Annotated in this window: 105 protein-coding genes (2 of these 105 running past the window's edge); 51 read left to right on the top strand and 54 right to left on the bottom strand. The window is 68.9% G+C overall.

The genetic code is table 11. The features are described 5' to 3' along the window. The 6 genes in view from fliF to flhA are tightly spaced (at most 29 nt apart) and all read left to right on the top strand, a layout consistent with a single transcriptional unit that may run on beyond the window. Nucleotides 1-324 carry the 3' end of a flagellar basal-body MS-ring/collar protein FliF gene (gene fliF / locus GGQ61_RS12710; protein WP_183773323.1) on the top strand. It extends 1,323 nt beyond the left edge of the window, so 324 of the gene's 1,647 nt are visible here — the last part of the coding sequence; the start codon falls outside the window, past its left edge; the stop codon is at nt 322-324. Beyond that, nucleotides 321-1,346 carry a flagellar motor switch protein FliG gene (gene fliG / locus GGQ61_RS12705; RefSeq protein ID WP_183773321.1) on the top strand — a complete coding sequence of 342 codons (1,026 nt, stop codon included), beginning with the start codon at nt 321-323 and terminating at the stop codon, nt 1,344-1,346. The genes fliF and fliG overlap by 4 nt, the downstream gene beginning before the upstream one ends. Beyond that, nucleotides 1,346-1,996, top strand: a complete 651-nt coding sequence (locus GGQ61_RS12700) for a FliH/SctL family protein (RefSeq protein WP_183773319.1) — start codon at nt 1,346-1,348, stop codon at nt 1,994-1,996. Before fliG ends, GGQ61_RS12700 begins: the two co-directional genes overlap by 1 nt. Before the next feature lie 5 nt (nt 1,997-2,001). Then, nucleotides 2,002-2,340, top strand: a complete 339-nt coding sequence (fliN, locus tag GGQ61_RS12695; RefSeq protein ID WP_183773317.1) for a flagellar motor switch protein FliN — start codon at nt 2,002-2,004, stop codon at nt 2,338-2,340. A gap of 29 nt (nt 2,341-2,369) precedes the next feature. Continuing rightward, nucleotides 2,370-3,737, top strand: a complete 1,368-nt coding sequence (gene flbD, locus GGQ61_RS12690) for a sigma-54-dependent transcriptional regulator FlbD (protein WP_183773315.1) — start codon at nt 2,370-2,372, stop codon at nt 3,735-3,737. Nucleotides 3,738-3,757: 20 nt separating this feature from the next. Beyond that, a complete protein-coding gene (gene flhA, locus GGQ61_RS12685) occupies nt 3,758-5,857 on the top strand; it encodes a flagellar biosynthesis protein FlhA (protein WP_183773313.1) in 2,100 nt (699 codons plus the stop codon). A gap of 7 nt (nt 5,858-5,864) precedes the next feature. Here flhA and GGQ61_RS12680 read toward each other — a convergent pair whose 3' ends face one another. Next, entirely contained in the window at nt 5,865-6,371 is a 507-nt protein-coding gene (locus GGQ61_RS12680; protein ID WP_183773310.1) for a GNAT family N-acetyltransferase, read from the bottom strand. 194 nt (nt 6,372-6,565) lie between these two features. On the opposite strand from GGQ61_RS12680, the gene GGQ61_RS12675 reads away from it, so the two are divergent. Then, nucleotides 6,566-6,964 carry a DUF4282 domain-containing protein gene (locus GGQ61_RS12675; protein ID WP_183773308.1) on the top strand — a complete coding sequence of 133 codons (399 nt, stop codon included), beginning with the start codon at nt 6,566-6,568 and terminating at the stop codon, nt 6,962-6,964. On the opposite strand, the gene GGQ61_RS12670 is transcribed toward GGQ61_RS12675, so the two are convergent. The 4 genes from GGQ61_RS12670 to GGQ61_RS12655 form a co-directional block, all read right to left on the bottom strand. After that, entirely contained in the window at nt 6,961-8,016 is a 1,056-nt protein-coding gene (locus GGQ61_RS12670; protein ID WP_183773306.1) for an endo-1,4-beta-xylanase, read from the bottom strand. The genes GGQ61_RS12675 and GGQ61_RS12670 overlap by 4 nt on opposite strands. Further along, nucleotides 8,013-8,426: a flagellar export protein FliJ gene (locus tag GGQ61_RS12665; RefSeq protein ID WP_183773304.1), complete on the bottom strand. Its 414-nt coding sequence runs from the start codon at nt 8,424-8,426 to the stop codon at nt 8,013-8,015. Before GGQ61_RS12665 ends, GGQ61_RS12670 begins: the two co-directional genes overlap by 4 nt. Next, nucleotides 8,423-9,760 (bottom strand): flagellar protein export ATPase FliI, encoded by a 1,338-nt coding sequence (gene fliI / locus GGQ61_RS12660; RefSeq protein ID WP_183773302.1) that lies wholly within the window; start codon nt 9,758-9,760, stop codon nt 8,423-8,425. Before fliI ends, GGQ61_RS12665 begins: the two co-directional genes overlap by 4 nt. Before the next feature lie 83 nt (nt 9,761-9,843). Then, nucleotides 9,844-10,986: an SDR family oxidoreductase gene (locus GGQ61_RS12655; RefSeq protein ID WP_183773300.1), complete on the bottom strand. Its 1,143-nt coding sequence runs from the start codon at nt 10,984-10,986 to the stop codon at nt 9,844-9,846. A 322-nt stretch (nt 10,987-11,308) separates the two neighbouring features. Here GGQ61_RS12655 and ctrA point away from each other — a divergent pair, with 322 nt between their 5' ends. Beyond that, nucleotides 11,309-12,004: a response regulator transcription factor CtrA gene (gene ctrA / locus GGQ61_RS12650; RefSeq protein ID WP_183773298.1), complete on the top strand. Its 696-nt coding sequence runs from the start codon at nt 11,309-11,311 to the stop codon at nt 12,002-12,004. 135 nt (nt 12,005-12,139) lie between these two features. Continuing rightward, nucleotides 12,140-14,491, top strand: coding sequence for a M20/M25/M40 family metallo-hydrolase (locus GGQ61_RS12645; RefSeq protein ID WP_183773296.1), 2,352 nt, complete (start codon nt 12,140-12,142; stop codon nt 14,489-14,491). 4 nt (nt 14,492-14,495) lie between these two features. Here the strand turns inward: GGQ61_RS12645 and GGQ61_RS12640 are convergent, their stop codons facing one another. Beyond that, complete coding sequence (locus tag GGQ61_RS12640; RefSeq protein WP_183773294.1) at nt 14,496-15,095, bottom strand: YceI family protein; 600 nt, start codon at nt 15,093-15,095, stop codon at nt 14,496-14,498. A gap of 174 nt (nt 15,096-15,269) precedes the next feature. On the opposite strand from GGQ61_RS12640, the gene arsC reads away from it, so the two are divergent. The 3 genes from arsC (at nt 15,270) to GGQ61_RS12625 (ending at nt 18,445) form a co-directional block, all read left to right on the top strand. Then, the gene (arsC, locus tag GGQ61_RS12635; RefSeq protein ID WP_183773292.1) at nt 15,270-15,629 is read left to right on the top strand and encodes an arsenate reductase (glutaredoxin); all 360 of its coding nucleotides are present in this window, start codon (nt 15,270-15,272) and stop codon (nt 15,627-15,629) included. 136 nt (nt 15,630-15,765) lie between these two features. Then, on the top strand, nt 15,766-17,124 hold the full coding sequence (locus GGQ61_RS12630) for a M23 family metallopeptidase (protein WP_183773290.1): 1,359 nt from the start codon (nt 15,766-15,768) through the stop codon (nt 17,122-17,124). Nucleotides 17,125-17,215: 91 nt separating this feature from the next. Then, the gene (locus GGQ61_RS12625) at nt 17,216-18,445 is read left to right on the top strand and encodes a TetR/AcrR family transcriptional regulator (RefSeq protein WP_183773288.1); all 1,230 of its coding nucleotides are present in this window, start codon (nt 17,216-17,218) and stop codon (nt 18,443-18,445) included. A 43-nt stretch (nt 18,446-18,488) separates the two neighbouring features. Here GGQ61_RS12625 and GGQ61_RS12620 read toward each other — a convergent pair whose 3' ends face one another. From GGQ61_RS12620 to ubiG, 7 genes are all read right to left on the bottom strand, one after another. Next, nucleotides 18,489-18,731: a hypothetical protein gene (locus tag GGQ61_RS12620; RefSeq protein ID WP_183773286.1), complete on the bottom strand. Its 243-nt coding sequence runs from the start codon at nt 18,729-18,731 to the stop codon at nt 18,489-18,491. 25 nt (nt 18,732-18,756) lie between these two features. Beyond that, nucleotides 18,757-18,951 carry a hypothetical protein gene (locus tag GGQ61_RS12615; protein WP_183773284.1) on the bottom strand — a complete coding sequence of 65 codons (195 nt, stop codon included), beginning with the start codon at nt 18,949-18,951 and terminating at the stop codon, nt 18,757-18,759. Between the two features lie 167 nt (nt 18,952-19,118). Further along, nucleotides 19,119-20,201 (bottom strand): Zn-dependent alcohol dehydrogenase, encoded by a 1,083-nt coding sequence (locus GGQ61_RS12610; RefSeq protein ID WP_183773281.1) that lies wholly within the window; start codon nt 20,199-20,201, stop codon nt 19,119-19,121. Nucleotides 20,202-20,364: 163 nt separating this feature from the next. After that, a complete protein-coding gene (locus tag GGQ61_RS12605; RefSeq protein ID WP_183773280.1) occupies nt 20,365-20,763 on the bottom strand; it encodes a hypothetical protein in 399 nt (132 codons plus the stop codon). A 79-nt stretch (nt 20,764-20,842) separates the two neighbouring features. Next, a complete protein-coding gene (locus tag GGQ61_RS12600; RefSeq protein WP_183773279.1) occupies nt 20,843-21,763 on the bottom strand; it encodes an alpha/beta fold hydrolase in 921 nt (306 codons plus the stop codon). Between the two features lie 132 nt (nt 21,764-21,895). Further along, nucleotides 21,896-22,699, bottom strand: a complete 804-nt coding sequence (locus tag GGQ61_RS12595; protein ID WP_183773278.1) for an FkbM family methyltransferase — start codon at nt 22,697-22,699, stop codon at nt 21,896-21,898. A gap of 25 nt (nt 22,700-22,724) precedes the next feature. Further along, nucleotides 22,725-23,477 (bottom strand): bifunctional 2-polyprenyl-6-hydroxyphenol methylase/3-demethylubiquinol 3-O-methyltransferase UbiG, encoded by a 753-nt coding sequence (ubiG, locus tag GGQ61_RS12590; protein WP_183773277.1) that lies wholly within the window; start codon nt 23,475-23,477, stop codon nt 22,725-22,727. 176 nt (nt 23,478-23,653) lie between these two features. Here ubiG and GGQ61_RS12585 point away from each other — a divergent pair, with 176 nt between their 5' ends. Then, complete coding sequence (locus tag GGQ61_RS12585) at nt 23,654-24,904, top strand: aspartate kinase (RefSeq protein ID WP_183773833.1); 1,251 nt, start codon at nt 23,654-23,656, stop codon at nt 24,902-24,904. Nucleotides 24,905-25,196: 292 nt separating this feature from the next. Here GGQ61_RS12585 and GGQ61_RS12580 read toward each other — a convergent pair whose 3' ends face one another. Further along, nucleotides 25,197-26,609: an MFS transporter gene (locus GGQ61_RS12580; protein ID WP_183773276.1), complete on the bottom strand. Its 1,413-nt coding sequence runs from the start codon at nt 26,607-26,609 to the stop codon at nt 25,197-25,199. Between the two features lie 71 nt (nt 26,610-26,680). Here GGQ61_RS12580 and GGQ61_RS12575 point away from each other — a divergent pair, with 71 nt between their 5' ends. Both GGQ61_RS12575 and GGQ61_RS12570 read left to right on the top strand, forming a co-directional pair. After that, nucleotides 26,681-27,322, top strand: coding sequence for a helix-turn-helix transcriptional regulator (locus GGQ61_RS12575; RefSeq protein WP_183773274.1), 642 nt, complete (start codon nt 26,681-26,683; stop codon nt 27,320-27,322). Beyond that, nucleotides 27,295-27,843, top strand: a complete 549-nt coding sequence (locus GGQ61_RS12570) for a GNAT family N-acetyltransferase (protein WP_183773272.1) — start codon at nt 27,295-27,297, stop codon at nt 27,841-27,843. Before GGQ61_RS12575 ends, GGQ61_RS12570 begins: the two co-directional genes overlap by 28 nt. Here the strand turns inward: GGQ61_RS12570 and GGQ61_RS12565 are convergent. The 3 genes from GGQ61_RS12565 to GGQ61_RS12555 form a co-directional block, all read right to left on the bottom strand. After that, a complete protein-coding gene (locus tag GGQ61_RS12565; protein WP_183773271.1) occupies nt 27,840-29,570 on the bottom strand; it encodes an alpha/beta hydrolase in 1,731 nt (576 codons plus the stop codon). The genes GGQ61_RS12570 and GGQ61_RS12565 overlap by 4 nt on opposite strands. Nucleotides 29,571-29,680: 110 nt before the next feature. After that, nucleotides 29,681-30,652 carry a J domain-containing protein gene (locus tag GGQ61_RS12560; protein WP_183773269.1) on the bottom strand — a complete coding sequence of 324 codons (972 nt, stop codon included), beginning with the start codon at nt 30,650-30,652 and terminating at the stop codon, nt 29,681-29,683. Further along, nucleotides 30,649-32,352 (bottom strand): Hsp70 family protein, encoded by a 1,704-nt coding sequence (locus GGQ61_RS12555; RefSeq protein ID WP_183773267.1) that lies wholly within the window; start codon nt 32,350-32,352, stop codon nt 30,649-30,651. The genes GGQ61_RS12560 and GGQ61_RS12555 overlap by 4 nt, the downstream gene beginning before the upstream one ends. A 135-nt stretch (nt 32,353-32,487) precedes the next feature. On the opposite strand from GGQ61_RS12555, the gene GGQ61_RS12550 reads away from it, so the two are divergent. The 9 genes from GGQ61_RS12550 to prfA all read left to right on the top strand — a co-directional run bounded on the left by GGQ61_RS12550 (nt 32,488) and on the right by prfA (nt 41,143). Then, on the top strand, nt 32,488-32,778 hold the full coding sequence (locus GGQ61_RS12550; protein WP_183773265.1) for a hypothetical protein: 291 nt from the start codon (nt 32,488-32,490) through the stop codon (nt 32,776-32,778). 182 nt (nt 32,779-32,960) lie between these two features. Next, entirely contained in the window at nt 32,961-35,219 is a 2,259-nt protein-coding gene (gene ptsP / locus GGQ61_RS12545; protein WP_183773263.1) for a phosphoenolpyruvate--protein phosphotransferase, read from the top strand. Between the two features lie 170 nt (nt 35,220-35,389). Further along, entirely contained in the window at nt 35,390-36,385 is a 996-nt protein-coding gene (locus GGQ61_RS12540; protein WP_183773262.1) for a helix-turn-helix domain-containing protein, read from the top strand. A gap of 55 nt (nt 36,386-36,440) precedes the next feature. Then, nucleotides 36,441-37,229, top strand: a complete 789-nt coding sequence (locus GGQ61_RS12535) for an LOG family protein (protein WP_246370819.1) — start codon at nt 36,441-36,443, stop codon at nt 37,227-37,229. A 78-nt stretch (nt 37,230-37,307) separates the two neighbouring features. Then, complete coding sequence (gene ispG, locus GGQ61_RS12530) at nt 37,308-38,450, top strand: flavodoxin-dependent (E)-4-hydroxy-3-methylbut-2-enyl-diphosphate synthase (RefSeq protein ID WP_183773260.1); 1,143 nt, start codon at nt 37,308-37,310, stop codon at nt 38,448-38,450. Between the two features lie 87 nt (nt 38,451-38,537). Then, nucleotides 38,538-38,993: a hypothetical protein gene (locus GGQ61_RS12525; protein WP_183773257.1), complete on the top strand. Its 456-nt coding sequence runs from the start codon at nt 38,538-38,540 to the stop codon at nt 38,991-38,993. 70 nt (nt 38,994-39,063) lie between these two features. After that, complete coding sequence (locus GGQ61_RS12520; protein WP_183773255.1) at nt 39,064-39,531, top strand: hypothetical protein; 468 nt, start codon at nt 39,064-39,066, stop codon at nt 39,529-39,531. 119 nt (nt 39,532-39,650) lie between these two features. Next, nucleotides 39,651-39,944 carry a hypothetical protein gene (locus GGQ61_RS12515; protein ID WP_183773253.1) on the top strand — a complete coding sequence of 98 codons (294 nt, stop codon included), beginning with the start codon at nt 39,651-39,653 and terminating at the stop codon, nt 39,942-39,944. Nucleotides 39,945-40,066: 122 nt separating this feature from the next. Then, nucleotides 40,067-41,143, top strand: a complete 1,077-nt coding sequence (gene prfA, locus GGQ61_RS12510; RefSeq protein WP_183773251.1) for a peptide chain release factor 1 — start codon at nt 40,067-40,069, stop codon at nt 41,141-41,143. Here prfA and GGQ61_RS12505 read toward each other — a convergent pair. Further along, the gene (locus GGQ61_RS12505; RefSeq protein WP_246370818.1) at nt 41,140-42,387 is read right to left on the bottom strand and encodes a YihY/virulence factor BrkB family protein; all 1,248 of its coding nucleotides are present in this window, start codon (nt 42,385-42,387) and stop codon (nt 41,140-41,142) included. The two genes, prfA and GGQ61_RS12505, sit on opposite strands and share 4 nt — an antisense overlap. Nucleotides 42,388-42,479: 92 nt before the next feature. On the opposite strand from GGQ61_RS12505, the gene GGQ61_RS12500 reads away from it, so the two are divergent. From GGQ61_RS12500 to GGQ61_RS12490, 3 genes are all read left to right on the top strand, one after another. Beyond that, on the top strand, nt 42,480-43,256 hold the full coding sequence (locus GGQ61_RS12500; protein ID WP_183773249.1) for an MOSC domain-containing protein: 777 nt from the start codon (nt 42,480-42,482) through the stop codon (nt 43,254-43,256). Next, the gene (gene prmC / locus GGQ61_RS12495; protein WP_183773247.1) at nt 43,253-44,122 is read left to right on the top strand and encodes a peptide chain release factor N(5)-glutamine methyltransferase; all 870 of its coding nucleotides are present in this window, start codon (nt 43,253-43,255) and stop codon (nt 44,120-44,122) included. Before GGQ61_RS12500 ends, prmC begins: the two co-directional genes overlap by 4 nt. 248 nt (nt 44,123-44,370) lie before the next feature. After that, nucleotides 44,371-45,393: a DUF4167 domain-containing protein gene (locus GGQ61_RS12490; RefSeq protein WP_183773245.1), complete on the top strand. Its 1,023-nt coding sequence runs from the start codon at nt 44,371-44,373 to the stop codon at nt 45,391-45,393. Nucleotides 45,394-45,457: 64 nt separating this feature from the next. Here GGQ61_RS12490 and GGQ61_RS22475 read toward each other — a convergent pair whose 3' ends face one another. Continuing rightward, entirely contained in the window at nt 45,458-47,494 is a 2,037-nt protein-coding gene (locus tag GGQ61_RS22475) for a TonB-dependent receptor (RefSeq protein WP_183773243.1), read from the bottom strand. A 144-nt stretch (nt 47,495-47,638) separates the two neighbouring features. On the opposite strand from GGQ61_RS22475, the gene GGQ61_RS12480 reads away from it, so the two are divergent. Continuing rightward, entirely contained in the window at nt 47,639-48,121 is a 483-nt protein-coding gene (locus tag GGQ61_RS12480) for a Fur family transcriptional regulator (protein ID WP_183773241.1), read from the top strand. On the opposite strand, the gene GGQ61_RS12475 is transcribed toward GGQ61_RS12480, so the two are convergent. Continuing rightward, a complete protein-coding gene (locus GGQ61_RS12475; RefSeq protein WP_183773239.1) occupies nt 48,118-48,612 on the bottom strand; it encodes a GNAT family N-acetyltransferase in 495 nt (164 codons plus the stop codon). The two genes, GGQ61_RS12480 and GGQ61_RS12475, sit on opposite strands and share 4 nt — an antisense overlap. Before the next feature lie 210 nt (nt 48,613-48,822). Here GGQ61_RS12475 and arfB point away from each other — a divergent pair, with 210 nt between their 5' ends. Beyond that, nucleotides 48,823-49,248, top strand: coding sequence for an alternative ribosome rescue aminoacyl-tRNA hydrolase ArfB (gene arfB / locus GGQ61_RS12470; RefSeq protein WP_183773237.1), 426 nt, complete (start codon nt 48,823-48,825; stop codon nt 49,246-49,248). Between the two features lie 49 nt (nt 49,249-49,297). Then, the gene (locus GGQ61_RS12465) at nt 49,298-49,834 is read left to right on the top strand and encodes a hypothetical protein (protein ID WP_183773235.1); all 537 of its coding nucleotides are present in this window, start codon (nt 49,298-49,300) and stop codon (nt 49,832-49,834) included. A 56-nt stretch (nt 49,835-49,890) separates the two neighbouring features. Here GGQ61_RS12465 and clpB read toward each other — a convergent pair whose 3' ends face one another. From clpB to GGQ61_RS12450, 3 genes are all read right to left on the bottom strand, one after another. Then, a complete protein-coding gene (gene clpB, locus GGQ61_RS12460) occupies nt 49,891-52,473 on the bottom strand; it encodes an ATP-dependent chaperone ClpB (protein WP_183773233.1) in 2,583 nt (860 codons plus the stop codon). 108 nt (nt 52,474-52,581) lie between these two features. Then, nucleotides 52,582-54,492: an alpha/beta fold hydrolase gene (locus GGQ61_RS12455; RefSeq protein ID WP_183773231.1), complete on the bottom strand. Its 1,911-nt coding sequence runs from the start codon at nt 54,490-54,492 to the stop codon at nt 52,582-52,584. A gap of 77 nt (nt 54,493-54,569) precedes the next feature. After that, nucleotides 54,570-56,810, bottom strand: coding sequence for an arylsulfatase (locus GGQ61_RS12450; RefSeq protein WP_183773228.1), 2,241 nt, complete (start codon nt 56,808-56,810; stop codon nt 54,570-54,572). A gap of 149 nt (nt 56,811-56,959) precedes the next feature. Here GGQ61_RS12450 and GGQ61_RS12445 point away from each other — a divergent pair, with 149 nt between their 5' ends. Next, the gene (locus tag GGQ61_RS12445) at nt 56,960-58,246 is read left to right on the top strand and encodes an OmpP1/FadL family transporter (RefSeq protein WP_183773226.1); all 1,287 of its coding nucleotides are present in this window, start codon (nt 56,960-56,962) and stop codon (nt 58,244-58,246) included. Nucleotides 58,247-58,374: 128 nt separating this feature from the next. On the opposite strand, the gene GGQ61_RS12440 is transcribed toward GGQ61_RS12445, so the two are convergent. From GGQ61_RS12440 to GGQ61_RS12420, 5 genes are all read right to left on the bottom strand, one after another. Further along, a complete protein-coding gene (locus GGQ61_RS12440) occupies nt 58,375-59,784 on the bottom strand; it encodes a M20/M25/M40 family metallo-hydrolase (protein ID WP_183773223.1) in 1,410 nt (469 codons plus the stop codon). Nucleotides 59,785-59,871: 87 nt separating this feature from the next. Then, entirely contained in the window at nt 59,872-60,303 is a 432-nt protein-coding gene (locus tag GGQ61_RS12435) for a DUF1178 family protein (RefSeq protein WP_183773221.1), read from the bottom strand. Beyond that, on the bottom strand, nt 60,300-61,133 hold the full coding sequence (locus tag GGQ61_RS12430) for a carbon-nitrogen hydrolase family protein (protein ID WP_183773219.1): 834 nt from the start codon (nt 61,131-61,133) through the stop codon (nt 60,300-60,302). Before GGQ61_RS12430 ends, GGQ61_RS12435 begins: the two co-directional genes overlap by 4 nt. Before the next feature lie 40 nt (nt 61,134-61,173). Next, a complete protein-coding gene (gene grxC, locus GGQ61_RS12425) occupies nt 61,174-61,431 on the bottom strand; it encodes a glutaredoxin 3 (RefSeq protein ID WP_183773217.1) in 258 nt (85 codons plus the stop codon). Nucleotides 61,432-61,465: 34 nt separating this feature from the next. Further along, nucleotides 61,466-62,251, bottom strand: a complete 786-nt coding sequence (locus tag GGQ61_RS12420; protein WP_183773215.1) for a ComF family protein — start codon at nt 62,249-62,251, stop codon at nt 61,466-61,468. Between GGQ61_RS12420 and GGQ61_RS12415 the strand changes: the two genes are divergently transcribed. Further along, entirely contained in the window at nt 62,250-63,161 is a 912-nt protein-coding gene (locus tag GGQ61_RS12415; RefSeq protein WP_183773213.1) for a methyltransferase domain-containing protein, read from the top strand. The genes GGQ61_RS12420 and GGQ61_RS12415 overlap by 2 nt on opposite strands. Here the strand turns inward: GGQ61_RS12415 and GGQ61_RS12410 are convergent. The 3 genes from GGQ61_RS12410 to GGQ61_RS12400 are packed head-to-tail and all read right to left on the bottom strand — an operon-like array spanning nt 63,158 to nt 65,663. Next, on the bottom strand, nt 63,158-63,745 hold the full coding sequence (locus GGQ61_RS12410; protein ID WP_183773211.1) for a hypothetical protein: 588 nt from the start codon (nt 63,743-63,745) through the stop codon (nt 63,158-63,160). The genes GGQ61_RS12415 and GGQ61_RS12410 overlap by 4 nt on opposite strands. A gap of 2 nt (nt 63,746-63,747) precedes the next feature. Next, a complete protein-coding gene (locus GGQ61_RS12405; protein ID WP_183773209.1) occupies nt 63,748-64,977 on the bottom strand; it encodes a M48 family metalloprotease in 1,230 nt (409 codons plus the stop codon). 2 nt (nt 64,978-64,979) lie between these two features. Continuing rightward, nucleotides 64,980-65,663 (bottom strand): hypothetical protein, encoded by a 684-nt coding sequence (locus GGQ61_RS12400; RefSeq protein WP_183773207.1) that lies wholly within the window; start codon nt 65,661-65,663, stop codon nt 64,980-64,982. A gap of 232 nt (nt 65,664-65,895) precedes the next feature. Here GGQ61_RS12400 and GGQ61_RS12395 point away from each other — a divergent pair, with 232 nt between their 5' ends. Continuing rightward, nucleotides 65,896-66,273, top strand: a complete 378-nt coding sequence (locus GGQ61_RS12395) for a DUF4168 domain-containing protein (protein WP_183773205.1) — start codon at nt 65,896-65,898, stop codon at nt 66,271-66,273. A gap of 53 nt (nt 66,274-66,326) precedes the next feature. Here the strand turns inward: GGQ61_RS12395 and GGQ61_RS12390 are convergent, their stop codons facing one another. From GGQ61_RS12390 to GGQ61_RS12375, 4 genes are all read right to left on the bottom strand, one after another. Then, complete coding sequence (locus GGQ61_RS12390) at nt 66,327-67,196, bottom strand: kinase (RefSeq protein ID WP_183773203.1); 870 nt, start codon at nt 67,194-67,196, stop codon at nt 66,327-66,329. Further along, a complete protein-coding gene (locus GGQ61_RS12385) occupies nt 67,186-68,061 on the bottom strand; it encodes a hydrogen peroxide-inducible genes activator (protein WP_183773201.1) in 876 nt (291 codons plus the stop codon). The genes GGQ61_RS12390 and GGQ61_RS12385 overlap by 11 nt, the downstream gene beginning before the upstream one ends. A gap of 243 nt (nt 68,062-68,304) precedes the next feature. Next, nucleotides 68,305-68,715 carry an 8-oxo-dGTP diphosphatase MutT gene (gene mutT / locus GGQ61_RS12380; RefSeq protein WP_183773200.1) on the bottom strand — a complete coding sequence of 137 codons (411 nt, stop codon included), beginning with the start codon at nt 68,713-68,715 and terminating at the stop codon, nt 68,305-68,307. Nucleotides 68,716-68,754: 39 nt separating this feature from the next. Beyond that, a complete protein-coding gene (locus GGQ61_RS12375; RefSeq protein WP_183773198.1) occupies nt 68,755-69,270 on the bottom strand; it encodes an NUDIX hydrolase in 516 nt (171 codons plus the stop codon). Between the two features lie 256 nt (nt 69,271-69,526). On the opposite strand from GGQ61_RS12375, the gene GGQ61_RS12370 reads away from it, so the two are divergent. Further along, entirely contained in the window at nt 69,527-71,002 is a 1,476-nt protein-coding gene (locus GGQ61_RS12370) for a DEAD/DEAH box helicase (protein ID WP_183773196.1), read from the top strand. Nucleotides 71,003-71,200: 198 nt separating this feature from the next. On the opposite strand, the gene argJ is transcribed toward GGQ61_RS12370, so the two are convergent. Further along, nucleotides 71,201-72,628, bottom strand: coding sequence for a bifunctional glutamate N-acetyltransferase/amino-acid acetyltransferase ArgJ (gene argJ, locus GGQ61_RS12365; protein WP_183773194.1), 1,428 nt, complete (start codon nt 72,626-72,628; stop codon nt 71,201-71,203). Beyond that, entirely contained in the window at nt 72,625-73,611 is a 987-nt protein-coding gene (locus tag GGQ61_RS12360; protein ID WP_183773193.1) for a peptidylprolyl isomerase, read from the bottom strand. Before GGQ61_RS12360 ends, argJ begins: the two co-directional genes overlap by 4 nt. 150 nt (nt 73,612-73,761) lie before the next feature. On the opposite strand from GGQ61_RS12360, the gene GGQ61_RS12355 reads away from it, so the two are divergent. The 4 genes from GGQ61_RS12355 (at nt 73,762) to GGQ61_RS12340 (ending at nt 79,918) form a co-directional block, all read left to right on the top strand. Beyond that, the gene (locus GGQ61_RS12355; protein ID WP_183773191.1) at nt 73,762-74,937 is read left to right on the top strand and encodes an acetyl-CoA C-acyltransferase; all 1,176 of its coding nucleotides are present in this window, start codon (nt 73,762-73,764) and stop codon (nt 74,935-74,937) included. A 217-nt stretch (nt 74,938-75,154) separates the two neighbouring features. After that, entirely contained in the window at nt 75,155-77,917 is a 2,763-nt protein-coding gene (gene secA / locus GGQ61_RS12350; RefSeq protein WP_183773189.1) for a preprotein translocase subunit SecA, read from the top strand. 13 nt (nt 77,918-77,930) lie between these two features. Continuing rightward, complete coding sequence (locus tag GGQ61_RS12345) at nt 77,931-78,734, top strand: class I SAM-dependent methyltransferase (protein ID WP_183773187.1); 804 nt, start codon at nt 77,931-77,933, stop codon at nt 78,732-78,734. Between the two features lie 44 nt (nt 78,735-78,778). Next, complete coding sequence (locus GGQ61_RS12340) at nt 78,779-79,918, top strand: serine hydrolase domain-containing protein (RefSeq protein ID WP_183773185.1); 1,140 nt, start codon at nt 78,779-78,781, stop codon at nt 79,916-79,918. Between the two features lie 55 nt (nt 79,919-79,973). Here the strand turns inward: GGQ61_RS12340 and GGQ61_RS12335 are convergent, their stop codons facing one another. The 6 genes from GGQ61_RS12335 to GGQ61_RS12310 all read right to left on the bottom strand — a co-directional run bounded on the left by GGQ61_RS12335 (nt 79,974) and on the right by GGQ61_RS12310 (nt 86,434). Continuing rightward, the gene (locus tag GGQ61_RS12335; protein ID WP_183773183.1) at nt 79,974-80,135 is read right to left on the bottom strand and encodes a hypothetical protein; all 162 of its coding nucleotides are present in this window, start codon (nt 80,133-80,135) and stop codon (nt 79,974-79,976) included. A 411-nt stretch (nt 80,136-80,546) separates the two neighbouring features. Continuing rightward, entirely contained in the window at nt 80,547-82,214 is a 1,668-nt protein-coding gene (gene leuA, locus GGQ61_RS12330) for a 2-isopropylmalate synthase (RefSeq protein WP_183773181.1), read from the bottom strand. A 178-nt stretch (nt 82,215-82,392) separates the two neighbouring features. Further along, a complete protein-coding gene (locus GGQ61_RS12325; RefSeq protein WP_183773179.1) occupies nt 82,393-82,767 on the bottom strand; it encodes a DUF4440 domain-containing protein in 375 nt (124 codons plus the stop codon). Then, nucleotides 82,764-83,744, bottom strand: a complete 981-nt coding sequence (locus GGQ61_RS12320; protein ID WP_183773177.1) for an NADPH:quinone reductase — start codon at nt 83,742-83,744, stop codon at nt 82,764-82,766. The genes GGQ61_RS12325 and GGQ61_RS12320 overlap by 4 nt, the downstream gene beginning before the upstream one ends. Nucleotides 83,745-83,968: 224 nt before the next feature. Beyond that, nucleotides 83,969-85,360: a carotenoid oxygenase family protein gene (locus GGQ61_RS12315; RefSeq protein WP_183773175.1), complete on the bottom strand. Its 1,392-nt coding sequence runs from the start codon at nt 85,358-85,360 to the stop codon at nt 83,969-83,971. Between the two features lie 24 nt (nt 85,361-85,384). After that, nucleotides 85,385-86,434: a DUF2855 family protein gene (locus tag GGQ61_RS12310; RefSeq protein WP_183773173.1), complete on the bottom strand. Its 1,050-nt coding sequence runs from the start codon at nt 86,432-86,434 to the stop codon at nt 85,385-85,387. Between the two features lie 82 nt (nt 86,435-86,516). Between GGQ61_RS12310 and GGQ61_RS12305 the strand changes: the two genes are divergently transcribed. From GGQ61_RS12305 to GGQ61_RS12290, 4 genes are all read left to right on the top strand, one after another. Further along, entirely contained in the window at nt 86,517-87,119 is a 603-nt protein-coding gene (locus GGQ61_RS12305) for a TetR/AcrR family transcriptional regulator (protein ID WP_183773170.1), read from the top strand. Nucleotide 87,120: 1 nt separating this feature from the next. Then, nucleotides 87,121-88,896, top strand: coding sequence for an alpha/beta fold hydrolase (locus GGQ61_RS12300; protein WP_183773168.1), 1,776 nt, complete (start codon nt 87,121-87,123; stop codon nt 88,894-88,896). Between the two features lie 78 nt (nt 88,897-88,974). After that, nucleotides 88,975-89,967 (top strand): hypothetical protein, encoded by a 993-nt coding sequence (locus GGQ61_RS12295; protein ID WP_183773166.1) that lies wholly within the window; start codon nt 88,975-88,977, stop codon nt 89,965-89,967. A gap of 73 nt (nt 89,968-90,040) precedes the next feature. Next, nucleotides 90,041-91,183, top strand: a complete 1,143-nt coding sequence (locus GGQ61_RS12290; protein WP_183773164.1) for an epoxide hydrolase family protein — start codon at nt 90,041-90,043, stop codon at nt 91,181-91,183. Here GGQ61_RS12290 and GGQ61_RS12285 read toward each other — a convergent pair. Beyond that, nucleotides 91,180-93,492, bottom strand: a complete 2,313-nt coding sequence (locus GGQ61_RS12285; RefSeq protein ID WP_183773162.1) for an ATP-binding protein — start codon at nt 93,490-93,492, stop codon at nt 91,180-91,182. The two genes, GGQ61_RS12290 and GGQ61_RS12285, sit on opposite strands and share 4 nt — an antisense overlap. Before the next feature lie 99 nt (nt 93,493-93,591). Here GGQ61_RS12285 and GGQ61_RS12280 point away from each other — a divergent pair, with 99 nt between their 5' ends. Then, nucleotides 93,592-94,599, top strand: coding sequence for a beta-eliminating lyase-related protein (locus tag GGQ61_RS12280; RefSeq protein WP_183773160.1), 1,008 nt, complete (start codon nt 93,592-93,594; stop codon nt 94,597-94,599). 28 nt (nt 94,600-94,627) lie between these two features. Here the strand turns inward: GGQ61_RS12280 and GGQ61_RS12275 are convergent, their stop codons facing one another. Next, complete coding sequence (locus GGQ61_RS12275) at nt 94,628-95,626, bottom strand: NAD(P)H-dependent flavin oxidoreductase (protein ID WP_183773158.1); 999 nt, start codon at nt 95,624-95,626, stop codon at nt 94,628-94,630. Nucleotides 95,627-95,702: 76 nt separating this feature from the next. Beyond that, nucleotides 95,703-96,665 (bottom strand): acetyl-CoA carboxylase carboxyltransferase subunit alpha, encoded by a 963-nt coding sequence (locus tag GGQ61_RS12270; protein WP_183773156.1) that lies wholly within the window; start codon nt 96,663-96,665, stop codon nt 95,703-95,705. A gap of 169 nt (nt 96,666-96,834) precedes the next feature. Between GGQ61_RS12270 and GGQ61_RS12265 the strand changes: the two genes are divergently transcribed. Then, the gene (locus tag GGQ61_RS12265; RefSeq protein ID WP_183773154.1) at nt 96,835-97,779 is read left to right on the top strand and encodes a hypothetical protein; all 945 of its coding nucleotides are present in this window, start codon (nt 96,835-96,837) and stop codon (nt 97,777-97,779) included. Between the two features lie 52 nt (nt 97,780-97,831). Here GGQ61_RS12265 and GGQ61_RS12260 read toward each other — a convergent pair whose 3' ends face one another. Next, a complete protein-coding gene (locus GGQ61_RS12260) occupies nt 97,832-98,740 on the bottom strand; it encodes a site-specific tyrosine recombinase XerD (protein WP_183773152.1) in 909 nt (302 codons plus the stop codon). Beyond that, nucleotides 98,737-100,047 (bottom strand): hypothetical protein, encoded by a 1,311-nt coding sequence (locus GGQ61_RS12255; protein ID WP_183773150.1) that lies wholly within the window; start codon nt 100,045-100,047, stop codon nt 98,737-98,739. The genes GGQ61_RS12260 and GGQ61_RS12255 overlap by 4 nt, the downstream gene beginning before the upstream one ends. A gap of 68 nt (nt 100,048-100,115) precedes the next feature. Between GGQ61_RS12255 and GGQ61_RS12250 the strand changes: the two genes are divergently transcribed. The 5 genes from GGQ61_RS12250 to GGQ61_RS12230 all read left to right on the top strand — a co-directional run bounded on the left by GGQ61_RS12250 (nt 100,116) and on the right by GGQ61_RS12230 (nt 104,771). Continuing rightward, nucleotides 100,116-100,664 (top strand): shikimate kinase, encoded by a 549-nt coding sequence (locus GGQ61_RS12250; RefSeq protein ID WP_183773148.1) that lies wholly within the window; start codon nt 100,116-100,118, stop codon nt 100,662-100,664. Next, complete coding sequence (gene aroB, locus GGQ61_RS12245) at nt 100,661-101,773, top strand: 3-dehydroquinate synthase (protein ID WP_183773146.1); 1,113 nt, start codon at nt 100,661-100,663, stop codon at nt 101,771-101,773. Before GGQ61_RS12250 ends, aroB begins: the two co-directional genes overlap by 4 nt. Nucleotides 101,774-101,775: 2 nt before the next feature. Beyond that, nucleotides 101,776-103,053, top strand: a complete 1,278-nt coding sequence (locus GGQ61_RS12240; RefSeq protein WP_183773827.1) for a CNNM domain-containing protein — start codon at nt 101,776-101,778, stop codon at nt 103,051-103,053. 93 nt (nt 103,054-103,146) lie between these two features. After that, nucleotides 103,147-104,397, top strand: a complete 1,251-nt coding sequence (locus GGQ61_RS12235; protein ID WP_183773144.1) for an HWE histidine kinase domain-containing protein — start codon at nt 103,147-103,149, stop codon at nt 104,395-104,397. Further along, nucleotides 104,394-104,771, top strand: a complete 378-nt coding sequence (locus GGQ61_RS12230; RefSeq protein WP_183773142.1) for a response regulator — start codon at nt 104,394-104,396, stop codon at nt 104,769-104,771. Before GGQ61_RS12235 ends, GGQ61_RS12230 begins: the two co-directional genes overlap by 4 nt. 156 nt (nt 104,772-104,927) lie before the next feature. On the opposite strand, the gene GGQ61_RS12225 is transcribed toward GGQ61_RS12230, so the two are convergent. The 4 genes from GGQ61_RS12225 to GGQ61_RS12210 form a co-directional block, all read right to left on the bottom strand. Next, nucleotides 104,928-107,192 (bottom strand): xanthine dehydrogenase family protein molybdopterin-binding subunit, encoded by a 2,265-nt coding sequence (locus GGQ61_RS12225; RefSeq protein ID WP_183773140.1) that lies wholly within the window; start codon nt 107,190-107,192, stop codon nt 104,928-104,930. After that, nucleotides 107,189-108,136: an FAD binding domain-containing protein gene (locus GGQ61_RS12220; RefSeq protein ID WP_183773138.1), complete on the bottom strand. Its 948-nt coding sequence runs from the start codon at nt 108,134-108,136 to the stop codon at nt 107,189-107,191. Before GGQ61_RS12220 ends, GGQ61_RS12225 begins: the two co-directional genes overlap by 4 nt. After that, nucleotides 108,133-108,639 carry a 2Fe-2S iron-sulfur cluster-binding protein gene (locus GGQ61_RS12215; RefSeq protein ID WP_183773136.1) on the bottom strand — a complete coding sequence of 169 codons (507 nt, stop codon included), beginning with the start codon at nt 108,637-108,639 and terminating at the stop codon, nt 108,133-108,135. Before GGQ61_RS12215 ends, GGQ61_RS12220 begins: the two co-directional genes overlap by 4 nt. A gap of 96 nt (nt 108,640-108,735) precedes the next feature. Further along, nucleotides 108,736-109,011 (bottom strand): BolA family protein, encoded by a 276-nt coding sequence (locus GGQ61_RS12210; protein WP_183773825.1) that lies wholly within the window; start codon nt 109,009-109,011, stop codon nt 108,736-108,738. Nucleotides 109,012-109,063: 52 nt separating this feature from the next. Here GGQ61_RS12210 and GGQ61_RS12205 point away from each other — a divergent pair, with 52 nt between their 5' ends. Further along, complete coding sequence (locus GGQ61_RS12205) at nt 109,064-109,714, top strand: J domain-containing protein (protein ID WP_183773134.1); 651 nt, start codon at nt 109,064-109,066, stop codon at nt 109,712-109,714. A 38-nt stretch (nt 109,715-109,752) separates the two neighbouring features. On the opposite strand, the gene GGQ61_RS12200 is transcribed toward GGQ61_RS12205, so the two are convergent. Beyond that, nucleotides 109,753-110,736, bottom strand: a complete 984-nt coding sequence (locus GGQ61_RS12200; RefSeq protein ID WP_183773132.1) for a hypothetical protein — start codon at nt 110,734-110,736, stop codon at nt 109,753-109,755. Between the two features lie 185 nt (nt 110,737-110,921). Here GGQ61_RS12200 and GGQ61_RS12195 point away from each other — a divergent pair, with 185 nt between their 5' ends. Then, nucleotides 110,922-112,697, top strand: coding sequence for a bifunctional helix-turn-helix transcriptional regulator/alpha/beta hydrolase (locus GGQ61_RS12195; RefSeq protein ID WP_183773130.1), 1,776 nt, complete (start codon nt 110,922-110,924; stop codon nt 112,695-112,697). A 6-nt stretch (nt 112,698-112,703) separates the two neighbouring features. Here GGQ61_RS12195 and GGQ61_RS12190 read toward each other — a convergent pair whose 3' ends face one another. After that, nucleotides 112,704-112,961: the 3' portion of a GFA family protein gene (locus GGQ61_RS12190; protein WP_183773128.1), read on the bottom strand. 135 nt of this gene lie beyond the right edge of the window; 258 of the gene's 393 nt are visible here — the last part of the coding sequence; its start codon lies beyond the right edge, outside the window; it ends in the stop codon at nt 112,704-112,706.

Raw genomic sequence — 112,961 nt, 5'->3', positions numbered from 1 at the left:
GTGCTGCTGATCTTCTTCGTGGTCCGTCCGCTGCTGAAGCCCACGTCGGGCGCCGGGGGCATGCCCGCCCTGGCCGGCGGGCCGCCGGTCACCCGGCTGGTGACCACCGCCGACGGCCAGCCGATTCAGATCCAGGTCGATCCAGCCACCGGCCAGCCGCTGGCCCTGCCCGGCCCTGGCAACGAGCTCGAACAGCGCATCGACATCGCCCGCATCGAGGGCCAGGTGAAAGCCTCCTCGGTGAAGCGCGTCTCGGAGTTCGTCGAGACACACCCCGAAGAGTCCGTTTCGCTGCTGCGTAGCTGGCTCCACGAGACGACATGAGCAGCCGCGTGAAGTCCATCAACGACGCATCCAAGCTCAGCGGGCCTGAGCGTGCCGCGGTTGTGCTGCTCGCGCTGGGCGAAGAGCACAAGACCATCTGGGAGCACCTGGACGAAGAGGAGATCAAGGAGATCTCCCAGGCGATGGCGGGCCTCGGCACGGTCTCCTCCAGCGCCGTCGAGCAGCTGCTGGTCGACTTCATCTCCGGCATGTCCGGCGCCGGCGCGATCATGGGCTCGTTCGAGCAGACTCAGCGCCTGCTGCAGGCCTTCCTGCCGCCCGACAAGGTCGACTCCCTCATGGAGGAAATCCGCGGTCCGGCTGGCCGGACCATGTGGGACAAGCTGGGCAACGTGAATGAGGCCGTGCTCGCCAACTACCTCAAGAACGAATACCCCCAGACCGTCGCCGTCGTGCTGTCGAAGGTGAAGTCGGACCACGCCGCCCGCGTGCTGGCGGCTCTGCCGGAAGACTTCGCGCTCGAGTGCGTCACCCGGATGCTGCGCATGGAGCCGGTGCAGCGCGAGATTCTCGACAAGATCGAGCAGACCCTGCGTACCGAGTTCATGTCGAACCTGGCGCGTACGTCCAAGCGCGACAGCCACGAGATGATGGCCGACATCTTCAACGCCTTCGACCGCCAGACCGAGGCGCGCTTCATCGCCGCCCTGGAGGAACGTAACCGAGAGAGCGCCGAACGCATCCGGGCGCTGATGTTCGTGTTCGAAGACCTGTCCAAACTCGACCCGGGCGGCGTCCAGACCCTGCTGCGCAACGTCGAGAAGGACCAGCTGGGCCTGGCTCTCAAGGGCGCCTCCGACAGTCTGCGCGAGATGTTCTTCTCCAACATGTCCGAGCGCGCCGCCAAGATCATGCGCGAAGACATGGAGAGCATGGGTCCCGTGCGTTTGAAGGACGTCGACCAGGCCCAGATGGCCATGGTCCAGGTCGCCAAGGACCTCGCCGCCAAGGGTGAGATCATGCTGGCGGGCGCCGGCGGCGACGACGAGCTGATCTACTGATGACCAGCACGCCCCACCAGAAGTTCAGTTTCGACACGGTGTTCGACAACGCCGGCGACGTCGCCTACGCCGCTCAGCGGCCCAAGCGCCTGTTCCCGGCCGAAGAGGTCGAGGCTCTGCGTGCCCAGGCCTTCGCCGAGGGCGAGCGCCAGGCCCTGGGATCGATGGCCGCGCTCCAGGCCCAGGCCCTGTCGCAGATCGCCGCCAGCGTCGGCCAAGCTCTCCCCCGGCTGGCCGGCGTCGCCCACGAACATCGCGTCGGTTCGGCCGAACTGGCCCTGGCCTGCGCCCGCGCCATTGCCGACGCCGCCCTCGCCAAGTTCCCGGAAGCGCCGATCCAGGCCGCGCTCGAGAACCTCGCCCGCGAGATCGAAGCCTCGCCGCGCCTGATCGTCAGCGTGGGCGCCGACCTTGCCGAAGGCGCCCAGGCGGCTCTGGAGCAGACCGCCCAGGCGATCGGCTACCCTGGCGCCATTCAGGTCCGCGCCGCTTCTGGCGTCGGACCCGCGGCCTTCACCCTCGACTTCGGCGACGGAGCAGCCGCCTTCGACCCCGCCGCCGCGGCCGCCCGCGTGGCCGCTGCTCTGGAAGCGGCGCTGGCCGCCGAAGGGCTGCACGCCGAACCCCTCATTCCCGGAAGCGAAAGCTGACCGCCATGTCCGACAACGACCTCAAACTCGATGAATTCGGTCCCTCCGACATGCCCATGGCCGATATGGGCATGGAGATCGAGGACAAGACCGCCAGCGATCTGGCGCCGGTCTTCGACGTGCCGGTCTCGATCTCGGCGGTGCTCGGCCGCGCCACCATGTCGGTGGCCCAGCTGCTGCAGCTGCAGTCGGGCAGCGTGCTCGACCTGGACCGCAAGGTCGGCGAGGCCATCGACATCTACGTGAACAACCGGCTGGTCGCCCGCGGTGAGGTCGTCATCGTCGACGACCGCCTGGGCGTGACCATGACCGAAATCATCAAGGACGGCGACACTCAGGGCTGATCGCCTGAGGGTCTGTAGGAGATAGTGCTATGCGGCTTTTGGTCGTCGGAAAACTGAACGGACAGCTCTCCAACGCCGTGAAGATGGCGATGACGGCGGGCGCTAAGGTCAGCCATGTGGAGACCATCGAGGCGGCCACCCACGCATTGCGCGCAGGCCAGGGCGCGGACCTGCTGCTGGTGGACTACGACCTCGACATCGCTGGACTGATCGCCGCCAATGAGGGCGAGCGGATCCGCGTGCCGGTGGTCGCCTGCGGCGTTGATCCGGACGCCCAGAAGGCCGGCGATGCGATCCGTGCGGGCGCCAAGGAATTCATTCCGCTGCCGCCGGACGCCGAGATGATCGCCGCCGTCCTGGCCGCCGTCTCCGACGACGAGAAACCGATGGTCGTGCGCGACCCGGGCATGCAGTCGGTGATCAGCCTGGCCGACCAGGTCGCCCCCTCCGAAGCCTCGATCCTGATCACCGGGGAAAGCGGCTCGGGTAAGGAAGTCATCGCCCGCTACGTGCACCAGAAGTCGCGGCGCGCCAGCCGGCCGTTCATCTCGGTCAACTGCGCGGCGATCCCCGAGAACCTTCTGGAAAGCGAGCTGTTCGGGCACGAGAAGGGCGCCTTCACCGGCGCCGTCGCCCGCCGCATCGGCAAGTTCGAGGAGGCCAACGGCGGCACCCTGCTGCTCGACGAAATCTCGGAGATGGACGCGCGCCTTCAGGCCAAGCTTCTGCGCGCCATCCAGGAGCGCGAGATCGACCGGGTCGGCGGCGCCAAACCGGTCAAGGTCGACATCCGCATCCTCGCCACCTCGAACCGCGACCTGGCCCAGGCCGTCAAGGACGGCACGTTCCGCGAAGACCTGCTCTACCGCCTCAACGTCGTGAATCTGCGCCTGCCGCCGCTGCGCGAGCGGCCCGGAGATGTCGTCGCCCTGGCCGAGTTCTTCATCCGCAAGTACGCCAAGGCCAACGGCATGCCCGAGCGGCCGCTGTCGGCCGAGGCCAAGCGCCGCCTGGCCGCCCACCGCTGGCCCGGCAACGTCCGCGAGCTGGAGAACGCCATGCACCGCGCGGTGCTGCTGGCCACGGGCGCCGAGATCGAGGAAGGCGCCATCCGCCTGCCCGACGGTCAGCCCCTGGCCGCGCCCGACCCCGCGGCCCGCGCCGCCCAGACAGCCGCCGACGCCGCCGAGGCGGTGACCCGCACCTTCGTCGGCCAGACCGTCGCCGACATGGAGCAGCGGCTGATCATCGACACCTTGTCGCACTGCCTGGGCAACCGCACGCACGCGGCCAACATCCTCGGCATCTCGATCCGCACCCTGCGCAACAAGCTCAAGGAATACACCGAGGCCGGCGTCCCGGTGCCCGCCCCGCAGATGGGCGCCAGCGCGGCCTGAACGAGTAACCCGAGTAGAACATGACCGACGCCTCGCTCTCTTCCTCGGCCCGTCCGTCGCGCCGCGAAATGCTGGGTTGGCTGATGAAGGGCGAGGTCGCCCTGGCGCTGGGCGTCATCGGCATCGTCATTCTGCTCATCCTGCCGATCCCGCCGTTCATGCTGGATCTGCTGCTGGCCGTCTCGATCACGTCCTCGGTGCTGATCCTGATGACCTCGCTTCTGATCAAGAAACCGTTGGAATTCACGGCCTTCCCGACCGTGCTGCTGGTCACCACCCTGTTCCGCCTCGGGCTGAACATCGCCTCGACGCGCCTGATCCTCGGCCACGGCCACGAAGGCGCGCACGGGGCGGGTAAGATCATCGAAGGCTTCGGCAAGCTGATGATGGGGGGCAACTTCGTCATCGGGGTGATCGTCTTCATCATCCTCGTGATCGTGAACTTCGTCGTCATCACCAAGGGTTCGGGCCGGATCGCCGAAGTCGCCGCCCGCTTCACCCTCGACTCGATGCCCGGCAAGCAGATGGCCATCGACGCCGACCTCTCGGCCGGCCTGATCGAGGAGGCTGAGGCCAAGAAGCGCCGCAAGGAACTCGAGCAGGAAAGCACCTTCTTCGGGGCCATGGACGGCGCCAGCAAGTTCGTGCGCGGCGACGCCGTCGCCGGCCTGATCATTGTCGCCATCAACATCATCGGCGGCATCCTGATCGGGGTCGTGCAGCACAAGGTGCCGCTGTCCCAGGCCGCCTCGTCCTACACGATCATGACCATCGGCGACGGCCTGGTCAGCCAGATCCCGGCTCTGATCATCTCGATCGCCGCCGGCTTCCTGGTGTCCAAGGCCGGCGTCGACGGCTCGGCCGACAAGGCGCTGGTCGCCCAGCTGGCCATGAACCCGATCAGCCTTGGCATGGTCTCGGCCTCGGCCGGCGTCATCGCCCTCATCCCCGGCATGCCGATCATTCCGTTCGTGGGCCTGGCCGCCGGCGCCGGCTTCCTGGCCTGGAAGCGCTCGCAGGACGCCCTGGTCCCGCCGCCCGTCGATTTGGTGCCGGTGGACGCCGCCGCAGCCGCCCAGGAGCAGGAAGAACCGATCAGCCAGGCTCTGGCGATCGACGAGATAAAGATCGAACTCGGCTATGGCCTGCTGCCGCTGATCAACGACCTCGAAGGCCGCCGCCTGACCGACCAGATCAAGGCCCTGCGCCGTACCCTGGCCCAGGATTTCGGCTTCGTGATGCCGGCGGTGCGCATCCTCGACAACATGCGCCTGCCCTCGCAGGGCTACATGATCCGCATCAAGGAAATGGAAGGCGGCGGCGGCGAAGTGCGGCTCGGCTCGCTGATGGCCATGGATCCGTCCGGCGGCCAGGTCGAGCTGCCTGGCGAGCACATGCGCGAGCCGGCCTTCGGCCTGCCGGCCACCTGGATCGACGACTCCCTGCGCGAGGAAGCGACCTTCCGCGGCTACACGATCGTCGACCCGGCCACGGTGCTGACCACCCACCTGACCGAGATCCTCAAGGAGAATATGCCGGACCTGCTCTCCTACGCCGAGGTCCAGAAGCTGCTGAAGGACCTGCCGGGCGAGCAGAAGAAGCTGGTCGACGACCTCGTCCCGGCCGTCGTCTCGGCGACCACCATCCAGCGGGTGCTGCAGGCCCTGCTGCGCGAGCGCGTCTCGATCCGCGACCTGCCGGCGATCCTGGAAGGCATCGGCGAGGCCGCCCCGCACACTTCCTCGATCACCCTGCTAGTCGAACAGGTCCGCGGTCGCCTGGCCCGCCAGCTGTCGTTCGCCTATCGTGGCGACGACGGCGCCCTGCCGATCATCACCATGTCGGGCGAGTGGGAGAACGCGTTCGCCGAGGCCCTGATCGGCGCCGGCGAGGAAAAGCAACTGGCCTTGGCGCCGTCGCGCCTCCAGGACTTCATCCGCGCAGTCCGCGACAGCTTCGAGCGCGCGGCTCTGGCAGGCGACAGCGCCGTTCTGCTGACCAGCCCGCAGATCCGTCCCTATGTCCGTTCTATCATCGAGCGATTCCGCGGCCAGACCCCGGTGCTCAGCCAGAACGAAATCCACCCGAAGGCGCGGCTGAAGACCGTCGGGCAGATCTAGGTCGGGGTCAGCCGAGCGGCTTGGCGAAGATCAGCTGCGGGCCGAAGCCCTCCTCGTGCCGGACGCCTGTGTCGATGAAGCCGATCTTCCGATAGGCCTCGATGGCCGCGACGTTGCGGGCGTTGACCGCCAGCATCAGCTGCGGCTGCACCGGCCGCTCGCGCACGAACCATTCCTCAAGCAGGCTGATGCAGCGGCGTCCGACACCCTTGCCCTGAAAGCCGGGGCGGACCCGGAAATTGTGCAGGCTGACTGTGCCGGGAGGCGCCCATGGCGGACGGCGCAGGCCCTCGCGAAGAACGAAGAAGCCGACCACCTCGCCGCCCGGTTCGATGACCGCGAAGCCCTGCTCCAGCCCGACCGCGTCGGACTGGTTCAATCGTCCGAACACCTCGTCCAGACTGCCGGCGAACGCCTCCTGTTCGGGCGGCAAACCGATGATTTCGACCACGTCGCGGTCGGCGCCCGAGATCGGCTCAAGTCTCCAGTCGGCGGCTTGTGTCGTCGTGCCCATGCGCGAAGGCTAACACGCATTCAGCGAATGTTGTCATCTCAGCGCTCGGCGGAGCGCTCGCCCAGCGTTCAAAACCCCGCAACTGAGACACCCGGCGGCGGACGGCGGCGCGAGGGGCGTTGCAGCCGCGCCCCCCGGCTGGTAGCGATTTGCCCCTGGCGCGGTCGATTGGGCCGCGAAGCGTTGGAAATCGAATGCGGCGACCTGCTTCCCCGACCCGGCGCGGCCCGGGCAGCGCGATCTTCTGGGATCTGCTGACCTTCGAGAGACTGATGACCAACCAGGTGATTCATCTCATCTATTGGGCTGGCCTTGGGGTCATCGCGTTGATCGCGTTCGGCACCGTTGGCGCCGCCGTAGGCGTCGCTTTGCGCGAGGAAAGCTGGATCGGCGTGATTCTGGCGATCCCGGTGCTTGTCGCCGGTCTGCTGGTGGTCGCCGGCCTGGTGCTGCTTTGGCGCTCGTTCTGCGAACTCTATGTCGCCCTGTTCCGCCTCAGCGACGATCTGCACGCCCTGCGTCAGGCGGCCGACGCTGAACGGACGCCCGCCCGCGCCGCGCCTCGCGCGCCGACGCCCGGCCCGCTGAACTAGCGCAACCCGTCGATCCAGGCCGCCGCCGCCGGCTTCGGGCGGCCGGCATCGTCAAACAGCAACGGCCGGTCGCGCGCATCCTCGCGCTTGAGCCAGGAATCTGCGTCGCGCAATCCCCAGTGGGTAAAGGCGAAGCGCTGATGCGCCGGGAGCCCCGAGAAGGCCTCCGCCGCCTCCGCATAGACTCGCCCTTGTCCCGCCTCGAGCTGGGCCGCGCCGCGCATCAGGCCCTTGGCGCGGCTCAGCGAGACGTCCATCTCCGAGAGGTGGACCGGCAGTCCCAAGCTGGAGAGATCCTTGATCGCCGCCGCCATCTCGCCAGGCGCCAGGTCGGCCGCCACGTGCGTCTGAGTGCCGACCCCGCCGAGCGGCGCCCCCGCCTTCAGCAGCGCTTCGGCCAGCTTGAGGAAGGTCGCGCGCTTCTTCGGAAGGTTCTCGAGATTGTAGTCGTTGAGGAACAGGACGGCGTCCGGGTCGGCCTCGCGCGCATGCTGGAAGGCCAGCACCATGTGCTCCAACGGGCCCAATCGCTGAGCCCACAAGCAGTCGCGCAAGCCATCGCCGTCCTCGGCCACGGCTTCGTTGACCACGTCCCAGCCGACCGCCTGGCCGCGGTAGCGGCTGACGACCGCGGCGATGTAGTTGCGATAGGCCGCCTCGAAGCTGGCCCGGCCGGTGTCCAGGTTCTGGAAGGCCGGCGGCTCCTGCGCGTACCAGACCAGCGTGTGCCCAAAGAACCGCATGCCGTGCGTGCGGGCGAAGGCGGCGATCCGATCCGGCGCGTCGAAGCGCAGCGAGCCATCGTCCTGGACGATGTACTCCATCTTCATTTCCCACTCGGCGGTGAGCTGGGAGACCTGGGTGGCGATCAGCGCCGACAGGTCGCGATCGTCAAGCTGAACGGCCTGAACGCAGGATCCGACCGGGAACGACGCGACCGACTTGAGCGGCGGCAGTTTCGGGGTCGCGGCCTGGGCGTCGGGCGCACGGTCGCATGCCGCCAGGGCCAGCGCCGCGCCGACCACCGCCCGCCGCGAAGGAGCGGCGGTCAACGGCCGCCGGCTGCGCGCCGCAGACCCAGCTCGTCCAGCGCCGCCGTCTCCAGTCGCGCGGCTTCCTTGACCTGCGCCAGCCGGATGCCTTCGGCGACCTGCTCGTATTTTTTCTGCTCCTCGAACGCCAAGGCCAGGGCGTCGCGCGCGCCGGCCTCTTCCAGGGCGATGGCGTTGATCTCGGACTGGATCAGCGCCTTGCGGGCGCGCAGGCCTTCCCAGAATCCGACCTGGTACCACCCGGCCTCCGCGTCCTGGCGGGCGCGCTGCGCCTCGGCCTCGCCTTCGGCTTCGAGGAAGGCCAACTTCATTTCCGACTGCATTCGCCGGTCGGCGATCTCGCCCAGGCGCTTCTGGAGGATTTCGACCTCATAGGTCGAAAGCTTGATCAGGGACTTGGCCCAACTCATGCGGCTTCACCGTTCAGGATGTGGGCGAGAATGTTGAAGCTGTCGTCCAGGCTGGTGGCCTCGTCCTTGTCCTGGCCGAGGAACGCCTCGAGCGCGGGATTGAGGGCGATGGCCCGGTCGACTTGCGGATCGGCCCCGGCGCGGTAGGCGCCGATGCGGATCAGTTCTTCCATGTTGGCGTAGGCCGACAGCGATTGCCGCGCGGCCTTCACGATCTCGCGTTCGTGCGGCAAGTGGCAGCCGGGCATAGTCCGGCTGATCGACTTCAGGACGTTGATGGCCGGGAAGCGGCCGCGCTCTGCGATCGCCCGCTCCATGACGATGTGCCCGTCCAGAATACCGCGCACGGCGTCGGCGATCGGCTCGTTGTGGTCGTCGCCGTCGACCAGCACCGTGAAGATGCCGGTGATCGGTCCTGCGGTCGTGCCGTCGGGGCGGATGGGCCCGGGCCCGGCCCGCTCCAGCAGCTTGGGCAGTTCGGTGAAGACGGTCGGGGTGTAGCCCTTGGTGGTCGGCGGCTCGCCGGCCGCCAGCCCGATCTCGCGCTGGGCCATGGCGAAACGGGTGACGCTGTCCATCATGCACAGGACTTCGAGGTCCTGGTCGCGCAGGAATTCGGCGATGGCCAGGGTCATGTAGGCGGCCTGGCGGCGCTTCAGGGCCGGCTCGTCGGACGTCGCGACCACGACGATGGCCCGCTTCAGTCCCTCTTCGCCCAGCGTCTCCTCAATGAACTCGCGGACCTCCCGGCCCCGTTCGCCGATCAGCCCGACCACGACCGCGTCGCAGTCCGACTGCTTGGCCAGCATAGACAGCAACACCGACTTGCCGACGCCCGACCCGGCGAAGACGCCCAGGCGCTGGCCGCGGCAGCAGGTGGTGAAGACGTTCATCGAGCGCACGCCCAGGTCCAGGCGCTCGCCGACCCGGCCGCGCGCATGGGCGGCAGGCGGGGCGGCCCGCAACGGGTAGGCGGCCGTGCCCTGCGGCAACGGGCCCAGGCCGTCGATCGGCTCGCCGAAGGCGTCGACGATGCGGCCCAGCCAGCCCGTCGTCGGCCGCACGGCCGAACCCTGCGGTTCGATACGGATCTCGGCGCCCGGCGCGACGCCCTCGACCGGGCCGAACGGCATGAGCAGAGCGCGGGTCTCGCGGAAGCCGACCACCTCGGCGGCCAGCGGCTTGTCGGCCCGGCGCTCGATCTCGGCGCGCGCGCCGACGGCCAGACGCGTCAGCCCGCCCCGCGCCTCGATCAGGAGGCCGTTCACGGCGGCGACGCGGCCGGACACGGTGAGCGGATCGATCCGCTCGACGGCGGCGACAAGGCTACGCAAAGACGGGACCCCAGCGGTCAGATTCGACCGCCTGGGAGAATCCGCCCGCCGCCGTTAACTCCCGATGAAGATTCCCCGGCCCGTCAGCGTAGAGCAGCGGCCAATCGCGCCGCCCTGCCCGGATGGCGCGCCACCAGCCGGGCCGCGGCCGCGGGACGTTGCATAGCGGCTCGCATCAGCAGCGGCCGCGCCGCCTTGGCCAACATCGGCCGTGCGTTTTTGGACAGACCGTCTCGGCCCAGGAACGCGGCGATCCCCACCACCGCCAGCGCGCCGAGTCCCAGCGTCAGGCCAGGCCGCTTCTGCACCTCGGTGTAGACGCTGAACCTGCGGCCCTTCAGGTGCTCGCTTTCCGTCATGCCATCGACGCCGTGCGCATGCAGGCTGTCGCGGGTAGGCTTGTCGCCGCGACGGCGGGTCATCGGCGGCATCATCCGGGCCATCATCCTGTCGACCAGGATCGGCGCGGCCGCCGATCCTATCGCCATCGGACGCGCGCCCGAGCCGACCGCGATGTCGCGGATAGGATGGACCGCCGCGTGCAGGATCGCGTCGGCGACCACCTCCGGAGCATAGCGCGGCGGCGGGACCGAAGCGGGCTGGTCCATCATGTTGCGCGCATGGTCAGCGAACGGGGTCGAGACGCTCGACGGCTTGATGAGCGTCACGGACACCGGGATCTGCTCGCGCAACACTTCCAAACGCAGAGCGTTGGTGAAGCCCTTAACCGCGTGCTTGGAGGCAGAATAGGCGCCCATCAACGGCGCGGCCACGTCCGACAGCGCCGAGCCGACATTGATCACGGCCCCAGCCCGATGGTTCTCCCGGAAGTGCTTGACCGCCTCCAGAGAGCCGTTGACCACCCCGAAGTAGTTGGTTCGGAACAGCCTCTCGTGATCTTCCGCCGTGGTGTCAGCCAGTTCGCCATAGAGCCCGACGCCGGCGTCGTTGACCCAGGTGTCGAAGTGGCCGAACCGCGCGATCGCCGCGCGCGCAATCTTGTCGACATCCTCCGGCGCGCCGACGTCGGCGACCACGGCATGGGCGCGGCCGCCCTGGACGTTGATGTCCTCGCAGATCGCCCGCAGGGCCTCGCCGTTGCGCGCGGCCAGCACTACGGCGGCTCCAGCCTTGGCGGCCTTGCGCGCAGTCGCCAGGCCGATGCCCGACGATGCTCCGGTGATGACGATGACCTGGTCGGCGAGCGGCTTCAGTTTCACGGCCATGACGATCCTTCGGGCTGGGGGGACTGCTTCAGGTCCAAACGAGCCGCCGCCGTGACCGTTCCGCCCGGCGCACGCGGTTAAGATCGGGGCGCGGCGGCAGCCGCTGTTCGCCCATCAAGTCTAATCACAAAAGATTCAACAGCCACGCGACTCGTCCCGGAGGCCGGCGCTTGTCGCCGATTCCCGAACCGAGTTAACGATTCGTCCGAAGGCGCTTCACCATTAACCGGTCATAAATTAACTCGCTGGCAAGTTAACAGCGAGGATCGGGGCGGATTGCCCAATTTGTAGGTTTCTAGCGCTACCGTTCGAGGAGGAACTGATGCGCGTACTGTTGATCGAAGACGACAGCGCCACGGCGCAGAGCATTGAATTGATGCTCAAATCCGAGGGTTTCAACGTCTATACGACGGACCTCGGCGAGGAAGGCGTCGATCTGGGCAAGATCTATGACTACGATCTTATCCTGCTCGACCTGAACCTGCCCGACATGAGCGGCATGGACGTTCTGCGCACCCTGCGGGTCGCAAAGATCAATACTCCGATCATGATCCTGTCCGGGACGGCTGAGATCGACACCAAGGTCAAGACGTTCGGCGCCGGCGGCGACGACTACATGACCAAGCCCTTCCACAAGGATGAACTGGTCGCCCGTATCCACGCGGTGGTCCGTCGCTCCAAGGGCCATGCCCAATCGGTCATCAAGACCGGCGACATCACCGTGAACCTCGACGCCAAGACCGTCGAAGTGAACAACAGCCGCGTCCACCTGACCGGCAAGGAATACCAGATGCTGGAGCTCCTCTCGCTCCGCAAGGGCACCACGCTCACCAAGGAAATGTTCCTGAACCACCTCTACGGCGGCATGGACGAGCCCGAGCTGAAGATCATCGACGTCTTCATCTGCAAGCTGCGCAAGAAGCTGGCGGCCGCCGCCGACGGCAAGCATCACATCGAAACCGTCTGGGGGCGCGGCTACGTGCTGCGCGACCCGCACGAGAGCGCTGCGGCCGCCTGAACGGGCCCGACGCTTCACTGAACCACCGAACGCCCGCCGCTCCTTCCGGCGGGCGTTTTCTTTTTGCCCGCGTTCCAGGCTAGGCTCGCCGAGAGATCGGGGGAGAGGGCGTTGGGAAGAACTATCGCACTATTCGTGTGCCTTGCGTTCGCGTTCCTGATTGGCTGGGCCCAGGAGCGCACGCCCGCTCCCCTGCCCGTCGACGCCCCTGCCACGGCCTTCTCCGCCGCCCGCGCCATGGCCGACATCGAGGTCATCGCCAAGACCCCTCACCCGATGGGCAGCCCGGCTAACGCCGCGGCCCGCGATCACGTCGTCGCCCGGATGACAGCGCTCGGCCTCTCCCCGCAGGTGCAGCGCGCGGAGGTGCTGCGCCAGGAAGACGGCAGGATCGCCGGCGGCGCTGTGGAGAACATTATCGGCGTGCTGCCCGGGGCCGACCGCACCGCGCCGGCGGTGGCGCTCATGGCGCACTACGACAGCGTCCCAGGCTCGCCCGGTGCGGCGGACGACGCCTCCGGCGCCGCCGCAGCCCTGGAGATCGCCCGCGCGATCAAGGCCAAGGGCCGACCCGCCCGAGACATCATTCTGGTGATCACAGACGGCGAGGAGAGCGGCTTGCTTGGCGCGCAGGCCTTCTTCGACCAGCACCCGCTGGCCAGCCGCATCGGATTCCTGCTCAATATGGAAGCCCGGGGCGGCGGCGGCCGCGCGCAGATGTTCCAGACCGGATCTGACAACGCCGGCACGATCGAGTTCTTCCGCAAGAGCGCCGTCTCGCCGGTCGCCTCGTCCCTCACCGTCTTCCTCTACGAGCACATGCCCAACGACACCGACTTCTCGGTGTCCGAAGCCAAGGGCGTTCCGGGTCTGAACTACGCCTTTATCGGCAGCCAGTTCGACTATCACGCCTCCACCTCGACGGCGGCCAACCTCGACCAGGGCTCGGTGCAGCACATGGGCGAGCAAGTGTTGGCCGCGACCATCGCCGCCGCCGAGGCCAAGACGCTGCCGGCCAAGGGCCCGAACCTCGTCTACGCCAACACCGTTGGCGGCCACATTCTCGCCTATCCGCAAGCGGCCGGCTGGGTTGTCGTGGCCGTCGCGGGCGTGATGCTGACGCTGGCCATGCTGCGTGCGCGGAGGGCGGGAGCGCTATCGTTCTTCGACGTGCTGAAGGGGATGGGCGCGGCCCTCTTCACCCTGACCTTCGCCGCCGCGGCGTTCCGCCTCGCCCGCCTCGCCACCGGCGTTCCATTCGGCTTCCCCGAGCAGGGCCAGTTGCTGGCCCAGGCCGGCCGCTGGGAGACTGCGCTCGCCCTGCTGGGCGTCGGCGCGCTGCTGCTCGCCGCCGCCGCCGCAGGCCGCGGCCGCACCCGGCTGGCGGGCGCCGTGCTGGCGCTGATCGCTGGGGGCGCCTGCTCGGCCTTTGGACAGTTCGACGTGGCAGGCTTGGCGCTCGGGGCGGTCGCTGCGGTGCTGGCGGTGCTGAGCTTCGGACGGCCAACGCGCCTGGCTGGCGCCTGGGCCGGCGTCCTGGCTGCCGGCTTACTGGTCGCCGTGACCCTGCAATACGCCGCGCCGACCACCGCCTTCCTGGTCGGCTGGCCGCTGGTCCTCGCCAGCCTCGCCGCGGCGCTGACCACGCTCGGCGCTCGCCGCACCCTGACCGTGCTCATCGTCCTGACGATCGCTGGCGTGCTCGGCCTGTCGTGGCTGCTGGCGTTCGGGCATGGCATCTACCAGGGTCTGGACCAGCCCGAGTTGCTGGCGTTGATCGTCTGGCTCGCCGCCCTGGCGCTCTGGCCGCTGGCCCAGCCGGCCGAGGACCAGAAGGGTGCGCGGATGTCGGCTCTGGCCGTCATCCTGCTTGGCGCGGTCGCGGTCGCCGTGGTGCGGCTCGATCCGCCCTGGACCGCCCGCCACCCGCAGGCCACCCACGTCGCCTACTACTTCGATCGCGAGGCGGCGCGCGCCTATCGCATCAGCGACGCGCGCAGCCTGCCAGCCTGGACGCGCGGCGTGCTCGGCGCCGACGGCGGCGCGGTGGAAAAGATGAAGCTGCCAGGCCTGCGGCGCGACGGCGTCTGGGCGGCTCCGGCCGCCGTCGTCGCCGTCCCGCCGGGCGGCATGAAGTTCACGCGTCAGCCGGACGGCAGCTACCGTCTGCACCTCGACGCGCCGGGCGCGCGCACGCTCTTGCTGCGCCTCGACGCCAAAACCAAGCTGGAGAATGCGGCCGTCAACGGACATCCACTCAAGCCGTTTCCGGGAGGTTCAGCCCGGATCAACTGGGAGGCGCCCACCGAGGGCCTTACCCTGACCTTCCGCGCGGCGGGCCCTGGAGCGATCGACGTCAAGTATTCCACGGTCATCGACCAATGGCCGGCGGAAGCGAAGCCCTTGCCCGCTCGCCCCGCCGACCTGATGGCCATCGGAACCTCGGGCGCAACCATCGTCGGCGGCGCCCGCAGGTTCACTTGGTAGCGCCTTACTTCTCGAAGGCGGCCGTGATCTTCAGGTCGACGTCGTCGCCGACCACCGGCAGGGCGTAGCCCAGGCCGAAATCGCTGCGCTTGATCTTGGCGGTGGCTTCGAAGCCGACGGTGGCCGCCTTGCTCATCGGATTGGTCCCAGCGCCGGTCAGCTTGGCGTCGAGGGTCACCGGCTTGGTCACGCCCTTCAGGGTCAGGTCGCCGTTGATCTTGGCGGTCTGGCCGTCGACGACGACCGAGGTCGAGACGAACTTGGCGGTCGGGAACTTCTCGACGTCGAGGAGGTCCTTGCTGGCCAGGTGCTTGGTGAAGCCGGGCGAGGTCGTGGTCGAGCCCGACATCGGGATGTCGATGACCACCTTGGCCGCCGAAGGATTGGCCGGGTCCAGGGTCAGGCTGCCGGTCATCTCGCCGAACATGCCGTACAGGACCGAGAAGCCCATGTGGTTCAGGGACCAGACGACCTGAGTATGGTGGCCGTCGACCTTGTAGGTCGCCGCGGCGATGCGCGAGGTGTCCGGGGCGCCGGGCATCTGGGCGAAGGCCGGGGTGGCGATCAGCATCGCCATGCTCGCGGCCGCGAGAAGCTTCTTCATCGTCTGCAGTTCTCCGAAAATCGAAATGGCCCAGATCGGACCTAGATCGAACCCCACCCGCCGTCCGTCAAGAACAAGCGCTGGTTTTCACAAGACCGTCGCGGGTCTGGCGTACCGGCGGGCGAACGCGCTATGCCGATCCCGCTGAGCCCACCCAGGCCACGGAGGACCCGCATGACCGCGCAGGACGAAATCATTATCTATCACAATCCCGCCTGCGGGACCTCGCGCAACACCCTGGCGCTGCTGCGCGAAAAGGGCCTCGAGCCCACCGTCGTCGAGTACCTGAAGACCGGCTGGACCAAAGACCAGTTGGTCGCCCTCGCGGCCAAGATGGGCGTCTCCCCCCGAGAGTTCCTGCGCGAACGCGGCACCAAGGCCGTTGAGCTCGGCCTGACCGATCCGGCCACCTCCGACGAGGCCGTCATCGCGGCCATGATCCTCGATCCGATCCTCGTGAATCGCCCTATCGTCTCGACCCCAAAGGGTGCGGCGCTGTGCCGTCCTGCCGAACTGGTCCTTGGTCTGCTCTAACCGGAGCTGTGAGGGTCGCCGGATTGGTTACCGGCGATTAACCATATCGGTAGAGAACGGTTAAGCCGTTCGCCAGTTACGACGCAGCTTTCGCATTGGCCGGCAGGCCGTGTGGCGTCGCGAGTACGGGGGCACGATGCAAGAGTTCGATCCGCGACGTCCGACCTTTCGGCTGACTCCGCGCCTGGCCATTGGCGCCGCCGGCGTCGCCGCCCTGGCGCTAGGCTGGAAGCTGACCGCCGACGAGGCCGCGGCTCCCACCAAAGCGCCGCTCGATCCGGCGGCGATCACCGCCCTGCAGCACGCCGCCTTTACTCAGTCCGAAGCCCAGCCCGGTTTCGGCCGTCCGCGGAGCGTCCCGGTCAAGGTGCTGCCTGGTGAGACGCTGGAGTCCGCTGTCGAGCGCGCCGGCGTGCCGCGCGACGAGGCCCGCCGCGCCGTCGAGACCCTGGCGGAGGCCATGGACACGGTGCACATCAAGGCCGGCATGGCCTTCGACGCCGCCGTCGCCAAGCCGCGCGGCGAGCGCGGCCCGGCCCGCCTCGTGGGCCTCTCGCTCCGCACCGGTCCGGCCCAGTCCATCACCCTCTCGCGCACGTTCGACGGCGCCCTGCGCCTGCGCGAGCTGGAGGAAAAAATCCGCGACGAGCAGATGGTCGCCCGCGGCGAGATCACCGGCTCGCTCTACGAGAGCGCCTCGCGCATGGGGGCCAACCCCTCGATCGTCGCCGGCATGGTCAAGCTGTTCTCGCACAAGGTCGACTTCGACCGCGACCTGAAGCCCGGCGACGAATTCACCATGGTCTTCGACCGCAAGGTCACCGAGAGCGGCCGCACCATCGAGACCGGCGACCTGGAGTACGCCCAGATCAAGGGCGTGCAGTTCTATCGCTTCGAGCGCCAGAACGGCGATGTCCAGTACTTCGACGAAACGGGCAAGAACATCAAAGGCTTCCTGCTGCGCACGCCGGTCGACAACGCGCGGATGACCAGCCGCTTCGGCATGCGCCGTCACCCGATCCTCGGCTACAACCGCATGCACCAGGGTATCGACTTCGGGGCCGGGACCGGCACCCCTGTGCTCGCCGCCGGCGACGGCGTCGTCGTCGAAGCCCGACGCTGGGGCGGCTACGGCAACTGGGTGCGGATCCGTCACTCCGGCGGCTTCGAGACCGGCTACGCTCACCTCTCGCGCTTCGGAAAGGGCATCAAAGCCGGCGCGCGCATCAGCCAGGGCCAGGTCGTGGCCTATGTCGGGTCGACCGGCGCCTCCACCGGCCCGCATCTGCACTACGAGATCTGGCAGAACGGCAAACGCGTGAACCCGATCGGCGCGAAGGTGCCGCAGGGCACCGTGCTGGCTGGCGGCGAACTGGCCGCCTTCCGCGCCCAGAAGGCCCGCATCGACGCTCTCGTCCGAGAGCAAGGCGCCGACGAGGCGCCCGCCCGCTTGGCGGTCGCCGACACCGCCCCGCCCCTGGCGCTGCGACGTTAGGTTGTCCTAGGGGAAGCCGCCACGCGGCTTCCAACCGGCTCTCGCGCGCACTAAAGTGGCGGATCGAACCCTGCTCGCGCGGAGAGCCGCCTTGACTGCATCCGTCAATCCCAAGCCCCGCGCGCGTTACGCCGCCAAGCGCGACGCCATCATGGCGGCCGCGACCCAGGTGTTCGCCGACCAGGGCATGAGCGGGTTCACCCTGGCCGCCGTGGCCAAGCGGATGGACCTGCACCCGGTCAGCCTCACCTACTACTTCAAGCGCAAGGAAGATCTCGCCGCGGCGGTGTTGCGCGACACCATCGCCCGCTTCGCGCTCATGCTCGACGAGGCTGAGACCCACACCACTCCGGCCGAGCGCCTGACCGCCTTCATCGCCGCCTACTTCGAAACCCGCCGCCGCATCGAGGTCGGCGAGGAGGATGTGCTGGCGCCGTTCAGCGAAGTCTATCTGATCGAAGGCGAACAGAAGCAGCCAGTGATCCAGAGCTTCGAGGCGCTCTACGTCCGCATCGGACGACTGCTGAAGTCGGACGACACCCCGTGGGTCAGCACGCCGCGCCGCCAGGGCCTGGCGCGACTGGTGGTGAACCAGCTCACCTGGGCTGACACCTGGCTGCCGACCTATGAGCCGCAGGACTATCCGCGCGTCGCCGCCCGGCTAAGCGACATCATGATCAACGGCCTCCCGGCCGTCCATCAGCCCTGGCCCGACGGACCGCTGCTGCAGCTTGGCGCGCTGAGCGCCGAAAACGACGAGGTCACCCGCGACCGATTCCTGCTGGCCGCGACGAAGCTGATGAACCGCGAGGGGTACCGCGGCGCGTCGGTCGACAAGATTTCGGCCGAACTCAAGGTCACCAAGGGTTCGTTCTATCACCACAACGCCGACAAGGACGAGTTGGCCGTCGCCTGCTTCGGCGCCACCTTCGACCTGATCGACCAGGCCAAGCGCGAAGCAGCCAAGGCGGGCAGCAACTGGACGCGGCTGTGGCTGGCGGTGACTTCGCTGGGCATGCTGCAGGCGCAGAGCGCCGGCGGACGGCTGCTGCGCCACCATTGCATCGCTGCGGTGCCGCCGGCCATGCGCCGGCAGATGCTGGTGCGGTTCCTCCAGACGACGAACTCATTCGCCGGCATCATCGCCGACGGCGTGGCCGACGGCTCGATCCGTCCGGTCGATCCGCTGCTCGCGGCTCATGCGATGATGGTGACGTTCAACGCCTGTCTACCGCTGGAACCGCGGCGGCGCCCGGTGGTCACGGACGGGGTGATGGAGGAGTACCTCCGCCCGGCCTTGCTCGGCTACTTCGTGAAATAGAACCCCCGGGCCGGGTGCGATCCGCCCGGGGGCTCCCAGCCTCCTACTTGGTCGGGGCCTTGGCGGCAGGAGGCGTCTTGGCGACGGTCGTCGCCTTGGCTGGCGAGCACTTGGCGTAGTGCCCCTTGGCGTCTCGGCACTTTTCAGGCTTGGCCGGGGTAGCGGCCGAACACTTGGTGAAATGCCCCTGGGCGTCGCGACACTGGGTCGCGGCCGAGGCCGCGCCGCCGGCCGAAAGACCGGCGACGAGGGCCAGCGCCGTCATCAGGGACAGACTGCGGAACATGGCGTTTCCTCCTTGGCTCGCCCGGCTACTTGGCGGCAGGCGTCGTCGCAGTCGCCACCCGAGCGGCCTTGTGGTGCGACTTATGCTTCTTGTGATGGGCGGCGGGCTTGGCAGGCGCGGACTGGGTCGCCGGGGCGGCGGTCGGCGCAGCGGCCATGGCGACACCGGCCAGGGCGAGCGAGGCGGCCAGCGAACCAGCGACGATGAGGGTGGGCTTCATGGGACTTGCTCCGAACGGCGGGGACATCCGCCTGTCAGCAAGCCTCGCCCCGCCACCTGACGCGCCCCGGGCGCGGGCCTTACAAATAGTTGAGCGAGCACCCGCCCACGAAAAAAGCCCTCCCCGAGGGGAGGGCTCCAGATCGTCCCCAGCGGGGGAATTCTTCGTCAGTCGAAGACGATGACCGAGCGGGCCAGTTCGCCCTTCTTCATCTCGTCGAAGCCTTCGTTGACCTGCTCCAGCTTGATGCGCTGCGAGATCATCTCGTCGAGCTTCAGCTTGCCGGACATGTAGAAGTCCACCAGGCGCGGCATGTCGACCGGGAAGCGGTTCGAGCCCATCATCGAGCCCTGGATGCGCTTCTCGGACAGGAAGGCGAAGCCCGGCAGGGTGACGGTCTGGCCGATCGGGATCATGCCGATGACATTGGCGGTGCCGCCGCGGCGGAGCATGCCGAACGCCTGCTCGGCGGTCTTGGCCAGGCCGATGGCTTCGAACGCGTGGTGCACGCCGCCCTTTGTCATCTCGAGCACTTCCTTGACCGCGTCGGTCTTGGAGGCGTCGATGAAGTCGGTGGCGCCGAACTGCGAGGCTAGGTTGCCCTTCGAGGACACCATGTCGATCGCGATGATCCGCGAGGCGCCGGCGATCGCCGCGCCGTTGATCGCCGCCAGGCCGACGCCGCCGCAGCCGATGACCGCCACGGTCTCGCCCGGGCGGACATTCGAGGTGTGGATCGCCGCGCCGACGCCGGTCATCACCGAGCAGCCGATCAGGGCGGCGCGGTCCAGCGGCATGTCCTTGCGGATCGCGACGCAGGCATGCTCGTGAATCAGCATCTGCTCGGCGAAGGACGACAGGTTCAGGTACTGCTGCATCGGGCCGGTGGTGGCCTTCAGACGCGGCTCCTGTTCGGCGTCGCGCTTGGTGTCGGGGGACACGCACAGCGACAGGTGGCCGGTCAGGCAGAACTCGCAATGGCCGCAGTAGGCCGAGAGGCAGGTGATGACGTGGTCGCCCGGCTTCACGGTACGCACTTCCGACCCGACCTGCTCGACGACGCCGGCGCTCTCATGGCCCAGCACCGCCGGGAGCGCCGTCGGATAGGAGCCTTGCATGAAGTGCAGATCGGAGTGGCAGAGGCCGGCGGCCTTGGTGCGGATCAGCACTTCGTGCGGGCCCGGCTTGTTGATCTGGACGTCTTCGATTTGAAGCGGCTTGCCCACTTCGCGCAGCACTGCGGCTTTCATCTACGGCGATCTCCCCAAGCGACGCCCGATCGGGCGCGGATTATCGAAGCCACGGTATGGCCGCGGCGCTCGTCACGCCAACCTTATCGCTGTTCAGATGGCCGTGGCCAAGGACGTTTTTGGCCTGAGCCCCCCGATCGGGCGCTGGAGATGTTGCTTGTGGTTACTTCGGCGCCCAGACTTCCGCGCGGCTGGTCGATGAGATGATGTCAGAGCCCGAGGTGCTGAGGCTCGACATCGGCACCTTCGTCGTCTTGCCCTTCGAAGACAGGGTGACCATTCCGCCGTCGACCTTGACGACCTGGCCGACCTCGGCGCCGGCCGCATCCTTCACCCGCGACCCCGCACGCAGGTCGGACGTGGTGGCCGCGGTGTTCACGCCCCGCCCGGTCTCGGCGACCGGCGGAGCCTCGTAATTCCTGCCTGGCGGGTTCGCCGGGTTGTCGATCGGCGGGTTGACGCCGCGACCTTGCTCGTAGGGCATCGGTTGTTGCGCCGCGGCCGATGCGGCCAGCGCCGCGAGCGCGGCGCCCGCGAGGGCGGGTAAGAACTTGGCGTTCATCTTGGGTCCTCCGGAGGCCCGCCCAGCCGCGACCCAACCCTGGTCCGCGCGCGGAGTTCCCCGACGCGTCCAATCGTGATCAGGCCTGCGCAGTGCGGCCGCCCAGGCGCAGCTTGGGCCAGGCCAGGCGCGGCAGGGCCGGCAGATGCAGCCTCCAGGAGGTGCGGGCCGGAATGCAGGCCTCCAGCGACGCCAGCAGCGGCTCGACCGGACCGTCGCTGATGAAGTGGTTGCCGCCCGGCACCCGCTCGAAGCGGATCGGCTTCCAGCTTGCGGTCTGCACCGCAAGCCGTTCGGCGATCTCGATGGGCGCGAAGTCGTCCTTGTCGCCGTGGATCACGTGCACTGGGATGCGCAGCCGCGCGAGCGCCTTGTGCAGGTGCTCCAATTGGCTCGGCTGCCCCGACACCTCGAGCACCGCATGGCGCAGGTCGCGCGGAATGACCTTCAAAAGTTTGGTGCCCAGATGCACCAGCCAGCGGGCGGTCGGCCCGGACTCGCCGAAATAGCCCGACAGCATCACCAGGCCGGCGACGCGGCGGGGGTTCTGCTCGGCCATGATCGAGGCGATGGCCGCGCCGTACGACTGGCCGACCAGCAGAACTTTCTGGCCTGGCCGAGCCTGCAGCAGGGGCGCCAGCGCGCGCGCCTGGACCTGTATATCGCCGACGTATTCCACCGGCTCGGAACCGGCATAGCCGGGGCGGTCGACAACCACCATCTCGCGGTCGTCGGGCAATTCCGCCAGCACAGGGGCCCAGTACTCGGCCCAGGAGGGCGCGCCAGTCACGACCACGATCTTCCAGGGTGCGACGCGCTCACGGGGGGTCGTGATCGCGGAGATTTTCCAGCCAAGACCGCCGCCCGCCTCAAAGCGAAAGCGTCGTACGACGCTGTCCGGATAATCGTCGGACGTCGGCACGTGTTCGGTCCGGCCGCTCGCGGCCGATGTGAAACATGCCCATCCCACGGACAGCACGCCCTTGGGTCTCTTATGCAAGGTTCAGCTCCCAACTCGGATGCCTGATGCAAGGTGAACGCCTTGGGGCGACGGCAGTTTCGTTGCGTCGCAACATCTCAACCGAAGGGAGATAGGTTCGCCTCAGCCGTCTCCGAACAAACGGCTATCCGGTCAGGCCGCCATGCGCGCCTTGAAGACCCCGTCCGGCAGATCCCCGGCCCGTTCCGGGTGAACGAAGAAGTAGTCCTTCCAAGGCGCCTCGACGTCGACGTCCGAACATTCCTCCAGACGGTCGCCGTTGACCGCGAACATCCGGTAGCCGCGGGACAGGAACACCTCGAGCACCGCCCGCGCCGTACCGCCGAACCGGCCCTCCAGCATCAGCGGGTGGATCTCGATCAGCACGTGCGGCAGGTCGCGCGCGATGATTCCCTCCGCGCCCTTCAGCGCCTTCAACTCGGCGCCCTCGACGTCCATGCGGATGAAGTCGACCCGGCTCAGCCCTTGGGATTCGCAATATCGGTCGAGGGTCGTCACCGAGGTGGTCTCGACCTCGGCGCCCATGTCCTCGAAATCCGGGCGCACAGGGCTCCGCGGACGCTCGGCGGCGACATAGGCGTAGCCGCGCGCCATCCGCCCGGACATCTTGATCGGCGTCACCAGCAGCAACTCGCCGGGGATGTCCGCGACCGCCGTATTGACCGGAGTCACGTGGGCCGAGATTCCGTGCCAGGCCAGACAGGTCTTGAGCACCTCGAAGGTGAAAGCCGACGGCTCGAAGGCGTGGACCTGCGCCATCGGCGCCACCTGGGTCATCACGTAAGAATGCCGACCATCGCTGGCGCCCACGTGCAGGCAGACCGGCGCACCGCTGAGCAGATCGGCGAGATACGGGGTCTCGGGCTCGTGCTTGGCCCACGTCCTGTTACGGCGCCAGGCGCGATAGGCGTGACCAAGCACCCTGATAGAAGGCATGGGTACTTCCTCGTGGCCGGCCTCTTTACGCTGCGTCCCGCGTCACCGTCACCATGTAGTTGATGTCGCAGTCCGCCGAGCGGACCCACCGGTCGGTCAGCGGATTGAACGCCACGCCGTACGGCCCATGCACCGCGACCGGCTCTCCGACGAGGAAGCCGCGCAGTTCTTCCGGCTTCAGAAACTTGTTCCAGTCGTGAGTTCCGGCCGGCACCCAGCGCAGCACATACTCGGCCCCGATCTTGGCCAGGGCCAGCGCCTTCAGCGTGCGGTTGAGGGTCGCTACGATCATCAGCCCGCCGGGCGCCAGCAGCCGTGCGCAGTCGCGCAGATAGGCCCCCGGATCGGCCACATGCTCGATCACCTCCATGTTGAGGATCACGTCGAACGGGCGTTCGCCGGCCGCCAGCAGATCCTCGGCCGTCGTGGCGCGGTAGTCGATGGAGAGCCCCTGCTCGGCCGCGTGAGCGCTGGCGGTGCCGATATTGCGCTCTGAAGCATCGACGCCGGTCACCTGGAAGCCGAGCCGCGCCATCGGCTCGCACAGCAGCCCGCCGCCGCAGCCTATGTCCAGCAGCCGCAGGCCCTCGAAGGGGCGGATCGCCTTCGGATCACGCCCGAACCGCTCCTGCACCTGATCTCGGATGAACGACAGCCGCACGGGGTTGAACTTGTGCAGCGGGGCGAACTTGCCCTTCGGATCCCACCATTCGGCGGCGATGCGCGAGAATTGTTCGACCTCTTTCGGGTCGATCGAGGATGCGGACGCAGACGACATGAAAGCCTTTTCCTACCGAGCGACGGATGGCGCCAGCCCCTATCGGCCGCCAAGGCCTAGAATGGGCGCCATCTTGCGCGGGGCGCGTCCTTTTCGCGCCTGCGAAGGCAGACATTGCCCCTGACGGCGGGCCCCGCTATTAGGCGCAGCCTTCCCTCTCAAGCGGAGCTCCTGCGCTGTCTCGGCTAGTGATGAAATTCGGCGGCACATCTGTCGCCGACCTCGAGCGTATCCGACGCGTCGGCCGCCTGGTGGCGGCTGAAGTCGCGGCCGGACATAAGGTCGCCGTCGTGGTGTCGGCCATGGCCGGCAAAACCAACGAACTGGTCGCCTGGACCGACGGCGCTGGCGCCGCCGCCCAGGGCCTGCCCTCGTCGGACGACGAGTACGACACCGTCGTGGCGTCGGGCGAGCAGGTGACCGCCGGTCTGCTGGCCATGACCCTGCGCAACATGGGCCTGCCGGCCAAGTCGTGGCTGGGCTGGCAAATCCCGATCATCGCCGACGACGCTCACGGCCGCGCCCGCATCGACGACATCCCGCCCGAAAAGCTGGCCGACGCGCTCGACGCCGGCGAAGTGGCCGTGATCGCCGGCTTCCAGGGCGTGACCCGCGACGGCCGCATCGCCACTCTCGGCCGCGGCGGCTCGGACACCAGCGCCGTGGCCATCGCCGCGGCGGTGAAGGCGATCCGTTGCGATATCTATACCGACGTCGACGGCGTCTACACGACCGACCCGCGCATCGAGAGCAAGGCCAAGAAGCTCGGCAAGATCTCCTACGAGGAGATGCTCGAAATGGCCTCGCTGGGCGCGAAAGTCCTGCAGACCCGTTCCGTCGAACTCGCCATGGCCCAGAACGTGCCGGTGCGGGTGTTGTCCAGTTTTGTCGAGCCCGGCGAAGCGCCCGGCCAAGGCACCATCGTGTGCGACGAGGAAGAGATCATGGAAAAGCGCATCGTGAGCGGCGTCGCCTACAGCCGTGACGAGGCCAAGATCAGCCTGTTCGGCCTGCCCGACCATCCGGGCGTCTCATCGGTGATCTTCGGCGCGCTGGCCGACGCAAACGTCAACGTCGACATGATCGTGCAGAGCCACGCCCGCACCGCCGACACCGCGAACATGGAGTTCACGGTCGGTAAGCGCGATGCGCAGCGCGCCGTCGAGATCGTCCGCGCCCATCAACCGCAGATCGGCTTCGACGACGTGCAGGTGAACGAAGACGTCGCCAAGGTTTCGGTCATCGGCGTCGGCATGCGCAGCCATACCGGCGTGGCGAAGACGATGTTCCAGGCCCTGGCCGACAAGGGCGTGAACATCCAGGTCATCTCGACCTCGGAGATCAAGATCAGCGTTCTGATCGACGCGGCCTATACCGAACTGGCGGTGCGCGCGCTGCACGCCGGCTTCGGCCTCGACCAGCTCTAGAGTTTGAGCAACACCCGGCCGCGCTCGCCGCGGGCGGCGAAGCGATCGAAGGCGGCGTCGGCGTCCTCCAGGGCGTAGACGCCGTCGATCGCGCGCGGCCATCGTCCGCGCCGAGGGAACCGACGCGCTCACCCTGGCCCGCCTGGCCGAAACAGGCCGGCCTCACCCAGCCCTCGAGCAGCACGGCGCGCCCCTCCGCCGACAGCGGCGACCCGGGCCGCCGCCATTCCCTCGCGGGCCGCCGCGGCCGGGCGTTTTAGCCGCGCGGAGGCGGTTGCGGCCCTGTCGCGGATCATGCTGGGCGCACTCCGTCCGTCCTAGCCGAGGTCAGACCGAACGCCGCCCAGACCCCGGCGACGGCGAGCGGCAGCACCGCGACGAACACCCAGAGGCCCGCCGACCTGGCGCTGGCCTCGCTCAAACCTTCCGAGAACCCGACCAGATTGGCCACCGCGCCGGCCGCCGCTGCGCCCACGGCCGAGCCGGTGAGCCTCACCGTGGTCATCGCCGCCGCGCCGATCGCCCGCTCGTCGCCGTCCGGCAGCGAAGCCAGGATGCGCTGGCTCATGAACGCCCAGGACAGACCGAAACCGCCGCCTAGGAACAGGCCCGCAACCACCACACCGACGACGGAGGCCGAGGGCATGGTCAAAGCCGCGAACGCGACGCCCAGGGTGGCGACGACCGCCCCCAGCCGGATCATCCGCCGCGGCCAGGCCCCGGTCAGGTGCGCCACCAGCAGGCCCATCACCGTCCAGGCCGCCGCCTCGCCGGCGACCACGTAGCCGGCCTCCAGCGCCGTCAACCCGGCCAGCTTCTGCAGGATGGCGGGGCCGTAGATCGCAAAGCCCATCGAGGCGACGGTGAGCAGGAACATCGCGGCGAATCCCGCCCCGGGAATGGTGGTCAGGTCGCTCGCGCCCTTCGGCAGCAGCCGCGTGCGCGCGCGCCCATCGAACCAGACCGTGAAGGCCAGCAGCAGGCAGCCTAGGGACGTCAGCAGCCCCGAACGGAGGAAATCGCGGGCCATGTCGGCCAGGCCGATGGCCATGACCCCGGCCGCGATCAGCGCCAGCTGCGGCCAGGCGACCTTGGCGGCGTCGTTCCCTCGGTCGCTGGGCAGCATGACATAGGCCGCCCAGGCCACGCCGACGCCCTGGATCGCAAACAGCCAGAACACCCAGCGCCACGCGCCGAGGTCGGCGAATATCCCGCCGATCAGCGGCCCCAGCAGACTGGCCACGCCCCAGATCGCAGTGATCGTCGCATAGACCCGCGGCAGCAGCCGGTCGGGGAACATCAGGCCGATGGCGACCGAACAGAACCCGACCACCCAGCCGCCGCCGAGCCCCTGCAGCACACGCCCGATTAGAAAGCTGGCGATGTCGGGCCCGCCAGCGCTGAGCGCGCAGCCCACGGCGTAGAGCACCGCGGCGGCCGCCGTCGCCCGCCGCAGGCCGAAGCGCAGGCCGAGCAGGCCCGAGCTCGCCCCGGCCAGCACCGAACCCAGCAGGAAGCCCGCCGTCGCCCAGCCGAAATAGGCGTAGCCGCCGAGGTCGGCCCCGACGCTCGGCATGATCGTCGCCGTGACCATCGAGTCGGCGGCGCTGATCCAGACGCCCAGGCATATCAGCACGAACCGGGGCAGCCGCCCCTCGCCAAACACATCCGCCCAACTTCCGTCCGCGCGCGCCGCAGCAGCCATTTGACAATCTCCAACTTTACATTTTAGGCGCTAGACCCGGGACGCAGGTTTTGCAATCATCTATTTGTCAAATGCGCAGCACATCCGACCAGATCCTCCTGCTGCTGAAGAGCAAAGGCCCAGCCCAGACAAAGGCGATCGCCGAGGCCATGGGTGTCACCCGCCAGGCCGCCCGTCTGCAAATGGAAAAGTTGCACGCCGAGGGGCTGGTCGAGCACGTCACCGAACGCATGGGGGTCGGGCGCCCCCGCCGATCCTGGTCGCTCAGCGCCAAGGGCGACGAGCGGTTCCCCAACACCCATGCCCAACTGACCATCGAACTGCTGGAGGCGGTCCGCAGCGAGTTTGGCGACGAGGGCCTGGACCGGCTGGTGGCGCGGCGCGAGCGCGCCATCGAGGTCGGCTACCGCCGCGCGCTCGCCGCCGCCGAGACGCTCGAGCAGAAGCTGGAACGCCTCGTCGCCGTGCGCGCCGCCGAGGGCTACATGGCCGAGTGGACCCCGCTCGCTGACGGCGGCTATCTGCTGATCGAAAACCACTGCCCGATCTGCGCGGCGGCCAGCGCCTGCCAGGGGTTCTGCCGCTCGGAGCTGGCGCTGTTTCGCGCCCTGCTCGCGCCAGCCGGCGTCGAGCGCACCGACCACATCCTGGCGGGCGCGCGGCGGTGCGCCTACCTTGTCACGCCATGGACATCGTCGCCTTCGAGCACCTGAACGCCGCCCAACGCGCCGACTGCGCACGCATCCTACGCGAGGCCTTCTCACACATCTCCGCCTACCAGGAGGACGGCGAAGCCGAGGCCGAGGTCGAGACCTTCCTCACGGTTCCCGAACGCTTCGCTCTGGCCGCGCTCGACGGCGAGGCCGTGCTGGGCCTGATCGGCGGCATCGACACCTACAGCCACGCGGCCGAACTGCATCCGCTGGCGGTCGACCCGCGCCATCATGGCAAGGGGGTCGGCGCGGCGCTGACTGCGGCGCTGGAAGCACGCGTGGCGGCCATGGGCAAGCTCACCGTCTATCTCGGGACCGACGACGAGTTCGGCGGCACCAGCCTGTTCGGCGCCGACCTCTTCCCGGACGCCCTCGCCAAGCTGGCCCAGATCGCCCCGACCAACGGCCACCCGTTCTTCTTCTATCGCAAGCTCGGCTACGAGGCGGTCGGAGTGGTGCCCGACGCCAACGGATTCGGCCGGCCGGATCTGCTGATGGCCAAGCGGGTCGCGCGCGGCTAGCCCGGCATCGGCAGCTGGAAGTTCGGCGACCAGTGTGTCGCCGTGCCGGCGCTCACGTACCAAGTGAGCAGCAGCGCGCAGATCAGCGCCCCGGGCAGATGGCTGCCGGTGCGCCGCCAGGTGAACACCGAGATCACCCCGACCAGCGCAAGCAGCGGCACGAACTGGATGGCGATGATGGTGTTCAGCGGCTCGGCGATCGCCAGTCGGCCGGTCAGGAACAGTGCGCCGTACTGAACCGCAAGCAGCGCGGCGAACCCTAGCGACATCGCCGCCATGCCGGCGAAGTAATGGCTCCAGCGCCCCTCGCCCGCCACCGCCAGCCGGCTATGCAGACCGCGCAGCGCGATCACGAAGAAGGCCGTCCAGAGCGGCAGATAGGCCAGCACATAGCCCAGATGGCGCAGGTCGAGCGGCTTCAGACCAACGACCCAGAAGCGATAGTCGACATGCAGCACGCCCGCCACCACGACCAGGGTAAGATAGCCCACCGCCACCGTCAGCACCGCGATCACCACCGATCTCGGCCAGTCGGCGCTCACCGCCGGCTTCGGCGCCTTGCTCGCCAGGCCGATCACCAGGGTCAGGGCCGCGCCCCCCAGCGCCCAGACCAGCAGCTGGTTGGTGATCCACTGCGGGTAGAGCGGCATCGGCAGGAACAGCATGCCGACCTTCATCAGAGGGAAGTAGGTGATCGCCGGCAGCGCCGCCGTCACCGCGAAGAATAGCCACCATCGGCCGTCGCGGCGCGGAACGACGGGCGCAGCCGGCTGTGGTCGCCGATCCAGTCGGTGCAGCCAGCGCACGCTGAGCAGGATCTCGAACGCGGCCAGCAACACCACGGCCATCCCGGCGAAGGCGATCAGGGTCCCGACCTCCTTCCAGAACCAGATCTGGTGCTGCGGCGGCAGCGGCCGCGCCTCACCTTCCAGGGTGCGCTGGAACCAGTCGATGGCCGGCGCCACGCCGACCGAGGAGAAGTGCTCCCATGGATGTGTGACCGGCGGCACATAGAGAACATGTGCAGTCCCTGCCGCGAGGTCGCCGTAGATACGGCCTGGAACGATCGGCTCACCCGTCCCGAACAGCGCCTGCAGAGCAGGCGAGCGCGGAACGTCGAAGCCGCGCGGGACTTGCCACATCAGCTCGGCGAACTCGTCGTAGCCGCCGAACACCAGCGCCAGGTTGCGCAGGTCGGCCCTTGCCTCGGAGCCGAACACGGCCCCGATCGCCGGGGTCGAGCCCAGCAGGACCGCGGAGCGATAGCCATCCGGATCGGAGGCCGCGGCGCCGACCACCGGTCCGCCGCCCAAACTGTGGCCGGCCAGGCCGATATTGGCCCTGTCGACCTGCGGCAGGCTCTTCAGGTAGCGCAGCGCCGCCGGCCCGCCGAAGTCGTTGGCTCCGACGATGGCGTCTGAATAGCCGTGGCCCGGTTGGTCCATCGCCACCACCACGAAGCCGCGCCGCGCCAGTTCGATGGCGAAGGCCGACTGCATTTCGCGGGTGTTTATGTACCCGTGGCTGAGCAGCACGCCCGGCGCCGGCGTCTCCGCCGTGGCCGAAGCCGGCGTGTAGAGCAGCGCCGAGAGCGTCGTGCCACGGTCGCCGGCGAAGCGGACATCGCGCACGCTCACCCCGCCCGCGGTCTGCACCAGCCAGGCGAGCAGCGCTCCGCTCAGGATCACCGCAAGCCCCCCGACCAGCCCCAGCCAAGCCTTCCCCATCGCCGCCGCCCCCGAACGCTGTTATGTGGGGACTATGGCGGTGACCGCCCCCGTCAGGCAATCAGGCAGCAAGCTCTAACCCTCGGGCTTGGAGGACGTGACCGGAATGGTCACGCCCCGTCGACCGGCTTGCCGTGCAGACGCGCCGGGTTGGTCGGCTCCGCCGCCCCGCGCGCAGCAAGATTCTGCGGGCGGTCGAGCATGGCGGCCGCGAACAGCAGCAGCACCACGGCCAGAAAGGCTCCGACCACCCCGAACACCGAGCGGGCGGCGCGCGTCCTCTCGCGCCTGGCGAGCCGCCGTTCCCACGCCTCGACCGCCTCGGGATCGATCATATGCAGCACGCCGGGCGCGTGTCCTGCAGCGAAGCGGAAAAGCCCGGACACGAGACGATGACGGCGGCAAAGCCGCAGCCGCCGCCAGAAGCCCAGCGTCTGCGGCGGCCCAGCGCGCAGAGTCATGTAGCCGAGATGATGGTGGTGGCGGCGATTGCTAAGCCGCTCGACCATGCCCAGCGCGCGCTCGCGGGCCAGCGCGTCGCGGATCTCCGGCGCGAGATCCCAGCGATCCTCTTGATCATACCAACCGAAGTGCTGAATCGCGCCAGGCAGCAGCACGTCGCCGCGCGGCGCGAAATGCAGCAGCACGCGCGCCAGCCCCACCTCTGTGTCGGCGAATATTTCCAGGTTCGCCATGGATTCCGAACGCAGCACCGCGTCGAGCGCGGCCGTCAGGGCGGCCCGATCAGACCCCTCCACCCCCAGCAGTTGCTCGAGCCGCCGGCAGGCGCGCCAGTGCGCTTCGTGCGGAGGCTCCTCGAGCGTGAACGGCTCGGCGGCCGGCGGCCTCTCCTCCACCAGTTCGGGGCGCTCGACCTCGGCCGTATGGGTAACCTGCAGGCGCACCGCCTCGTGCGCGGCGATCGCCATCGCGTGCTCGTACGCCTGCCGCAACAGCTGGAAGCCGGCGGCGTCGTCTTCCGGATGTGTCCTCTTCAGTTGCAGGGCGTACGCGCGCTTGATCGCCCGCTGGTCGTCGGTCGGGTCGAGGCCGAGAACCTCCCAGATCGACCGCCCGCTCAAAGGAAGCTTTCGCCTTCCAGCTGGTCCAGCGCCGCCAGAAGCTCACCCCGCGCCAGCACCACCGCCCGCGGATCCTGCCGGTCCAGTACGCTTTCGAACTGACCGATCAGCCGGGCCACATAGTCGCGGCGCTCGCCGATAAAGTCTTCATAGCAGCGGCCCGCCCGCGCCATCGCCGCGCGGTTGCGGGCCTCGTCGCGCGGATGCACCTTCAGCTGCGCCAGCGCGGCACGACGCGTCGCCACGTCGGCGTCATCCACATTTTCCTCGTCGACGACGACCAGCTGCCGCCGCTCGCCCGTCAGCGGCACCTCGACATCGACCTCCAGCAGGCCGTTGATGTCGTAGGTGAAGCGGCACTTCACCTCGACCTCTCCGGCTGGCCGGGCGGGGATCGGGATCATGACGTCGCCGAGCTTGATGTTCTCGGCCACCCAGCGCGCCTCGCCCTGATAGACGCCGAATTCAATCTGCCGCTGGCCGGAGCGCAGGGTCCGGAAGGACTCGACCCGGCTGGCCGGAATGGTCGTGTTGCGCTCGATGATCGGCGAAAACAGGCCCGTGCGGATCTGGCCGTTCGGACCATGCTCGCCGACGTCCACGCCCAGTGAGTAGGGGCAGACGTCAGTCAGCACGACCTCGTTCAGCGCGGCGTCCCGCGCCTTCAGCCCAGCCTGCACCGCCGCCCCGCGGGCGATCGCTTCGTCGACATTTATAGAGGCGGCCGGGAAACGGCCGAACATCCGCGTCACGGCCTTGCGGACCATCGGCATCCGGGTGGCGCCGCCGACCAGCACGATCTCGTGCAGCGCGCCGATCCGCAGGTCGCTGTCGCGCAGCGAGCGCAGCACCGGATCGCGCAAACGGCTCAGCAGGCCCTCGGCCGCCGCCTCCAGCGCCTCGGCCGTCACCTCGTGCTCGTAAGCCTTGTCCTTCCAGACCACCGACAGCCTGGCGGTCTGCTTCTCCGACAGTTCGCGCCGGCCGCGTTCGGCCGCCGCGCGCAGGCGCTGCCGCAGCGCGACGTCGTCCCGCGCCGCCTCGCCCCATTCGGCGTCGAACCGACGACGCAGCATGTCGACCACCACGTCGTTGAAGTCCTCGCCCCCCAGTCGGTTGTCGCCGGCCGAGGCGCGCACCTCGACCACCCCGTCGAACAATTCGAGCACCGAGACGTCGAAGGTGCCGCCGCCTAGGTCGAACACCAGGAAGCGCACCTCGTCGCCCCGCTCGCCGATGCCATAGGCCAGCGCTGCGGCGGTCGGCTCGTTGATCAGCCGCTCGACCTTGAGCCCCGCCAGTTCTCCCGCCCGCCGCGTCGCCTTGCGCTGCTTGTCGTTGAAGTAGGCCGGCACCGCGATCACCGCCTCGGTGACCAGCTCGCCGAGAAAGGCCTCGGCGTCGGCTCTCAACGCACGCAGCACCAGCGCCGACAGCTCCTCGGGCAGGAAGTCGCGATGGCCCAGCCGCGTCGCCTTCTGGCTGCCCATATATCGCTTGAACGCCGTCGCCGTGTCGTTCGGATGGGTCGATTGCCGCTCCCGCGCGGCGATGCCGACCAGCAACGCGCCGTCGTCGGCGATGCCGACCGCCGACGGCGTCAGGTAGTGGCCAAGGCTGTTGGGGATCAGCTGCGCCTCGCCGTCCCGCCAGACGCCGATCGCCGAGTTGGTGGTCCCCAGGTCGATGCCGACAATCACCGCCGTACTCCGAGCTCACCGCACGGGCCTCGGACATCCGGCCCTGCGCCCTCCAACGCGCCTCAGCCAGGACGATTGCGTGCCGCGGCTTTGATCAAGCTTGAATATGACGCCCACGACAGGGCGAGGGAACGCATGGCACTGCGCTGGTTGTATTTTTCGGCTCGCGGACGTCTTGGCGCGAAGGCCTTTCGCCAGACCTACCTCGGTCTGTTCGTCGTCTCTGTGCTCGTCTGGGCCGCCGTCGCCGCAGAAGCGAAGGCCGACGAGGCCATCGTCCGGTTCGCTCAGGATAACGGCGCGTTTTTAGGCGCCATGGCGCTGGCGGCCGCGACTTCGCTCGGCTTCCTGGCCTGGGTCGCTTTGGCCGCTGGCACGGATGGGCCCAACGCCTACGGCGAACACTCGATCAGCATCGTGCGCTGAGGGCGGCGCCGCGCGAGCCGGCGCCGCTGCGTGAAAAGCCGGCAAAGTCCGACCGAGGCCCCACCACGGTCGTCGCCCCCCGTGTGGCCGCGCTCACAAAGTCGCGCCGCCCCGTTTTCGTCTCCGTTCCGACGCGCAAAGCTGCTAGGACGCGATTAGGAAAAGGGAGAGAAACTCGCCTGATGGCCATGCCGGGGATCGCTGTTAGGGGACAACGCAGTCTGCTGCGGCAGATTCGCGAAGCGCTCGCCTCGGGCGGGCCGGCCCAGTCGCGCCTCGACATCGTTGTGCGGATCATCGCCCGCTCGATGGTGGCCGAAGTTTGCTCCCTCTACATGCGCCGCGCCAGCGGCGACATGGAACTGTTCGCCACCGAAGGCCTCGACCCCGGCGCCGTCCACGTCACCCGCATGAAGCCCGGCGAGGGCCTGGTCGGCGAGATCATGCGCCTGGGCCGGCCGCTCAACCTGTCGGACGCCCCCAACCATCCGGCCTTCTCCTATCGGCCTGAGACCGGCGAAGATCCGTTCCACGCCTTCATGGGCGTGCCGCTGCTGCGCGGCGGCCGGGCGATCGGCGTGCTGGTGGTCCAGAACCGCACAGAGCGGGTCTATACCGACGACGAGGTCGAGGACCTGCAGATCGTCGCCATGGTGCTGGCCGAAATGGTCGCCGGCAGCGAGCTGGAAGGCGAACTCAAGGGCGTCGAGATCGCCCCGCACCGGCCCGAACGGCTCATTGGCTCACGCTTCGCCGACGGTCTGGCGCTCGGCGTCGCCGTCCTGCACGAACCGCCCGTCGCCCCCTCGCAACTCCTGGCCGAGGACGTGGTCGCCGAAGAGGCGCGCCTGAAGACCGCGATCCTGGGGCTGCAAGCCCAGATCGACGACATGCTCACCGGCGAGCACGGCCTGGTCGACGCTTCCTACGAGGTCCTCGAAACCTACAGGATGTTCGCCCATGACCGCGGGTGGAACCGCAGTCTGCAGGACGCGGTCCACAACGGCCTTACCGCCGAAGCCGCGGTCGAACGGGTGCGCTCCGAGCACCGCGCTCGATTGGGCCAGGCGCGCGACCCTTATCTGCGCGAGCGCCTGCACGACTTCGAGGACCTGGCGGACCGCCTGCTGCGCCATCTGTCGGGCGATGGACACGCCGCCCGCGACCTGCCTGAAAACGCCATCCTGATCGCGCGGAACCTGGGCCCCGCCGACCTGCTCGAATACGACCGCACCAAGCTGGCCGGGCTGCTGCTGGAAGAGGGTTCCTCCGCGAGCCACGCGGCGATCGTCGCCCGCGCGCTCGACATCCCTTGTGTCGGCCGCCTGCCGGGTCTGCGCGACAAGGTGTCGGAAGGCGACCCGGTTATCGTCGACGCCGAGACCGGCGAGGCGTATCTGCGTCCGCGCGTCGACGTCGTGAAAGCGCTGCACGCTCGCCTCGAAGTGCGCCTGCAGCGACGCGCGGAGTTCGCCAAGCTGCGCGACACGCCGGCCTTCACCCGCGACGGGGCCAAGGTCACGCTGTTGATGAACGCCGGCCTGGACGTCGACCTCGACATACTCGACGAGACCGGCGCGGAGGGCATCGGCCTCTTCCGCACCGAGTTCCAGTTCATGGTCGCCGAGGAGATGCCGCGCTTCAACGCGCAGACGGCGCTCTACGGCCGGGTGATGGACGCCGCCGGCGACCGGCCTGTGACGTTCCGCACGCTCGACCTCGGCGGCGACAAGGTGCTGCCGTACCTGGAGGCCGAGCGCGAGGAGAACCCCGCCCTCGGTTGGCGCGCGATCCGCATGGGCCTGGACCGTCCGGCCCTGCTGCGCCTTCAGCTGCGCGCCCTGATCGCCGCGGCTCGCGGCCGGCCCCTGCGCATAATGTTCCCGCTGGTCGCCAGCGTCGACGAGTTCCGCGCTGCTCGCGCCCTGGTGGATCACGAAGTCGCCTGGGCCCAGCGCCGCGGCCGCCTGGCGCCGTCGCGACTCGACGTCGGCGCTATGATCGAGGCGCCGGCTGTGGTCTGGCACCTCGACGCGCTGCTTCCGATGACTGATTTCGTCAGCGTCGGCACCAACGACCTGATGCAATACCTGTTCGCCGCCGACCGCGGGAACCCGCGGGTGTCGGACCGTTACGATTTTCTCTCGCCGCCGGCCCTACGTGCCCTGGAGACCATCCAGAAGGCCTGCGAAGAGACCGGCACGCCGGTGTCCGTGTGCGGGGAGATGGCCGGCCGCCCGCTGGAGGCGTTCGCCCTTGTGGCGCTTGGCTTTGACCGTCTGTCGATGCCGCCAGCCGGCATAGGCCCGGTCAAGCAGATGGTGCTGTCCTGCGATCGCGAGGCCGCGCGCCGCGGCGTCACCGCCCTGCTGCGGACATCCGCCGGATCGGTCCGGAACGAGATCGAGACCCTCGCCCGAAAATTGTATTTGGCGATCTGAAACAGGCTTGACCGGGGACGCTGCGTCGCACCCCCTCGCGGGTTTAGCGCATTGAATTTCAATGCCTAGAATGATACTCACAACCTAATATTAAGACCTATACTGTAAATCTGGCAGGGCGCGAATTCGCCTTTAGATCGTAAACGCTAGCAAGAGGCGCCAAAGTAGCCATGCCGCTCGATACTGGCGGGGTTACCAGTCTGGATTTGCGTAACAGCGGTGATCGCGAGACCAACCGCGCCAGCGGTCTGACCCCATCCCTCGAAGTTGGACCCGATATTGGCGCCGCGCTGAAGGCCGCCCGGGAACTTCGCGGCCTCAACCTGCAGGAACTGGCCGACTCCACGCGAATTCGCCGCAGCTACCTGGCGGCGATCGAAGAGATGCGGCTGGAAGAGCTGCCCTCGCGTCCGTTCACCATCGGCTACATCCGCGCCTACGCCGCGGCCCTGGGCCTGGACGGCGACGCCGCCGTTGAACGCTTCCGCCGCGACGAACCCGTCACCGACACCGCCCTGCGCGCGCCGATCGGAGTCGTCGAATCGAAAGATCCGCGCCTGACCCTGGTCATCGGCGGCGGCATGCTGGTGATCGCCGCGATCGTTCTCTGGAACGTCGCCCAGCGGGCGATGACCGCCGAGGCGCCGCCGCCGCACACCGCGCCAGCCGCCGCCATCGCGAAAGCCAAGCTCGGCGCGCCGGCCGGCCCGGTCGCGCTCGGCGCGCCGCTGCCGGCTCCGGTCGAGTCCACGACCCCGACGCCCTACGAAACGCCGGGCCTCGCCGAAGCGACCGCCGCGGGGGGCTCGTCCGACGCGGTCGTCGCCGCCAAGAAGGCCGCGGCTCTGACCCCGCAGGCCGATCCCACCGCGGCCGAGCCGCTGCCGCCGACCTTCGTGCCCCGCGGCGCGGTCTACGGCGCCCAGCCGGCCGCCTCCATCGTCACGCTTCAAGCCCGGAAGGGCGCGTCGCTGATCGTCCGAGGCAGTGGCGGAGCGGCCTACTTCGCCCGCCAACTGTCGGCGGGCGAGGCGTACCGGGTCCCGAATCTCAAGGGCCTGACGCTCGAGGTCACCGACCCGGCCGCCTTCCAGGTCTTCGTCGGCGGCCAGAGCAAGGGGGTGATGCCCGCCCCCACGATCGCCGCCGAGAAGCTTGTGGGCTAGCCTCTCGGGGCCGTCTCGGCGAAGTTGCCCTCCGATTCAGTACGGAGGTTCAGTCATGGTCGCAGGCGTCACAACCGGCGGAGAGCACCCCAGCAACGCCGCGCAGATGGCCGCCCCATCCTATCGGCTGGCCGCGCTCGACGAGGATTTCCTGCTCAGCGACTCCATGCGCGGCGTCCGCTTCCTGCTGGAATACGCCAAGGCCGAAGAGGCTCTGCGCGCCTGGGGCGTGCGCTCGACCATCGTGGTGTTCGGCAGCGCCCGGATTTCCGAAGCCGGCCCAGGCCGCCATGCGGACTGGTACGCAGCCGCCCGCGAGTTCGGCAAAATCGCCTCCCAGCGTGGCGGCGCGCTACTCAGCAACGGCGGCCCGCGCGACAACGTCATCGCCACCGGCGGCGGCCCGGGCGTGATGGAAGCCGCCAACCGCGGCGCGGCCGACGCCGGTGCGCCGTCGGTCGGGTTCAACATCACCCTGCCTTTCGAGCAGGAGCCGAACGCCTATTCGACGCCGGACCTGACCTTCCGCTTCCACTACTTCGCCATGCGCAAGATGCACCTGGCCATGCGCGCCAACGCCCTGGTGGTGTTCCCGGGCGGCTTCGGCACACTGGACGAGCTGTTCGAGATCCTCACGCTTCGCCAGACCGACAAGGCGCCGCGGATACCGGTCGTGCTGTTCGACGAGGCCTATTGGCGCTCGGTGATCAACTTCGACGCCATGATCGCTGAGGGCATGATCAAGGCCTCTGATGTTGAGCTCTTCAGCTTCGCCGAGAGCGCCGAACAGGTCTGGACCCAGCTGGTCGCCGGCGGGGTCAAGCACGGCCAGGACCTCGCCTGACGCCACGCGAGGCCCGCCGCTCCGCTGCGGCGCGGCGCGGCCTCGCGTTTTCCTGCGGAAGCCCTTATTTTCGAGGCCATGACCGTGCAAGATCACACCCACGTCCGTCCCTGGCGCGCGATCGACCGCCGGGTCTCGCGCAAGATCCGCGTCGGCAAGGTCGAGGTGGGCGGCGACGCCCCGATCACGGTCCAGTCGATGACCAACACGCTGACGGCTGACGCGGCGGCGACCATCGATCAGATCCGTCAGCTCGAAGAGGCCGGGGCCGATATCGTCCGCGTGTCCTGCCCCGACGTCGATTCCACCGAAGCGTTCAAGGCTATCGCCCGCGAGGCCAAGGTCCCGCTCGTGGCCGACATCCACTTCCATTACAAGCGCGGCATCGAAGCGGCGAAGGCTGGCGCGGCCTGCCTGCGGATCAATCCCGGCAACATCGGCTCCCCCGACCGCGTGCGCGAGGTCATCCAGGCCGCCCGCGACCACGGCTGTTCGATGCGGATCGGCGTCAACGCCGGCAGCCTCGAACCGCATCTGCTGGAAAAGTATGGCGAGCCCTGCCCCGCCGCCATGGTCGAGAGCGCTCTCGACCACGCCCGCATCCTGCAGGACAACGACTTCCACGAGTTCAAGATCAGCGTGAAGGCGTCCGACCCCTTCATGACCGTCGCCGCCTATCAGCAACTGGCCGAGGCCATTGACTGCCCGCTGCACGTCGGCATCACCGAAGCGGGCGCCCTACGCACCGGAACGGTGAAGTCGGCGATCGGCATGGGCTCGCTGCTCTGGGCCGGCATCGGCGATACGATCCGCGTCAGCCTGGCCGCCGACCCGGTCGAGGAGATCAAGGTCGGCTTCGACATCCTGAAGTCGTTGGGTCTGCGCCATCGCGGCGTCAACATCATCGCCTGCCCCTCCTGCGCGCGGCAGGGCTTCAACGTCATCGCTACGGTCGAGGCGCTGGAACAGCGTCTGGCCCACATCGCCACCCCGATGAGCCTTTCGATCATCGGCTGCGTGGTCAACGGCCCGGGCGAGGCCCTGATGACCGACGTCGGCTTCACCGGAGGCGGCAAGGGCGCGGGCATGGTCTATCTGGCCGGCAAGCCGGACCACAAGATGGACAACGAGCGGATGGTCGATCACATCGTCGAATTGGTCGAAGCCAAGGCCGCCGAGCTCGCCAAGGCCGAGCAGGCCGCGCTGCAAGCCGCCGAATAGATCACACGTTATGCGAACTTTGTCGGGCCGCTATTCGCGCTCGAAAAAATGCCCTAGACCTTGTGATGAGTGCTCTGGGGTATCGATTTGACTACCTTCTCTCCGGTTCCAGCGGACACCCGCCGCGCCGTCGTTCGCATCGTCGCCACTGAGATGACCAAGATCTCGCGGGCCATGGCTAGGGTCCACGGCGACGACGTCATCGAGTATTTCGTGTTCACCGCCCTCTGGGTGCTGAACTCGAGCCACCTGATCGGCGACCAGCGCTATGTCCAGCTCAAATCGATCCCGCCGGACGTCCTGCGCAAGCCCGCCAGCATCGAAGAGCTCCGCGCCGCCCTGCCGATGCCAGCCGACATCCTGCAGACCTACGTAAAGCGCCTGCTCGAGAAGGGGCTGGCCGAGGAGGTTTCAGGCAAGCTGGTGGTGCCGACCGCGGTCTTCACCCAACCCGAGATGCTCCAGGGCACGAGCGAACTCTATGAGAGCGTGGTGCAGATGGTCACATCAATGCGCGCGGCCGGTTTCTCCTTCGGCGACTAACCTGGACGGTTGACCAGGGCCACGCCGGTTCGCATAGGTCGTTCGGCGAACGCAATTCGTGGGGGCGATCATGGACGCAGCAGCCGACAACAGGCGCGCCGTGGTACGCACCGGGACCTTCGAGATCCTTGCCGCCCTTCGTTCCTTCGCCAAACTGCATGGCGGCGACGTCTTCGCCCTGCTGGTCTTTACGACGATCTGGAGCGCGAACGGCGAGAACCTCCTCGGCGACGAACGCTATGCCGGCCTGCACCGCATCGGTCCCGACAAGGGCAGCCTGCCGATGACCGACGCGGCGCTCTACCAGGCGATCGGCGCGCCTCCCGAAATCGTTGGGCGCTATGTCGAGGCTTTTATTTCCCTGGGCATTGTCGAGCGCGCGCCTGGCGGCCTGATCGCCCCCGCCGCGGTCTTCACCTCGCCCGAGATGATGGACGCGGCCGTTGAATTCTACGAGCGCATCCAACAACTTGGTCGGGCGCTGCGGGCGGTCGGCTTTGAACTCGTCGAGCGCGAGCTTCCACCGCTCAGCGCCTGAACGCCGGTCCCCGAACGGCATTTCAAATTGAACATTGTCAAAGATGACGCCTGCGTCACCTCTTGCGCTCTCGCCTTAGCCTTGATTAGGTGCCCCGCCTAAACCCCAGGGAGGGACACATGTCCGCTGACGGCAACTGGAAGATCACCATCAACTCGCCGATGGGCGCTCAAGAGGTCGAAGCCTCGATCACCACGAGCGGCGACACCTTCACCGGCCAGACCAAGGGCCGCATGGGTGAGCAAGCCATCGAAGGCAAGGTTTCGGGCGACACCCTGACCTGGTCGACCGCCATCACCCAACCGATGCCGATGACCCTCGAGTTCTCGGCGACGGTGTCGGGCGACACCATGAGCGGCAACGTGAAGCTGGGCGCTTTCGGCTCGGCCCCGCTCTCGGGCGTGCGCGTCTAAGACGTTTTCGCCGCTCCGGCGGACGGGAAGGCCCTCTCCTCGCGGAGAGGGCCTTTTTCGTTGGAGGCGCGACGCTGGGGCGTTAGAGAAGCCTCCCTTCATTCACCATCGACTGGAACCACGTGCGTCTCCCTCAGGCCAGATTGGATCAGGTCCTCGACCGCTTCCGCGAGATCGAGGCGCGCATGGGTGCGGCCACCGACGGCGCCGAGATCGTGCGCCTGTCTAAGGAACATGCCGAACTGAAGCCCGTGGCCGACGCGGTGAGCGCCGTCGCCCGCGCCCGTGAGGAGCTGCCTGAGCTCGAGGAGATGGCCAAGGCCGGCGATCCCGAGATGGCCGCCATGGCGCAGGACGAGCTGGCCGCGCTCAACGAACGCCTGCCGGGACTGGAGCGCGAAGTCGCCCTGTTGCTCGCCCCCAAGGACAAGGACGAGAACGCCTCAGCGATCCTCGAAGTCCGCGCCGGCACCGGCGGCGACGAGGCGGCGCTCTTCGCCGGCGACCTATTCCGCATGTACCAGCGCTACGCTCAGAACCACGGCTGGCGGGTCGAGATCGACAGCGTCTCCGAGGGCGAGGTCGGCGGCTACAAGGAAATCATCGCCTCGATCACAGGCGACGGCGTGTTCGGCCGGCTGAAATTCGAAAGCGGCGTACACCGCGTGCAGCGGGTGCCGGAAACCGAGGCCGGCGGCCGCATACACACCTCGGCCGCCACCGTGGCCGTGCTGCCCGAGGTCGAGGACGTCGAGATCGAGATTCGCGACCAGGACATCCGCGTCGACACCTATCGGTCGTCCGGCGCGGGCGGCCAGCACGTCAACAAAACCGACTCGGCCGTGCGCATCACCCACCTGCCGACCGGCATCGTGGTCACCTCGTCAGAGAAGTCGCAGCACCAGAACCGCGCGCGCGCGCTGAAGGTGCTGCAGGCCCGTCTCTACGACCAGCAGCGCGAAGCGCTCGACACCGCCCGCGCCGACGCCCGCAAGAGCCAGGTCGGCTCCGGCGATCGTTCGGAGCGCATCCGCACCTACAACTTCCCCCAAGGCCGGGTGACGGACCACCGGATCAACCTGACCCTCTACAACCTCGCCAAGATCATCGAGGGCGAGGCGCTCGACGACGTGATCAACCCGCTGATCGCCGAGGATCAGGCCGCCCGCCTGGCTGCGCTGGAAGACGAGTTCAACTAGCGCCGCAGCGCCCGGCGTACGCGATCGGCCTGCCGCAGGCTGTCGCTCACCGCCTTGTTGGTGATCTTGGAGACATCCAGATGGAAGGCCAGGCCGACGCTGTCGGCCATGGCCGCGCCGCGCTCGCCCATCGGCTTCTCGGGGCCGATTGTGGTGTCTAGCGCTGTCTGGTGTTCGATCTCGGCGTTGATCTCCGCCCCCAGCAGCACGACCATCACCGAGAACCAGATCCAGGTCATGAACGCGACCACCGCGCCCAGCGACCCGTAAGTCACGTCGTAGTGGGCGATATTGTTGAGATACCAGGAAAAACCCAGCGACCCGAGCAGCCAGAACGCCGCCGCGAGCACGGCTCCGACCGTCACCCACGACCATTTCGCGCGCGCCCTGCAGGGGCCATAGCGATAGATCACGCAGAATGCTCCGGCGGCCATCGCCAGCAAGATCAGCCATCGCAGCGGAATCCAGACCACCGCCAATTCGTTCAGCCCCAGATACTCAAAGGCGATCGGGGCGGCGACCAGCACCGCGGTCATCACCACAAGAAACAGCAGGGCTCCGAACGTGAAGACGTAGGTCAGCAGCGAGCGGCTGAAAAAGTTGCGCTTCTCCTTTTCGTCGTAGGCGACGTTGAGGCCGTCGAAGAGCGCCTTCATGCCGGCGTTCGAGGACCAAACCGACAGCAACAGGCTGACGACAAACGCCACCGACAGCGTGGCCGATGGCCGATCCGCCAGGCGCAGCATCTGCTCGCCGACGATGTTGATCACCTCGGCGGGGAACACTGTCGCCATGCTCGCCAGCTGCTGCTGAACCGCAGCGACGTCGGCGATCAGCCCGTACAGCGAGACGAACACGCCCATGGCCGGAAACAACGCCAGCAGCGTGTAGAACGTCACGCCGCCGGCGACCGACGGCAGCCGGTCGCGGCCGATCTCCTGATAGGTGCGCCAGGCAATGTCCTTCCAGCCCTTCGGTGGAATGGCATGCGGTCCATGGGCGACCCGCCCGCGCCGCGGCTCGGCCTTTTCGAACGCCGCGGGCGTGGCGATGACGTCGACGCTCAGCCTGCCGCTGACACGTTGGCGGCTGCGCCGCCACAGCTCGGTCATGGCGATCAGTCCGACCCACGGCGCGGCCCGCCAGAAGATTCCGACGGCGCGGTCCCACGCCGTTCGCTCTTCCCGCTCCGACATCCGCACCCTCTTACCGCCGCCCCAGACAGGCTGGAACACGCCGATCATGCCAGCGTTCCGCCGGCCAGACAGCTACCGGCGCGCGCGTGACTGTGCCAAGACAATCCATCCGTTGCAGGCTCAGGGAAGACGAAGGGCACATGACCGGTCACATCGCCGCGCTTTACCGCCACCCCGTCAAAGGCTTCACGCCCGAGCGCCTCGATCACGCCGAACTGACGGTCGGCGGACCGTTCCCCTTCGACCGGCTCTACGCGGTCGAGAACGGTCCTTCCGGCTTCGATGCGGCCGCGCCGGCGTACATTCCCAAGCAGAAGTTCACGGTGCTGATGTCCATCGCCGAGGTGGCCAAGGCCAGGACCCGCTACGACGAGACCAGCGGCGTTCTGACAGCGACAGCGCAGGGCCAGCCCGACTTCAGCGGCTCGCTGCAGCAGGCTGACGGCCGCGCCGCCTTCGCCAGTTGGCTGACCGCGCTGCTGGGCGAAGAGGTCCGCGGCGAGCTCAAGGTGCTCGAGGCCCCCGGCTACCGGTTCATGGACCACCCGCAGGGCCACGTGTCGATCATCAATCTGTCCAGCGTCCGCGACCTGGAGACCAAGATCGGCCGACCGGTGGATCCGCTGCGCTTCCGCGGCAATCTCTATGTCGAAGGCTGGCCCGCGTGGGTCGAGAACGACTGGGAGGGCCGCGAGCTCATGGTCGGCTTCGCCCGCGCCAAGGTGTTCAAACCGATTGTCCGCTGCGCCGCCACCCACGTGAACCCCGAAACCGCCGAGCGGGACATGGATGTGGTCAAGGCGCTGTTCGACAACTATGGGCACATGAACCTGGGCGTCTATGTTCACGTTACCGATTCTGGACGGGTCACGATCGGCGACGCCGCCACCATGCCGTCCCTGGAGCCCACCGCATGACGCTCACCCTCCTGCAAGCCTGGCAGTCGGCCAAGACTCGCCTGGAGGCCGTCGGCCTCGTGGGGCCGGTGATCGACGCGCGCCTGCTGGTCGAGGCCGCCGCCGACGCCACCCGCGCTGACATCGTCACCGACCCGCACCGCGCCCTGACGCCCGAACAGGAGGAGCGCCTGGCCGACTACATCTCGCGCCGCGAGCGGCGTGAACCTGTCAGCCACATCCTAGGCCGCAAGGGCTTCTGGAAGGTCATGCTGGCGGTGAATGCCGACGTCCTGACCCCGCGGCCGGAGACCGAGGTCATCGTCGACTACGTACTCAAGCAGTTCCCGGAACACATGGCCTTCGACATCCTCGACCTGGGGGTCGGTTCGGGCGCGATCATCCTGTCGATCCTGGCCGAACGGCCGGCCGCCAAGGGCTTGGCCACCGACATCTCGGACGAAGCTCTGGCCGTGGCGCGCGAGAACGCCTCGAACCTCGGCCTTGCCGGCCGCGTCGCCTTCGCCCGCGGCGACTGGACCGCCGGACTGCAAGACGCCAGCTTCGACGTCATCGTCTCCAACCCGCCCTACATCGCCAGTGACGTGATCGAGACGCTTGAGCCCGAGGTGCGCCAATTCGACCCGCGTCTGGCGCTGGATGGCGGCGCCGACGGCCTGGACGCCTACCGCCATCTGGCTCCCGAAATCATGCGCGTGCTGAAGCCCGGCGGCCTCTTTGCAGTCGAGATCGGTTACGACCAGAAGGAACAGGTCGAGGCCCTGTTCAATGAAGCAGGCGGCAGTGAAGTCTGGACGATCAAGGATTTGTCGACCAACGACCGCGTCGTTGTGGGCGTGAAAAACCCCTTGGAAACGCGCAAGTGAATCGCTAAGTCTCTATCTCGTCTCCACCCAATTCGCCGGTGCTAGAGGTTTGGGCCGCCCTGAGAAACCAGGACGGAAAGCCGTACCGGCGGCGCGCAGGCTTAGCGTGTCTCGCGCCTCAAGGTCAGGGCGGACGACGGAGAACACTTACGTCTTCAACACGGACTTACGGGCGATACGGCCCGATCAAGGCGAGAGGATAGACCGCGCGCTTCCCGGCGAGGCCGAAGCGGCGGTGGACACAGAGAATGAGAGATTTCAAGGGTATGAAGCGCCAGCGCGGCCGCAATCGTGGCGGCGGCGGCGGCGGAAAGCCTCAGCAGCAGAACGCGAACAGGGCCTTCGATTCGAACGGTCCTGACGGCGTGAAGGTGCGCGGCAACGCCCAGCACGTCTTCGAAAAGTACCAGCAGTTGGCTCGGGACGCTTCGTCCGCCGGCGACCGGGTTCTGGCCGAAAATTACCTGCAGCACGCCGAGCATTATTTCCGCACCGTGCGCGCCATGCAGCCGAACAAACCCGCCGCCGAGATTCTCGGCCGCGACAACTATTCTGGCGGCCTCGACATCGACTTCGAGGACGAGAGCGGCGCCCAGGCTGCGGCGGCGGAAGCTGAAGCGGCGGCCAACGAGGCTGCTGAATCCGGCGAGAACGGCGAAGGCGAAGGCCAGCAGGCCCGTGGCGAGCGCTGGCGCGACCGCGACGATCGCCAGGATCGTCCGCGCGACGACCGCAACCGCGACCGCGACGACCGCCAACGCAACGACCGGTTCGAAGGCCGCAACCGCGACCGCAACGAGCGTTATCGCGACCGCGACGACCGGCCCCGCGACGACCGTCAGCGCGATGACCGCCCCCGCGACGAGCGTCCTCGTGACGACCGCCCCCGCGCCGAGCGCGAAGATCGCCGCGACCGTGACGACCGTCCCCGCAGCGAACGGTTCGAAGGTCGCCGGGACCGCGAGGACCGCGGCGAGCGCCAGGACCGGGCCGAGCGGCAGGACCGCCCGGAGCGCGATCCGCTGGCCGTGGTCGAACCGAAGGCCGCGCCGCTGGTGCCCGCCGAACAGCAAGCTTCGCCCGTGCTGCGTGACGAGGATGGCGGCGAAAGCCACGCCCCCGCCTTCCTGAAGGCCCCGCGCGCGCCGCGCGCGCCCAAAACCGAAGGTCCCGCCGCCGAGGGTGAAGAAAAGCCCAAGGCTCGCCGTCGCCGCGCCCCGCGCAGCTTCGAGGGCGGTGAAGCTTCTTCGAACGAGACTGAAGAGGCCTGAGGCCAGCGCCTAGGCTCTGAAAACGATCAACCCCTCCCTCGCGGGAGGGGTTTTTCTTTGGCCCCTAGAACTTGTAGCCGACGCCGAGGCGGAAGCTGCGCCCCGGCAGCGGGGCCAGGTCCTTCAGGAACGAGGCATGCTCGCGGGCCTCGGCGTCGTTGAGGTTCCGGCCTTCCAGGAACAGCCGCAGCTTGCGATCGGCGAACGGCGTGGCCGACAGATAGGCGTTGATCATCTGGTAGCTGTCGGTCGGTAGCTCGTACTCGGCGACGCGGTCCTGTTCGCCCACATGGCGCAGCTCCAGCTTCCCGCTCCACCAGCCGCCCTCGAACACCGCCCGTCCGGTGACCGACCACGGCGGAATGCGCGCCGGCGGACCGAGGTCGGTGTCGCCGTGCACGTAGTCGGCCGCGCCCTGCAGCGAGAAGCTGCGCTCGCCGTCCTGCCACAGGCGATACGACGCCTCGGCCTCGGCGCCGTAGAAGGTCGCGTCGGTCTGCAGATAGTCGAAGACCGCAAAGCCGCTCTCTGGATCGATCTGGCCATTGGCGCGCAGATCGATGAAGCCGTCGTACTTCACGGCGAAGGCGTGCAGGTCCATCTCCCAGGGGCCGGCGCCATAGTGCACGGTGGCGTCCAGCGAGTAGGAGACTTCCGAGTCCAGGTCGGCGTTCCCGACCTCGAACCCGCGAGTGGCCGCATGGGCGCCGTCAGCGAATAGCTCCGCCTCGGTCGGGGCGCGCGCCGTGCGCGAAGCCGACAGTCCCAGGAACCAGCCCTCGGCCGGGCGCAGGAAGCCGCCGATGCTGGCGGAGACGTTGGTGAAGTCGCGCGACATCGCGTCGGTCTGGAGTTCACGGCGGTCGAGCCGCAGCCCGCCCTCGACGCCCCAGGTGTCGTTGTCCAGCCGCTGCAGCGTGAAGAGGCCGAGTTCATGGGTCTCGGTCGAAGGCACGTAAGCCTCCTCGCCATTGGCGTCGAGCGTCCGCGACAGCGCCTGGAGGCCGACTGCGCCCTGCCAGCCGCCGCGGGCCTTCTGGACCAGCTCGGCCCTCGCCTCCCAGCCTTCGGACAGGAACTGGGTGCCGACGCGACCGCCTTCCAGCTCGGCGTGCTCGTAGTCGGCGTAGCCGGCCGACACCTTGAGTTGGTCGAACGGTCCGAGATCGAAATTGAGCCCGCCGCGCAGGTCGTAGCGGGTCTGCTTCAGATCGATCTGGACGCCGCTTGCTTCGTCCTCGTGGTCGTGATCGTGGTCATGGTCGTGGTCTTCGCCCCCCTCATGCGAGTGGCCTGGCACGCCATAGGTGGTTTCGGTGCGCTTCACCGAGACGCCCACAAAGCCCTTGTCGCCGACATAGGAGACGCCGCCGCCATAGGCGTCCAGCTTCACCGCCGTATTGGCGACGGTCGAGGGCTCCTTGCCGAGATACTCTTCACCCTCGGCGGCCGTGAACCGGCGCGACTCGGCCAGCGAAGGAATGTCGTAGTCCGAGCTCTCGCGGTGCAGGCCGTCGATGCTGAACACCCAGTCGCCGACGCCCGCCTTCACGGAGGCCGAGACCGCCGAACCCTCGTCGACAGTCGTTCCCGAGGCCAGCAGGCGGCCATGCACCCCCTCGACCTTGGTGCTGGAAATCCGGTCGTCGATGATGTTGACGATGCCGCCGATCGCCGAGCCGCCATAGGCCAGGGCCGAGGGCCCGCGCAGCACCTCGATCCGCTCAGCCTCCTGCGGGTCGTTGGCCACTTGGTGGTCGGGCGACAGCGCCGAGGCGTCGATCATGCCGACGCCGTTGCTCAGCACCAGCACCCGCGGCCCGGCCAGGCCGCGGATCACCGGCCGACTCGCCCCCGGGCCGAAGAAGGTCGAGCGCACGCCGGGCAGGCCCGCCAGCACGTCCCCCAGACCAGCCGACGGCGCGGCGTCCAGGTCGTCGCGCTTCATCGCCTCGACACTGGTCGTCACCGAGTCCATCGAGACGACATAGGGCGCGGCGGTCACCACCAGCTCGGAGACCTCCTTGGCCGCCTCGGCATGGGCCGATCCCGCGAACAGCGCAGCGGCCCCAGCGGCGGCGAGCAGATAGGTCTTAGTCATGTGGACGCCTCGGACATACTCACGGGGCCGGCCTTGAATTCGGCGCGCCGTGTTACGAAATAACATAGACCGTTATGAGATAACATAACCGGCCGTCAAGCAGCTTTGCTTGCGGCGAGCGCGAGAGGCAGGTAGCCAAGGCCTATGGGAAGCGAGTGTCATCACGCGGACGGCGCGCAGCCGGGTCTCAAGGGTCACGCCCTGAGCCACGCGCTCGGCGCGGCCGAGAGCCGCTGCGCCGCCACTCAGGAGCGTCTGACCGCGCCCCGCCGCCGCGTGCTCGAACTGCTGCTCGAGGCGGACGGCCCGCAGAAGGCCTACGACCTGATCGCCGCCTTCGGCGAGCACGGCGAACCGGCCAAGCCGCCCACCGTCTATCGCGCGCTCGAGTTCCTCGAACGCCTGGGATTCGCCCACCGTATCGAGAGCCTCAACGCCTACGTGCCCTGCCGCCACGATGGCGGCGAGCATCGCGCCGCCTTCCTGATCTGCGACTGCTGCGGGGCCGCCCAGGAATTCGAGCCCGACTTCTCCGCCCAACTGAAGGCGGCCGAGAGCGCGGGCTACCAGGTTGCGACCATCACCTTGGAGGCCCGCGGCCGCTGCTCGGCCTGCCGCGCCGGCTAGGGCCGAAGGCGCGCCATCGCGAGAGCATCGACGTACTCGCCGTCTCGCAGCGCGAACGCCCGATGCAGGCCCTCGCGCTCGAACCCGAACCGTTCATAGAGGGCGATGGCCGCGGCGTTGTCGGTCCACACCGTCAGCTCGATCCGGCGCAGGCCCAGCCAGCGGTCGGCCTGCTCGGTCAGGGCCGCCATCAGCGCCGTGCCGACGCCACGGCCCGCAAAGTCATCGTGCACCGAAAGGCCGACCACCGCGACGTGGCCGCGACGACCGTCCAGCCGGTTCAGCCCGGCCTGCCCGATAACCTTGCCGGCGATCTCCGCCACCAGCGGCGTCCAGCCCGGCGGGGCGGACTCGAACCGTTTTATCCGTGCGGCGACAGAGGTGTACGGCAGCTGCAGCGTGCCCCAGACCACCCGGGGCTGGTTCAGCAATTCGGTGATGTCGCTCACGTCCGCGGGTTCCTGCCCGCGGATCAGTACGTCCTGGTTCATGGGTCTTACCTCTCCTGTCGTGCCGGAGCGGGGCCATGAAAAAACCCCGACGTTTCCGGCGGGGTCTGGCGTTCGATGCGGGCGTGAGGAACCTAGCGCGCGACATCTCCCGCCGGCCCGGCCTGGGCGGCGCAGAAAGTCACGTGCATAAGGGTCGCGAAAGCGCGCATGCGGCAAAGTTAGCCGGAACCTAGGTATCGGAAAAGTCCGGTGATCGAAGTCACCCCCACCATCGCCATCTCCGAGGACGAGATCACCGAGCGGTTCATCCGTTCGGCCGGTCCCGGCGGCCAGAACGTCAACAAGGTCTCCACGGCCGTGGAGCTGCGATTCGACGTGCGCCGGTCGCCCTCGCTGCCCAATGACGTGGCTGTGCGGTTGATGCGACTGGCCGGGCGCAAGGTGACCCAGGACGGCGTGCTGGTGCTGACGGCGATGAGCTTTCGCACCCAGGAGCGCAACCGCGCCGACGCGCTGGAACGCCTGCTGGAGCTAATCCGCGAGGCCGCCAAGCCGCCGCCGCCGCCGCGCAAGAAGACCAAGCCGACCAAGGCCTCCCAGAAGCGCCGCGTCGAAGCCAAGGTCCGCCGCGGCGACGTCAAGGCCAAGCGCGGACGCGTGCGGGGCGACGACTAGGGGTTAACCCTTGGCGCATGGGCTTTGCGATGCGTAATGTGCGCGCGCCATGTCACGCATTCGTCTGCTCTCCGCCTCCGCCGCCCTTCTGCTCGTCGCCGCCTGCGCACCGACCCTGGGCCCGCCCCCGCCTCCGCCGCCCGGCGGCGGCCCGGCCACGGCCGGCGTCTTCCGCGCCGAAGACTTCTCGTGGTCGGCCGTCCCGGGCTCCGGCCGCGTCGATGGCCGTCTGACGTACAAGTCCGGTCAAACCCGCTATTCGTGCACCGGCGCCGGCGTGGTGCTGACGCCCGAAACCCCCTGGACCCGCCGCCGGATGGCGATCCTCTACACCTCCGCCGAGCGCGCCGCCCTCCCGGCCGATGAAGTCCGCGCCCGCACGCCTTCGGCGCCCAGCGGCGACTACTCGGCCTTCGTCAAGCGCGCGGTCTGCGACGCCAACAGCGCCTTCAGCTTCTCCGGCCTCGCCAACGGGGCTTGGTACGTGATCACCGTCGCCAAGCCGGTCAGCGGCCCTGGCCCGGACATCGCGGTCATGCGCCGCGTCGAGGTCCGCGGCGGCCGCGCGGTGAAGGTCGAGCTCTAGGCGAACTTTCAGCCCCAAACAAAACGCCCCGGAGATCGCTCTCCGGGGCGTTGTCGTTAGTGGACCTTGGCCTTGCCGATCTGCAGGCCGTCGGCGTCGGCCCCGACCTGGATCACCGCTCCGTCCTCCAAGTCGCCCGCCAGCAGCTTGCGGGCGATCGGGTCGACCAGCTCCTTCTGGATCACCCGCTTCAGAGGCCGGGCGCCATAGACTGGGTCGTAGCCCTTGTCGGCCAGCCAGTGCATGGCGGCGGTATCCAGCGCGATCGACATGCGCCGGTCGGCCAGCAGCTTTTCGACCCGCTGCAGCTGAATGGCGACGATGTTGTCCATCTCGCCACGGCCGAGCCGCTTGAAGAGGATGATCTCGTCGATCCGGTTCAGGAACTCAGGCCGGAAGTGGCGGCGCACCACCTCCATGACCAGCGGCCGCGCCTCCTCGACGTCCTCGCCCTCCGCCTGGTTGGCGAGGAACTCGGAGCCGAGGTTCGAGGTCATGATCAGGATCGTATTGCGGAAGTCGACCGTGCGGCCCTGGCCGTCGGTCAGACGACCGTCATCCAGCACCTGCAGCAGCACGTTGAACACGTCCGGGTGCGCCTTCTCGACCTCGTCGAATAGCACGACCTGATAGGGCCGGCGCCGTACCGCTTCGGTCAGCGCCCCGCCCTCGTCGTAGCCGACATAGCCGGGAGGCGCGCCGATCATCCGGCTGACCGAATGTTTCTCCATGTACTCAGACATATCGAGGCGGGTGATCGCGCTCTCGTCGTCGAACATGAATTCGGCCAGCGCCTTGGTCAGCTCGGTCTTGCCGACCCCGGTGGGGCCGAGGAACAGGAACGAGCCGATCGGACGGTTGGGGTCCTGCAGGCCGGCGCGCGCACGGCGGACGGCGTCGGACACGGCGACCAGCGCCTCCTCCTGCCCGACCACGCGACCGCGCAGGGCGTCCTCCATCTGCAGCAGCTTTTCGCGCTCGCCTTCCAGCATCTTGTCGACCGGAATGCCGGTCCAGCGGCTGACCACCGCGGCGATCTGCTCGGCGTCGACCACCTCGGGGCTGATCGGATTCTCGGCCGCGGCCGTCTCCTCCTGCTCCAGCCGACGCTCCAGGGCCGGGATCTCGCCATAGGCGATCTCCGAGGCGCGCTGCAGGTCGCCGCGCCGCTGGGCCGCCACCAGTTCGGCGCGCAGCCGGTCCAGCGCCTCGCGGGCCTGGGCGGCCGACGAGACCTTGTCCTTCTCGGACTTCCAGCGGGCGGTCATCTCCGCCGAGCGGCCTTCCAGGTCGTCGAGCTCGTCCTCCAGCTTTTCCAGCCGCGCCTGCGAAGCGGCGTCCGGCTCCTTGGACAGGGCCTCGCGCTCGATCTTCAGCTGCACGATGCGCCGGTCGATCTCGTCCAGCTCCTCGGGTTTGCTGTCCACGGCCATCCGTACGCGGCTGGCCGCCTCGTCCACGAGGTCGATGGCCTTGTCGGGCAGGAAGCGGTCGGTGATGTAGCGGTTCGACAGGGTCGCGGCGGCCACGATGGCGCTGTCGGAGATGCGCACGCCGTGGTGCACCTCGTACTTCTCCTTCAGGCCGCGCAGGATCGAGACCGTGTCCTCGACGGTCGGCTCGCTGACGAACACCGGCTGGAACCGGCGCGCCAGGGCGGCGTCCTTCTCGACGTGCTTGCGGTACTCGTCGAGCGTAGTCGCGCCAACGCAGTGCAGCTCGCCGCGCGCCAGGGCCGGCTTGAGCAGGTTGGAGGCGTCCATCGCCCCGTCGGTCTTCCCGGCGCCGACCAGGGTGTGCATCTCGTCGATGAACAGCACGATCGAGCCTTCGGCCGCAGTGACCTCGCCGAGCACGGCTTTGAGCCGCTCCTCGAACTCGCCGCGATACTTCGCGCCGGCGATCAGCGAGCCCATGTCCAGAGCGTGAAGCTGCTTGTCCTTCAGGCTTTCGGGCACGTCGCCGTTGACGATGCGCAGGGCCAGCCCTTCGACGATGGCGGTCTTGCCGACGCCGGGCTCGCCGATCAGCACGGGGTTGTTCTTGGTCCGGCGGCTCAGCACCTGGATCGTGCGCCGGATCTCCTCGTCGCGGCCGATCACCGGGTCGAGCTTGCCGTCGCGCGCGGCCTGGGTCAGGTCGCGGGCGTAGCGCTTGAGCGCGTCATAGCCTTCCTCGGCCGAGGCTGAGTCGGCGGTCTTGCCCTTGCGCATGGCCTTGGCGGCCTCTTCCAGCGCCGCGGCGTTGGCTCCGGCGTCCTTCAGGGCCTTGGCCGCGTCGCCGCCTTCCTTGGCGATGGCGATCAGCAGCCGCTCGGTGGTGACGAAGGCGTCGCCGCCGGCCTTCGCCCCGGCCTCGGCCTCGGCGAAGATGCGCGCGGTCTCGGGCGCCATGTAGAGCTGGCCCGAACCGCCCTCGACCTTCGGGCGCTTGGCCAGCAGGTCGTCGGCGGCCTTGTCGGCCGCGTCGGGACGTCCGCCCGCACTCTGGATCAGAGCGCGGCTGAGGCCGTCCTTTTCTTCAAGCAACACCTTCAGCAGGTGTTCCGGCGCGAGTTGTTGATGGCGGCGCGCCAGCGCCAGGCTTTGGGCCGACTGGATCGCCTGCTTGGCGCGGTCGGAATAGAGGTCGATGTTCATGCGTTCCCCTCGATAGGCGGATTGACGCAACCGCCTTCATCAAGCACGGCCGCGCCTTGACGGGATGTAGTGTGGCGATTTCGCCACACAACCGGATCCACTCCGAAATCAGCTCGGCGGATTGTTCTTCTCTAAGAACATCGTCAGCGCATTGAGCATCCGCAATCGGGTCTCGCCCCGAGACAGCCAGTGGTCCTCGCCGCTCATCATCACCATCTCCGGGGCGTTGCCGGCCTTCTCCAGCGCCCGCTGCATGATGTTGCTCTGCTCCAACGGAACGACCGTGTCGTCGCGGCCGTGAACCAGCAGGATCGGCGTCTTCACTCCATCGACCTTTTCGGACGGCGACAGCTCGCGCAGCACCGGATCGCTGGGGTCGTCGGCGCCCATGAAGCGGATCCAGTACTTCTGCACCGTGCGCCCCTTGTTGGTCTTCGACCAGGCGACCATCCGGCGGAGATCCGACACCCCCGCGACCGACGCCGCGCAGCGGTAGACGCCACGGTCCAACGTCGCGCCGGCCAGGGCCGCATAGCCGCCATAGCTCGCCCCGACGATACAGGCCCGCGTCGGGTCGACGATGCCCTGCCCGGCGAGGTGACGCACGCCGTCGGAAAGATCGGTCTGCATCTTGCGGCCCCACTGGCCGTATCCGGCCTGCAGGAAGTCGGCGCCGAAGCCCGACGAGCCTCGGAAATTGACCTGCAGAACCGCATAGCCACGCGAGGCCAGCGCCTGGGACCACCAGTCGAAGGTCGGGGTGTCGCGGGCCGCCGGGCCGCCGTGCGCCAGCACCACCAAAGGCAACTTCTTGGCTTCGCGGCCGCGGGGCAGGGTCAGGTAACCGCTCAGCTCAAGGCCGTCCGCGGCCTTGAACCGCACGGGCTTCACCTCGGCGATGTCCGCTTCGGTCAGCCCGCGATAGACCGATCCGATCCAGTCCGCGCGCTTGGTCTTCCAATCGACATAGGCGATCCCCGGCCCCTCGGTCGGCGAGTCCACCCGAATGATCATCCGCTCGCGGTTGTTCGACCACGAGAGCAGCTGCACGTGCTGGCCGCGATAGGCCGCCTCGATCGACCGCCAGAGCCTCTGGTCCTGCGGACCGAAGAAGTCGTAGCGGAACTCGTCGCCGACGAGCGCGCGCGACCCGATCAGGTGATGCCCGGCCGGGTCGAATATCAGCTGCGAGCCGCCGATGGTCTTGATCGGCTCGCCGCTCGTCCCGTCGAGGTTCAGCTCCCGCAGCACCCGCTGGTCGTCTTCCTCGTCGAACAGCAGGATCGAGCGCCCGTCTCGACCGAGCCCCGCCAGGCTCGGACGGTCGAGATATCCCTCGGAGCGCATGACCTCCTTCCAGCCGACCGGCTGCTTGACCTTCAGGATCCAGACGCCGCTCGTGTAGTCGAAAATCGACGCCGCCAGGGGCTGGCCGTCGGCGCCGACCACCCAGTCCTCGCTGTAGGGAAAGCCCTCGTGGACCATCTCCGAGGCGCCGCTCTTCAGGTTGATCTTGTAGAGCGCGATCCTGCCCCGGCCCGAGCTGTCGAAGCGTATGCCGGAGACGAACACCGCCGGCTTGCCGTCGACCGTGCGCCGCACGGGCGACCCCAGCACGATGTTGAGCCCCCTCTCGATGTCGCGCATCAGCCGGACCTGCCGATTGGCCACGACGTCGTAAAGGACGACGGTCGTGTACTCCTGCCGTGGCGCGATCACGTTGGGAATCGTGGCCGTCGTGCTTGCGGTGATCAGCAGGTGCGTGGGGCTCGCCCAGTCCAGGTCCCGCACCTTGGCGGCGCCGGCGTTGATGACGTTGTCCTTGCCGGTGGCGATGTCCTTGACGACGATCTGTCGGTTCTCGCCGGTGGTCACGATGACCGCAAATCGCTCGCCGTCCGGCGAGATCGCCGCCGCCTCGATGCTGGGCAGCTTGCCGTAGGCCTCAAGCGGCGCGGCCATGGCGATGGTGGCGGTCGCCAGACAGGCGGCCGCCAACGCAAGCACTCTGATAAGCACGTAGTTCCCTCCCCCCGGATCGCGAAGACAGTGGCTGAGCCAGCTTGCTTTCGCAACCCGGAGTTGGGCGGCTCAATCTACTGGCGCGCCAGCTCCGCGGCCCCGACCGCCTCCCCGTCGAGCGCCTGATCGGCGTCCATGGTCACCGTCACCGTGCGAAGCGCGCCAGTGAACTTGAACGGCTCGGCATAGTCGCCGACGGCGCTGCCGCGGTCGCGACCGATATCGAGGCCCGACCACGAGATCAGGTTCATGAAGCCTAGGTGGGTGGCGACCTCGCCGGCTGGCTGGCCGTCGATGCGCAGGATGAAGCGACGGCCGTCGCCCTGCACGCACTGTACGCCCAGACGCCGGCGACCCGGCTCGAGCGGCGCCTGCGAACTTACGGTGGTGCGCAGGCCTCCGACGTTCAGCGTGTGGTGCAGCCGCCCGTCGCGGACGAACAGCGAATAGCCGCTGGTGGCGTCGCCGTGGGCGATCAGCACACCCTCGTCGCCCTCGGCCAGGGTGACGTCGGCCTCGATGAAGTACGAGCGCGAGCGCACATCGGGGGCGCAGTCGCTCGGCACGTGGCCCATGCCCTTGTGGAACACGAACTGCTTGCGCGCGCCCTGGTGGCGCAGGGCGTTCTCGGCGAAGCGCGGGCCGAAGCGGTCGTCCAGCGGCAGCACGTTGCTGCGTTCGGCCTGGGCCCACCATTCGTCGATCAGGGCTTCCAGCCGTTCCGGCTCGGCCTCGGCGAGATCTCTGGTCTCCGAGAAGTCGGCGTCCAGGTGGTAGAGCTCCCAGACGTCCTTGTCGAAGGGCGCGCCCGGCGGGTGGAACGCCACCGCCTTCCAGCCGTCCTTCCACAAACCGCGGTGGCCGAACATCTCGAAGTACTGCGGCGACGTCTTGGCCGGCGCGGTCGGATCGGCCAGGGAGGCGGCGAAGCTCTCGCCCTCCATCGGCATCTGCGCGACGCCGGCGATGGCGTCCGGCGAGTTGATCCCCAGCAGCTCCAGCAGCGTCGGGGTCAGGTCGCAGGCATGGGCGAACTGGGTGCGGGTCTCGCCGCGAGCGGCGATGCCGTTCTTCCAGCTGATCACCAGCGGGTCGCGGATGCCGCCGCCGTGGGTGTTCTGCTTGTAGCGCCGCAGCGGCGTGTTCGAGGCCTGAGCCCATCCGAACGGGAAGTTCGAATGGCTGTCAGGGCCGCCGATGTCCTCGACCCGCGCCAGCTTCTCCGGCATCGGCTCGAACTTCATGTTGTAGGGCCCCATGGCGTTGACGAAGCCCAGCGGACCGCCCTCCTGGCTGGCGCCGTTGTCCGACAGCACCAGGATCAAGGTGTCGTCCTTCACGCCAGCCTCCTCGAGGAACGCCACCAGCCGCGCCAGGTGTCGGTCGGCATGGTCCAGCATGCCGGCGAAGGCGCTCTGCAGCCGGGTGAACACCTTCTGCTCCTCGGGCGAATGGTCGGCCCAGGCCTTCACCCCGTCGTTGCGCGGCGGCAGCACGGTGTCCGCTGGCACGATCCCCATCGCCTTCTGGCGCTCCAGCCGGCGCTCACGTTCGACGTCCCAGCCGGCCTCGAACACCTCGTCATAGCTGCGAATGATGTCCATGGGCGCCTGGTGCGGCGCGTGGCAGGCGCCGAGCGCCAGCCACAGCAGCCACGGCTGGTCGGGCGCATCGGCGATGTGGTCGGCGACGAAGCGAATGCTCTCGTCGACCAGGTCTTCGGTCAGGTGGTAGCCGTCGCGGTAGCCGCCTGGCGGGTCGATGGGGGTGTTGTCACGCACCAGTTCCGGCGAGAATTGATCGGTCTCGGCGTCCATGAACCCGTAGAAGCGGTTGAAGCCGCGCCCAAGCGGCCAGCCGTCAAACGGCCCCGCGGCGCCGGTCTGGTTGACAGGGGTCGCGTGCCACTTGCCGACCATGTACGTGCCATAGCCCTGGCCGCGCAGGATCTCCGGCAGGGTCCCGGCCTCCTTGGCGATCTTCCCCCGATAGCCGGGGAACCCCGAGTCGAAATTGGCCAAGCAGCCCATCCCAACCGAGTGATGGTTACGCCCGGTCAGCAGCGCCGCCCGCGTGGTCGAGCACATCGCCGTGGTGTGGAAGCCGGTGTAGCGCAGCCCCTCGGCCGCCAGCTTGTCGATGGTCGGGGTCTTGATCGGCGAGCCGTAGCACCCGAAGTCCGAGAACCCGACGTCGTCGAACAGCACGACCAGGATGTTCGGCGAGCCGGCCGGCGGCTTCACCTTCGGCGGCCAGTAGGGGACGGAGTCCGCCAGGGTGCGCCCAACCTTCGCCGCGCCATCCGATCCAGACATATGACAGACTCCATGCCAATTTATTTATTTGTGGCTCCTGGGCCACGGTTTGGCAAGCGGTTGATCGTCCGTCTGCAACCGGCCGCGGTCTGATCGGGTTTGGGGGCAACCGATCCGCGCGCGGATCCTCCCCGAAAGACGAGTACCCCATGACCCGGCTGACCCTCCTGGCGGCGACCACAGCCGCCACCGCCCTCCTGTCCACCCAGGCTCACGCCGGCGGCTACTACCTGCAGGAACAGTCCGCGAAGGGTGCCGGCCGCGCATATTCCGGCGAGGTCGCCGACCAGGGCGTGTCGTCGCTCTGGTGGAACCCGGCGGCCATCGCCCGCTCCGGCCGCGAGGCCTATGTCGGGATGCACGCGGTCTTCGTCGACGCCACCGTCCGGAACGAAGGCTCGACCATCACCTATCCGAACGGCCTGACCATCCCGATCCCGGGCGAGCCGCGCGCCTTCAATCCGATCCAGGACGGCGTCGCGCCCAACTTCGCCGTCGCCACGCCGATCGGCGACCGCTTCGCGTTGGGGCTGTCGGTCGCCGCCCCCTTCAACTTCACCACCGAATACCGCAACACCTCCTGGGCCCGGTACGACGCCCTGACCTCGCGACTGACCACGGCCGACATCCAGCTGACCGGCGCGATGAAGGTCACCGAGTGGCTCGACCTCGGCGCCGGCGTCAGCGCCCAGTACGCCGACGCCAAGCTGCAGACCGCCTACCCGAACCTATCGCCGCTTCTCCCAGACGGCGTGTCCCAGCTCAGCGGCGACGGCTGGGACTTCGGCTGGTCGCTCGGCGCCCAGGCCTATTTCGGGCCGGTGACGGTCGGCGCCAGCTACCGCTCGAAGATCGAGCACGACCTGGACGGCAATGTCCTCGTCGGCGGCCTTGTCGGCCCCCTGGCGCCGGTCAACCGCGAAGTCGGCGGCTCGGCCGCGTTCACCACCCCCTGGATCGCGACCCTCGGCGCCCGCTGGCAGGCCACCGACAAGCTCGCCCTCAACGCCCAGGTCCAGCGCATCGGCTGGGGCGAGTTCGAGTCCATCGACGTGAAGTTCGCCGGCGGCGGCGAGAACCTGTTCCAGGGCTATGAAGACGTCACCTCCGGCGGCGTCGGCCTCGACTACGCCGTCAACGACAAGCTGACCCTGCGCGCCGGCGTGCAGTACGATCCGACACCGACCCCGGACGAGGCGCGCACGGCGCGGGTGCCGGACGGCGACCGCTGGCTCTACGGGGTCGGCGCGACGGCGGACGTCATGTCCGGCCTCAAGGTGGACGCGGCCTTCGCCTACATCGATTTCGCCAATTCCGACGTCCACCACGACACGGTGTTCTACGAGGGCACCCCCGCGGCCACCACGACCCGCCTGCGCGGCGAGGTCGAGGGCGCCGGCTACGTGCTGTCGCTAGGCCTGAGGAAGACATTCTGAGTACGTCAATTGCTCCCCCTCTGGGGGAGCTGTCAGCCGAATGGCTGACTGAGGGGGACTGCGGATCTCAGCAGCCCCCTCCGTCGCGCTTCGCGCGCCACCTCCCCCAGCGGGAGAGGATCTAAGACCTACTTCTGGTTCGCGTAGAGCTTGACCACCTCGTAGAGGAAGTCGCGGCCCTCATAGAGCGAGCGCACGCGCATCTTCTCGTTCAGACCATGAGCGCCGTTGCCGGTCGGCTCGCTGAACATCCCGGTCAGGCCGTAGGTCGGCACCCCGACCGCGTTGAGGAAGCGCCCGTCGGTGGCGCCGGTGGCCATCACCGGCACGATCGGCACGCCCGGCCACAGCTTGGCCGCGACGGTCTCGACCGGGCCCATGATCTGCTTGGTCAGCTGCGGCGGCGGGGTGACCGGGCTCGGCTCGCCGACCGTCGTCACCTTGATCGACGGGTCGGCCAGCACCTTGACCAGCGCCTCGCGGGTGGCCTCGACGCCCTCGCCCGGCAGGATCCGGCAGTTGACGTTGGCCCGCGCCCGCTGCGGCAAGGCGTTGGGCGCATGGCCGGCGTTGACCATCGTCGCCACGCACGTGGTCCGCATCATCGAGTTGCGGCCCGGATCACGGGCCACGGCCGCGACGGCGGCGGCGTTGGACGGATCCTTGGCGACGGCGGCCATCGCCTCGCCCGTCGGCCCGCCCTCGATCTTGGCCATCTGGATGAAGTTGCCGCGCACCGCGTCGTTCAGCTTCACCGGGAAGTCGTACTCGCCCAGCCGCGCCAGTCCCTGCGACAGGTGATAGATCGCATTGTCGCGCACCGGCGCCGAGGAGTGGCCGCCCGGATTGGTCACTTCCAGGGTGTAGTCCTGATAGACCTTCTCGCCGGCCTGGATGCCCAGCGAGACGCGCTGGCCCTGGCTGTCCAGCCGCCCGCCCGCGCCCTCGTTCAGCACGAAGGCGGCGTCCATCAGCTCGCGGTGGTTCTTGATCAGATACTGGACGCCGTTGAAGGTGTCCGGCGTCTCCTCGCCGCAGGTCAGGGCCATGCGGATGGTCCGCTTCGGCTTGAAGCCTTCGCTCTTGTAGCGGGCCAGGGTGTCGACCCAGACGGCGGCCTGGGCTTTGTCGTCGGCCGCGCCGCGGGCGTAAAAGAACCCGTTCTCCTCTACCAGTTTGAACGGGTCGCGCTCCCAGTCGTCGCGGTTGGCCTCGACCACGTCGATATGCGCCAGCAGCAGGATCGGCTTGGCCTTCGCGTCGGTCCCCTTCAGCGTCGCCACCAGATTGCCGTCCTTGGGCCGGTCCGGCGAGACGATGATCTTCAGGTCTTCGTCCGCGAAGCCCGCCGCCTTCAGCCGCGCGGCCATCGCCTCGGACGCAGCCGTGCAGCTTCCGACCGACAGGGTTGTGTTGATCTCGATCAGCTCTTTGTAGAGGTCGCGGAACGCCAGCTGGTCAGGGCGCGGGCTCTGCGCCATCGCAGGCGAGGCGACGGCGGCGGCCGCCAAGGCGGCGGCGGTGAAGGTACGGATCATTGACGCTCCCCATGAACTGGCGGGGAGCCTATGGGGCGCAAAGCACCACCGCAATGGCTCCCTCCCCAAAGAGGGGAGCATGGATGGTCAGTTCACGTGCGATTTCTTCGGCGGCGCCGGCGGCAGCGGAGCGATCTGGATGCCGTCGTCCTTCAGCGCCTTGATCTCGGCGGGGCTGGCCTCTCCATAGATGCCGCGATCCTCGGAACGCCCCTCGTGGATCGCCCGCGCCTCGCCGGCGAAGGCGTCGCCGACATAGTCGAAGTTCTCCTCGACGTGGGCGCGGACCTTGCCCATCGCCTCCATCACCATCGAACGCACCTGCGGGGGCAGATCGGCGGCCTGGGACTTCTTCGTACCCGCAACCGCCGGAGCCATGATCTGCTTCTCGACCGCGCGGGTCTCGCAGACCGGGCACGAGATCAGCCCCCGGCCGGCTTGGTCGTCGAAGTCGCCGGACGAGCCGAACCAGCCCTCGAACTCGTGGGCGTTCTCGCAGATGAGCGCGTAGCGGATCATGCGATGGATATAGGCGCCGCAAAGCTTCGCGCATTGGGCAGCGCCGGGATCGCCGCCCGCGCCTTGGCCACGGCGGCCAGATCCAGGTCGGCGATCAGCACGCCCGGCTCGTCGTGGTCCAGCTTGCCCAGCACCTCGCCCCAGGGGCCGATCGCCAGGGTCCGCCCCCAGGTGCCGCGGCCGTCCTCGTGGAAACCGCCCTGCGCGGGGGCCAGCACGAAGCTGCCCGTCTCGATGGCGCGGGCGCGCAGCAGCGTCTCCCAGTGCGCCTCGCCGGTCGGGCGGGTGAAGGCGGCCGGCGTCACGATCACCTCGGCCCCGGCGAGAGCCAGCGCGCGGTACAGCGCCGGAAAGCGCACGTCGTAGCAAATGGTGAGGCCGAGCTTCAGATCGCCGGCCCGAGCCGCCACCGCCTGCCCGCCTGGCTCGTAGGTCTCGCTCTCGCGGGCGGTCTCGCCGGTCGGCAGGTCCACGTCGAACATGTGCAGCTTGTCGTAGGTCGCGGCGATCTCGCCCTGCGGCGTGATCAGCGCCGCGCGGTTGGCGGCCTTGCCGTCGGTGCGCTTCACCAGCGCTGAGCCGATCAGGATGGTGACGCCCAGTTCGGCGGCCAGCGCCTGCAGGCCCCGCGCCACGGGATCGTCCTCCAGCAAGGCCAGCTGCGGCAGGAGCGCGGCCTTGTCCTTCTGCAGGATGTTGGTCCCCTCGGGCGTGGCGATAAAACTCGCGCCCTCGCCGGCCGCCTGACGGATCAGCGGCGCGACATGGGCCATCGCCGCAGAATGGGTGGCGGGAGTTCTCGTCTGGATCAGGCCGACGCGTACGCTCATGACCAATTCCGATAGGTCAGAGGCGCGCCGGGCTCAAGTCTCAGGCGGCCAGCAGAGCGTCCAGCTTGCCGTCGTATTCCAGCGCCATCATGTCGTCGCAGCCGCCGATGTGCTGGCCGCCGATGAATATCTGCGGGAAGGTCGACCGACCGTTGGCGCGCTGGACCATCTCCTGGCGCTTCTCGGGATCGAAGGCGGCCTCGATCTCCTGGAACTCAACGCCCTTCTTCTCCAGCAGCGACACCGCGCGGATGCAGTAGGGGCAGTAGGGCTTCGTATAGATGGTGACTTCGGCCATGGCTCAACTGAAACGGGTTGCGACGGTTTCGGTTCTATATGGATCGACTTGAGCTTTCTTTAACCCTCGCGACCACTGCGGCATTCACGCGCAGCGCGCCCGCGGCCAGCAAGGCCCGCGCGCAGCCTTCCAAAGTGGCGCCGGTGGTCATCACGTCATCGATCAGCAGGATGGTCTTGCCGGCCACCAGTCTTTCCTTGGCCGGAGGCACGGCGAAGGCTGCGGCGACGTTGCGCCGCCGCCCGCCGGCGGACTTTCCGCCCTGGCTCTGCGTCGCCCGCGTCCGTCCCAGCGCATCGGGCAGATAGGCCACCCCCGAGAGCCGGCTCAGCGGACGGGCGATCTCGGCCGCCTGATTGTAGCGCCGCCCCAGAAGCCGCGAGCGGTGCAACGGCACAGGCGCCAGGGCGTCGGCCTCGTCCAGCAGCTCGCGGGCCGAGCGGCTGATCCACCGAGCCATCAACGGCGCCAGGTCCGTCCGGTCGGCGTGCTTGAGCTGCAGGATCGGCCCGCGAGAGGTTTCGTCATAGAGGCACGCGGCCCTGGCCCGCGTAAACGCCCGTGGCCTAGCCGAACAGTCGGCGCAGCGCACCCCGGGGCCCAGGTCGTACTCGAACGGCAGCCCGCAGCCGTCGCACAGCGGCCCGTCGATGAACGGGATCGCGCTCCAGGCCGCCGCGCTCAGGCCGCCGGTCATCGCCGGCGCGCCGCCGTCGAGCGATTGGGGTGGGAAAAGCAGGTCGAGCGCGGTACGAACCGCGGCCTTCGTGCGCGGCCCGGGTTTCCACCGGGCGGCCGCATCGCCATCTAGAAAGCCCATGTCCGCCCCGCCCCGTCTCTTCGACCGCGACCTGCTCCGCGCCCGCCTGGACCGCGCCGCCCCCGGCTACGCCGCCGCCGACTTCCTCAAGGCCCGCGCCGCCGAGGACGCCGTGGTGCGCCTCGAGGCGATCATGCGCGACTTCCCGCGCGCCGTCGATCTGGGCGCGCGCAACGGCTGGTTCGCCCGCTTCCTGTCCCAAAGCGACGCCGCCGAGAGGGTCGGCTTCCTGGTCGAGGCGGACCTGTCGCCGCGGATGCTCGCTGGCCGCCAGGGCCTGCGCCTGGTCGCCGACGAGGAGCGCCTGCCCTTCGCGGCCGGCAGCCTCGACCTCGTGGTCTCCACCCTGGCCCTGCACTGGACCAACGACGTGGTCGGGGCGCTGATCCAGATCCGCCGCGCCCTGAAGCCGGACGGGTTGTTCATCGGCTCCCTGCTGGGCGGCGCCACCCTGACCGAGCTGCGCCAGTCGTTGCTGGCCGCCGAGGCCGAACTGACCGGCGGCGCCGGCCCGCGCGTCTCGCCCTTCGCCGATCCATACGACGCCGCCGGCCTGCTGCAGCGCTCGGGCTTCGCCCTGCCTGTCGCCGACGTCGACCGCGTCACCGTCCGCTACGCCCATCCGCTCAAGCTGCTCGCCGACCTGCGCGCCATGGGCGAGACCAGCGTGCTGGCCGAACGCCATCCCAAGCGCCTGACCCGCCATGTCCTAGCCCGCGCCTTCGAGATCTACGCCGAGCGCTTCGCCGAGCCAGACGGCCGCGTGCCCGCGACCTTCGAGATCCTCACCCTGACCGGCTGGGCGCCCGACCCCAGCCAGCAGAAGCCGCTGAAGCCCGGCTCGGCCAAGATGCGCCTCGCCGACGCCCTCGGCGTGGTCGAGAACCCGTTGCCGCGCGACGAGGATTAACCCAGCTTCGCCGAGCCGATGATCGCCTCCACCTCGGCGAGGGTGGCGTCATAGTAGTGCTCGGCCGGCGCAAGGTAGAGCAGGACATAGGTCTTGCCGGCCTGTTCGCTGATCACCCCGGTGCCCTTCACCTCCAGCCCGGCCTTGGTCTGCGCCGTCAGGTCGAAGCGCACGCCGTTGCCCTGGCCGAACTTGGCCGGTCGCGGCCGCACCAGCTGCACGCGTTGATAGTCCAGGGCGACCACGCTGTCGGTGATGAACTCCAGCCGCTCGCTCGCGCTCATGTCCTGGCGGATCACCGGCGTCGGGGTCTCCTTGCGCGCCGGCTTGATCAGGTACTCGCCCGGCGCCAGCCCGTCGGTGACGTAGAGCCGATTGAGCAGCGGCCCATCGATCGACAGCAGCCGCACCTTGGCGGTACGACCGGTCATGATGTTGCTGATGTCGGACCACTCGCGGCCCAGGGCCACCTCGTAGCCGGCCCCGACCTTCAGCGCGCCCGCGGGCGTCGAGGTGACGGTGGCGCAGGCCGCCAGCGCCAGACAGGCGCCGAGCGGCGCAAGAGCTCGGATCAAAGTCCGCATCGTCATTTCCCGTTGTCGAGGCTGGAGAGGCTGTCCTGCACCATCCAGGCGTCCTCGGCCTGCGGCGCCTTGGCCAAATAGCTTTCGTAGGCGGTCCGGGCGCCGACGACGTCGCCTTCCCGCCGGCGGATGTCGCCGAGTTCTCGCCAGACGGCGAGCGGCGCGTCCGGTTGCGCCGCGGCGGCGAGATAGGCGTCCCGGGCCTTGACCAGATCGCCATCGCCGCGCCGCAACCGATAGGCTTCGCCGCGGTAGTAGTTGAGCACGCCCAGGTCCTCGCCGCCGGCTGCAAGCCGATCGATCACCACCAGGGTCTGGCCGAAGTCGCGCTTGCGCAGGTCGTCGCGCAGCCAGGCCGACAGGAACGGCCGGATCGCCGCCCGGTGTCGGTCCTGGCCGCGGTCGCCTCCGGCTTTGAGGGTCGCGGCCTGGGCGTCCAGGGATGCGATCCGCTGCGCGCCGAGCGGGTGGCTGGCGAAAACGCTGATGCGCGTCTCCGACTCTCGGACCCGCTTGAAGTCGGAGCCCTTGGTCTCGGCCGTCAGCGCACGCCAGCTTTCGGCCGCCGCGGCTGGATCGTAGCCGGCCGCCGCCAGCTTGCGCTGACCCAGCAGGTCGGCCTCGGCCTCCTGTTCGCGGCTGAAGCGGAAGAAGGAGGCGATCTGCGCGTAGTAGATCAGATCGATCGTGTTGCCGGTGGCGTCCATGATCGACTGCGCCTCGCTGGCGGTGCCGGCGCTGGCCGCCGACGCAGCGCCGGCGACCGCGACAACGACCGTCGCCGCCAGCACGACATTGGCGCGCGTCTTCTGGGCGCGGTGCGCCTCGATCGTGTGGCTTTCGGTGAAGTGGCTGGCCTCGTGACCCAGCACATAGGCGAGCTCGGCCTCGTCGCTCGCCCGCAGCAGCAGGCCCGACCAGACTTCGGAATAGCCGTTCGGCGCCATGCTGGCGTTCATGAACGGCCGGTCCATCACATAGACCCGCATGTCGGAACAGTGGGCCGCGGCGACCTTGCACATCACGCCACGCACATAGGCGTTGAGCGCCGGGTCGGTGTTGAGGTCGGCCCGGGTCTTGGCCTCGGCCTCGGCCTTGTCCATCACCGACCAGAAGCCCGCTTCGACCGACGTCGCGTCGGGGCGCAGACCCGCCGCCCGTTCCTGCGCGGCGGCCGGCGCGGCGGCGAGCGCCCCCGCCAGCGCCAGTGCTGAGACCGCTTGCCTGCACATGGCTAAAGCGGCGCGTCCTTCAGCACCGCCTGCACCAGTTGCGCCGCGCCGTCCGGCTTGCGCATGTCGTCGTTCGGACCGGTGCTGGCCACGTTGAACCAGACCACCCGCCCGGTCTTCAGGTCCACGAGCGAGGCGAAGCACTGCTGACCGCCGACCGGCACGCCGACGCCCAGCATCGCCAGGCCTACCGCCGTCGCCACCCGCGCGCCGCTCGCATAGTTGCCACGGCCGAACACGAAGAGGGCGTAGTCGGCGTCATAGGCCGTCCCCAGCGCCTGCGCGCCTTCACCCAGGGTCCAGTCGAACGACGCGGCCTTGGTCGGCAGGCTGACATAGCCGTAGTTGAACATCATGATCGACTGGCCGACCGCCTCATGCAGCCGCAGCAGCTGACCGGTGCGGCCGCCCATCGCTTCGTCCGGATCGATCATCCGAGCGCTGTGCGCGCGCGCCTTCATCTGGCGCTCGACTTCCGCGGCGACGTTGGCGCGGCCCTGCTCGCTCCAGTCGGCGCGGGGCTCCTGCACGCCAGAGGCGGTCAACACCGCCAGCTCGATGTCCGGCTCGACGAGAATGATCCGCGCCCCCGCCGCCGGCTTGGTCGGCGAGGCCGCCAGTCGGGTGTTGGTGGTGGTGCACGCGGCCAGCAACAGGCACGCGGCGACGATACCGACAATTCTCATGACGCCCCCCAGCGGCCCTCAGATGCATCGGAGGGCGACCGCAATCTATACGCGAGAATCGTCGGTTGTCGACGGGATTTGCGGCGCCTGCCGCCCTGCGCTCGACTGCGTCAATCCTGGGCGCCGCGAGATCTTCACGGTCCGAACGGCCAAGCCGGGTCGCTTTTTGGCCACGTCGGCGCTTTAACCTCGGTCCTGGCTCGACCCCAAAACGACTACAGGAACCCCCTATATGCGTATTGCTATCCTGGCCGCCGGCCTGCTCGGCGCCGCTGTCGCCGCCACTTCTGTGCAAGCTCAGACCGCTCCGGCCGCCCCGGCCGCAGAGGCGCCTGCCGCGGGCGGCTTCTCCGACGCTGACCTGAAGGCCTTCGGCTCGGCGATGACCGAGATTCAGAAGATCAACGGCGAGTACACCCCGAAGCTGGCCGGCGCCGATGGCCCGACCAAGGCCGAGGTGCAGAAGGAAATGATCGGCAAGATGGGCGCGGCCGTACAGGCCAGCGGCCTGTCGCCGCAACAATACAACGACATGTCGGCCGCCGTGCAGAAGGACCCCGCTCTGCGCGCGCGTCTGACCACCGTGCTGAACGCCGAACCGGCCGCCTAGGGCCTCGGCTCACGCCTTTCGAAGGCCGCTCCGGCTCGCCGGGGCGGCCTTTTTCATGCCCGCAACGTCGGCCGCCGGGCCTTGTCCAGGGCGACCACGACATCGGCGCGCGCCGGCATCTCCGACAGGATCCAGCGCGTCAGCCGCTCGTAGTGGGCGATGAACGCGGCGACCTCTTCGTCGCTCATCGCCCGGCCGGCGCCCTCGCCTTCGCGCGCCAGGCGCTCGCGCAGCTTGCGCTCCTGCTCGATCCGCCAGCCCAGCACCACCTCAAAGCTCGGCGCCTGCAGCAGCACCAGCAGGTCGAGGCTCCCGAACAGCTGCTGGTACGGCCCGGCCAGCGCCGCATTCACAAACCTGCGCCAGGCGCCGTCCGCGTCCTGCGCCGCCTCCAGCGCATTGACCGGTGCGGCAAGCGCCTCCGCTGGTTGGGCCCGCGCCCCGACGCACCAGCCCTCGAACAGCACCACGTCGGCTGGTCCCTCGAACGGCGCGCCGCGGTCGCGGCGGTCGTCGCGGGCCTTCTCGAACACTGGCCGCTCGTGGGTTCCCGGCGTGCGCAGCGCCCGCAGCATCTCCACGCCCAGCGTCACGTCATGCGTGCCCGGAACCCCGCGCACCGCCAGCAGCGGATGCACCCGCCGCGACAACTCCTGCCGCTCGGCCCGCGTCAGATAGAGATCGTCCAGCGAGATCGTCGCCGCCTTCAGCCCGCGCCGCTCCAGCAGCCGCGCCAGCACCGCCGTCAGGGTCGACTTGCCGCTGGCCTGCGGGCCGCAGATCCCGACCACGATCCCGCCCGACCGCGCGGCCGCCGCGATGCGCTCGGCCAACGGGAGGGCGACGTCGCGCACCACAGTCCCGTAGCTGTCCGGCAGCCGCTCCTGGGCCATGAACTGCGTCAGCCAGGGCTCAGGCGTCATCGGCGGCCTCGGCCGTCAAGCGCGCGGCGATGTCCTTCAGCTGGCGACGCCGCGCCGAGCCCGTACGCCAGGCCATGACGATCGTCCGACGCGGGGCCGGTTCGGGAAACCGCGCCAGGCTGATGCGAGGATCGGCGAGATCCTTGGCCGCCATCTGCGGCAACAGGGTCACCCCCTGCCCGTGCGCCACCAGTTGCAGCAGCGTCGTCAGGCTGGTCGCGCCGAAGGTGGCGAGGTCGCTGATCTCGCACGCCCCCAGCGCCTGATCACGCAGGCAGTGCCCCTCCTCCAGCAGCAGCAGCCGATCCGGCGGCAGTTGTCGCGGGTCCTCGGCCGCCAACGGCGCGCTCGCCGGACTGGCCAGCAGGAACGGGTCTTCGAACAGCGTCGTGGTCTCGAACCCGTCGCCCGCCAGCGGCGCGGCGGCGATCACCGCATCGAGCTCTCCGGCCGCCAGCTCCGTCAGCAGCGCGGCGGTCTGAGTTTCGCGCACCCTCAGCTCCAATTCCGGCAACGCCGCCTGCAGCACCGGCGCCGCCCGCGGCAGCAGGTAGGGCGCCACCGACGGGATCATTCCCAGCGCCAGTCGTCGCGAGCCGACGCCCCGCCGCTCGCGCGCGAAATCCTCAAGGTCCCTAACCCCGGCGGTCAGCGCCCGCGCCCGCTCGGCCAGGGCCGCGCCGTCCGGCGTCAGCACTCTCGCGCTCCGGCCGCGTTCGACCAGCACCAGGTCCAGCTCGGCCTCCAGTTCGCGGATCTGCATCGACAGCGCCGGCTGGGTGACGTGGCAGGCGGCGGCCGCGCGGCCGAAGTGACGCTCGTCGGCGAGGGCGGTCAGGTAACGCAGCTGGCGCAGGGTCGGCATGTGGATAAGCTAAACTTACTGATGCCTCGGGCAAGCGCGCTCGGCGCTTATCGCTCTGCCTTCTGCAGGTGCGACGTTTCGTCGTAGTCGAGCACGGACGTGGCGCTGGCGTTGCGCAATGACTCGGGTTCAACCTTGAAGGGTCAGATGCACAGCCTGCGTCGACCCGGTCGAGGACTAGCTAGCTTCGATCCTCAGAGGCCCGCGGTGATCCGAGCTCGCCGCGGGCCTTTTTCGTTTTCCTCAGATCAGATCGCGCAGCCAGGCCACCAGCGGCGCGTCGGCCGGCGGCATCGGATAGTCGGCGAGCTTCATCGGCTTCACCCAGGCGATGCCCGAGTGTTCTTTGGCGGCGACCACGCCCTCCCAGCGCCGCACAAGGTAGAGCGGCATCAGCAGGTGGAAGTCCTCGTAGGTGTGGCTCGCGAACACGAAGGGCGCCAGGCAGGCGTGCGAGACCGTGATCCCCAGTTCCTCATCCAGTTCACGGATCAGGCACTGCTCGGGGGTCTCGCCGGCCTCGACCTTGCCGCCCGGAAACTCCCAGAGCCCGGCCAGCTGCTTGCCGGGCGGGCGCTGACAGATCAGCACCCGGCCGTCGGAATCGATGAGCGCCGCGGCGGCGACGAGAACCATGCGCTTGGTGTCGGACATGCGTGCTTCCTCGCGGGATGCGCCCGCGATTGCAAGAGCTCAGGACCAGAGCTCGAACGGCTCGTCGATGTCCTCGCCGGCCAGGAACCCCGCCAGCAAGGCCGGCAACCGCCCCGGATAGAAGCGGCCGCCGTGGCGCTCGATCTCGGCCGGCGTCCACCAGCGGAAGCCCGTGTAGTCCTCCAGCTCGTAGTCGAGGCGCCCCGTCTCGTCGATCGCAGCGCCCGGTCCGTCCAACCTGACCTCGACCACCACCTCGTGCTGCAGCCGCCGGGCCTGGCGATAGCGGAAGGTGGCGGTGCGCCGCCACGATGGGCGGCCGACCTGATCGGCCCGCACGACGATGCCGGTTTCCTCACGCAGCTCACGCAGCGCCGCGTTCAGATAGGTCTCTCCGGGATCGATCCCACCGCCCGGCAGCTCCCACCACTCGCCCTGCTCCGGCTCGGTGACGTCGCGGGTGTTGAACAGCAGGATCCGGCCCTCGCAATCGCGCACCACCACCCGCACAGCATGACGCTCGGTCAGCGGCAGGTCGTCGGGCATGTCGGGCATCGACGTCGGCAATCCCTTGCAATCCTTGACTTTGGGTGCGCCGTCGGCCATATCCCTGCTGCGCCGCAACATTCGTGGCGCTATCGGCGCTCCAGCCGCGTGATGGTTCCGCACTTCGGACCCAGCTGTCGAGCGCCCTGAAGAGATCGCATAGATCGCCCCGCCACGCGGGGGCTTTCCACAAATGACCCGCGACCTTCGCGACCCTCGCTGCATGCGAGCGGCCGCGCTCGGCGCATCCGTGAAAGACACTCGTTTGACCAAGTTTACCGACCTCGGCCTCGACAAGATGCTGCTCAAGGCCCTCAACGACGAGGGCTACGAGAAGCCGACCCCGATCCAGGCCCAGGCCATCCCCGGCGTCATGGCCGGCAAGGACCTGCTCGGCATCGCCCAGACGGGCACCGGCAAGACCGCCGCCTTCGCCCTCCCGATCATCCATCGCCTGGCCGCCGACAAGAAGGCCGCGCCGCGCCGCGGCTGCCGCGTGCTGGTGCTCTCGCCGACCCGCGAGTTGGCGACCCAGATCGCCGAAAGCTTCAAGGCCTACGGCAAGCACATGAACCTCAGCGTCGCCGTGATCTTCGGCGGCGTGAAATACGGCGGCCAGATGCGCGCCATGGCCCCGGGCGTCGACGTCCTGGTCGCCACGCCGGGCCGTCTGCTCGACCACCTGCAAGAGAAGACCATCACCCTGCAGGGCGTCGAAATGTTCGTCCTCGACGAGGCCGACCAGATGCTCGACATGGGCTTCATCGTGCCGATCCGGCAGATCCAGAAGCACCTGCCGCGCGTGCGTCAAAACCTGTTCTTCTCGGCCACCATGCCGAGCGAGATCGAGAAGCTGGCCAGCGAACTGCTGCGCCCCAACCCGACCAAGGTCTCGGTGACCCCGCAGGCCACCACGGTCGAGCGCATCAAGCAGCAGGTCATCTTCGTCGAGACCGCCCGCAAGCGCGCCCTGCTCTGCGAGATGTTCGCCGAGCGCGACTTCAAGCGCGTGATCGTCTTCACCCGCACCAAGCGCGGCGCCGACCGCGTGGCTAAGTCGCTTGAAGCGGCCGGCGTCGAAGCCGCCGCCATCCACGGCGACAAGAGCCAGGGCCAGCGCGAACGCGCCCTCGCCGCATTCAAGGCCGGCGAAGTCCGAGCCCTGGTGGCCACCGACATCGCCGCCCGCGGCATCGACATCGACGCGGTCAGCCACGTCATCCAGTACGAACTGCCGAACGTGCCGGAAGCCTACGTCCACCGCATCGGCCGCACCGCGCGGGCCGGCGCTGACGGCTCGGCCGTGGCGTTCTGCGCCGACGACGAACGCAACCTGCTGAAGGACATCCAGAAGGTCACCCGCCAGACCATCCCGTCCTTCGACCGCCGCAACGACCGCGGCCTGCACGTCATGACCCAGGCGATGCCGGAAGTGGCCGCCGAACGCGCCGAGGCCGGCCGCAAGAACGCCGCTCGCGGCGCCGGCGGCAAACCGCAGGGCCGCAGCGACCTGCCTCCGGGCCTGCGCAAGCAGCGCAACCGCCCGGCCAAGGCCGCAGGCCGTCAGGGCGGCGGCGAACAGCGCCAGGGCCAGCCCCAGCGCCACACCGACCACCGCGCCGGCGGCCAGCGCGCCCACGGCGATCGCGCCTCGACCACGCCGATCGACCAGTCGCAGTTCAAGGGCCCCAAGCGCGGCGCCAAGCCCGCGGCCGAAAAGCGCTGGTCGCCGATCGACTAAGCTAAGGCGAAAGATGCTCCCCCTCTGGGGGAGCTGACTCCATCCATGTCATCCCGGTTTCAGCCGCAGGCTGAAGACCGGGATCCATGAACACCGGATGGATCAGGAAACGGCTCGCGCCGGGCCGACTTGCCAAGTCAGCCGCGAATGGTCCCGGTCTTCGGCTACGCCGAAACTGGGATGATACCCGTGTGGCCGCTAAGACCGATAGTCGCCGTTGATCGCGACGTACTGCTTGGTCAGGTCGCAGGTCCACATGGTCGCCGAGGCGCGGCCGACGCCAACGTCCACCGACACTTCCAGCTCCTGGTTCTTCATGTAGGCGCTCATCTTGGCCTCGTCGTAGGTCGGCGAGATGAGGCCGTCCTGCGCGGCGACCAGCGGGCCGAACTGCACCTTGACCCGGTCGCGGTCGATCGGCTCGTCGGCGCGGCCGACGGCCATGACGATCCGGCCCCAATTGGCGTCCTCGCCGGCGAAGGCGGTCTTGACCAGCGGGCTCTCGCAGATGGTGCGGGCGATCTTGCGGGCGCTGGCCGAGCTTGCGGCCCCGGTCACCGTGACCTTGACGAACTTGCTCGCTCCCTCGCCGTCGCGGACCAACTGCAGCGCTAGGTCCATCAACACCGCCTCAAGCTTCTCACGGAAGTCGGCCAGCCGCCGATCGCCGGCGCGGGTGATGTTCGGCGCGCTGGACTGGCCGGTCGCGAACAGCAGCAGCGTGTCGTTGGTCGAGCGGTCGCCGTCCACCGTCACCGCGTTGAAGCTGTTGCGGGTGTAGAGGCTGGCCAGGGTCTGCAGCGCGGTCGATGAAATCTTGGCGTCGGTGGCCACGAAGGCCAGCATGGTCGCCATGTCCGGCGCGATCATGCCGGAACCCTTGGCGATCCCGGCGATGCGCACTTTCTCCCCGTCAATGGTCGCCTCGGCGTAGGCGCCCTTCGGGAAGGTGTCGGTCGTCATGATCGCGCGCGCCGCGCCGGCCCAGCCGTCGTCGGTCAGCCGCGTTTCGACCTCCGGCAGGCGCTGGGCGATCTTTGTGTCGTCCAGCAGCACCCCGATCACGCCGGTCGAGGCGACCATCACGTCGCGCTGGCGGCAGTCGAAGCGCTTGGCGACAGCCGAAGCCACCCGCCGCACCGCGTCGGCGCCCGGCTTGCCGGTGAAGGAGTTGGCGCAGCCGGCGTTGACCACCAAGGCCCGCACGTCGGCGCCCTTGGTCATTTCCAGATGCTTCTTGCACCAGTCGACCGGCGCCGAGCCGATGCCGTGGCGGGTAAACACGCCGGCCCCGGCCGTGCCCTTCGCGAAGCGCATGACCAGCAGGTCCTCGCGCTCATGCTTGTAGAAACCGGCGCGGCCGGTCGCGAGTTGCACGCCGGCGATCGGCGGGATCTGCGGGAACGGCACGGCCAGCGGCGACACGGGCAGCGCGCCCTTGGCGGGCTTGGCCGGCTCGGTCTTGGGGGCCTGTTCGGTCTTCTTGGCGGCGCGCTTGATGGCGGTCGTCAACGGGTCGAGCGCGCCGGCCAGCGCCTCCACAGGTTTGGCGGCGGCTTCCAGCGCCTTGCCAGCGGTGGACTTGATCGGGGCGGCCTTCTTCGGGGCGGCGGGCGTCTTGGTCATGGCTGGGCGGCCTTGGCTGGGGCGGCGGACGCGGCCGGAGCGGCCTTCGTCGCGGGAGTTTGCGGAGCGGTCTTGGGGGCGTCGGCGGGTTCCTTCGGCTGCCCCGGCACGTCTTGCGGCGCCCCGATCAGCGTCTGGACCTTCGCCCGGCTTCGGAGCTTCTCCAGCAGGTCGCGGACTTGATCATAGGTCAGGAAACGCACGATCTGCGGTCTGGCCGCCTCGAAGGTGATCGGCTGCTCCAGCCGCCGGTCCTCGATCTTCAGGATCGCCCAGCCGCCCTCGATCCCGAACGGCCCGACGATATCGCCGACTTTCGAGGTCTTCAGGTTGGCCGCATAGGCCTCGGGCATGACGTCCACCGTGAAGTAGCCGAGGTCGCCGCCGTTGAACCGGGTCGCCGCATCGGTCGAGCGTTCCATCGCCAGGGCGTCGAACGAGGCCCCCGTCGCCAGCAGCTTGCGCACGGCCTCGGCCTCGGCCTCGGTGGCGACGACGATCTGCCGGGCGCGGATCTCCTCGGACTGCTTGGCCAGCTTCAGCTGCTCCTGATAAAGCCCGCGGATCGCGTTGTCGTTGACCGCGTCGGCCACCACGCTCTCGACCAGCATGTCGCCGAGAATGCGCTCGCGCGCCGCCGCCAGCCGCTTCTGGGCCACCGGGTCCTTGTCCAACTTGCGGTTCAGCGCCTCGGCGGCCAGCAGCTTCTGGTCGACCACCTCGTCCAGCACCCGGCGGAAGAGGTCCGATGAGACGTCCAGCGGCTCGCCTTCGCCGATCAGGCCCTGGGCCACCGCCTCGCGCTTGACGTCCGAGGCCCACACCGTCTTGCCGTCGACCTTGGCCACGGCGGTGTCGCCGGGCGCGGGCGCGCCCTCGGTCCCGCCGCGGTCGCCGCAGGCGACCAACAGCGTCGCCGCGACCAGCATGACTGCGGCCAGCGCCAGCGCGTTCGGGACGCGACGGAAGGCGGAGTTCGTCATTGTCGACGTACCTCGTGTGCGAAAACCGCCCGCAGGCGCTTGCCCGTCCCTAGCCAACTCGGCGCGGGGATGCAAAGGTCGCGCCCGATCTAAAGCCGCCCGGACCGGATAACAGCCGTCGCGGTCTCAATTTTTTGGAGGAATCATTTCATGACGCGTGAAGCCGTAATCGTCTCCTACGCTCGGACGGGCCTGGCCAAGTCCCAGCGCGGCGGGTTCAACATGACCCCGACCGTGACCATGGCCGCCCATGCCATCAAGCATGCGGTCGAGCGCTCGGGCGTCGACAAGGCCGCCGTCGAAGACGTGATCCTCGGCAACGTGGCGCACGGCGCGGGCAATTTGGGCCGTCAGGCCGCTCTGCTGGCCGGCCTGCCGATCACCACCTCGGGCGTGACCGTCAACCGCTTCTGCTCCTCGGGCCTGCAAACCATCGCCACCGCGGCCAACTACATCCGCAACGACGGCGCTGAAGTCGCCATCGGCGCGGGCGTCGAATCCCTGTCCTTCCCGGGCGGCGGCGGCGGCGGCAGCGACAACTTCGACAAGAACCTGGTCGCCCAGTATCCGGCCATCTTCATGCCGATGATCGACACCGCCGACATCGTGGCCGAGCGCTACAAGGTCAGCCGCGAAGTTCAGGACGAGTACAGCCTGGAATCCCAGCGCCGCATGGCCGCCGCGCAGCAAGCCGGCAAGTTCAAGGACGAAATCGTCCCGATGGCGACCAAGATGAAGGTCGTGAACAAGGAAACTAAGGAAGAGAGCATCGTCGACTACGTGGTCGATCGCGACGAGTGCAACCGTCCGGACACCACCATCGAAGGCCTGCAAAAGCTCCAGCCGGTTCGCGGCGAAGGCAAGTTCATCACCGCCGGCAACGCCTCGCAGCTGTCGGACGGCGCCGCCGCCGTGGTGCTGATGGAAGCCAAGGCCGCCTCGAAGGCCGGCCTCGAGCCGCTCGGCGCCTTCCGCGGCTGGGCCGTCGCCGGCTGCGCCCCTGACGAAATGGGCATCGGCCCGGTCTTCGCCGTTCCGCGCCTGCTGGAGCGTCACGGCCTGAAGGTCGACGACATCGACATCTGGGAGCTGAACGAAGCCTTCGCCTCGCAGTGCGTCTATTCGCGTGACCAACTGGGCATCGACCCGGAAAAGTACAACGTGAACGGCGGCTCGATCGCCATCGGCCACCCGTACGGCATGACCGGCGCGCGTCTGACCGGCCACATCTTGCAGGAAGGCAAGCGCCGCGGCGCCAAGTGGGGCGTCGTCACCATGTGCATCGGCGGCGGCATGGGTGCCGCCGGCCTGATCGAAATCTACTAAGATCGGCCGCACGCCAAATGATCGGGCCCTCCCCTCGCGGGAGGGCCTTTTCTTTTGGCGCACGCAGTCGTTAGCGCTCACGCCCGCGCGCCGCGTTGACACTGGCATGGGCGCTGCTTAAGTCTCGCGCGCCCTGAAAAGAGCGGAATTTCCGGGCAGGCGAGCAGGCTTAGAGGCGCCGCCGCCGGGCCCTCCCGCAAATCCGGAACGATTTCCCTTGAGCATCTTCCAACGCTTCTTCGGCTCCTCGAACGACCGCAAGGTCAAAGGCCTCAACTCGCGGATCGCCAAGATCAACGCGCTTGAGCCGAAGATGCAGGCGCTGTCCGACGCCGAACTTCGCGGCAAGACCCAGGAGTTCAAGGATCGGCTGGCCAAGGGCGAGACCCTCGACCAGATCCTCGAAGAAGCCTTCGCCGTCGTGCGCGAGGCCTCGCGCCGGGTGTTGGGCCAGCGCCACTTCGACGTCCAGCTGGTCGGCGGCATCGTGCTGCACAACGGCGGCATCGCCGAAATGCGGACCGGTGAAGGCAAGACCCTCGTCGCCACCTCGCCCACCTATTTGAACGCGCTTGCCGGCAAGGGCGTGCACGTCATCACCGTCAACGACTACCTGGCGCAGTTGCACGGCGACTGGATGGCCCAGGTCTACGGTTTCCTCGGCCTTTCGACCGGCGTCATCGTCCATGGTCTTTCGCAGAGCCAGCGCCAGGCCGCCTACCAGGCCGACATCACCTACGGCACGAACAACGAGTTCGGCTTCGACTACCTGCGCGACAACCTGGTCTACGACCCGAGCGAAATGGTCCAGCGCGGCCATAACTTCGTGATCGTCGACGAAGTCGACTCCATTCTCATCGACGAAGCCCGCACCCCGCTGATCATCTCCGGCCCGACCGAGGACCGCAGCGAGCTCTACAAGACCATCGACCTGGTCATCAAAGAGTTGATCCAGGACCCGTCGACCTACGACCATGACGAGAAGCAGCGCCAGGTCATCCTGACCGAGGAAGGCTCCGAGAAGGTCGAGGAGCTGCTGAGCTCCGGCGGCCACCTCGATCCCGACTCGGCCGGCCTGTACGACGCCGCCAACGTCTCGATCGTGCACCACGTGAACCAGGCGCTGCGCGCCAACATCCTCTACACCCGCGAGAAGGACTATATCGTCCGCGCCGGCGAAGTGATCCTGATCGACGAGTTCACCGGCCGCATGATGCAGGGCCGCCGCCTGTCCGAGGGCCTGCACCAGGCGATCGAGGCCAAGGAAGGCGCGAACATCCAACCCGAGAACCAGACCCTGGCCTCGGTCACCATCCAGAACTATTTCCGCCTCTACACCAAGCTCTCGGGCATGACCGGCACGGCCGCCACCGAGGCCCAGGAGTTCGGCGACATCTACAAGATGGACGTCTCGGAAATCCCGACCAACCGCCCGGTGGCCCGGATCGACGAGGACGACGAGGTCTACCGGACCGAGCGCGAGAAGAACGCTTCCATCGTCAAGCAGATCGAGGCCTGCTACGTGCGCGGCCAGCCGATCCTGGTCGGCACGGTCTCGATCGAAAAGTCCGAGCAGCTGTCCGAGTTGCTCAAGGCCCATAAGTTCGAGCACAACGGCAAGACCCAGAACGGCATCCCGCACAACGTGCTGAACGCGCGTTACCACGAGCAGGAGGCCATGATTGTGGCCGACGCCGGCGTGCCCGGCGCGGTGACCATCGCCACCAACATGGCCGGCCGCGGCACCGACATCCAGTTGGGCGGCAACATCGACATCCGCGTGCTGAAGTGGCGCGAAGAGCAGCGTGGCCTTGGCATCGAGGTCACCCCCGAGGCCGCGGCCGAGGAGCGTCTGCGCATCGAGGCCGACACCAAGGCGCTGAAGGAACAGGCCCTCGCCGCCGGCGGCCTTTACGTCCTAGGCACCGAGCGCCATGAAAGCCGCCGGATCGACAACCAGCTGCGCGGTCGGACCGGCCGTCAGGGCGACCCCGGCCATTCGAAGTTCTTCCTCTCCTGCGAAGACGACCTGCTGCGCATCTTCGCCGGCGAGCGCCTGGACGCGATCATGCGCACCTTCGGCGTCCAGGAAGGCGAGGCGATCACCCACAAGTGGCTGAACGCGGCCATCGAGAAGGCCCAGAAGCGCGTCGAGCAGCGCAACTACGAAATCCGCAAGAACCTGCTCAAGTACGACGACGTCGTGAACGACCAGCGCAAGGCCGTGTTCGAGCAGCGCGCCGAGTTCATGACCGCCGCCGACCTCTCGGAAATCATCACCGAGATGCGCCAGGACACCGTCGAGGACCTGGTCGAGCGCCACTTGCCGCCCAAGGCCTACGCCGAACAATGGGATATCGCCGGCCTGACCGAGCGCGTCCAGGAACTGCTGGGCCTCGACCTGCCGCTCGCCGACTGGGCGGCCGAGGAAGGCATCGCCAACGAAGAGATCCGCGATCGCATCCAGCAGGCGGCCGACGCCCGCGCCGCCGAACGCGAGACCGCCATCAGCCCTGACCAGATGCGCAACCTGGAAAAGAGCTTCCTGCTGCAGATGATCGATCTGCAATGGCGCGAGCACCTGATGCACCTGGACCACCTGCGCAACGTCATCGGCCTGCGCGGCTACGGCCAGCGCGATCCGCTGAACGAGTACAAGACCGAAGCCTTCTCCCTGTTCGAGAAGCTGCTCGTCGATCTGCGCCAGAACGTCACCCGCTGGCTGATGACCGTCGAGTTCCAGTTCGCCGAGCCGGAACCCATCGCCCCGCTGTCCGGCTTGACAGAAGTCCACATGGACCCGCTCACTGGCGAGAACGCGGCCGAGATGGGCGCACTGCCTGACGGTCTCTCGGCCGAACAGCGCCAGGCTTTGCCGATCACGGCCCTGCCCGACGGCTGGGAGCAGACAGGTCGCAACCAGGTATGTCCCTGCGGCTCGGGTAAGAAGTTCAAGCACTGCCATGGTGCGCTGATCTAGGGGACCCGAGCAGATGGCCGACTTCCTCTTCCAGGTCGACGGCTTCTGCCCAGTCTGCGAACTTCCCGCCACCTTCGCAGCCAAGGATCCCTGGCTGCGGGACCACTTCCTCTGCCAGACCTGCAATGCGCAACCGCGCGAGCGGGCGCTGTTCGCGGTGCTCGCCCAGTTGCGGCCCAATTGGCGCGAGCTGGCCATTCACGAGAGCTCGCCTGGCACCGCCGCCAGCCGGCGGCTGGCCGACCAGGCGCCGCGCTACAGGGCCAGCCAGTACGATCCGTCGATCCCCTGGGGCTCGATCCATCCGGCCGGCGGCTGGCGGTCCGAGGACCTTGAACGCCAGACCTTCGCCGACGCCAGTTTCGACATCGTCGTCACCCAGGACGTCATGGAGCATGTCTTCGCCCCGGACCTGGCGCTGCGCGAGATCGCCCGCACCCTGAAGCCGGGCGGATTGCACGTCTGCACCGTGCCGATCGTGAACAAGGAAAAGCCCTCGGTCCGCCGCGCCGCCCGCCGTCCTGACGGCGGCGTCGACCACCTGCTGGAGCCGGTCTATCACGGCAATCCCATGGACCCGAACGGCTCGCTGGTGACCATCGACTGGGGCTACGACATCGCCGCCTACTGGGATTCGGTCAGCGGCCTTTCCACCACCATCTGGACCATCGACGACCTCGGCCGCGGCATCCAGGCCGAGTACATTGAGGTGCTGGTCTCGCGCAAAGGCGGCCTGCCCGATCTGGCCGGCGACGTCGTCCCGCCGCCGCCTCCGCCTCCGCCGCGAAAGGGCATGTTCGGCAAACTCTTCGGCTAGCCTTCCAGGGCTGCTAGGCTCCCCCAAAAGGGAGGAGCCAGACCATGGCCGACGGTGCAGTTCAGGGTCTCGTCCACGACAAGTACGCCGGCGTGCGCACGGCGTTCGAAGCCAATCTCGACAGCGGCGCCGACATCGGCGCCTCGTTCTGCGCCACGGTCGAAGGCGAGACCGTGGTCGACCTCTGGGGCGGTTTCGCCGACGAGGCGCGCACCCGTCCCTGGGAGCGCGACACCATCGTCAATGTCTACTCGACCACCAAGACGATGACCGCGCTGACGGCCCTGCTGCTGGCCGACCGCGGCGAACTCGACTTCGACGCCCCCGTCGCCCGCTACTGGCCGGAGTTCGCCGCCGGCGGCAAGGACGCGGTCAAGGTCAGCCACCTGATGAGCCATTCCGCCGGCCTTTCGGGCTGGAAGGAGCCGATGGTCAAGGAAGACCTCTACGACTGGGACAAGGCGACCTCGATGCTGGCCGCCCAGGCCCCGTTCTGGGAGCCGGGCACGGCGCCGGGCTATCACGGCCTGACCCAGGGCTATCTGGTCGGCGAGGTGGTGCGGCGTATCACCGGCAAGAGCCTCGGCACGGTGTTCCGCGAGGAGATCGCCGAGCCGCTGGGCGCCGACTTCCATATCGGCCTGCCGGCCTCGGAGGACGCCCGCGTCGCCGACCTGATCGCCCCGCCCCCGGCCGAGGCGGGCCTTGGCGCCGGACCGCGCAGCGAGCTGCAGGCCAACATGTCGGACAACCCGCCGCTGGAGGTGGCCGAGACCCGCACTCGCGCCTGGCGCGGCGCGGAGATCCCGGCCGCCGGCGGCACAGGGAACGCCCGCTCGGTCGCCGAGGTGCAGTCCGTCCTCGCCAACGGCGGCGTCGCGAAGGGCAAGCGGATCCTGTCGGAAGCCGGCTGCCGCAAGGCGCTGGAGTTGCAGATCGAGGGGCCGGACCTGATCCTCGGCATCCCGGCGCGCTTCGGCATGGGATTCGGCCTGGCCGGCGGGGCGGTGCCGCTGCCCAACCCCAATACGATCTACTGGGGCGGCTACGGCGGCTCGCTGGTCATCGTCGACATGGATGCGCGCACCGTCTTCGCCTACGCCATGAACAAGATGGCGGGCGCCACGACCGGCGACATGCGCGCCTTCAGCCTGGCCATGGCGATGTGGGAAGCCTTGGGCTGAAGCGGCGCGCCCGTACGCGCCGCCTCAGCCGCAAGGCGTCTAGGATGGCCAGATCCTAGTCGCCCTTCTTCTTCTCGGCCGCGGTCACCACACCTTCGCCGTCCTGTTCGGCGAAGGCGCGCAGGCCGGAGGCCTCGAACTCGGCCGGCGTCATCTTGCCGTCCTTGTCGCTGTCGAGAACGCCGAAGCGCACATGCGCCTGGCGCATCTGGCGCACGCGCTGATCTTCCTTGCGCTCGGCGCTCTCGCTCGAGGCGGCCAGCTGGGCGGTCAGGCGGCCCTCGTGGACGCTCCACCCCCTTCCCCGGCGCTCCGCATACGGTGCGCGGCGAACGGATCGAAGTCTCCACTCCGGTGGAGTTCTTCCTCACCCGCTGACGCTCATCTCGGCGAAGGCCGGGGCCCACGACCGCGCTTGGAGTCGGTCACCGGTTCGGCGCTGGCCCCCGGCTTTCACCCGGATGAACGGCTGACAGCCAGGGGGTGTGATGCCGGTTTCGGCGAAGCCGAAGACGGGACCCATGAACACCAGATCTCTCAGGCAAGCGGCGACGGCTTAGCCCCATCTTCCAAACGTCGGCGTCAATGGGTCCCGGTCTTGCTTCGCAAACCGGGATGACACGCCGGCCTAAACCCCATTCGCCGCGCTCAGCACCGCACGCACCGAGGCCGTCGCCACGTCGGCGTCCATCCCCACCCCGAACACCGTGCGCCCGTCCGCCGTGCGGCACTGCACATAGGCCGCGGCGACGGCGTCGCCGCCCGCCCCGATCGCATGTTCCTGGAAGTCGGCGACGTCGAGTTTCAGCCCGCAGTCGTGCTCCAGCGCCGCCAGCAGGCTGGAGATCAGCCCGTTGCCGCGCCCGCGGATGGTCATCTCGCGCCCGTCCAGCCGCAGCTGGCCGACGAACACCCGCTGATTGTCCACTCGCGAGACGCCTGACTCCTCGAAACTGACCAGCTCGAAGCGCTGGCCCGGGGTCAGGTGATAAGCGCGCTCGAACGCTTCCCAGATGTCGGCGGTGGCCAGCTCGCGGCTGGTTTCGTCGGCCAGCTGCTGCACCGCGCGGCTGAAATCGGCCTGCATCGGTTTGGGCAGCCGCAGGCCCTTGTCCTGCTGCAGCACCCAGGCGACGCCGCCCTTGCCGGACTGCGAGTTGACCCGGATCACCGCCTCGTAGCTGCCGCCCAGATCGGCCGGATCGATCGGCAGATAGGGCATCGCCCAGATCTGGTCGTTGCGCTTGGCCTGGGCCTCGAAGCCCTTCTTGATTGCGTCCTGGTGACTGCCCGAGAACGCCGTGAACACCAGCTCCCCGGCATAGGGGTGACGCGGATGCACCGGCAGCTGGTTGCAGTACTCGACGGTCTTCACGACCGTCTCCATGTCCGAGAAGTCCAGGCCCGGATCGACGCCCTGCGTGTAGAGATTCAGCGCCAGGGTCACCAGGTCGACATTACCGGTGCGCTCGCCGTTGCCGAACAGGCAGCCTTCGATGCGGTCGGCGCCGGCCATCAGGCCCAGCTCGGCCGCCGCCACCCCGGTGCCGCGGTCGTTGTGCGGATGCAGCGAGATCACCACGGCCTCGCGCCGCGAGATGTTGCGGCACATCCACTCGATCTGGTCGGCGTAGATGTTCGGGCTCGCCGCCTCGACCGTCGCCGGCAGGTTCAGGATCACCGGCTTTTCCGGCGTCGGCTGCAGGACGTCCAGCACCGCCTCGCAGACCTCCAGGCTGAACTCCAGCTCGGCGGTCGAGAAGGTCTCGGGGCTGTACTCATAGCGCCAGTCGGTGCCCGGCCGCCGCTCGGCCTGCTCGCGCATGATGCTGGCGCCCTCGACCGCCAGCGCCTTCACGCCGGCCCGATCCAGGCCGAACACCACCTCGCGCCACACCGGCGAGACGGCGTTGTAGAGATGCACCGTCGCCGCGCGCGCGCCCTCCAGGGCGGCGAAGCTGGTCTCGATCAGATCCCGCCGCGACTGGGTCAGCACCTGGATCATCACGTCGCCGGGCACGCGGCCCTGCTCGATCAGGCCGCGGATGAAGTCGAACTCGGTCGCGCCGGCCGACGGGAAGCCGACCTCGATCTCCTTGGCCCCGATGCCGACCAGCAGGTCGAAGAAGCGCTGCTTCTTCTCGGCGTTCATCGGATCGGCCAGGGCCTGGTTGCCGTCGCGCAGGTCGGTCGACAGCCAGCGCGGCGCCTTGGTGATGGTCTTGGACGGCCACTGGCGGTCGGGCAGGTCGACTTGAGGGAACGGACGATATTTGACGGATGGGTCGCGCAGCATGGTGCGGCTCTCTCTCACGAGGCGGGCAGTCGGAATTGTCGATGAGGCTGGCGTGCCGCCGCCGGGGCAGCCGTCTAGGTCCGGCGGCCGCCGGTAAGTCGCGCAAGAAGGGCTGCAAAGGTGCGAACCATGCCCCTTCATAGCCGCGGGGCCCGCGGCGTTCAACCGCGACGCGGCGTCAGCCGACCGTGACGAAGGTCTCGCTCTCGATCACCCACTGGCCGACCACCTTCTTCCAGGCCGCGAGATACGGCCCGGTCGCGGTCTGGTCCTTCCACGTCGCCAGCCAGGTCCCAGTTTCCGCGGCGCGGGCGCCGTCCGCCGCCAAGGTCACGCTTTCCGTGGTCCGCAGATAGGTCACGAAGCTCGGATCGGCGAACTGCGCCTCGAAGGCGGCGATGATCGCCGGCGCGCCCATCAGCAGGCCGCCCTCGCCCGAGATCAGGTTGGCGTCGGCTGCGAAGAACGGCTTTAGCCGCTGGGCGTCATGTACGGCGATCAGCTTGTTGGTCAGCTTGCGGCGGGCGCGGATGGCGTCTTCTGGCGCGGTCACGGCTCGACCACCACGGTGCCGACCTTGCCGCCGCTCTCGACCAGCTCGTGCGCCCGGGCGCAGTCCTCCAGCGGGAAGCGCCCGGCCACCGACAGCATGCGCTCGCCGGTCCCGATCCAGCGGGTGATGTCGGCCTGCGCGCGCCGCCGCGCCTCGTGCGGCGAGACCGGCAGGTAGACGCTGTTGATCTGCAGGTTCAGGCCCATGGCCGCCCCCGCCGCAAAGACCGGCTCCCGCGACCCCTTGGTGGCGTAGTAGGCGATCGAGCCGTTCAGCCTCACGCTGGCCAGGGTCGAGGCCAGGTTGCCGCCGAAGTCGACCTCGACCACGTGATGCACGCCCTGCCCATCGGTCAGTTCGCGCACCCGCGCAGCGACGTCCTCGCGGCGATAGTCGATGACGTGGTGCGCGCCGCCCTCGCGGGCCCGCTGCGCCTTTTCCTCCGAGCTGACCGTGGCGATCACCGTGGCCCCGGCCCAGGCGGCCAGCTGCACGGCATAGTGCCCGACCGCGCCGGCTCCGCCGGTGACCAGCACCGTGCGCCCCTGCACAGGTCCGGCCAGGAACAGGCTGCGATGCGCGGTCATGCAGGGGATGCCAAGGGTCGCGCCTTGCGCGAACGACACCGCGTCCGGCAGTTCGCTCAGCAGATCGACGTCGAGCTCGATGTACTCGGCCGCCGAGCCGAACGCCCGGCCGTTGCGCTGGCCGTTGTAGAACCAGACCCGCTTGCCGACCCAGCTCTGCGCGACGCCCGGCCCGACCGCCTCGACCACCCCGGCCCCGTCGCTGTTGGGGGTGATGCGCGGGTAGGCCATCGGCGCAGGCCCCGCCCGCATCCCGGCGTCGGACGGATTGACCCCCGAGGCCCGCACCCGGATCAGCGCCTGGCCCTGCCCGGCCTGCGGCGTCGGCCGCTCGCCCAGCTCCAGCACCTCGCGCGCCGGTCCCGTCCGGTCGTACCAGATCGCCCGCATGGCCCCTCCCGATTGTTCAGGGCGACAGGTCTAGGGGAGCTTCAAGCGGAAAAGAAGGGCGTCGCATTGATGTCATCCCGGTTTCAGCGCAGCCGAAGACCGGGACCCATGAACGCCAGACAGTGCAGGAAGCGGCTCAGCCGCGCCAAGCGCTCCATGCTCCGCGCGAATGGATCCCGGACAAGCGCTTCGCGCTTTCCGGGATGACACTCGAAGGCAGCCCGCTACTCGGCCACCCAGTTCCCGTGGAACCCGAACGGCACGCGGCGCGGCAGGTGCGCGGTTCCGATCGGGCCCTTGGCGATGTCCTGGGCGTCGAAGACCAGGAAGTCGCTGCGGTTCTCGGCCGCCCGCCAGACCACCGCCGTCACCCAGCCGTCGCCCTCGTCGGCGCTGTCCGAGCGCGGCGTGAACACCGGCTCCGACGTCATGTCGCCGCCGCTCAGCTCATAGACCTGGCGCTTGCCGGTCTTCAGGTCCAGGTGCGCGATCGCCGTCTGCTTGATGGTCTTGGCGCCCGACGGGTCGGCTGCATACCAGCCGTGACGATAGGCCAGGCCCGCGTGACGTTCGTCGAAGCGCGGGAACTCGCCGTCCAGGTCGTCGATCGCCTCTTCCCTGATGGCGTCCGAGTCGCCGTTCAGGTCGAAGGTCCAGCGCACCAGCCGGGCCGCAGCCTTGGCGCCCGGCGATCCGTCGGCGTTCGGGAAAAGCGGCGCGCTGTCATAGCGGAACACGTCGGCGATGATCTTGCCGTCCTGTTCCCAGGCGTTCATCGGGTGGAAGACGTACGACGGCGGGGCGTTGAACCAGCGGATGGTCGAGACGTCGGCGTCGCGGCGCATCACCGCCACGTGGCTGCCCTTGTCGGGCTCCCAGGCGAAGGCCGGCAGACCGCTCATCGCCCGCTGCAGGCTGCCGGTCAGCGGCAGCACCGGGAACAGCACGTAATTGTCGGTGACCAGGAAGTCGTGGATCATAGACGAATAGGGCGCCTCGAAGTCGTCGCGCCGCACGACCTTGCCGGTCGCGTCGGTGACGCCGTAGCTGATCCCCGTGCCGAACGGCATCGGTCCGATCCCATAGCCGAACCAGACCATCTCGCCGGTCTTCGGATCGATCTTCGGGTGGGCGGTGACGCGCCCCCTGTACTGTTCGACCGGGCCCTTGGACTCCAGCGTCCGCGGCTGCATCTCGAAGGGCAAATGTCCCTCCTCCAGCGCCAGCAGCTTGCCGGCATGGAAGACGATGTTGGTGTTGGCCACCCCGCCGCTGTCCTTACCCAACACGCTGGGATCGGTCGTCGCTGGATTGCCGAACGCGCCCCACAGCGCCCGGCCGGCCGCGTTCTCGGCCTCCCATTTCGGCGTGCGCACATAGCGGTTGCGGTAGCTGACCTTGCCGTCCTCGACATGGAAGGCGTGGATCATGCCGTCGCCTGAGAACCAGTGGTACTCGCCGCGCGGCTCGAACTGCGGATTGGGGCCGGTGCGATAGAGGGTGCCGCGCAGGCCCTTGGGGATCTCCCCGGTCACCGTCAGCTCGTAGTCGTCCTCGCTGCGGACCGGCGCGAAGTTACCGGACAGGTAGGGGTTGATGCGAACATCGCCGTCCATGGTCTTCCTCCTCTTAGGCCGGCTTCAGACCGGTCGAATGATGTGTCCTTCGTCGGGCCGCGCGCGGCCTTCCAGCACCTCGCGATAGGCGGCCAGAAGCCCCTCGGGACCCGTCGATTGCTTCAGCTTCAGCCAGCCGGCGTCGGCCACGAACTCGCCCAGCGCCGCCGTGAACCGCGCATCCAGCTCCTGCTGGGGCCACTCGGCCGCCCGCTTGCGGATCTGGTCGGGGGCGAAGAACAGCACCGGCTGCGGCCCGGCCAGAGCGCGCGGCGCGCGATCGCCGCTCCAGTGCGTCCCGCCGACGATGATGCTGCGCGCCAGGTCGCCGCCCAGGGCCGCGTGGACTGTCTCATTGACCCGCGCGTCGCCGGCGAAATCGACATAGACCGCCGGCCCCTCGACCTTCAGCGATCCCGCCTCGTCATACGGAACGATGCGGTCGTAGAGACCCAGCCCCGCCAGCGTCTGCGCATTGCCCGGCGAGGTCAGCCCCGCCACCGGCATCCCGCGCCGCCGCGCGAACCAGGCCAGGCCCATCGCCGTCTTGCTCGAGGCGCTCGACAGCACCAGGGTCTTCAACGCGCCGTCTTCCGACAGGAAGTCGTCCAGCAGCCACGAGGTCATGAACAGCGGCCGCAGCAGCGCCCGGTGATCGTCCATCGCGTCCTGCGGCGCTTCGGCATAGGCGTTGTAGGTCGGCGGCAGCTCGGCCCGGTGCGCCGAGGTGTCGACATAGCCGCCGCCCTTGCGCGCCAGCCTCGCGACGAAACTGCTCGACATCGGCAGATAGCCGAACACCCGCAGGCCGACCGGCGCGTCGGCGGCATTGGACTCCACCACCTTCGCAAAGCCCCAGACCGGGATCCGGCCCAGCCCTTCGCCGGCCGGGAAGAACTTCCAGTAGCCGAAGGCCTCGCCGATCAGGCCGTAGGTGATGTTGTTGGCGGTCAGCGAAAAGCGCTCGACCTCCAGCCGGACCTCGCCGTCGGCCAGGGGCGCTCGCGGCGCGGCCTCCCGCACTTCGATTTTGCGCAGATCGTCCTTCGCGACGAGCACATCCCAGTCCGACATCGCTTCCTCGCCTTTTTACGTTGTAAATTTATTACGTAAGAGCTAACCCAGGACAAGCACTTTCTTTGGGTCGAGTTTACCGATGCCCCGCGTCCTCTCCGAGTCCGATGTCGCCGACTTCCGCGAACGCCTGTGCGACGCGGCTGAAAAGCTGTTCGCCGACAAGGGACCGGACGCGGTGACCATGCGCCAGCTGGCGGCGGAGCTGGGTGTCAGCCCTATGACCCCCTACCGCTACTTCACCGACAAGGAAGACATCCTGGCGGCGGTGCGCACCAACGGCTTCAACCGCTTCGCCGAGGCCCTGGAGAGCGCGCTCTCGAACACCCAGGGCAGCGCCAAGGCCAAGAGCTCGGCGGTCGGCGAGGCCTATCTGAACTTCGCCTTCGAACATCCGCAGACCTACAAGCTGATGTTCGACCTCAACCAGCCGCACGAGAAGGACTACCCCGAGCTCGTCGCCGCCGCCGCCCGCGCCAACGCCATGCAGTCGGCCTACATCAAGGGCCTAGTCGAGGCCGGCGTCATGGAAGGCGACCCCGAGGAGATCGGCCGCATGTTCTGGGCCGCCACCCACGGCGCGGTGACTCTCGAACTAGCCGGCAAGCTGCCCAAGGGCATGGCACGCATCCTCAACCGCCAGCTCGGCCACGCCCTGGCCAAAGGCCTGCGCCCGGAGAGCTGACTTGGAGCCGCCCGCGCGCGAGTTCGAGGCCGATCGGTTCTTCGCGCTCTGGGCGGAGCTGGAGCGCGACGTCGCCAGCGACCGGCCGCCGCAGTTGGACGGCTTGCGCGACGCGGAGAACGAACCCTTCGCCTGCCGGCCGGCCGCCCCGGATTGGGGCTTCGCCGCAGCCGTTCTCCACGGCGGAAAGCTCGACTGGGCGGGCGGCGGCTGGACTAACATCTTCGGCCCACACGCGCCGGCGATTTCGCCCGCGGCCGCTCGCGCCGCCCGGTCCGGACGCACCTACGTCGTCCTCCAGGACCGCCGCGGCCAGGCCGTGTTGGCGGCGCTGGCGGCGCGACGTCATGCGGCCGCGTGGCCCGTCGTTGGCGCGCTCGCCAAGGCGTCGTCCGACAGCGCCCTTGTGGCCATGGTGTTCGCGCCGAGCCGTATGCCCGGCTTCGCTGACTTCGCCGCGCGCGTCTACCGCCTGACCCGGTCCGAGCGCGACCTTCTGGACCAACTGATGCAGGCCGACGACCTCGCCGCCATCGCCCAGCGGCTGGCGCTTTCGGAGGCCGCGATCCGCAAGCGCGTTCGGCGGTTGCTGAAGAGCACCGGAACCGATCGACGCGGGGCGTTGTTCGCGCGGCTGACGCGCCTGCTGGCCGACGAAAGCGTCTGCGACTGGGCGCGCGACGTCGGGTTGAAGCAAGCCCTGCGCGCCACGCCCGCACAGATGCGGCTCAGCCACCTTCTGGCCGAAGGCGCGTCGCTGCCGCAGGCCGCCGCCGCGCTGGGCCTCAGCGCCCATACGGTCCGCGACCAGGCGCGGGGCGTCCTCGCCAAGGCCGGCCAGACGCGCTTGGCCGAGCTGCCGCGCTTCCTGGCTGAAGCCCGCGCCCTGGTGGCGTTCGCCGAGGCCGACGAGACAGCCCCTTCCGATCGCGAGGGGTTGCTCGGCGCCACCCGGATCTTTCACCTGGCCAGGCGCCAGATCGCCGCCGCCGACTTCGGCTCCCCGGACGGCGAACCGGTGCTGTTCGTGCATGGCGGCATGGGATCGCGCCGCGTGGCGACCCGCCTGTGCACGGCGCTCCAGGCCCACGGCTATCGGCCTCTGGGCGTCGACCGGCCAGGTTTCGGCCTTACCGACCCCGCCGCCGGCGATCCGTTCGTCGCCGCGGCCGCGGACATGGCGGCGCTGCTCGACGCACTGGGCATCGAGCGCGTGCGGCTGCTGGCCAGGGACGGCGGCGCGCCGGCGGCGCTCGCCTTCGCCGCGCTCCATCCTGGCCGCGTGCAGGCCGGAGTGCTGATTTCACCGCGCCCGCCCCAAGCGCCCCTTCCCGGTCTGCAGCTCATCGACGGATGGATCCGCCTCGGCGCGCAACATCCAGGCGCGATCATCTCGACCTACGCCTTGTTGCGCCGCAAGGCCGGCGTGCGGCTGACCGAGACGCTGATCCGGCGCCTGTTCGGCGCCCATCCCGCCGACGCGGCCCTCATCGAGGATCCGGTCTGGCGCCATGCGGCGGTGGCCGAACTTCTGACCTGCGGCGCGCGCACAGCCGCAGGGCTGGCCGCCGAACAGACCGCCTATCCGGTCTGGCGCCCTCCGCTTCTCGCCGGCGGCGCGCCCTGGACGGTCGTGACCGGCGGCGCCGATCCGCTGTGGGGCGCGGCTCAGGACGATCCCTGGCGCGCCCTGCCCGGCCTGCGCCACGTCCGCTTCGCCGAGGCCGGGCGCTTCCTGCAGGACACCCACGCCCACGAGATCGCCGCCCTGCTCTGAGGAGGTATCCAAAGCGGGGATGCGAGCCGCGCCGTACGCGTGAAATCCTCGGTTCCGACCTATGGGGGGAGCCTTGAGATGTTCAGACTGTTAGCGTGTGCGACGGCGGCGTTGGCCTTGACCACGGGCGAGGCGCGCGGCCTTGAGCGGCCTGCCGCCCTCGACGCGCCGATCGAGCTGCCCTCGGCCCCGCCGCAAAAATTCACCCGCAACGTCCTGGCCGGCGACAAGGTGCGCGCCAGCATCTTCGTGCCGTCTTACCGTGTCTCGTTCATGGTCAGCGCCCGTGCGACGGCCAGCACCACCGACACCCGCGCCACCGCCGAGACGGTGCTGAGCGGGGCCGAGCCCGAGCTGATCCAGGCCATCACGGACCGTGCCTATGCCGACTTCGTCGAGCGCCTCACCGCCGCCGGCTTTACAGTGATCACGCCCGACGCCTGGCGAGCCACGCCCGGAGCAGGCCAGCTCAAGGCGGGCGCGGGTCAAATCGAAATTCAGACCATGAGCAACCTCGGCGCCCGCCAGTCCTACGCCCTGGTTCATCCGACCGGGCTCGGCTCGTGGCCGGAGAGCGCCATGCCCGTCAACCTTGGCGCTGTGCGGGCCATGACCCGCGACCTCGACGCCACCATGGTCGCCCCACGCTTCACCGTGAACTACGCCTATGTTCAGGCGTCCGGAGGCGGTCCGATGGCCATCCTCGCCCGCGGCGCCCAGGCCTCCTACCGGCCGATGGTGCACGGAGGTCCTGTGATCGGAGGCTTCTCGATGGAACCCTGGCGCGTTCGCGTCGGCCAGCACGGCGGATTCTTCGAGTACAAGGTCGACGGCTCTCTGGAAGCGCCGGGCGAGTTCGGCCTGGTCCAGGGCGACCGCGGCCCGGCCCGTTCCACCTCCACAGGCGGACAGTCGGTGGATACCTGGGAAAGCCGGCTCGGCTATGTCAGCCAGGCCCAAGCCATCGGCCGGTTCGAAGTCGATCCGGAGGCCTACACCCGGCTGGCGCTCCAAGCCTTGGCGCTTCAGAACCAGGTCGCGGTCGATGAACTGCGCAAGGCCCGGCGCTGATCGCAGCCTCTTGACGCCCCTTGCGACAACCGCGCCATCTTCCTGATCAACGATAAGGGAGAGGGAGCGTCAGATGGTCCAACCGTTCGAGGTCGCATGGAGCGACCAGGCCGTGCAGACGGTGCTCGACCTGGTCCGCGCCTATCCCTGGCCGCCCGCCCCGGAGGTTCCCGACGGCTGGGCCTACGGCTGCGACGGAGCCTATCTCAAGGACCTCTGCGCCCACTGGACCGGAGCCTATGACTGGCGCGCGGCCGTGGCGGACCTCAACCGCTTCCCGCAGTTCACGGCGCGGGTCGAAGACTACGACCTGCATTTCCTGCACGTGGTCGGCGAGGCTGGCGGCCAGCGGCCGCTTCTGCTCACCCACGGCTGGCCGGGCTCGCACTATGAGTTCTGGGGCTCGATCGAGAAGCTCGCCTTCCCCAGCCGCTTCGGCGGCGACGCGAAGGACGCCTTCGACCTGGTGATCCCGTCGTTGCCGGGCTTCGGCTTCTCGTCCAAGCCGGTCCGCCCGATCGGCCAGCGCACAACCGCCCGGCTGTTCAACACCCTGATGACCCAGGTGCTCGGCTATGACCGCTACCTCGCCCAGGGCGGCGACTGGGGGGCAATGGTCACCTCCTGGCTCGGCCACGAACACGGCGCCCACGTCCGCGCCATCCACCTCAACATGATGGCCCTGCGCCCGTTCGGCGGGCCCAAGGACGAGGCCGAGGTCGCCTGGCTGACCCGCCAGGGCCAGATGATGGAGCTGATGGGCGCCTACTTCCGGCTCCAGGCCTCCAAGCCGCAGTCGCTGGCCTGGATGGGGGCGGGCAACCCGGTCGGCCAGGCCGCCTGGATCGCCGAGCGGTTTCACGACTGGTCGGACCTGCGCGAAAAGCCCTTCGACGTGGTCCACCCCAAGGACAAGCTGCTGACCAACATCATGCTCTACGTGATGACCGGCAGCTTCACGACGGGGGCCTGGTACTATCGCGGCTTCCTCGAAGAGGGCGGCGTGGCCCTCGCCGAAGGCCAGCGCTGCGAGACCCCGACCGCCTTCGCCAACTTCCCGGGCGAACCGCTCTACACCGCCCCGCCGCGCGGCTGGGCCGAGCGCGCTTACAATATCGTCCGCTGGAGCGACCAGCCGCGCGGCGGCCATTTCGCCGCCATGGAGGAGCCCGACCTCTTCGTCGCCGATGTCCAGGCCTGGGGCCGGGAGGCTTAGGCCCCCTCGGTCACCGCCGCGATCGCGCCGATCAGCCGTTCCAGCTCCACCGGCTTGGGCACCAGCACGTCCATGCCGGCGGCGCGGTATTCGGCCTCGTGGTGGGCCATGGCGTTGGCGGTGAGCGCAATGATCGGCGTGCGCGCCAGGCCCTGCTCGGCCTCGCGCTCACGGATCGCCCGCGCCGCGGTGGGGCCGTCCATCACCGGCATCTGCACGTCCATGAGGATCACGTCCCAGCCGCCCTCCTGCGCTGCGGCGACCGCCGCCGCGCCGTCCTCGACGCAGCGCAGTTCCACGCCCAGCTGGTCCAGCAGCGTCTTCAGCACCAGCCGGTTGACTGGATTGTCCTCGGCCGCCAGCACCCGCAGCTCGCCGGCCGGAGCTGCAGCGGGCGCCGCGCGCGCCGGCTTTGGCGCGAGCTTGGCCCGCACCAGCGGCAGCGTCACGGTGAAGCTCGCACCCTCGCCGGGCTGCGAGGCGACGGCGATGGTCCCGCCCATCAGCTCGGCCAGTTCCCGGCAGATCGCCAGCCCCAGTCCCGAGCCGCCATAGCGACGGGTGGTCGAGGCGTCCTCCTGCACGAACTTCTGGAACAGGGCCCCCTGGCGCTCCGGTGCGATGCCCGGCCCGGAGTCCGAGACCTCGACCACCAGCCTGCCGGCCCGCCGCAGCGCCCGCACCCGGACATAGCCTTGCGCCGTGAACTTGACCGCGTTGGAGACCAGGTTGTGCACGATCTGGCGCACACGGGTCGGGTCGCCGACCCACACCCCCCTCAGCGCCGGCTCGATCTCCAGTTCTAGCGCCAAGCCTTTTTCCGCCGCCAACGGCCCGAAGGTCGACTCCGCCCCCTGCATCAGGGCGATGATGTCGATCGCCCCGTCCTCCAGGTCCAGCCGTCCGGCCTCGATCCTCGACAGGTCAAGCAGGTCGTTGAGCAGCACCAGCAGCGTTTCGCCGGCCTGGCGGACGACCCCGAGCCGCTCGCGCTGGCGCGGGCTCAGCTCGTCCCGCTCCATCGCCTGGGCCATGCCCAGCACGCCGTTCAGCGGCGTGCGGATCTCGTGGCTCATGGTCGCCAGGAACGCCGACTTGGCGACATTGGCGGCGTTGGCCTGGTCGCGCGCGCGCTTCAGCGACGAGTTGAGCACCTTCAGTCGCCGCTCAGAGCGCTTAAGGTCTTCGATCGACTGGGTGATGACCACGCAGCGCACCGGACCCTCGCCCTGGAACCGCGCGGCGGTCAGCCGGAACCATTCGCCGTCCCTGGCCTGGTAGGCGCGTGAGAAGCTCGCCGCGTCGCCGGCGATCACCGAGCGCACGCCGCGCACCAGCGCCTTGCCGCGACCGCCGGGCAAGCCATGAAACACCCCGAACAGGTTGCGCCCCATCGGATAGGCGTCTGCACCTACGCGCTCGGCGCCGAGCTTCCTGAAGGCGGAATTGGCCGCGATGATCGCGCCGTTCTCGTCGATCACCGTCAGATAGGCCGGCAAGCCGTCGATCACACCGCGCCCGAAGCGCTCGGACTCGCGCAGCTCGGCGATGGCTTCGCGCTGGGCGGTGACGTTCTGGCTCGCGCCGTGCAACGCCACGCAGCGGCCATCGACCATCAGCGGCTCGCCCATCACCCGCACCCAGATAATCTCGCCGTCGGCCCGGCGGGCCCGCGCCTCGAAGTCGATCGGGATGCCGGTGGACATCGCTTCGCGCAGGTGTTCCAGCACCCACTCCCGGTCCTCGTCGGCATAGACCGCCAGCGACGCGATGTGATCGTCGACCGCCGGCCGGCCGAACAGTTCGGCCAGTTCCGGGCTCCAGCGCACCACGCCTTCCACCAGGTCGACTTCCCAGCCCCCAAGCCGCGCCAGCCGGCCCGCCGATTTCAGCGCCAGCGAGGCGGCCTTCAGCCGCTCGCGGGTGGCGTGCGCAGCCGAGATGTCGGCCGTGATCACGACGAAGCCGTCCAGCGTCCCGTCCGCCGCATAGCTCGGCCGCATGTCGACATCGACGTGAATGCGTCGCCCGTCCTTGGTCTGGTCGACGACCTCGGTCCGGAAGCCTTCGCCGACCGCCACGGCCGTGTCCATGACCGCCCAGGCGTCGGGGTCGGCGTCCGGGCAGCGCACCACCTCGGCCAGCGTGCGCCCCTTCACCTCGTCGAACTCATAGCCGGTCATTGCCGTAAAGCCGTCGTTGACCCAGTCGATCCGTCCCGCCGGATCGCACAGCACCACCGAATGCGGCGTCAGCCGGGCCACGCTCGCCAACCGTGAGGTGAGGTCGGCCGCCTTCGAACCACCCATACGCTACGCTCCCCCTGGCGGCACCATGCCGGACGTCTATGAAAAAAACAGAAAACGCCCGCTTTCGCCGTCGCGTGGGGCCGCGCTACCAAGTCGTTCATGGCCCGCTACGATTTCGCCTCCGACAACACCGCCCCCGCCGCGCCTGAAGCGATCGAGGCGCTCGTCGCCGCCAACACCGGTTTCACCTCCGGCTACGGAACTGACGCCGTCAGCGCGCGCGCGGCCGACGCCGTCCGCGCCCTGCTCGACGCCGACGCCGAGGTCCGCTTCGTCGCCTCCGGCACCGCCGCCAACGCCATCGCCCTAGCCGCGCTCTGCCGCCCGTTCGAAGCGGTGCTGGCCCACGAGCACGCCCACGTCTGCACCGACGAGACCGGCGCTCCCGGCTTCTTCGGCCACGGGCTCGGCCTGGTCGGTCTGCCCGGCGCCTCGGGCCGCATCGACCCGGCCGCCCTCGCCGCGCAGCTGACTCGGCCCGACGTGGCTCACCGCCAGTTCCCCGTCGCCCTCTCGCTGACCAACGCCACCGAGTACGGCACGGTCTATTCGGTCGAGGAGCTCGCCGCCCTCACCGCCCCTGCCAAGGCCAAGGGACTCGGCGTCCACCTCGACGGCGCGCGGCTGGCCAACGCCGCGGCCGCCGGCTTCGACCTCAAGGCGATCGGCTCGCTCGGGGTCGACATCCTGGTGGTCGGCGGGACCAAGGCCGGCATGACCGCCACCGAGGCGGTGGTGATCTTCGACCGCGCCCTCGCCCGGCGCTTTGACGCCAGGTTGAAGCAGTCGGGCCAATTGCCGTCCAAGGGCCGCTTCTACGCCGCGCCGTTCATCGGCATGCTGGAAAGCGGCGCCTTCGTCGCCCGCGCCGCCCACGCCAACGCCATGGCCCGACGGCTGGCCGAACTCTCGCCCTTCCCGCTGCGCCATCCCGTCGAGGCCAACGCCGTCTTCGTCGACATGGACGATGCGACGCTCGGCCGCCTCCACGCCGCAGGCTGGTTCGCCTATCGCTTCCTCGACGGCTCCGTGCGCTTCATGTGTTCCTGGGCCGTCACCCCGGACAGCGTCGAGGAACTCGGCGCGACGCTCAGAGCCATCGTCTGACGTCCAGCGCGTTTGCGATGTGCCGCAGTCAGGCGCGAACCGATCGCCGCTCCGGCGCGAACCGCGCCAGGCGACCGTGGATGATGTCCTCGGCCTCGCGGACGATGCGGCTGATCAGCTCCTCGCACGACGGAATGTCGTGGATCAGGCCCTGGACCATCCCTGCCGACCAGATGCCGTGCTCCGGATCGCCGGCCTCGTAGACCACCTTGCCGCGAGACCCGGCGACCAGGTCCTTCACGTCTTCGAACGTCGCGCCGCCGCGGCGCTCGATCGCCACTACCTCGTCGGAGACGGCGTTCTTAGCGACCCGCGCGGTGTTGTGCATGGTGCGGAAGATCAGGTTGGTGGCCCGCTCGTCGTTGGCGACGATCTGCTCCTTCACCTTCTGATGGATCGGGCTTTCCTTGGTGCACATGAAGCGAGTGCCCATGTTGACGCCGTCGGCGCCCAGCGCCAGCGCCGCCACCAGCCCGCGCGCATCGCCGAAGCCGCCCGAGGCGATCATCGGGATCTTCACCTTGTCGGCCGCGGCCGGGATCAGGATCAGGCCGGGAATGTCGTCCTCGCCGGGGTGGCCGGCGCACTCGAAGCCGTCGATCGAGATCGCATCCACGCCCATCCGCTCGGCCGACAGGGCGTGGCGGACCGCCGTGCACTTGTGGATCACCTTGATCCCGTGCGCCTTGAAGTGATCGACGTGTTCCTGCGGCTTGTAGCCGGCGGTCTCCACGACCGTGACGCCGCTGTCGATGATCGCTTGGCGGTACTCGGCGTAGGGCGGCGGGGTGATCGCCGGCAGGATGGTCAGGTTCACGCCGAACGGCTTGTCGGTCAGCTTGCGGCAGCGGTCGATCTCGCGCCGCAGGTCATCGGGCGTAGGCTGTGTCAGGGCGGTGATGAAGCCCAGGCCGCCGGCGTTGGCGACCGCCGCGACCAGCTCGGCGCGACCGACCCACTGCATCCCGCCCTGGACGATCGGATGCTCGACGCCCACGAGCTCGGTGAAACGGGTTTTCAAGGCCATCGCGCCCTCCAAACGGTTGTTTGGACGACACTGAGCCCGGCGCCGGTGCGTCAGGCAAGCCTGTTTGGATTCGCTGCTACTGCAGCCCGCTGCGCCCGATCGCATAGAAGCGGTCGGCGCGCTGCTTCTTCAGTTCTTCGGCGCTGAGCTTGGCGATCTGGGCCAGTTCGTCGGCGATCACGTCGCCAACGGCCGAGACCATCGCTTCCTTGTCGGAGTGCGCGCCGCCGGGCGGCTCGGCGATGATACGGTCCACGATCTTCATGCCGATCAGGTCCTGGGCGGTGATCTTCATCGCCTTGGCCGCTTCCTCGGCCGTGCGCGCGCCGCGCCACAGGATCGAATTGGCGCCTTCCGGCGGGATCACCGAATAGATCGCGTGCTCAAGGATCAGCACCCGGTTGCCGCAGGCGATGCCCAGCGCCCCGCCCGAGCCGCCCTCGCCGGTGACGATGGCGATCATCGGCACTTCCAGCATCAGGCACTTCTCTGTCGAGCGCGCGATCGCCTCGGCCACGCCGCGTTCTTCCGAGCCGACGCCCGGATAGGCGGCCGGGGTGTCGACGAAGCTGATGACCGGCAGGTTGAAGCGCTCGGCCAGCTCCATCAGGCGGATGGCCTTGCGATAGCCCTCGGGCCGCGCATAGCCGAAATTGTGCTTCACCCGGCTGACGGTGTCGCGGCCCTTCTCATGGCCGATGACCACCACCGGCTGGCCGCGGAACCGGCCGAGGCCCCCGATCAGCGCCTGGTCGTCGGCGAACTTGCGGTCGCCGCGCAGTTCCACGAACTCGTCGATCAGCCCGCCGACATAGTCGACGAAGTGCGGCCGGTCCGGATGGCGCGCGACCTGGGTCTTCTGCCAGGCGTCCAGCTTCGAATAGGCTTGGCGCCGGACTTCCTGGGCGCGGGCGCGCAGCGCCTCGATCTCGGCGTCCAGGGTTCCCGAGCCGGTCGTCTCCGACAGCTTCGACAGTTCCTCGATCTTCGCTTCGAGGTCGGCGATGGGGCGCTCGAACTCGAGATAGTGTGCGGCCATTCGAGGAATCTTCTCTTTCCGTTTGCGGAAGCGGCGGAAACTAGGCTCGAAGCGCCCGCCTCACAACCCCGAGGAACAGCCATCGGGCCCCCGGCGTCAAGCCGCCACCGCCGCTCCGCTGCAACTGCCCTGCCCCGCTCACGTTTTGTTGCGGTCCAGGAGATCGACCATGCACGTCACCAGAACCGCCGTCGCCGCCGCCGCGCTTCTCGCGGCCGCCGCCTCGCCCGCCCTCGCCCAGTACCCGTACCAGGGCCAATATCAGGGCCAGTACCAAGGTCAGTATCAGAACCAATATCCGCCGCCCGCGGCCAATCCGTACTCCGACCCGCGGCCGACGCCGCAGTACCAGTACGACCAGAGCCGCTATCAGGCCGACCGCGCCGCATACGAACAGTCCCGCCAGGACTACGAGGTCGCCCGCGCCAACTGGGAGCGCTCGCGCGAACAGTACGACCGACGCTACGGCTACGGCGCCTATGCCCGCGCCTACGGCCCGGCCCCCACCTGGAGGGCGCCCAGCTACCAGCCGGCGACCGGCGCGCCGTCCACCAGCCAGAGCCGCTTCGACTACGAACAGCGCCTGGCCGCCTACGACCGCGCGCGGGCCGACTACGATCGTCGCTGGGGCGCCGGCGCCTATCAGCGCGCCTATGGCCCTCCCCCGGTGTGGAGCGCCGACAGCTACGCCCAGGACGCATCGACCACCGCCTACATCAGCAACGATCCGTCCTGCACCAACAGCAAGACCAACCGCTCCATCGGCGGTGCTCTGATCGGCGCCCTGCTCGGCAGTGCGCTCGGCTCCAACGTCGCGGCCAGCGGCGTGCGGACCGAAGGCGCGGTTCTGGGCGCCCTGGTCGGCGGCGGCATCGGCCTCGGGGTCGGCCGCGCCTCGGCCAAGTGCGACGAGCGCGGCTACTACTACAGCTACGACCAGACCATCCCGTATCGAGAGAGCGACTTCGACCGCTCCCGCCGGTCAGGCCAGTACGGCTACAACGACTACGACCGCATGCAGTGCCGCCTGGCCCCAGCCCAGGTCTCCAGCAGCGAGCAGCGCTACGTCCGGGTCTGCCCCGACGGCACGGGCCGATACCGGATCACCGGTTGAGGCGCGCGGCCAGGTCGTCCTTCTCCCCCCGCGGGAGAAGGGGCCATGCGCCCTACTTCTTCGCCAACGGGTGCTTGCTTTGCACCACCTCGCGCAGCCGCTCGCCGGCGACGTGGGTGTAGATCTGTGTGGTGGCGATGTCGGCATGGCCCAGCAGCTTCTGCACCACCCGCAAGTCCGCCCCGCCTTCCAGCAGGTGGGTCGCGAAGGCGTGGCGCAGGACGTGCGGGCTGACCCGCGCCGGATCGATCCCGGCGTCGGCCGCCGCCTCGTCCAGCAGCTGGGCGAAGCGCCGCGGCGTCAGCCGCCCCGCCTTGCTGCGTGAGGGGAACAGCCAGGGATTGGCGCCGTCGCCTTTCGGCAGGAAGTCCTCGCGGACCTCCAGATAGGCCTTCACCGCCGCCCGCGCGGCGTCGTTCAGCGGCGCCAGCCGCTCCTTGCCGCCCTTGCCCTTGACGATCAGGTAGGCCGGATCGCGCGCCAGCACCGACAGCGGCAGCCCCGTCAGCTCCGAGATCCGCAGGCCCGAGGCGTAGGCCAGCTCGATCATGCAGGCCAGCCGCAGCCCCTGCCCGCCATCGCGCGCGCCGGCCGCCGCGATGATCGCGTCGACCTCCGAGCGGCTCAGCACCTTGGGCAGCGGCCGGCCCTTCTTGGGGGCGTCGACCCGCCGCGAGGGATCATCGCTCCGCCAGCCCTCGCCCAGCACGAACCGATAGAACTGCCGCACGGCCGAGCGCCGCCGCGCCGCCGTCGCCGGCGACATGCCGCGGTCGCTCAGCGCGGCGAAATAAGCCTCGATCTGCTCGGCTCCCGCGGTGCTCAGATCAACGCCGCGCCCTTTGAGAAACGCCTGCGCATCGGCCAGATCCTTCCCATAGGCGGTCAGCGTGTTGCGGGCGCTGGCCCGCTCGCCGGCCATCATCTCCAGGAAGGCTTCGATCCAGCCGGCGCCGTTCATCTCTGCGCCAGCAACCCTTCCACGGCGAAGGCCCGCGCATCGGCTTCCAGCCCCGCGGCCCGCAGGGCGCGGACGATCCGCGCGCGGTCGCCGGTCGCAGGTCCGGCTGCTCCCGCGTCGGCGCTGATCCACAGCGCCAGCAACGCGGTCTCGCCCATCAGCCTGGCCTCGCCGGCCAGGTCCAGAGCCAGGCCCCGCGCCACCGTCGCCTTACCGGCCTCGGCGCCGGCGAACTTGGCGAACTCTCCGCGCGCCTGCGGCGTCATCGGCGCGCCCAGTGCCGCCAGCAGGATCGCCGCGTTCTGCATCTTGCCGCGGGTCTTGGCGTCGGCGACCGCGCCGCGCTCGACCAGCCGGTCCAAGGTCGGGCCGTCCGCCTTGCCGCCCGCTGCTGCGATCAGGCCGTCCAGCAGCGCCAGCTCGTTCACCGGCGTGGCGTCGGCCGTCAGCCCGGCGCGCAGGGTCTGGGCCCCGGCCAGGTCGCCGACGGCCACCGCCGCCATCGCCGCCTGCAACGGCCCCGGCCCGCTTTCGATGCTCCAGGTCGCCGCCCCTGGCTCTTCCGCCGCCAGGGCCGCGGCCACCGCCGGCGCCGGCGTCGCGGCGGCGAGGTCCAGCCCCAGGCTGCGCGACAGAGCGTAGTCCAGTCCGCCCCGCAGCGAAGCCGCGCCCGGATTCCCGGTCCCGGCCAGCTTGGCGCCCATCAGCCGCCCGTACACAGCGTCGCGCGCCACGCCCTGGGCCAGATCGAAGGTCACACGCGCCGCGTCGGACTGGCCGTCGCGCGCCAGGCAATAGGCTCGCAGCCGCAGCCAGTAGATCTCCTCGCGGCCGCTCGCCAGGCGCTCCCCGATGTCGCAGGCGCGCTCGTCCTGGCCGGCCAGCAGCGCCGCCTCGGCGCCGGCCTGCGCCATCGCCGGATTGCTTTCCAGGCCCGAGGTCCGCGACAGGATCGTCCCGGCGTCCTTGACCCCGCCCTGGGCGACCAGCGCGGCGATCCGCACACCGGCCAGGTCGCGGTCCTGACCTGCGCCCTCCGGGCCGTTGGCGCCGGTCGCCAGCACCCGCCGGGCCAGCGCTGCGGCGGCCGGCGACAGCGGCTTGACCGCGATCAGCGGCAGCACCGTGCGGGCCGTCTCGACCGAAGCGCCGCGCCACAGGTCGGCGGGCAGTCCGGTGTCGCGCGCGCCGTTGGCGAAGAAGTCGGGCGCCGCCAGCGGCGTCACTTCCACGGCTGGCTGAGCAAGGGCGGGATCGGCGCCGATCAGAAGGGCGCCGAGCGTCAGGACAGTAAGCTTACGGCTCATCCCTGCCAGCTTTGCAGTACGGTCAACTTGGCGTCGAGGCACATGCTCGTGTAAGACCCTGGCCGTTCATGGACCGTTACACACCGCTGCGCGCCCGCACCATCACCCTCGTGGGCCTGATGGGGGTCGGCAAATCAAGCGTCGGCCGCCGCCTCGCCAACGCGCTCGACCTGCCGTTCAAGGACGCCGACGTCGAGATCGAGGCCGCCGCCGGCCGCTCCATTCCCGATATCTTCGCCGAGATGGGCGAGCCCGCCTTCCGCGAAGGCGAACGCCGGGTGATCGCCCGGCTGCTGGAAAACCCGCCGCACGTGCTGGCCACCGGCGGCGGGGCCTTCATGAACGACGAGACCCGCGCGCTGATCAAGGAACGCTCGATCTCGGTCTGGCTGAAGGCGGACCTCGAAGTGCTGGTCCGTCGGGTCTCGCGCAAGGACAGCCGCCCGCTGCTCTCGGGCAAGGACCCGCTGGCCGTGCTCACCGAGCTCGCCGAGAAACGCTATCCTGTCTACGCCGAGGCCGACATCACTGTCGAAACCGGCGACACGGCCCATCACGTCACCGTCGACCAGGTGATCCGCGCCCTGACCCGCCACCTCGAGGAACAAGCCCCATGAGCCGCACCGTCCGCGTTGGCCTCGGCGATCGGGCCTACGACGTCGTGGTTGGCGGGGACCTGCTCGGCCGGGCCGGCGTGCTGCTCGCCCCGCTGCTCAAGCAGGGCCGCACCGCCATCGTCAGCGACGAGACGGTGTGGAAGCTGCATGGCCAAGCCCTTACCGACGCCCTCGCCGCGGCCGGGATTTCGTCCCAGTCCATCGTCGTCCCGCCCGGCGAACCGACCAAGAGCTGGGACGGGCTTTCGGACGTCTGCGACCGACTTCTGGAGCTGGAACTGGACCGCGGCGACCTGATCATCGCCTTCGGCGGCGGCGTGGTCGGGGACCTCGCGGGCTTCGCAGCTGCGATCTACAAGCGCGGCGTCGACTTCATCCAGATCCCGACCACCCTGCTGGCCCAGGTGGACTCGTCGGTCGGCGGCAAGACCGCCATCGACACTCCGCGCGGCAAGAACCTGATCGGCGCCTTCCACCAGCCCCGGCTGGTCCTGGCCGACCTCGACCTGCTGGCCACCCTGCCCGACCGCGAGATGCGCGCCGGCTACGCCGAGATCATCAAGTACGGCCTACTCGGAGACTTCGCCTTCTTCGAGTGGCTGGAGGCCAACGGCGCGGCCGTGCTCGCGCGCGATCCTGACGCGCTCGCCTACGCCGTCGCCCGCTCGGTCGAGATGAAGGCCGAGATCGTCGAAGCCGACGAAAAGGAAGCCGGCCGCCGCGCCCTGCTCAACCTCGGCCACACCTTCGGCCACGCGCTGGAGGCCGAGACCGGCTACGGCGAGGCCCTGCTGCACGGCGAGGCCGTGGCCGCCGGCAGCGCCATCGCCTTCCGCTTCTCGGCCGCGCAAGGCCTGTGCTCGGCCCAGGACGCCCAGCGCGCCGAGACCGCCATCGCCGCCGCCGGCCTGCCCACGCGCCTCGACCAGGTCGGCTCAGGCGCCTTCGACGCGCGCAAGCTCGTGCGCCACATGGCTCAGGACAAGAAGGCCGAGGGCGGGCGCCTGACCTTCATCCTCGCGCGTGCTCTGGGCGACGCCTTCGTCGCCAAGAACGTCGATGGCGAAGCGGTGCGCCAGTTTCTGGTCGCCGAAGGCGCGCATCCGTGACGATCGTCGCCGTCCTCGCGGGTCTGGCCCCCGCGCTGGTCATCCTGCTCTCGCTCTCCGGCCTCATCTCCGCCGCCGAAACCTCGATGACCGCCGCCAGCCGGGCGCGGATGCATCAGTTGGAGCGGGAGGGCGACCGCGCCGCCAAGCGCATCAATCGCATGATGGCCGATCAGGAGAAGATGATCGGGGCCATTCTGCTTTCGAACAACGTGATCAACATCGGCGCCTCGGCGCTCACCACCCTGGCGCTGTCCGCCGCCTTCCCGGGCCCGGTCGGCGCGCTGCTCGCCACCGTGGTGATGACAGTGCTGATCGTCGTGTTCAGCGAGATCCTGCCCAAGACCCTGGCCATCGCCCGCGCCGACGACGTCGCCCGCTTCCTGTCGATCCCCACCTGGTGGGTGGTGCGGATCTTCGGCCCCCTCGCCAACGGCGCCCAGTGGATCGTTCGCCTGACCCTGCGCCCGTTCGGCATCAAGCTGTCGATGGAGACCGACGTGCTGGCCGCCCACGAGGAGATCCGCGGCGCGGTCGAGTACCACCACTCCGAAGGCCTGGTGGAAGCCAGCGACCGCCACATGCTCGGCGGCGTGCTCGACCTGTCGGAGATGGACGTGACCCAGGTCATGGTCCACCGGCGCTCGATCTCGATGATCGACGCGGCCCTGTCGCCCAAGCAGTTGCTGGGCGAGCTCTTGGAGACCGGCCACAGCCGCGTTCCGCTCTACCGCGACGACCCGGAGAACATCGTCGGCGTGCTGCACGCTAAGGACGTGCTGACCGCCCTGGCCGCCGCGCCGCTCGAAAGCATCGACCTGCCGGCCCTCGCCCGCGAGCCGTGGTTCATCCCCGAGACCACTTCGCTCAAGGACCAGCTTGCCGCCTTCCTCAAACGCCAGAACCATTTCGCCCTGGTCGTCGACGAGTACGGGGCCCTGCAGGGCCTGATCACGCTCGAGGACATCCTTGAGGAGATCGTCGGCGAGATCGAGGATGAGCACGACAGCGCCCTCGACGGCGTGCGCCGTCAGACCGACGGCTCGGTGGTCGTCGATGGCTGGGTGGCGATCCGCGACCTCAATCGCGCCCTCGACTGGGACCTGCCCGACGACGACGCTGTCACCGTCGCCGGCCTGGTCATTCACGAGGCCCAGACCATTCCCAAGGTGGGCCAGACCTGGACCTTCTACGGTCACCGCTTCCAGATCGTCCGGCGTGAACGCAATCAGATCACCTCCATGAAGATCTGGCCGACCCCGCCACGCGAGCCGGACTAGTCGGTTTGGTTAGCCTCTTGACCTAGCTGGTAAAACAACCTTCGTTTGCTGCCCAACTCGGCACAGTCTGGGGCGCCGTGCGATACCGTGAGCATGACTGAGACGACGTCCGCCAGGATCGAGGCGCTGGAAGCGCGCCTGGCGAGCGCTCGCGCGGCCCTCGCCGAAGAGACCGTCCGCGCCGACGCTCTCAACCGCATCGCTGCGGCCATCGGGGCCGGCGGCGATCTTGATCAGGTCGTGCAGATCGTCGTCGACGGCGGCGTGGAGCTGACCGGCGCCGCCTTCGGCGCCTTTTTCTATACGGCCTTCGACGACAACGGCGATACGCTGACCCTCTACTCGCTGTCGGGCGCGCCGCGCTCGGCCTTCGACCACTTCCCGATGGTCCGCAGGACCGCGGTTTTCGCCCCGACCTTCGACGGTGAAGGCATCCTGCGCAGCGACGACATCACCACCGACCCACGCTACGGCCGCAACGCCCCGTTCCACGGCATGCCTAAGGGCCATTTGCCGGTGCGCAGCTATATGGGCGTGCCGGTGATCTCCCGTTCGGGCGAGGTGCTGGGCGCGCTGCTGTTCGGCCATCCCGAACCGGGCCGCTTCTCCGAACGTCTGGAGCACCTGATGGCTGGGGTCGGGGCCCAGGCCGCCGTCGCCATCGACAATGTCCGCCTGCACCAGGCCGCGCGCGCCGAGGTCCGCGAGCGCGTGCTGGCCGAGGAGCGCCAACGACTGCTGCTCAACGAGCTGAACCATCGGGTCAAAAACACCCTGGCCTCGGTGCAATCCCTGGCCCGCCAGAGCTTGGTTAACGCCAAGGATATCGACACCTATTACAAGGCGTTCGAAGCCCGGCTTATGGCCCTGTCCCAGACCCACAACCTGCTCACCGCCCAGAACTGGGAAGGCGCCAGCCTGTTCGACATCCTGGCCGCCGAGCTGCGCCCCTACAGCGGCGGACGCCAGGGCGGCGGCGCGCGGTTCACCATCCAGGGCGAGCAGGACGTGCGCCTGCGGCCCAAGGCTGCGGTGGCGCTCGGCATGGCTTTCCACGAGTTGGCGACCAACGCCGTCAAATACGGCGCGCTGTCGACGCCGGCCGGCCACGTCGCGTTGCGCCTGCGCCTCGACGACCAGCCGTCGGACCGCCGCCTGATGATCGAGTGGACCGAGTCCGGCGGACCCGCAGTGGTCAAGCCGGACCGCCAGGGCTTCGGCAGCCGACTTCTCGAACGCGGACTTGCGGGAGAATTGGCTGGCCGCGTTCGACTGGACTATCATCCGACCGGGTTGTCCTGCCGGATGGACCTTCCCCTTCACGTCTTGGAGCCCTCCGAATGACCGGACTTAGCGATCTGGCCGGCCTGCGGGTCTTAGTGGTCGAAGATGAGATGATGGTCTCGATGCTGATCGAGGACATGCTTCAAGACCTCGGCTGCAAGGTGGTCGGGCCAGCCTCCCGGCTCGAAGAGGCCATCGAGCTGGCCAATAACGAAGAACTCGACTGCGCGGTGCTGGACGTGAACCTCGGCGGCCAGCCGATCTTCCCGCTGGCCGACCTGCTGCGCGAAAAAGGCGCCCCTTTCGCCTTCGCCACCGGCTACGGCGACGCCGGCCTGCGCGACGCCGACAAGGGCTCGCCCGTCCTCCAGAAGCCCTTCCGCGAAGGCGACCTCGCCCGCATCCTCGGCGAACTCCTGCCGAGGGTGGGGTAGCGCCCACAGCTGTCATCCCGGTTTGCGCAGCAAGACCGGGCCCCATAGACACCAGATCTCGAAAGCTATGGCGCGGCCGCGCCCTCTTCCGCCGCCACGGCGCGAATGGGTCCCGGACAGCCGCTGGGCGGCTTCCGGGATGACATTCTCAAATCGTTACAGCCCCTTCGCCATCAGCCCGGCCAGCACCTTGTCCGGGGTCATCGGATAGTCGCGCAGCCGCACGCCGGTGGCGTTGTAGATGGCGTTGGCGATCGCCGCCCCGGCCCCGGCGATGCCCAGCTCTCCGACCCCCTTGATGCCCATCGGGTTGGCCTTGTCGTCGGCCTCGTCTAGGAACATCGAATCCAGGTCGACGATGTCGGCGTGCACCGGCGCCAGGTACTCGGCCATGTCCTGGTTCACGAACGAGCCGAAGCGCGGATCCACGGCGTTGACCTCGGTCAGCGCCGTGCCGACGCCCCAGATCATCCCGCCGGTGATCTGGCTCTTGGCGGTCTTGGCGTTGAGGATCCGCCCGGCGGCGAACACGCCGAACATCTTGCGCAGCCGCACCTCGCCGGTGATCTGATTCACCCCCACCTCGGCGAAGTGCGCGCCGTAGGTGTGCTGTGAATAGTCCCGCGCGTCGGCCGCCGGAGCGATCGAGCCCTCGACATAGACGCCCTCCGGCGCGGCCCGCCGCACCAGCGCCGCCAGCGTCTCGCTGCGGTTCTCGATGGCGATGTTGCCGTTCTCGAACGTCACGTACTCGGCCGGTCCGCCGTAGAGCGGCGAGTTCGGATCGCCGACCGCCAGTTCGGTCAACGCCCGGCGCAGGTTCATCCCAGCCTCGAACGCCGCCGAGCCCGCCGTCGCCGCCCCGAACTGGCCGCCTGACCCGGGGGCCGGCGGGAAGTCGCTATCGCCGATCTCGACCCGCACATGGCCCAGCGGGACCCCCAGGGTCTCTGCGGTGATCTGCTGCAGAATCGTATAGGTGCCGGTGCCGATGTCGGTCATGCCCTGGCGCAGGGTGATGATCCCGCCGGCGTCGATCCGCACCCCGGCCTTGGCCGGCAGCAGGAAGTTTCCGCGGATCGCCGCGGCCATGCCCATGCCGACCATCCAGCGCCCGTCGCGCACCTGGCCGGGGACCGGGTTGCGGCGCTCCCAGCCGAACCGCTGCGCGCCCTCGGTCATGCAGCGCACGAGTTGGCGGATCGAGAACGGCTTGCCGGTCTCCGGGTCGATCTCCGGCTCGTTGCGGATGCGCAGTTCGATCGGGTCGAGGCCCAGCTTCTCGGCCAACTCGTCCATCGCGCATTCCAGGCTGAGCATGCCCGGCGCCTCGCCCGGCGCGCGCATCGGCCCGGCGTGCGGCAGGTCCATTCGCACCAGCCGGTGGCCGGTCAGCCGATTGGGCGCCGCATAGAGGTTGCGCGAGAAATTAGCCGCGTGCTCGGTGAAGGTCGCCTCCCGCGCGCAGTGCGTCGTCGCCTCGACGGCGAAGGCGGTCAGCCGTCCGTCCGGCTCGGCGCCCAGCCGAACCCGCATGTTCACCGCCGGGCGGTGAATGGTGCCGTGGAACATCTGCTGGCGCGTGTAGGCGACCTTGACCGGCCGCTTCAGGGCCCGCGCCGCCAGCGCGGACAGGATCAGGTCGTCATAGGGCTGGCCCTTCCCGCCGAACCCGCCGCCGATGTAGCGGGTCAGCAGGTGCACGTCGCTCGAGGGGATCGCCAGGGTCTCGGCAAGGGCGTGCTGGCCGCCCTTCACCATCTGGATCGAGGTGTGGACCGTGACCTTGTCGCCCTCCCACCAGGCGATGGTGGCGCAAGGCTCCATCTGCACGTGGTTCTGGACCGGGCTGAAATAGGTCTCGTCGACGGTCACCGGCGCCGCGGCGTAGGCGCCGTGGAAGTCGCCGATATGCACGTCCTCCTCGTCCGGCGGCAGGGTCGCCTGGTCGAAGCTGGCCAGGAAGTCGACCACCGCCGGCTCGGCCGCATACTCGACCTTGACCAGCTCGGCCGCAGCCCTGGCGTTCTCGAAGGTGTCGGCCACCACGAAGGCGACGCTCTGGCCGTAGTATTCGACCCGATCGCTCCCGAGCGCCGGGTTCGAGGCCCGCTGGCTGCGCGGATTGGCCCGCGTCCCGCGCGGCGCCTGGGTCGGAACGTTCAGGTGCGTCCAGACCAGTTGCACGCCCGGCGCGGCTTCGGCGGCGGCCGTATCCACCGACGTCACCTTTCCGCGCGGGATCGTCGCGGTGACCAGCACGCCGATGGCCGGCGGAGAGGGGGCCACGGTGTCATAGGCATAGGGCGCGGTCCCGGTGACCTTGAGCGCCCCTTCGTAGCGGTCGACGCCCTTGCCGATCACGCCGCCGCGGTTCTCGGTGACGGGGTTGGGCTCGGCCCAGTCGCGGACAGAGGTCATCGGGCGCTCCCGGCGTCTTCGATGGTCGCGGCCGCCAGCCGGCGGACCAGGGCGATCTTGTGCGTGCGGCGGTCGTCGGCTCCCGCGCGGGCCATTTCGGCGGTCGCAGCCTCGGCCGGGCTCGCGCCGGCGGCCAGCGCGGCCTCGGCCTGCTCGGCGCGCCAGGGCTTGGCGGCCACGGCGCCGAACGCCACCCGTCCCCCGGCCACCGCCACCATGGCCAGGCCGTGGGCGTAGGACGCCCGGTCGCGGACCTTGGCGTAGGCCTGGCCGCCGGCCGGCGGCGGCGGCAGCACCACCGTGGTGATCAGTTCGCCGGCCGCCAGGTCCGTCTCCACCTGCGGCGTCGCGCCGGGCAGCCGGTGCAACGCCTCGACCTTGATCGTCCGCGTCCCGCCATCCGGGGTCATGGTCTCGACGCTGGCGTCGAGCGCGGTCAGCGCCACCGCCATGTCCGAGGTGTGTGTCGCGATGCAGGCCTCGCTGGCGCCGAAGATCGCGCCATAGCCGCCCGGCCCGCCGATCGCGCTGCAGCCCGAGCCGGGCTCGCGCTTATTGCAAGGCTTGGCCGTGTCGTAGAAATAGTCGCAGCGCGTCCGCTGCAGCAGGTTGCCGGCCGTCGTCGCCTTGTTGCGCAGCTGGCCCGAGGCCCCGGCCAGGATCGCCCGCGCCAGCACCGGATAGAGCTCGCGCACCTTCGGATGCGCCGCCAGTCTGGCGTTGGTCATCGCCCCGCCGATCCGCAGGCCGCCCTCGGCGGTCGCCTCGATGCCGGCGAACGGCAGCCGTCCGACGTCGACCAGGTGGGTCGGCCGCTCGATCTCCAGCTTCATCAGGTCCAGCAGGTTGGTGCCGCCGGCGAGGAACTTCGCGCCGGGGGTCTCGGCCACCGCCTTCACTGCGGCCTGGGCGTTGCTGGCCCGCTCGTAGGTGAACGGCTTCATGCGACCTCTCCGGCCAGGTCGCGGATCGCCGCCAGGATCTGCGGATAGGCCGAGCAGCGACAGATGTTGCCGCTCATCCGCTCACGGATCTCAGCGTCGGTCAGCGCCGTCGGCGCGGTCAGGTCGGCGGTCTCACGGCTGGCCCAGCCGTCCGCCGCCTCCTGCAGCATGCCGACCGTCGAGCAGATCTGCCCGGGGGTGCAGTAGCCGCACTGCAGGGCGTCGTTCTCCAGGAACGCCTGCTGCACCGGATGCAGCGCGCCCGGCTGGCCCAGGCCCTCGATGGTGGTGACCTGGTCGCCGTCGTGCATCGCCAGGATCGAGAGGCAGGAGTTGATTCGCACCCCGTTCACAAGCACGGTGCACGCGCCGCATTGGCCGTGGTCGCAGCCCTTCTTCGATCCGGTAAGCCCCAGATGCTCGCGCAGGGCGTCAAGCAGGGTGGTCCGCGGATCGACGTCGAGCGTTTGCGCCGTCCCATTGACCGTGATCGTCGTTTGCATCCCCACCTCCCCTGATGTGAGCGCTCACATACACTGCTATTATGCGGGCCCAGCAACGAACGTTCAAACGCTCGTTCTGGTCCCCGGTATTGTTTTTTAGGCCGCCTCTCCGGGCGCCAGCGCCTTTACCGAAAGCGCGTGCACCGGACCGGCCAGTTCGTCCGCCAGGGCCTTGTAGACCAGCCGCTGGCGCACCACCTTCGACACCCCGGCGAAGGCCGCGGACTCGATCAACACATTGAAGTGGCTTTCGCCGCCCTCCCGAGCGCCGCTATGACCGGCATGCCGGTCGGAGTCGTCGACGACTTCCAGGCGGGTGGGCGAAAACGCCGCGTCAAGCTTGTGGTGGATGGCCTCAAATATGGCGCCCATCGTATCGATGTTCAATTCTTGAAAGGGACTCAGGGAGCTTCATACTTGGGCCATGGCCGGCGCGTTTCAATACAAGCCTAAGTTCGTCGATATCCGTGTGCGTCCCCCCGGTTCCGAGGAGGAGGCCAAGCGGAATGACGATGTTTATGCGCTCAAGCCCGGCGAACGGGCTTGCGAACATCCGGGCTGCCGGACGGCGGCGACGGCGCGCGCGCCGAAATCCCGCGACATGCTCAACGAGCACTACTGGTTCTGCCAGCCGCACGCGGCCGAGTACAACAAGCAGTGGGACTTCTTCGCCGGCATGAGCGAGGGCGAGATCCGCAAGCGCCAGGCTCAGAGCGCGGTCGGGGACCGCCCGACCTGGCAGTTCAAGGCCAGCAAGTTCTCGCGTGAGGCCGCCGGGGCCGCCCATGGCTTCGGCAAGGGTGAGGGCTATGCCGACCCGTTCAGCCTGTTCGGCGCCAGCTCGCGGCCGCAGGCCAAGGCCGAGCCGGCCCGCCGCCTCGGCAAGCTCGAGCGCAACGCCCTGGCCGACCTCGACCTCGACGAGGACGCCGACGGCCCGACCATCCGCGCCCGCTACATCGAGCTGGTCAAGCGCACCCACCCCGACTCCAACGGCGGCGACCGCTCGGCCGAGCACAAGCTCCAGCGGGTGATCAAGGCCTACCAGATGCTGAAGAAAGCCAAGATGGCCTGAGGGCCGGGCAGGAGGTTCGCTCCCGCCCGGCGCCGCGATCAGCGGCCGCCCATGCCCTGGATCAGGACCTTGCTCGCCGAACTGGACAGTTCGACGGCCCCGGCCGACCAGCGTTCCGGCTCCGCCCGCATCGTGTACCGGCGAGTGGAGCTGGTGCCGACGCCGCCAAGCACCCCGATGGCGTTCGCCGCGAACTCCGCGGCCTTGTGTCCGCCGGTGGTGCTGTCGTCGAAGGTGCCGAAATCGCCGCCCACCGCCACGGGCTCCGACAGCGTCGCCATCGCGATGCGGCCGCTGGGCGCATAGGCGAACACCTTCGACACTTCCGGGACGATCGCCAGGCCTGCCTTTACCGAGACGGCCGAGCTGTTCCGGAACCAGCCGCCATAGGTCTCGGCATTGGCGAAGTCGACGATGTAGAAGGCGTTGACCACCGCCTGCCCGCTCGAACGCGCATAGCTGGCGCCGCCCATGCTGATGCCGATGGCGCTGCGGTTGCCGGCGAAGCCGGGCGCGCTGATCTGGCCAAGCACTTCTCTCGGCAGCCAGACGCCGCCGATCGAGCTTGGCGAAAAAACCTTCGCCTTGGCCCGAGAGTCTCTGGCCAGAATGACGTCGCGCTCCAGCCCGTTCTCCAGCGGCGCGGCGTTGCTGCGTCCGAACGCCTCCACCACCGCCGCTCGGTCGCCAGGCGCGTAGCCGGACTTTCGCAGCTGTCCCAGGAAGTCCTCGTAGGCGGCGTCCGTCACCCGCTGGAAATCGGCGTCGCTGACGCCCTCCAGGGCGCTGCGGGCCGTGGATCGTCCCCCGAAGCCGCCGCCCATAAGCCCGCCGCCGGCGCGGGCGGTGTCGGTCCGGTCGGTCAGGAAGGCGATGGTGAAGCTGCCGACGGCGACGTTGTTGACCCCCGCCATCGCTGCGGCTTGCTGCGACTTGACGCTCTGCGCCCGCGCGGCGGCCGGCGGCGCCAGCCCCGAGGCGATCAGCCCGAACGAAATTCTGCGCCGATTGAGTTGAACCATGCCAGTCGCCCCCCCTGAAGCGCGGCCGATCGAAAGCCGCACCGTGACGACTAGGCGCAACCCTCCGTGGCGCCCCTCCCCATTTGGGGGCGATCGCGCCGCTTGGCTCGGCGATCGGTGTTGTGCGACGGTCGGGCGGTAGGACTTGGCGACATGGGCGCCGCACATCGAAGGCGTCTGGATTCTTGAACCCGCTCACCGCACGCCCGGCAGCCGAGCAGGATCTTCCGGCGGACCTGCTCAGCACGGTCGAGAGCCGCCCGGGCGATGCGCCGACCAAGGCGCTCGGCGGCCCGGTCGTCATAGACCCTGAGACCTTCGCCTCGGCGACCTGCGGCCGCGACGGGACGCTCGGCCTCGTGGACGACCGTTTTCAGGCCTGGAAGCTCGCCGGACCTGGTGACGCCTTGACGCCGAGGCCGTCGGGCGCGGCGCGGATCTGCCTGGCGGCCGACGCCGACGGCCGGGTCTTCCCTGTCGCCGTCGCGCCGGCCGACCAGGCCCGCGGCTGGCCCATCTCCGGGTCGGTGCGCCGCCGCATCGAGACCGGCGCCGTCAGCCACGTAGTCGTCGCCTGCGCGCCGGCCGGACGGCTCGGCGCCGGCAGCACGGCCTTCACTCAGCGCCTGGGCCTGACCGGCCTCGAGGCTCGCGTGACCAGCGGCCTGGTTCGCACCGGCGACCTGCGGCTGGCCGCAAAGACCGCCGGCGTCGCCTATGAGACCGCGCGCAAGTCGCTCAAGTCGGCGATGCGCAAGGCTGGCGTGCGCAGGCAGGGGGAGTTCGTCGCCCTCTGCGTCGCCGTTCACGCCGGCCAGACGATGCCCCAGGGCGACGTCGATCACTGGCTGATCGAGCTGTTCGGCCTGACGCCCAGGCAGGCCCGGACCGCCATCCTGCTCGCCGAGGGCCTGGAGAGAGTCGATGTCGGCCGACGACTGCGGATCTCGCAGCACCTCGTCAAGGCTGAGCTGAAGACGGTCTTCGGCAGTTGCGCCGTAGCCAGCGCCGCCGCACTGGCTGGGCTGGTCGGCGAACTGCGCCTGCTCAACGCCATGGTCTGCGCCACCGAGATCGGCTTCGCCCGCGACGTCGGCGAACCGCTGAAGCTGATCGCGCGCCAAGGGCGGCGGGGCCGCATCGCCATCGCCGACCACGGCCCTCCCGGCGCCGCGCCGGTGCTGATCCTGCACACCGCCGCCACGGGCCGCCACAATCCGCAAACCTTCGTGCGCGCCTTGCAGGCCAGGGGGCTGCGGCCGATCGCCTTGGATCGCCCCGGCTTTGGGCTGACCGACATGGTCGAGGGCGACTACCTGGTCCAGTCGGCCCAGGATCTGGTCGATGTCATGGACGCGCTGAATCTGCCCACGGCGTCCGTTCTGGCGCGCAACGCCGGGCTGGTGGTCTCCCGGCTGCTCGCGCGCCACGCCAACAGGGTCCGCGGCGCGGTCATCCTCAATCCTGAACCGCCGGCCAGCGCCGACCGCCGCCGCGGCGGTCTGGTCGGCCAGATCAAGGGACTGGTCTACGCGACCCCATGGCTGATCGAAGGCCTCGCCCGCTATCTCAGCCGAAACGCCTCGGCCGCCATCGTCGAGCGCCTCGCCCTGAAGTCGCTTCAGGCCAGCGCCGTGGACCGCGCCACGCTGGCCGATCCCGAGGTCCGCGCCGCCTACGTCCGCTCCTCCCAGCTCAGCGCCATGCAAGGCGGGGCCGGCTTCATCGCCGTGGCCAGGACCGAACCGGCTGAGGCGGTCGACATACTCGAGGACGGCGGCGCCATCACCATCGTCTGCGGCCTCCAGGATCCGCTCTACAGCCCTGCCGACTCGCTGCCGCCGCTGCAGGACGCCTGGCCAGGATGCCGGGTCGTGACTCTCGCCGACGCCGGCCGCCTTGTCCATCTGCAGCGGCCCGACCTCATCGCCGAGATCCTCGCCGAACCCTGGGTCGGCTGAAGCGCCCTACCCCGGGTTCTCCGGAAACTGCTTGGCGGCGTCGCAGATCTCGTACCAGGCCGGCTTGACCGACACCCACTCGTGGAAGCGGTTGCGCACCTGCGGGTCATCGTCCAGGCAGTGGGCGGCGATCGGGAAGGTCTCGGCGTCCGAGGCGATCTCGCCCAGCCCCGTCCCGCAATGGCGGCAAAAGCAGCGGGCGTACTTGAACGGCGGCTCGGGCAGATAACTCGCCACCGCCTCGCGGCCCGCAATCCAGCGCAG

It is taken from the genome of Phenylobacterium haematophilum, from assembly GCF_014196295.1.
GTDB lineage: Bacteria > Pseudomonadota > Alphaproteobacteria > Caulobacterales > Caulobacteraceae > Phenylobacterium > Phenylobacterium haematophilum.
This window is presented reverse-complemented; position numbering and strand designations above follow the sequence as displayed.

Bases quoted from the DNA above. Each gene is read 5' to 3' on its own strand.
- GGQ61_RS12640 (WP_183773294.1), bottom strand. From the start codon at position 15,095: ATGAAGAAGCTTCTCGCGGCCGCGAGCATGGCGATGCTGATCGCCACC.
- grxC (WP_183773217.1), bottom strand. From the start codon at position 61,431: ATGGCCGAAGTCACCATCTATACGAAGCCCTACTGCCCCTACTGCATC.
- GGQ61_RS12675 (WP_183773308.1), top strand. From the start codon at position 6,566: ATGCGGCGACCTGCTTCCCCGACCCGGCGCGGCCCGGGCAGCGCGATC.
- GGQ61_RS12385 (WP_183773201.1), bottom strand. From the start codon at position 68,061: ATGCCGACCCTGCGCCAGCTGCGTTACCTGACCGCCCTCGCCGACGAG.
- GGQ61_RS12400 (WP_183773207.1), bottom strand. From the start codon at position 65,663: ATGAGAATTGTCGGTATCGTCGCCGCGTGCCTGTTGCTGGCCGCGTGC.
- GGQ61_RS12265 (WP_183773154.1), top strand. From the start codon at position 96,835: ATGCACGTCACCAGAACCGCCGTCGCCGCCGCCGCGCTTCTCGCGGCC.
- arsC (WP_183773292.1), top strand. From the start codon at position 15,270: ATGACCGCGCAGGACGAAATCATTATCTATCACAATCCCGCCTGCGGG.
- flhA (WP_183773313.1), top strand. From the start codon at position 3,758: ATGACCGACGCCTCGCTCTCTTCCTCGGCCCGTCCGTCGCGCCGCGAA.
- clpB (WP_183773233.1), bottom strand. From the start codon at position 52,473: ATGAACATCGACCTCTATTCCGACCGCGCCAAGCAGGCGATCCAGTCG.
- GGQ61_RS12570 (WP_183773272.1), top strand. From the start codon at position 27,295: ATGGACATCGTCGCCTTCGAGCACCTGAACGCCGCCCAACGCGCCGAC.
- GGQ61_RS12605 (WP_183773280.1), bottom strand. From the start codon at position 20,763: ATGAACGCCAAGTTCTTACCCGCCCTCGCGGGCGCCGCGCTCGCGGCG.
- GGQ61_RS12290 (WP_183773164.1), top strand. From the start codon at position 90,041: ATGGTCCAACCGTTCGAGGTCGCATGGAGCGACCAGGCCGTGCAGACG.
- GGQ61_RS12280 (WP_183773160.1), top strand. From the start codon at position 93,592: ATGGCCCGCTACGATTTCGCCTCCGACAACACCGCCCCCGCCGCGCCT.
- GGQ61_RS12210 (WP_183773825.1), bottom strand. From the start codon at position 109,011: ATGGGCGCCATATTTGAGGCCATCCACCACAAGCTTGACGCGGCGTTT.
- argJ (WP_183773194.1), bottom strand. From the start codon at position 72,628: ATGACCAAGACGCCCGCCGCCCCGAAGAAGGCCGCCCCGATCAAGTCC.
- GGQ61_RS12540 (WP_183773262.1), top strand. From the start codon at position 35,390: ATGCCGCTCGATACTGGCGGGGTTACCAGTCTGGATTTGCGTAACAGC.
- GGQ61_RS12465 (WP_183773235.1), top strand. From the start codon at position 49,298: ATGTCACGCATTCGTCTGCTCTCCGCCTCCGCCGCCCTTCTGCTCGTC.
- GGQ61_RS12295 (WP_183773166.1), top strand. From the start codon at position 88,975: ATGTTCAGACTGTTAGCGTGTGCGACGGCGGCGTTGGCCTTGACCACG.
- GGQ61_RS12500 (WP_183773249.1), top strand. From the start codon at position 42,480: ATGACCGGTCACATCGCCGCGCTTTACCGCCACCCCGTCAAAGGCTTC.
- GGQ61_RS12205 (WP_183773134.1), top strand. From the start codon at position 109,064: ATGGCCGGCGCGTTTCAATACAAGCCTAAGTTCGTCGATATCCGTGTG.
- GGQ61_RS22475 (WP_183773243.1), bottom strand. From the start codon at position 47,494: ATGACTAAGACCTATCTGCTCGCCGCCGCTGGGGCCGCTGCGCTGTTC.
- GGQ61_RS12375 (WP_183773198.1), bottom strand. From the start codon at position 69,270: ATGCCCGACATGCCCGACGACCTGCCGCTGACCGAGCGTCATGCTGTG.
- GGQ61_RS12475 (WP_183773239.1), bottom strand. From the start codon at position 48,612: ATGAACCAGGACGTACTGATCCGCGGGCAGGAACCCGCGGACGTGAGC.
- GGQ61_RS12250 (WP_183773148.1), top strand. From the start codon at position 100,116: ATGGACCGTTACACACCGCTGCGCGCCCGCACCATCACCCTCGTGGGC.
- GGQ61_RS12220 (WP_183773138.1), bottom strand. From the start codon at position 108,136: ATGAAGCCGTTCACCTACGAGCGGGCCAGCAACGCCCAGGCCGCAGTG.
- GGQ61_RS12355 (WP_183773191.1), top strand. From the start codon at position 73,762: ATGACGCGTGAAGCCGTAATCGTCTCCTACGCTCGGACGGGCCTGGCC.
- GGQ61_RS12395 (WP_183773205.1), top strand. From the start codon at position 65,896: ATGCGTATTGCTATCCTGGCCGCCGGCCTGCTCGGCGCCGCTGTCGCC.
- GGQ61_RS12565 (WP_183773271.1), bottom strand. From the start codon at position 29,570: ATGGGGAAGGCTTGGCTGGGGCTGGTCGGGGGGCTTGCGGTGATCCTG.
- fliN (WP_183773317.1), top strand. From the start codon at position 2,002: ATGTCCGACAACGACCTCAAACTCGATGAATTCGGTCCCTCCGACATG.
- GGQ61_RS12580 (WP_183773276.1), bottom strand. From the start codon at position 26,609: ATGGCTGCTGCGGCGCGCGCGGACGGAAGTTGGGCGGATGTGTTTGGC.
- ispG (WP_183773260.1), top strand. From the start codon at position 37,308: ATGACCGTGCAAGATCACACCCACGTCCGTCCCTGGCGCGCGATCGAC.
- flbD (WP_183773315.1), top strand. From the start codon at position 2,370: ATGCGGCTTTTGGTCGTCGGAAAACTGAACGGACAGCTCTCCAACGCC.
- GGQ61_RS12235 (WP_183773144.1), top strand. From the start codon at position 103,147: ATGACTGAGACGACGTCCGCCAGGATCGAGGCGCTGGAAGCGCGCCTG.
- ubiG (WP_183773277.1), bottom strand. From the start codon at position 23,477: ATGTCGTCTGCGTCCGCATCCTCGATCGACCCGAAAGAGGTCGAACAA.
- GGQ61_RS12430 (WP_183773219.1), bottom strand. From the start codon at position 61,133: ATGAGCGTACGCGTCGGCCTGATCCAGACGAGAACTCCCGCCACCCAT.
- GGQ61_RS12215 (WP_183773136.1), bottom strand. From the start codon at position 108,639: ATGCAAACGACGATCACGGTCAATGGGACGGCGCAAACGCTCGACGTC.
- GGQ61_RS12200 (WP_183773132.1), bottom strand. From the start codon at position 110,736: ATGGTTCAACTCAATCGGCGCAGAATTTCGTTCGGGCTGATCGCCTCG.
- ptsP (WP_183773263.1), top strand. From the start codon at position 32,961: ATGGCCATGCCGGGGATCGCTGTTAGGGGACAACGCAGTCTGCTGCGG.
- GGQ61_RS12655 (WP_183773300.1), bottom strand. From the start codon at position 10,986: ATGGCCGTGAAACTGAAGCCGCTCGCCGACCAGGTCATCGTCATCACC.
- leuA (WP_183773181.1), bottom strand. From the start codon at position 82,214: ATGCTGCGCGACCCATCCGTCAAATATCGTCCGTTCCCTCAAGTCGAC.
- GGQ61_RS12550 (WP_183773265.1), top strand. From the start codon at position 32,488: ATGGCACTGCGCTGGTTGTATTTTTCGGCTCGCGGACGTCTTGGCGCG.
- GGQ61_RS12310 (WP_183773173.1), bottom strand. From the start codon at position 86,434: ATGTCGGACTGGGATGTGCTCGTCGCGAAGGACGATCTGCGCAAAATC.
- GGQ61_RS12340 (WP_183773185.1), top strand. From the start codon at position 78,779: ATGGCCGACGGTGCAGTTCAGGGTCTCGTCCACGACAAGTACGCCGGC.
- GGQ61_RS12390 (WP_183773203.1), bottom strand. From the start codon at position 67,196: ATGACGCCTGAGCCCTGGCTGACGCAGTTCATGGCCCAGGAGCGGCTG.
- GGQ61_RS12610 (WP_183773281.1), bottom strand. From the start codon at position 20,201: ATGAAAGCCGCAGTGCTGCGCGAAGTGGGCAAGCCGCTTCAAATCGAA.
- GGQ61_RS12305 (WP_183773170.1), top strand. From the start codon at position 86,517: ATGCCCCGCGTCCTCTCCGAGTCCGATGTCGCCGACTTCCGCGAACGC.
- GGQ61_RS12700 (WP_183773319.1), top strand. From the start codon at position 1,346: ATGACCAGCACGCCCCACCAGAAGTTCAGTTTCGACACGGTGTTCGAC.
- GGQ61_RS12225 (WP_183773140.1), bottom strand. From the start codon at position 107,192: ATGACCTCTGTCCGCGACTGGGCCGAGCCCAACCCCGTCACCGAGAAC.
- GGQ61_RS12420 (WP_183773215.1), bottom strand. From the start codon at position 62,251: ATGGGCTTTCTAGATGGCGATGCGGCCGCCCGGTGGAAACCCGGGCCG.
- GGQ61_RS12490 (WP_183773245.1), top strand. From the start codon at position 44,371: ATGAGAGATTTCAAGGGTATGAAGCGCCAGCGCGGCCGCAATCGTGGC.
- prmC (WP_183773247.1), top strand. From the start codon at position 43,253: ATGACGCTCACCCTCCTGCAAGCCTGGCAGTCGGCCAAGACTCGCCTG.
- mutT (WP_183773200.1), bottom strand. From the start codon at position 68,715: ATGTCCGACACCAAGCGCATGGTTCTCGTCGCCGCCGCGGCGCTCATC.
- GGQ61_RS12410 (WP_183773211.1), bottom strand. From the start codon at position 63,745: ATGCGGACTTTGATCCGAGCTCTTGCGCCGCTCGGCGCCTGTCTGGCG.
- GGQ61_RS12260 (WP_183773152.1), bottom strand. From the start codon at position 98,740: ATGAACGGCGCCGGCTGGATCGAAGCCTTCCTGGAGATGATGGCCGGC.
- GGQ61_RS12435 (WP_183773221.1), bottom strand. From the start codon at position 60,303: ATGATCCGCTACGCGCTCATCTGCGAGAACGCCCACGAGTTCGAGGGC.
- GGQ61_RS12535 (WP_246370819.1), top strand. From the start codon at position 36,441: ATGGTCGCAGGCGTCACAACCGGCGGAGAGCACCCCAGCAACGCCGCG.
- GGQ61_RS12620 (WP_183773286.1), bottom strand. From the start codon at position 18,731: ATGTTCCGCAGTCTGTCCCTGATGACGGCGCTGGCCCTCGTCGCCGGT.
- GGQ61_RS12415 (WP_183773213.1), top strand. From the start codon at position 62,250: ATGTCCGCCCCGCCCCGTCTCTTCGACCGCGACCTGCTCCGCGCCCGC.
- GGQ61_RS12630 (WP_183773290.1), top strand. From the start codon at position 15,766: ATGCAAGAGTTCGATCCGCGACGTCCGACCTTTCGGCTGACTCCGCGC.
- GGQ61_RS12515 (WP_183773253.1), top strand. From the start codon at position 39,651: ATGTCCGCTGACGGCAACTGGAAGATCACCATCAACTCGCCGATGGGC.
- GGQ61_RS12520 (WP_183773255.1), top strand. From the start codon at position 39,064: ATGGACGCAGCAGCCGACAACAGGCGCGCCGTGGTACGCACCGGGACC.
- GGQ61_RS12450 (WP_183773228.1), bottom strand. From the start codon at position 56,810: ATGTCTGGATCGGATGGCGCGGCGAAGGTTGGGCGCACCCTGGCGGAC.
- GGQ61_RS12440 (WP_183773223.1), bottom strand. From the start codon at position 59,784: ATGATCCGTACCTTCACCGCCGCCGCCTTGGCGGCCGCCGCCGTCGCC.
- GGQ61_RS12285 (WP_183773162.1), bottom strand. From the start codon at position 93,492: ATGGGTGGTTCGAAGGCGGCCGACCTCACCTCACGGTTGGCGAGCGTG.
- GGQ61_RS12255 (WP_183773150.1), bottom strand. From the start codon at position 100,047: ATGAGCCGTAAGCTTACTGTCCTGACGCTCGGCGCCCTTCTGATCGGC.
- aroB (WP_183773146.1), top strand. From the start codon at position 100,661: ATGAGCCGCACCGTCCGCGTTGGCCTCGGCGATCGGGCCTACGACGTC.
- ctrA (WP_183773298.1), top strand. From the start codon at position 11,309: ATGCGCGTACTGTTGATCGAAGACGACAGCGCCACGGCGCAGAGCATT.
- GGQ61_RS12680 (WP_183773310.1), bottom strand. From the start codon at position 6,371: ATGGGCACGACGACACAAGCCGCCGACTGGAGACTTGAGCCGATCTCG.
- GGQ61_RS12615 (WP_183773284.1), bottom strand. From the start codon at position 18,951: ATGAAGCCCACCCTCATCGTCGCTGGTTCGCTGGCCGCCTCGCTCGCC.
- GGQ61_RS12665 (WP_183773304.1), bottom strand. From the start codon at position 8,426: ATGAGTTGGGCCAAGTCCCTGATCAAGCTTTCGACCTATGAGGTCGAA.
- GGQ61_RS12505 (WP_246370818.1), bottom strand. From the start codon at position 42,387: ATGATCGGCGTGTTCCAGCCTGTCTGGGGCGGCGGTAAGAGGGTGCGG.
- GGQ61_RS12315 (WP_183773175.1), bottom strand. From the start codon at position 85,360: ATGGACGGCGATGTTCGCATCAACCCCTACCTGTCCGGTAACTTCGCG.
- GGQ61_RS12445 (WP_183773226.1), top strand. From the start codon at position 56,960: ATGACCCGGCTGACCCTCCTGGCGGCGACCACAGCCGCCACCGCCCTC.
- GGQ61_RS12320 (WP_183773177.1), bottom strand. From the start codon at position 83,744: ATGCGGGCGATCTGGTACGACCGGACGGGACCGGCGCGCGAGGTGCTG.
- fliG (WP_183773321.1), top strand. From the start codon at position 321: ATGAGCAGCCGCGTGAAGTCCATCAACGACGCATCCAAGCTCAGCGGG.
- GGQ61_RS12345 (WP_183773187.1), top strand. From the start codon at position 77,931: ATGGCCGACTTCCTCTTCCAGGTCGACGGCTTCTGCCCAGTCTGCGAA.
- GGQ61_RS12595 (WP_183773278.1), bottom strand. From the start codon at position 22,699: ATGCCTTCTATCAGGGTGCTTGGTCACGCCTATCGCGCCTGGCGCCGT.
- GGQ61_RS12270 (WP_183773156.1), bottom strand. From the start codon at position 96,665: ATGGCCGCACACTATCTCGAGTTCGAGCGCCCCATCGCCGACCTCGAA.
- GGQ61_RS12230 (WP_183773142.1), top strand. From the start codon at position 104,394: ATGACCGGACTTAGCGATCTGGCCGGCCTGCGGGTCTTAGTGGTCGAA.
- GGQ61_RS12275 (WP_183773158.1), bottom strand. From the start codon at position 95,626: ATGGCCTTGAAAACCCGTTTCACCGAGCTCGTGGGCGTCGAGCATCCG.
- GGQ61_RS12360 (WP_183773193.1), bottom strand. From the start codon at position 73,611: ATGACGAACTCCGCCTTCCGTCGCGTCCCGAACGCGCTGGCGCTGGCC.
- GGQ61_RS12405 (WP_183773209.1), bottom strand. From the start codon at position 64,977: ATGTGCAGGCAAGCGGTCTCAGCACTGGCGCTGGCGGGGGCGCTCGCC.
- GGQ61_RS12575 (WP_183773274.1), top strand. From the start codon at position 26,681: ATGCGCAGCACATCCGACCAGATCCTCCTGCTGCTGAAGAGCAAAGGC.
- GGQ61_RS12480 (WP_183773241.1), top strand. From the start codon at position 47,639: ATGGGAAGCGAGTGTCATCACGCGGACGGCGCGCAGCCGGGTCTCAAG.